The organism is Microbacterium sp. NPDC055665 (assembly GCF_053618035.1).
In genome coordinates this window covers 232,045-339,950 of sequence record NZ_JBSHGY010000003.1, presented here as the reverse complement: position 1 = coordinate 339,950, position 107,906 = coordinate 232,045, and the positions used below count along the sequence as shown (strand labels likewise).

The window sequence follows — 107,906 nt, the reverse complement described above, 5'->3', positions numbered from 1 at the left end:
AATTGTGCCGGCGGCTCTGCTTCATCGCCACCCCCCTCTCTTTCAGCGCCCCCCCCCGGGGGCGCCCCCCCCGCGGTCAGTCCCCCTACTCCCCCCCCCCCCCACGCCCGAGGGGGATCAGCTGGTGAGTCCGGCGAGGAGCCGCTGCAGCCCGTAGTCGAAGGCGCGGTCGACGTCGTCCCCGAGGCGGAAGGCCCCCGAGAGCTCCATCTGCAGGAAACCCGTCGCCCACGCGGTGAAGAGGCGGGCGGCATCGAGTGCATCGTCTTCGCCGACCAGTGCGGACGCGGCGCGGATGACCGGCGCGGCCGAGCGCTCGAGCGCATCCTGCGGCGCGGCGACGGTGAACATGATCCGGAAACCCTCCGGATGCGCGTGTGCGAACGCGCGATATGCCCGCGCGAGGGCGGTGAGGTCGTCGCCTGAGGGATCGAGTCGAGCCGTGAGCGCCTCGATGGATGCGGTCGCCACCGCGGCGAGCAGAGCGTCTCGGTCGCGGATCCGCTTGTACAGCGACGGCGCGCGCACGCCCACCCGCGTCGCGACCGCCTGCATCGTCAGCCCCGCAGGGCCGGCGGTCTCGAGGATCTCCCGCCCGGCGTCGACGATCTCGGCGACGGATGTGCGCTCGGGTGCCGGCATGGCTCCTCCTTCATGGCTATTGACAATAGCCATGATAGCTACGTATCGTAGCCATCGCAATCATCCCGAGAGGATCCGCCATGAAGCTCGCACCCCACCTCCACCGCATCGGCAACGACATCGTCGCCGCGTACCTGGTCGACCTGCCCGAGGGCATCACCCTCGTCGACGCAGGTCTCCCCGGGCACTGGCACGATCTCCAGCGCGAGCTCGACGAGATCGGTCGTCCCCTCTCCGACATCCGCGGCCTCGTCCTCACCCACGGTGACAGCGACCACATCGGTTTCGCTGAGCGGCTGCGGCGGGAGGTGGGTGTCCCGGTGTTCATCCACGCGGCCGACAGCCACCGCGTGCGCACGGGTGAGAAGCCGAAGACGCCGATGGGGCCGGCCAAGCTCGGCCCGACGCTGGGCTTCTTCGCCTACGGCATCCGCAAGAGCGCGCTGCGCACGCACCACGTATCCGTGGTGACGGAGGTGGCAGACGGCGATGTGCTCGACCTGCCGGGTGCTCCCGTCGTGATCGGCATGCCCGGCCACTCGCCCGGCAGCATCGCGGTGCATGTGCCCGCCGTCGACGTGGTCTTCGTCGGTGACGCTCTGACCACCCGGCACGTGCTGACCGGGCACACCGGTGCGCAGCCCGCACCATTCACGGACGAGCCCGAAGAGGCGCGTGGTTCGCTCGACCGCCTGGCCGCCGTCTCGGCGTCGTGGGTGCTGCCGGGGCACGGGGCTCCCTGGCACGGCTCTCCCTCCGACATCGCGGCCTCCGTGCGGGCCGCGGGCTGACGGACCGCCCCCCGGACGATCGCCCGAGCCACTGACGGACCGAGCGCCGGACGGCTCGCCGAGCCCCGGACGATTCGCCGAACGATCAAAGTCAATTCGTCGGCGGATCGTCATCCGCTCGGCGTTTCGTCAGGCGAGGATGGCGGCGGTGTCGCTGATCGTGATCTGCGGCGGATAGAGCCCCATGACCTGCAGGGCGGCCGCGTGGTTCTCGGCGGTCGAACCGGCGCACGCATCCGCCGCGATCGTGACGTGCGCGCCGGCATCGGCCGCAGCCAAGGCCGTCGAGAGGACGCAGCAGTCGGTCGAGACGCCGGCCAGCACGACGTGAGCTCCGCGTCCGACGACCGCTTCCATCTCACGACCCCACTTGCCGAACGTCGGCAGGTCGAGCGTCGGATGCGGCGACAACCCCACCGCGTCAGGGACGAGGTCGAACAGCGGGTCGCTCGGCGGCTGATCGGCGAACGGCCAGGTGGCGAAGTAGTCGCCCCACGAGGTCGACCGGTCGGCGGTCGGCATCCACCGGGTCACCAGCACCCGGTCGCCGAACGCATCAGCCAGCGCGCGGATGCGCGGCATCGCCCCGGCGAAGAACGGCGAGCCCCAGGCGGAGTCGGGGGCAGCAAAGATCGCCTGCGGGTCGATCACCACGAGCCAGGCGTCATCGAGCGCCCGAGCGGTCACACGCCCTCCTGCCGGCGGATCTTCCCGGCCCGCGCGAAGTACGTCACGAGGAACGACAGCACCAGCGCGAAGAACACTCCGAGGTTGGCGTACGCCCAGGCGCCGTCGGGGCCGCCGACGAGGAACAGCAGATAGCCCTGCCAGTTGTTCCAGGGCGCGTCCTCGGCGAAGCCGTTGAGCACCAGACCCCAGCCGATCACGCTCGTGACGACCATGGTGCCGATCGAGGTCCAGTCCCAGGCCCCGTAGCGGCCACGGCTGTCGAACAGCGACTCCTCGTCGTAGTCCTTCTTCCGGCGCAGGATGTCGGCGATCAGGATGCCTGCCCATGACGCGAGCGGCACGCCGAGCGTGATCAGGAAGCTCTGGAACGGGCCGAGGAAGTCCGTCGCGAAGAACACCACGTAGATCGTGCCGATCGTGAGGAGCGCCCCGTCGATCGCGGCGGCAGAGGGGCGCGGGATGCGGATGCCGAGGCTGAGCAGCGTGAGGCCCGAGGAGTAGATGCCCAGCACCGCGCCCGAGACGAGGGCGAGCACAGCCGTGAGCAGGAACGGCACCAGCACCCACAGCGGCAGGATCGAGGCGAGCGCACCGATCGGGTCGGCGCCGATGGCCGCCATGAGGTCGTCGTCCGAGCCGCCGAGCAGCAGACCGAACACGACGAGGATCACCGGTGCCACCGACCCGCCGATCGTGTTCCAGGCGACGATTGCCCCGTCGGATGCCGTGCGCTTCTGGTAGCGCGACCAGTCGGCGGCGATGTTGATCCAGCCGAGTCCGAACCCGGTCATCACCATGACGAGCGCACCGATCACCTGGCCGATGCCGCCGTCGGGGCGGGCCAGCACCGCGGCGAGGTCGATGCTCGGCGCCGCGAGGATGATGTAGAGCACGGTGACCACGCCGGTGACCCAGGTGAGCACCGACTGCAGCTTCATGATCGTGTGATAGCCGAGCACGGATGCGGTGACGATCAGGGCTGCGACGATCACGGTCGCGATGATCTTGAGCGCGATGCTGTCGCCGTCGCCGCCGAGCTGCGTGATCACGGTGGCGGTGGCGAGCACGGCCATGATCGCGAGGAACGTCTCCCACCCGATCGACGTCAGCCACGAGACGATGCCCGGCACCTTCTGACCGTGCACGCCGAAGGCCGCTCGCGAGAGGACCATGGTCGGCGCCGACCCGCGCTTGCCGGCGATGGCGATGAGCCCGCACAGCAGGAACGACACCACGATGCCGATCACCGAGACGATCGTCGCCTGCCAGAACGAGATGCCGAAGCCCAGGACGAAGGAGCCGTACGACATGCCGAACACCGAGACGTTCGCCGCGAACCAGGGCCAGAAGAGGTCGCGCGGCTTCGCGGTGCGCTCGGACTCGGGGATGATCTCGATGCCCGCACGCTCGATCAGGGCCGGCTTGATGTCCGTCATGCTGACATCCTGGCACTGCCGGGACGCCACCGGGCGGACTTCACGGCGCGGATTCCTCGCGGATCGCCCCCGGAGTCAGCCGGCGAAGAACGCCTGCGCGGTGCGGGTCAGGTCATGCAGGTCGGAGACCCCGGCGAGCTCGCGCGCGGAGTGCATCGAGAGGATCGGGATGCCGACGTCGACGGTGCGGATGCCGAGCCGCGTCGCGGTGATCGGGCCGATCGTGGATCCGCACGGCACGCTGTTGTTCGACACGAACTCCTGCGTCGCAACACCCGCGCGCTCGCACCAGGACCGCCAGGATGCGGTGCCGACGGCATCGGTCGCGTACCGCTGGTTGGCGTTGAGCTTCAGGATCGGTCCGGAGCCGAGCACCGGCTGCACCACGGGGTCGTGCTTGGCGGCGTAGTTCGGGTGCACCGAGTGGCCGACGTCGCTCGACAGGCACCACGACGAGGCGTAGGCCTGGCGGCGCGCGGATCCATCGGCGCCGAGCCCCGCGTACACGCGCTCGAGCACGTCTTCGAGGAAGGGGCCTGCTGCACCGGAGCGCGACTCCGAGCCGAGCTCCTCGTGGTCGAAGGCCGCGAGCACGGCGATCGGCCCGCCCGCTGCCGGGTCGTGTGCTTCGAGGGCGACCACGCCGGCGTGCACCGAGGCGAGGTCGTCGAGGCGTCCGGAGGCGAAGAACGCGTCGTCCTTGCCGAACACCGCTCCGCGTGCGGAGTCGGCGACGACCACGTCATACCCGCGGACGTCGGACGCCGAGACGTCGGCGGACGAGGCGAGCTCAGCCAGGATGTCGGCTTCCGTCGGGTCGCCGAGTCCCCACACCGGCTGCGTCTCGGTCTGCTTGTCGAGGGCGAGTCCGTTGTTCACGCCGCGGTCGAGATGGATCGCCAGCTGCGGCAGGCGCAGCAGGGGACCCGTGTCCGCCAGCACGACCCGACCGTCGGCCAGCGCCAGCCGCCCGGCGAGGCGCAGCTCACGGTCGAGCCACGAGTTCAGCAGCGGTCCGCCGTACACCTCGACGGCGGCCTGCAGCCAGCCCCGCGAACCCGTGGTCGGCTGCGGCTTGAGCTTGAAGCCGGGGGAGTCGGTGTGCGCGCCGAAGATCTGCACGGGGGTCGTCGCGGTGGCATCCGCCGGCACGGACCAGGCGATCGCGGCGCCGTCGCGCACGATGACATACCGGCCGCCCGCCTCGGTCGGCCAGGCATCCTCTTCGCGCAGCCGTGTGAATCCGGCGGCTTCCAGTCGTCGAGCGACCTCCGCCGCCGCGTGGTAGCTCGAGGGTGAGGCGGCGATGAAGTCGGCGAGGTCCTCGGCGTGAGCGAGGGCGACCGGGGTGACGGGCATGGCGGACCTTCCTGGAGACGGGCGGTCCTTCGAGCGTAGTCGGGGCGGTGCGCCGTTCCGCTCCCGGCCGGGGAGCCCGTCGTTTGCCGGACGTTCACAATCGCGCGTTAGGCTCGTCCCGATAGCGCCTAGGGTTCCGGGGTTCGCACCCGTCTGGTCCGAGCGGCGCCACGGTCCTCCTCCGCAGGAGGGCCGTCATCTGACAGGACAAAAGCCCGGAGGACCCTGTTCGTCGCGCCGCGCGTCGGACGGAAGGGTCTCGTCGTGTCCCCTCTCGCGTTCGTCCTCGTCTTCGGGGCGGCCATCGCCCACGCTGCGTGGAACGTCATCGCCCACGGCGTCAGCCGAGCGGGGTCGCCGTTCCTCTGGTGGGGAGCCGTGAGCAGCACGCTCGTGTGGATCGGCGTCGTGCCGTTCACCGGCGGTCTCGGCGCCGACGACCTCGGCTCCTTCGCTCTCGGTGTCTCGGTCTCGGCGGTGCTGCACGTCGCCTACATGACGGTGCTGCAGCGCGGCTACCGCGAGGGGAACCTCTCCACCGTCTATGCGACCGCCCGCGGCACCGGCCCGTTCCTGTCGGTGATCGTGGCGGTGTTGCTGCTCGGGGAGCGGCCCTCGGTGGTGGCGCTGATCGGGGTGGCGGCGGTGATCGTCGGCGTCGTGGCGATCGGCCTGGTCGATCGGGGGACCGGCAGCCGTTCCCGGCGCATCGATCCCGGCATCCTGTTCGGCTTGCTCACGGGTGTCGCGATCGCGGTCTACACGATCTGGGACGCGCACGCGGTGCGCACCTGGAACCTCTCACCGGTCGCGTTCATGGTCGGCACGAGCCTGCTGCAGGTGCCGTTCTACTCGATCGCGGTGCGTCGGCGCTGGGACGCCGTCTGGGCGCTCGGCCGCACGCAGTGGCGGCGGATCCTCGTCTTCGGCATCCTGTCGCCGCTGTCGTACATCCTGGTGCTGACCGCGATCCAGATCGCTCCGGTGGCGCTGGTGGCTCCGCTGCGCGAGGTGAGCGTCGTGCTGGTGAGCCTGTTCGGCGTGTTCGTGCTGCGGGAGTCGCGTCCGGGCTGGCGGATCGCAGCCTCTCTCGTCGTGGTCGCGGGGATCGTCCTGCTGGCCCTGTGATCAGCGGAAGCTGACGAGCCCGGCGTGCGCGGCCGTGACGAGGATCTGCACGCGGTCGCGCAGGTGCCACTTCGACATCATGCGTCCGAGGTGCGCCTTCACCGTGCCCTCGGAGACGATCAGCGCCTTCGCGATCTCGGCGTTCGACATGCCCTTCGCGAGGCAGTTCAGCACCTCGGTCTCGCGTTCGGTGAGAGGTTCGAGGGCATCGGCGTCGGCGGCGACGGGCGTGGAGTCGCGCACGTGCTTGATCAGCATCGAGGCGATCCGCGGGGAGAGCGAGCTCGCGCCGCTGTGCACCTCGCGAACGCCGATGACGATCTCCTCGGCGCTGGAGTCCTTGAGGAGGTAACCGGAGGCGCCGGCGCTCAGCATGGGGAGCACCGTGTCGCTGCCGTCGAGGGTCGTGACGGCGAGGACGCGGACGTGCGGCCAGCGTTCCGCGATCACACCGGTGGCCTCGATGCCGTCCATCTCCGGCATCTGGACGTCCATCATCACGACGTCCGGCTGCTCGCGTTCGACCGTGGCGATCGCTTCCACGCCGTCTTCCGCCTGGGCTATCACGGTGATCTCGGGGTCGCGGGAGACGAAGTGCGACAGCGCCGAGCGGACCAGGGGATCGTCATCGACGATCACGACACGGATTTCCTGCATGGGGGAAGCCTAACGGCGCGGGCGACGGGCGATGGCGATGTAGACCTTTGGCTAAAAACCTCTAGACGAGAGACAGATGTGCGCTCCGTGATTCGCCGAGAAGATGAATACAGACATCGACGAACGACTACAAAATGGAGGTGAACGTTATGACTTTCTGGCAGCAGGTTGGCAAGTTCTTTGGTCTCCACAACTAATCTAGTTGGCAAATAGGAGATAGTGAAGCATGGCCTTTGACCACTCGACCCGGGAATCCGCGGACACGCTCCGCCTCACCCGCGGCGAGAAGCTCAGTGCGATAGAACGCATCGTCGTTCTGGTGATCGTCTCGATCACCATCGCCGCAGACGTCATCGGCTTCTTCACCACACCGGGGGTCAACCCGGTCGCTCTCTTGGTGAGCGTCGCGTCCACAGCAGTGTTCGCGCTCTATCTCTGGAAGCCGCTCTTCGCGACGTGCGCTCTCGCCGTCGTGTTCGCGCTCTCCTTCATCCCCGGATCAGAACTCCAGGTCCTCACAGCCGCCGCCGTTTCGGCGGCCCTCGTCATGAGGCTCGGCTGGACCTCGCTGATCCTCTCGTACACCGGCGGATTCCTGGTCGCCGCGGCGCTCGTTCCTTTCGCCGCGGAACCCGGTGTCAACGTCAACGTCGGTCTCTATCTCGTCTTCGCCACGGTGGCCGGAGCCGTCGGGTTCGCCCTTCGGCTCGCGTTCGCCCGTGGCAGCCGTCTCGAACGGGAACTCGAGGCGCGCGCCGAGCAGGAACGGCAGGCTGTCCTCGCCGAGCGACGCTGGATCGCCGGCGAGCTGCACGACAGCATCGCGCACCACCTCACGGTGGTCGCGCTGCACGTGCAGATGCTCGAAGACCCTCAGACGAGTTCCGACTCTCAGGAGGCGATCCGTGTCGCCGCCCGCAAGGCGATGACCGATCTCCGCTTCGTGATCGAACTCGCCGACGACGGACCGCAGTCGTCGAGCGTGCAGACCGGCGACCTCGCCGCCGCGATCGACGAGGCGGCGGAGGAATTCGAAGCCGCCGGGCACTCCGTCGTCCGAGCGGGTGATCCGCAGGACGAGCGAATTCCGCGAGCGGTCGAGATCGTGCTGGCACGCATCACGCGGGAGTCGGCCACGAACATCCTCAAATACGCCGGACCCGGCGAGGTGCAGATCACCCTCGCCGTGGACGATGAGGTGGCGCTCCTCACCCTCCGCAGCCCACTGCCGACCACGCCGCGGCGCGAGCTCTCCTCGAGCCGCACGGGCCTCGGCCGCATGGCCGAGCGCGTCATGGGAGCGAGCGGAGAGTTCAGTGCCGGCGAAGTGGAAGGATCCTGGGTCGTGTCGGCCCGCCTTCCGGTGGTCTGATGCTCTAGAGTGTGGGAGCGCCCTTTCCACGATCCGCGGAATTCTAGACGAAAGTCTAAGAAAGTCTCGACGTTCGACCCTGTGGAACGTGTTGCAGGCGGCCGTATTCTGAAGGCTCCCCAGATAAAGCGTCCCCAGCGCTGCGATCGCGGGCGCGGTCTTTCTGGCTTCTGAAATACTTGCGCGCTCGCGATCGCCTTCTGCGTTAACGGCCGATTCTGCGGCCTCCGAGCAGGCGACCTCGTCTTCGCTATCCGCCGACTGCGCGCATGTAGTGCCCGTCGGTCGAGATGCCGGACGCGGCGACCGTGAAGCGCACGACCTCGCTCAGGTAGCGGTCCTCCGAGGCTTCGAAGATCCGCCCCTCCGCATCGCGGGACGTGCGGGTCAGGCGGAGGATGGGTGTGCCGCGCGGAACGCGCAGCAGGGCGGCATCCTGATCGTCGGCGGCCACTGCATCGATCACATGCTGCAGCGTGACGATCGGGTGCCCGACCGACGCGAGGTGCTCGGTGATCGACACCTGGTCGAGATCCACGTCGAACAGCGGCCGGCCCGCGACCTCGGTGTAGTTGAGGCGCTCGAGCATGGTCGGCCGCCCGTCGAGCAGCCGCAGCCGCACGACGCTGACGATCGTGTCGCTCGGGTCGACATCGAGTGCCGCCGCCATGTCACCGGCGCGGCGCAGGCTCAGCTCCTGGGTCTCGGCCCCGGGGGAGACCCCCAGCTCGCGTGCCCAGCGCGTGAACGGCACCGACACGTCCACTGCCTGATTCGCCTTGCGGGCGACGACCCTGGCCGGTCGGCCCCGGCTGGTCTCGATCAGGCCCTCGCCACGCAGCGCCGCCAGAGCGTTGCGGATCGGGCCACGAGAGGTGTGCCATCTCTCGGCGAGCTCCGCCTCGGTCGGGACGTCGTCGCCGGGACGAAGCCCTCCGGCAGCGATCTGCGCGCGGAGGTCGTCGGCGATCTGGGTGTACACAGCTTCAGCCACATAGGTACATTACTTGGTCAGGGCGGGAGACTGCGACCCCGTTTCTGGAGTGTTCATCCAGACGAATGCTCGGTAAACGAGCTCTGAACAAATCCGAGTTAGGTACATATCTCGGCGTTCCACCTGCGAGAGTCTTCCGTGGATCACCCCTCACACCCTGAAAGGTCCTCATGAAGCTTCGCGCTCTTCCCGCCCTCGCCGGCGTCGCGCTCCTCGCCCTCGGCCTCGCCGCCTGTGCCGGCTCCGCCGAGGCCACCGGCACCCCCGGCGCCGACGACTCGTCGACCACGAGCGGTTTCGCCGTCGACGAGAACACCCTCGTGTTCGGTGTCGTCCCCGACTCGGTCGACACTGAGACGAACTACCAGCCGCTCATGGACTACATCGCCGACCTCACCGGCAAGACCGTCGAGTACCACGAGTCCACCGACTACGCGGCGCTCATCGAGGCCGCCGTCGCCGGCAAGGTCGACGTGGCCTCGTTCTCCGGCTTCACCTACGTCACCGCCACGAACAACGGCGCCAAGCTCACCCCGATCTCCTCGATCGTGACCGCAGAGGGTCAGGAGCCCGGCTACTACTCGCAGGCGATCGTCCCCGCGGACAGCGACATCTCCAGCCTCGAGGACTTCAAGGGCAAGAAGGTCTGCTTCGTCGACCCGTCCTCGACCTCGGGCTACCTGTTCCCGTCGTACAACCTGCTCGAGGCCGGCATCGACCCCAAGACCGACATCACCCCGGTCTTCGCAGGCAAGCACGACGTCAGCGTCACCAAGGTCGGCGAAGGCGTCGAGTGCGAGGTCGGTTTCGCCGAGGACTCCGAGGTCGAGAAGTCGGACAAGGTCAAGGTCATCGACGAGACGATGGTGCCCGGCGCCCCGCTCGTGTACTCCTCGACGCTTCCGGACGAGGTCTCGAAGCAGCTCATCGACGGACTCTCCGAGGTCACGATCGACGACATCATCGCCGCGGGCATCGACAGCGCCGACAGCGACTCCTTCCGCAGCGTCTTCTACGCCACCAAGCCGGTCGATGACGCCTACTACGACCTGATCCGCGACATCTGCAAGGAGACCGAAGCGGAGCAGTGCCAGGGCTGAGCCCGGTCTGACCCTTCGCCTCACCCGGTGCCCTCCGCCTCGTCCGCCCCGCGCGGCGAGACGGAGGGCCCGCCGCTCGACACACCACATCACAGGAGCTACGACATGACCGCCTCGGCATCCGACGCCCTCATCCGTCTCGACGGCGTGACGAAGACCTTCGGCACGACCACTGCACTGAAGGGCGCCTCGCTCGAGGTCTCCCGTGGCGAGATCGTCGTTCTCCTCGGCCTCTCCGGCTCGGGGAAGTCGACCCTGCTGCGCCACCTCGACGGGCTCGAGGTCCCCACCGCGGGCTCGGTGGAGGTGCTCGGCTCGCAGGTTCCCTCACTGAAGGGCCGCGCGCTCCGAGGCCTCCGCAGCCGCGTCGGCTTCATCTTCCAGCAGTTCGAGCTCGTGCCCTCGCTCACCGTGCTCGAGAACGTGCTCACCGGATCGCTCTCGAGCGTGCGGGGGCCGCGCCTCGGGCTCTGGGGCTACTCGCGGGCCGCCAAGCTCACCGCGCTCGAGCACCTCGACCGCGTGGGACTGCTCGACCGTGCCTACCAGCGCAGCGACACCCTCTCCGGCGGACAGCAGCAGCGCGTCGCCATCGCCCGCGCCCTCATGCAGAAGCCAGACATCCTGCTCGCCGATGAGCCGGTCGCCTCGCTCGACCCGGAGTCCAGCGAGCAGGTCATGGCTCTCATCCGCGAGATCGCCGCCGACGAGGGACTCACCGTGGTGTGCAGCCTGCACCAGGTCGACCTCGCCATCAGCTGGGCCGACCGCATCGTCGGGCTCCGCCACGGCGAGGTCGTGCTCGACACCCCCACGACCGACCTCACCAAGGCCGCCGTCATGGAGATCTACGGTCGCGTCGCGACCACCACCGCCGAGATCCGCGCCGTGCAGGAAGAGCTGGTCGTGGCGGCGGCGCAGGTGGCGGCATCATGACGGCGCTGGACGCGTCGACGAGCTCGGCGACCCAGAGCGGGGGAGCGTCCCCCCGGGGCGGCGCCCACACCGTCGCCGAGCGTGCACCGAAGCGGCCGATCTCGGCGGAGCGCATCGCGGCATCCCTCACCCTCGTAGCCCTCGTGGTGCTCGGCATCCTCGCCGTCCGCGACGTCGACATCTCGATCCCGGCGATGGTGCAGAGCTGGGGCAACGCCGAGAACTTCATGGCCCGCGTCGGCGGTCTGTCGTTCCCCGAGCCCGCCGACCTGGCCTGGCTGATCGCCCTGACCGTCGGCCTCGTGCTGGTCGGAACCCTGCTGGCCGCCGTGCTGTCCGTGCCGATCGCCTACCTCGCCGCGTCCAACACGACACCGGGGAGCGGCTGGCGCGCGGCAGCCCGGTTCATCGGCGTGCTCACCCGTGCGCTGCCCGACGTGGTGCTCGCGATGGCGTTCGTGCTGATGTTCTCGCTCGGAACGCTCCCCGGCATCCTCGCCATCGGCATCCACTCGATCGGCATGATCTCGAAGATGTTCGCCGACGCGATCGAGCAGATCGACGAGGGCCCCCGTCTCGCCATCCGCGCCGCCGGCGGCTCGAAGATGCAGGAGTTCAGTGCCGGCATCCTCCCGCAGGTACTGCCCAGCTGGGTCGCGACGGTGCTGCACCGCAACGACATCAACCTGCGCGGCAGTGTCGTGCTCGGCTACGTCGGCGTCGCCGGCCTCGGTCTTGAGATGTCGTACGCGTTCAAGTCGCTCAACTACGGCAAGGGCCTCGGCATCGCCCTCGTCATCTTCATCCTCTGCATCGTGATGGAGATCGTCTCCAGCCTGGTCCGCGGGGCGATGCTCGGCGAGCAGAGGCACACCCGCTCCTGGATGGACCGGATGCTGCACCCCCGGCTGGGCGCGCAGACCACATCGGCAGCCGACGGGCGACCCGCCTGGGCCGTCAGCCCGCAGATGGCCGTGCGGCGCCCCTGGACCGCGCAGCGCGTGCGCCACACGATCGCCGGTGTCGTCGCCGTGCTCGTCGTGATCGGCAGCGTCGTGGTCAGCCAGATCAACTGGATGGACTTCTTCACCTTCTGGGCCAAGCTGCCTGAGGTCGCCGCCCGGTTCTGGCCGCCCTCGTTCGGCAGCTACGAAGCGAGCGCGATGTTCGAAGCCATGCGCGACACCGTCGCGATCGCGCTCGCCGCCACCGTGCTCACGCTGCTCCCGTCGCTGCTGCTCGGCTCGCTCGCTGCGCGCAACGTCGCTCCGAGCTCAGGGGCACGGGGAACGGCTCGGCTGCTGCTCGTCGGCATCCGCGGCATCCCCGAGCTGATCCTGGCGATCGTGCTCGTCGTCATCACCGGCCTCGGCGCGCAGGCGGGCGTCATCGCCCTCGCGATCGGCGGCATCGGACTGCTCGGCAAGCTCATCGCCGACTCCTTCGAAGAGGTCGATCGCGGCCCCGAGCGGGCGCTGCGCGCGGTCGGTGCGACGCGTCTGCAGACCTACGCGTCGGCGACCGTGCCGCAGGGGATGCAGGCGCTCATCGGACACAGCTTCTACATGCTCGACACGAACATCCGTGCGGCGACGATCCTCGGCATCGTCGGCGGCGGCGGCGTCGGGTACTACCTGCTCAACGCGAGCCAGGGGTCGCGCTACGAGACCGTGACCGCGATCGTCCTGATGATCCTCGCCACCGTGCTCGTGGTCGAAGGGCTCGCCATGTGGATGCGGAAGGTGTTCCGATGAACGGCACGCAGAACACGGCAGATGTCGTCGTCGTCGGCTCCGGCATCGTCGGTCTCGGCGCGGCCTATGCGGCGGTCCGTCGCGGGCTGCGCGTGATCGTGGTCGACCGCACCGACGCCCCGGTCGGCGCCACGATCCGCAACTTCGGGCATCTCTGCGTCGGCGCACAGGGTGGGGAGGCGCGACGCTACGCAGATGTCTCCCGCGAGCTGTGGCTGCGCCTCGCCCAGGACGCCGGCTTCTGGCTGCGCGAGTCCGGCACGCTCGTGGCCGCTCGCCACGGCGACGAGCTCGCAGTGCTCGAAGCCGCATCCCGCGACGGCGGCATCCGCATGCTCGAGGCCGACGAGATGCTGCGCCTCGCCCCGCTGCGGGCCGAGGGCCTCGTCGGCGGCGCGCACATCGAGGTCGACCTGCAGACCGATCCGCGCACCGCGGCCACCGCGATCGTGCGTCATCTCGCGAGCCTCGGGGTGGAGTTCCGGTTCCGGACCGCGGTCACCGCGGTGGGAGCGGGGCGGGTCGAGACCACCCGCGGCCCGATCCGCGGCGGGAGCGTCGTCGTCGCGGTGAACCACGACATCGACCAACTGCTCCCCGAGGTCGCCGAGCGGCACGGGATCGAGCGCTGCGCCCTCGACATGATGCGGGCGGCGGTGTCGTTCCGGCATCCGCTGGCCGCACCGCTGCTCACCGGCTGGTCGCTCGTGCGCTACGGCCGGTTCGCGGACGGTCCGGAGGCGACCGCACTGCGGGAGCGCCTGCACACCGAGCGCCCCGACCTGGCCGCACTCGACCTCAACCAGATGTACACGCAGCTGCCGGACGGAACGCTCATCATCGGCGACTCGCATGCGACCGCGGTCGCCCCGGCGCCGTTCCAGCCCGAGGCGGCCTTCACGGCGTTCCTCGACGAGGCTGCGGCGCTGTTCGACGCACCCGCTCCGCGCGTGATCGAGCGGTGGCAGGGCGTCTACGCGAAGGGGCCGCAGGAGTTCCTGGTCGACCGCGGCGACGACGGCGTGCTGGTGATCGCCGCGACCACCGGCATCGGGATGACGACGGGTCTCGGACTCGCCGAAGAGAACCTCACCGCCGCCTTCGGGTGGACGGCCGCAATGGAAGGAACATCATGACCACCTCTCTCGAACTCATCGTCCTCGACATGGCGGGGACCACCGTGCTCGACGACGGCGTCGTGGAGCAGGCGTTCCAGCGCGCTGCCGAGCGCACGGGCGTCGCCGACCGGATGCCGTGGGCCGAAGCCCTCGACTACGTGCGCGTGACGATGGGGCAGTCAAAGATCGACGTGTTCACCCACCTCGCCTCCGGCGACCGGGCTGCGGCGGAACGCGCCACCGCCGCGTTCGAGGCGGCGTACGCCGAGATCGTCGTCGAGCAGGGTGTCTCCGAGATCCCCGGCGCAGCGGACGCCATCCAGGATCTGAAGGATGCCGGACTGAAGGTCGTGCTGACGACCGGGTTCGCGCCGGTGACCCGCGATGCGCTGATCGACGGACTCGGCTGGCGCGACCTCGTCGATGTCGCCCTGTCTCCCGTCGACGCGGGTCGTGGCCGCCCGGCGCCCGACCTCGTGCTCACGGCGCTGCTCCGCACCCAGACCTCCTCGGTGCAGGCGGTCGCCGTCGCCGGAGACACCGTCAGCGACGTCGAGTCCGGGCGTCGGGCCGGTGCCGGCTTCGTCGCCGGTGTGCTCAGCGGTGCCCATGATCGCCCGGCGCTGAGCGCCGCGGGGGCGGATGCCGTGCTGAGCGATGTGACGGCCCTCCGCGGCGTGCTCGCGCAGCGCGAGCTGCTTCCCCTCGTCGCCACCTCCTGAGCGGGATCGACATGGGAACGCTGCTGGTCCGTCCACCCGGTCACCGCCGTGACGTCGCGCTGCGCCCGGCGGCGACGGCGATGGTCTGGATCGGCGAGGGCCACCCGCACGAGACGATCGCCGTGCCGGGGGTCGCGCTGGCCGACGGCGACGTGCTCGTGGCGGTCGAGATGTCGACGATCTGCGGCTCCGACGTGCACACGGTGCAGGGACGACGATCCGCCCCGACCCCTCTCGTGCTCGGTCACGAGAGCGTCGGCAGGGTGATCGCGACCGGTGACACCGGTGCGAACACCGTCGACGGCACCCCGCTGCGCATCGGCGATCGCGTGGTGTGGTCGGTGACGATCTCGTGCGCGAGCTGCGACCGATGCCTGCGGGGGATGCCGCAGAAGTGCCGCAACCTGGGAAAGTACGGGCACGACCGGGTCGGCGCCCACGGCGACCTGACCGGTGCGTTCGCGAGTCACGTGCAGCTGCGTGAGGGAACCGCCATCGTGTGCGTGCCCGAGGCGCTGCCGGCATCCGTCCTCGCCCCCGCAGGGTGTGCGACCGCGACGGCCTGGGCGGCAGTCGCCAGGGCTGCGCGAGACCATGACCTCGAGGGTGCCGCCGTGCGGATCCACGGGGCCGGGCTCGTCGGGCTCTCCGCCGCCGCGATCGCCGCGGAGCAGGGAGCGACGGTCGAGGTTCTCGACCCGAACCCGGAACGCCGCGCGCTCGCCGCCCGATTCGGGGCGACGAGTCTGGACCGGGAGCCCGACGTCGTTATCGAGGCCTCGGGGCATGCCGTGAGCGCGGCCGTCGACGGGGTGGCCGTCGGCGGCACGGTGGTGCTCGTCGGCAGCGTGTTTCCCGCCGACCCCGTGCCGTTCGACGCCGAGAGCATCGTGCGGCGCCTGGTCACCGTCACCGGCATCCACAACTACACGGGAACCGAGCTCGCCGAAGCCGTCGGGTTCCTGGCGGGACGCGGACGCGCCTATCCGTTCGGCGACGCGGTCGGCGCGGTGCGCGGGCTCCACGAGATCGATGCCGCGCTCGCGGAGGCGGCGGCGCCCGGCGCACCCCTGCGGATCGGCCTGCTGCCGGGGCACTGACCCGCCGACGCCAGCCAGCCCCACCGACGACCTACGCGGGCTGCTGTCCGCTCCGGCGAGGACCCGCCTGTCGCAGACCTTCCGCATGGAAGGCGAGCAGCCGGACGGCAGCCTCGACCGTCGCCGCCAGCACCTCTTCGGGGTCGCCGGTGAGCGCCAGCCGACGGTGTCCGACGGCATCGGCAGTCGCCCATCCGAGGTAGACCGTGCCCGGGGCATGGCCTCCCTCGGGATCGGGCCCGCCGACTCCGGTCGTCGACACGCAGAGGTCGGCGTCGAGCAAGTCGCGAGCCCCCGTCGCGAGCTGCTCGGCGCACGCCGCGGAACACGGATCCGTGCCGGGGACGAGCCCGAGCACGCGCTCCTTCACATCGGTCAGATACGCCACGACGCCGCCGGCGAACCACTCGGACGCCTCGGAACCCGCTCCCACCGTGCTCGCCAGCTGGCCGGAGGTGAGAGATTCGGCCACGGCCACACGGAGACCGCGTTCGCGCGCGAGGTCGCTCAGTCGCTCGATGTGTTCGGTCACTGGGAGATGCCCTTCAGCCCGTGTCTTCCCTACGCGTTCTCCGCGGCGTCAGGCTGAGCAGACCCATCCTGCGTGGATCCGTCGCCGTCGCCGTCGTAGTCCGGACGCGGTGGCTGCAGCGGCTGATCGGAGTACTCGCCACCCTTGCGGCCGCCGTACGGGCGCCCGTGGTCGGCGAACTCGTCGCGGGCGAACACCAGAGTCCACGGCCCCGCCGTGAAGTGTGCTCCGGTGCGGAGCGTCTCGGTGTCCTCGCCCGGGTGCGTGGCGTCTGCGCCGGCACTGGCGTTCATCTCACCTGCGCCGTGCAGGGTCAGCACGTACTCGTCGCGGTCATCGTGCGTGATCGTGGCGTGCACCGGGTCGGTGTCGGCCAGGCGCAGCTCATTGCCCTCGGCGGACCCGATCCGCACCTCATCCGCTTCGAGCGCGAATTCGGTGCGCTCGTCGTCGCGGGTGATGCGCAGCCGCGGGTTGCCCGCGCCCCACTCGGCGTGTGTGGTTCCGGGGGTGTAGCCCTCGTCGGGGCGGTCGTCGATGTGTCGTGCGTTCATGGCAGTGCCCTCCTCGAGCTCGGGTATCCGAGATTAAGCGGGCGTGCGTGTTCTGCCGAGGGGGTTGACTTCGCGATGGCGGACACGCACCCGCCTTCGTGCGGAACAGAGGCGGAATACTGTCGCCGCGTGAGCGAGAATGGAGTGAGCCGTCGTCTCGGCCAGGCTGCGACCAAGGAGCACAGAATGGGCAAGTTCGTCTACGAAGGCGGAGTGAAGACCGAGATCGAGGACCGCGCTCTCACCCACCTGCAGCTGGTCATCACCGCCAAGCTGCGGCGCGGGGAGCCGTTCCCGTTCAGCTGGCGTGAAGACGCGAGCGTCGGTGGCGGACGCACGACCGTGTGGATCCAGCCGGGCAGCTCCCTGGTGTTCAAGTACTTCGGCAGCCGCCAGCCGTCCATCAACCGGGCGTGGATCGAGGCGCTGGCCTTCACCGCGAACGCGCCGAGCGGCCTGTACCTCGTACCCGAGCCCGCCGAGGCCGGTACGGAGCCGGGCACGGAAGAGATCCCGGTCACGCCTCAGCTCTGACCCGCTGCGGCGTCCGCGCCGCTGCCGTCGCGCACGACCTCGAGAGCGGCCGGGGATGGACCCTGCACATCGCCGCCTCCCTGCCGGGCTGTCAACCCCCTGCACCGGCGGCCGTCGATCGGGAAGAGTCGGTCGGACACCCCGAGACGAGGAGGATCGGCCATGACCGACAGCACTTCCGACCCGCGGCACGCGCATCGTGAAGAAGGCTTCCCCGCGCAGCAGCAGGATCAGCCAGGGCTCACGGAGCTGACACGACCTGACCCCGATCACGGCGAGGAGAGCTACGTCGGCCACGGCCGCCTGGCAGGGCGCCGCGCGCTCATCACCGGTGGCGACTCTGGCATCGGTCGGGCGGTCGCGATCGCCTTCGCGCGAGAGGGCGCCGATGTCGCGATCGCACACATGCCGGAGGAGCAGGACGACGCGGAGGACACGCTCGCCCTGGTCCGGGAGGCCGGACGCACCGGTGTGAGCTTTGCCGGCGACCTGCGGGACGAGGCCTTCGCGACCGATATCGTCGCCCGGACGCGGAGCGAGCTCGGCGGACTCGACACCCTCGTGCTCAATGCCGCCTACCAGCACGACATCGACGGCTTCGACAGCCTGGAGACCGACCGGATGCGGCGCGTGTTCGACACGAACCTCGTCGGCCTGCTGTTCTCGGCCCGCGCCGCATACCCCGACCTGGAGCCGGGCGCGAGCATCATCGTGACGGCATCCGTCCAGGCCTACAACCCGTCGCCGGGCCTCATCGACTACGCGATGACCAAGGCCGCTCAGGTCGCTTTCGTGAAGGCACTCGCCGAGGAGGCCGGCCCCAAGGGCATCCGGGTGAACGCCGTGGCGCCCGGTCCGATCTGGACGCCGTTGATCCCCGCGACCGGCTGGGATGCCGAGCGGTTGGCGACCTTCGGCCAGGACACGCCTCTCGGACGCGCGGGCCAGCCGGCGGAGCTCGCGGGGGCATACGTGTACCTCGCCTCGGCCGAGTCGTCGTACACATCGGGCTCGGTGATCGCGGTGACGGGCGGCAAGCCGCTCTGAGCTCGGTTCTGCCGCCGAGACCCCGCCTTCGCGTCGAAACCCCCGGGTAGCGGCGCATGCAGCCCGGGGTCTCGGCGCGTACCGGGGGTCTCGGCGACGCGGCGACTCGGCGACGCGGCGACGCGGCGACGCGGGCCGCCCGCCTAAGCTTGTCTGGTGCAGAAGCCCGCGGCGTCCGGACCCCTCGTGGGCGTCGCACTCGTCATCGGCTCGTGCCTCTCGCTGCCCTTCGGGGCAGCCGTGGCTGCACAGCTTTTCCCGGTGCTCGGGCCGTGGGGTGTCACCTCGCTGCGCGTCGCGATCGCCGCGATCCTCCTCGTCGTCATCGTGCGGCCGCGGCCCGGCAAGTGGGCCCGCCCGCAGTGGCTCGCCGCCGTGCTCTTCGGCGTCTCGCTCGCCGCGATGAACGGGTTCTTCTACGCCGCGATCGACCGCATCCCGCTCGGCCCGGCGGTCGCGATCGAGTTCCTCGGCCCGCTCGTGCTCGCCGCGGTGCTGACCCGTCGCCTCGCGGATGCCGCCTGGGTCGGCGTCGCCCTCCTCGGCATGGTCGCGCTGGGCATCGACGGCCTGATCGGGGCCGAGCCGCTCGACCCGCTCGGGCTCGTGTTCATCCTCATCGCCGCCGGGTTCTGGGTGATGTACATCCGCATGAGCGCCCGCGTCGGCGCCCTCATCCCGGGCAACAGCGGCCTCGCGATGGGGCTCGTCGTGGCGGCCGTGCTGCTCATCCCGGTCGGCATCCCGGCAGCGTCGACCGTCGCGATGGATCCGCAGCTGCTGCTGCTCGCCGCCATCACCGCGGTGCTGTCGTCGGTGATCCCGTACAGCTTCGAACTGGCCGCGCTGCGCCGTCTGCCGCAGCGCGTGTTCGGGGTGCTCCTGAGCCTGGAGCCCGCGTTCGCGACGTTGGCCGGCTGGCTGATCCTCGGTCAGGACGCGACTCCGCTGCGGATGCTGGCGGTCGCCCTCGTGATCGCCGCCAGTGTGGGAACGACGCTCGGGGTGCGGAAGGACCGCCGCGACGGCGACCCCTCCGGCCCCTTCACCGCCCCGATACCGCTGCCCGACTGACTGCGGGAGTCGGCAGCGGGAACCGTCGACGCAGGATGACGCGCTGCACGAGCGTCCACACCACGGTGACGGTCAGATACAGCGCGGCGGCGAGCGGCACGAACGCCGCGAACACCGCCGTCAGGTAGTGCAGGGATGACATCACACGCAGCATCGCCGGGGAGTTGAGCGGCGACTCGTCGCCCTCGACCGGCGTCGGGCGGAACACCCGGCGGGTGACCTCGGCGACGGCGATCATCACCGCGAGCAGCACCCCGAAGACGAGGAACGTCGCAGGCGTCGCCGTGCCGCCGAACAGCGCCGAGACCAGGCTCGTGCCCAGCGGAGCGCCGAACAGGTCGTGCGCGAGCAGCTCGTTCGGGTGCCCGGCGATCTCCGGCCGGAGGAACAGCGTGTAGAGGATGCCGACCACCGGGGCCTGTGCCAGCACCGGGAGCATGCCTGCGAACGGCGAGGTGTTCTCGGCCTTGTACAGCGCCATCATCTCTTTCTGGAGCCGCTCGGGGTTCTTCTTGTGGCGGCGCTGCAGTTCGCGCAGCTTCGGGGCGAGGCGCGCCCTGGTCTGCTCGGCCTTGGCCTGCGAGATGCCGACCGGGATGAGCAGTGCCCGCACCAGCAGCGTGACGAGCACGACGGCGAGGGCGGCGGCGGAGGTCCCGGCGATCGGGGTGAGGAGGTCGGAGAGCCCGGTCAGTGCGCCGTAGGCGGCGTCGAGCAGGGCGGCGAGAGGGGGGAAGGCAAAGGGGTCCATGGAAGTGTCCGTTCGTGGCGTCGGGAAGGGTCGGCGAAGGCCGCGCTGTCCCGTCGTACGGACGGACTACGCGGCGGTCGCGACTCCCGGCGCCCGTGGGCGCGGATGCCCTGCAGCATCAGGATCGCTCTGCGTGAGAAGGGTTCCGACGTCGATGGCCCGCAGCGGATGCGGGGCGTCTGAGGTGGCTCCGGGGCGCACGCTCAGCACGACCGCGAGCGTGAGCGCCGTCACGGCGAGCAGCGCGATGGCGAGGCCGAGGGCCGCGGCATCCGGCATCGAGACGAGTCCGAGTGCGGTCGCGACGAAGCTCAGCATCTGCTGGAACCACTCGCTCATGCGCACTCCTCTCTCTCCAGCCGAGGGTAGCACCGGGGCGTGGGAGACCGGCCGTCACGGTCGACCGTCCGCCTGCGCTGCGGGCGTAACGTCGAAGCATGAATGACCTTCGCGCCCTGCTCGGGATCGAGCATCCGATCATCCTCGGCCCGTTCGGCGGGCTCTCCTCGACCTCGCTCACTGCCGCGGTGAGCAACGCCGGCGGACTCGGCTCGTTCGGCCTGTACGGCTACGACGGCGACCGCATCCGCGCGACCGGCGCCGAGCTGCGTGCGGCGACCGACCGGCCGTTCGCGGTGAACATCTGGCTGCCCACGGGCGACGAGGTCGAGCCGAACCCGCAGCACACGATCTTCGCGCAGGCGCTGCAGCCGTTCTACGAGGCGGTCGGTGTCGACGTGCCGGCCCGGCCGGAGCGGTACAACCCGACACTCGAGGAACAGCTCGAGGCGATCTGGGAGATCGCGCCCGCAGTGCTGAGCGTGGTGTTCGGCGTGCCGACAGCGGCGGTCGTCGAAGAGGCGCGTCGCCGCGGCATCCGTGTCGTCGGTACGGCGACCACCGTGGCCGAGGCCGTCGCCCTGGACGAGGCGGGCGTGGATGCCGTCGTCGCGACCGGGGCAGAAGCGGCCGGCCACCGGGTGTCGTTCCTGCGCCCGGCCGAGGAGTCGCTGGTGGGGACGTTCGCCCTGGTGCCGCAGGTCGTGGACGCGGTCGGAGTGCCCGTGATCGCGGCGGGCGGGATCGCCGATCGACGGGGGGTGGTGGCGGCATTCGCGCTGGGGGCTTCGGGCGTGCAGGTCGGGACGGCGTTCCTCGCGACGTCAGAGTCGGCCACGAACCAGGCGCACCGCGACGCCATCCGCTCGACCGCCGCCGACGAGACCGTGCTCACGCGGGCCATGAGCGGTCGACTGGCGCGCGGCACGCGCAACCGCGCCGTGCGGGCGATCGAGGCGAGCGGCACGATCGCGCCGTTCCCGATGCAGAACTGGCTCACGGGCCGCTTCCGCACCGCGGCCGGACAGCAGAACCTGGGTGAGCTGCAATCGCTGTGGATGGGTCAGGCTGCGCCGCTCGTGCAGTACGACTCCGCCGCCGAGGTGTTCGCCGAGCTGCTCGCAGGGGCTCCGGAAGCTCCCTGACGTTCGCTCTGCTGTGTTCCGGTCGCACTTCCTGCCGCGCGGCTGTGTTCCGGTCGCAGTTTCTGCCGCGCTGACGGCCTCGGGGCGGCAGGAACTGCGACCGGAGCGGAGGGTGCCGACCGGGGCGGAGGATGCGGACCGGGGCGGAGGGTGCGGACCGGGGCGGCGGGTGCGGACCGGAGCGCACGGTGCGGACCGGGGCGCACGGTGCGGACCGGGGCGGAGGACGGGGGGCTAGAGGATGACGGTGGACTTGCCGTGCACGATCACGCGGTCCTCGGCGTGCCACTGCACGGCGCGGGCGAGCACCAGGCGCTCGACGTCGGCACCGCGGCTCTGCAGCTGAGCCGCCGACTCGGAGTGGGTCACGCGCGTGACATCCTGCTCGATGATCGGGCCCTCGTCGAGGTCGGCCGTCGCGTAGTGCGCGGTCGCGCCGATGAGCTTGACGCCGCGGTCCTTGGCGCGCGCGTACGGGTTCGCGCCGATGAACGCGGGCAGGAACGAGTGGTGGATGTTGATCACCGGCACCTCGAGGCGCGTGATGAAGTCGTCGGTCAGGATCTGCATGTAGCGGGCGAGCACCACCAGGTCGACGTTTCCGTGCAGCAGTTCCAGCTGACGCTGCTCCATCGCGGCCTTGTCGCCGGAGGGGATGTGCACGAACGGCACCCCGAAGGAGCGGACGGACTCCGCCAGGTCGGGGTGGTTGGAGACGACCATCGTGATGTCGATGTCGAGCTGGCCGCGCTGCGTGCGCCACAGCAGCTCCATCAGGCAGTGGTCGTACTTGGAGACGAAGATCGCGACGCGCTTGCGCCGGGCCACGTCGTGCAGCGACCACTCCATCCCGAAGCGCTCGGCCACGGCGGCGATGTCGGCTTCGAGGGCCGGGCGTGCGGCGGAGAGCCCGTCGAGGTGGATCACGGTGCGCTGGAAGAAGCGTCCGCCCTCGGAATCGGTGGAGTGCTGGTCGAGCGAGATGATGTTCGCGCCGTGCTGGGCGAGCACCCCGGCGACAGCGGCGACGATGCCGGGCTGGTCGTCGCAGGCGATGAGCAGGCGGGCGGTATCGGGCTGAGACATGGGGGCTCCTCGAGGGTGTGCATCGATTCTGCCGTGGATGCACAGCGGGGGCGAATCGCGGGAGGCGACTCGCTACTCTGAGTCTCGTGGAAGCGAGTGACCTCGGCCTGGTGCTGATCCCCCTGTTGGCCGTCGCCGCGCCCCTGCTCGCCCGCGGCGTGCGCCCCGTGGTGCGGGTGCCCATCGTGGTGTTCGAGCTCGTGCTCGGCATCCTCGTCGGACCCGCCGTGCTCGGCTGGGTCGAGCCGGGGCCGCTGCTGGAGAAGCTCAGCGACTTCGGTCTGGCGCTGCTGTTCTTCGTGGCCGGCACCGAGATCGACTTCAAGATGGTGGCGGGCAAGCCGCTCGCCCGGGCTTCAGCCGGCTGGCTGCTCAGCGTGCTGCTGGGCATCGGCCTCGGGTTCTTCTTCGCGCCGGGCGAGGGGATGGTCGTGATCGGGATCGCGCTCAGCTCCACGGCGCTCGGCACGCTGATGCCGATCCTGCGCGATGCGCGGGAACTGGACACACCCTTCGGTCGGGCGATCAGCACGATCGGGGCCGTCGGCGAGTTCCTGCCCCTGATCGCGATCTCGATCTTCCTGAGCACGCGGACCACGCCCATCGCCACGGCCGTGCTGCTGACCTTCGTCGTGCTGGCCGGCCTCGCAGTGCTGCTGGCGCATCGCGTGCCGCACGGTCGTCTGCACCGCATCGTCCTGGCCACCCTGCACACCTCCGACCAGTTCGGGGTGCGCTTCGTGATCCTGCTCATCGCCGCGCTGGTCGGACTCAGCGTGATGCTCGACCTCGACATGCTGCTGGGCGCGTTCGTGGCCGGCGCGGTCTGGCGCATCATCATGGCGCGGGCGCCCAAGGAATCCGCCGAGCAGGTCGAGAGCAAGATCGAGGCCATCGCGTTCGGCTTCCTCGTGCCGATCTTCTTCCTCTACACCGGCGTCACGTTCGACCTGCAGGCGCTGCTCACCTCGCCCGCGGCGCTGGCGCTGGTGCCGATCTTCCTGATCGCGCTGCTCGTGATCCGCGGTGCGGCCGCGCAGCTCTCGGCTCCAGCGGGGATGAGCGTGCGCGACCGTGCGGCGCTCGGCCTGCTCGCCGCGACCGGACTGCCGATCATCGTCGCGGTCACCGCGATCGGCGTGGATCAGGACATGCTCGACACCGGCACGGCCGCGGCCCTCGTCGGAGCAGGCATGCTCTCGGTACTGCTGTATCCGCTGATCGGCATGACCCTCCGTGGGGATCGCGAAGAGGTCGTCGGTCCGGCACGCGCGGGCGAGTCGCTGCAGGGGGAGCTGTGACCTCGGCATCCGCTCTGCTGACGGCCGCCGTGGCCGATCTCGCCGGGGCTCCGAAGGAGGGTCTCGGCGAGCAGCGCGACTCCCGGTGGCGGGGCCGCCGCATCGTGCGCGTGGGTGAGGCCTGGCATCTGGGCGTGCTGCTGCTCACCGAGACCCACGCGCTGGCGACCGCCGAGGTGCTGCGGGCCGCCGACCCCGGCCGCCGTGGCTACACGGCCGAGTCGGCGCGAGAGCGTGCCGAGCGCCGGGCCGAGGCTCTGCGCGGTGGCTTCGGCGAGGGTGAGGTCGTGCACGTGGGGTGGAGCGTGATCGACGTCGATGCGGTGGATGCCGGGGGCTCGTCGGGTCCGCTGTCTCTGGTCGACGGGGTCCCGTCGGTGCGTTGGAGCACGGCCGGGGGGTTCATGCCCCTGGAGGCATACCTGCGCGAGCGCGTCGGTCTGCTGCGTGACGGAGCGGCGAGCTGACGTCGGCGAGCTGATTCGATCCGGGCTGACTCAGTCCGGCCCGGCTCAGGCGAACGTCTCGGCGAATCGCCGGAGGAGTGCCGCGCCCTCGGTGACGGATGCCGCGAGCACCTGCTGCTGCACGGCGTCGAACTCGTCGGGGTCGAAGTAGCCGGTGGTGCGGTAGAACGTCATCCGGTCGGCGAAGTCGCGGGGAGTGGGCTCGGGGTGGAACTGCGCCGCGTACAGGTGCGTGCCCACGCGGTAGGCCTGCACAGGGCAGACGTCGTTGGTCGCGAGCAGCACCGCGCCGGTCGGGGTGCTCTCCGCACTCTCCTTGTGCGCCGTGAAGACCGTCAGCGCAGAGCCGCTGGGGCCGAACACGGGGTCGGCGGCGCCGGCTTCGGTCACGTCGATCACGGTGGCGCTCGCGGGCTCCGGGGTGTCGGTGACGACCTCGCCGCCGAGCATGCGGGTCACGACGCCGATGCTGAAGCAGGTGAAGAACACGGCGACCTCGGCGGCGATCGCCGCATCGGCCAACGTGCGCAGGTCGGCCTCGACACGCAGCTGCTCCGTGGATTTCACCGCGTCGGAGACGTTGTACGGAGACCCGCCGACCACGACCCCGTCGTACCCGCGCACCCGTGCGATGTCGAGCGGCGTCTGCAGCAGGTCGAGCCGGTCGACGACGTCGACGCCGAGTGCCCGCCGGAACGATGCGTGCTCGGCATCCGCCGCCCCGAGCTCGGGGCGCACGCAGACGTAGAGGAGCGAGGCCATCAGGAGATTCTAACGAGCGCGACGAACGTCGCCGGTCACCGGGAGGAGTTCGCGGTGCGACCGCGGACGATGCCGACGAACGTCTCGACGTCGGGCGTGGTGCGCTCACGCGGCCAGACGAGAGCGACGGTCGAGGTCGGTCCGTCGGCGAGGACGCGGTGATCGGCATCCTTGCGGTGATGCATCCGGGCGAGCGACATCGGCACGATCATGATGCCGACTCCGGATGCCGCGACCGCGATCGCCTGGTCGGTCGGCAGCGCGGCGAAGCTCGCCGGCGTCGTCCCCGGCAGGTCGAGGGCTCCGAGCACGTCGTCGGTGAGGCCGATCACGATCTCGCCCTCCAGGTCGGCGGATGTGAGCTCTTCCGCGGCCATCAGGTGCGAGTCGGCCGCGGCGACGACGACCGGGAGCTCGTCGTACAGGGGGATGATGTGCAGCGACTCGTCCGTCAGGGGCAGCCGTACCAGGGCGGCATCGACCTCGTCGAGGGCGGTGCGCTGCGTGGCGGCCTCGATCGGCACGAGTTCGAGCGGCACGCGCGGCATCCGCTGCTTCCACGCGTCGATCCACTTGCCCGGAGTCGCACCGGGCACCGCGCCTAGACGGAAGGTGCGCGGTGCCTCTGGCTCGGTCTGCGGGGCATCGAAGACGACCTTGGCCGTCTTCTTCTTGGGCTTCTGCGGGGGGAACCGCTCGGCGGGAGCGGCCTTGTTCCGGCGTACGGGTGTGCCGCGGCCTGCGCCCTTCGCGGGCCGTCTTCCCTGATTCGCCATGGGGACAAGGCTACTCGGCGAGCGGGCCCGGTACCTCTCGTCGGTCTTCGGTCGCCGCCGCCAGCTTCCGCTGTGCACGACGGATGAGACCCGCGGCCCCGCCGACGAGCAGCAGCACACCGGCGGTGAGCAGGACGATCGCGGTGATCGTCGTGGGCGTCATGGTCATCAGCGTGTCCGCGATCGCTTCACGACGGGTGGCGTCGGCGAGCTGGCTGAGCGCGACGGCGGCGATGGAAGCGAACAGGAGTCCCCAGATGATGGCCGCCCAGCGGGTGCGGGGACGGGTGGTCGTCTCGGTGATCGGGGGAGTGCTCATCACTGGTCTTCCTTCTTCGGCTCGACGACGGTGATGGAGATCTCGCCGCTGTTCTGATCGATGGTGACGGGTTGGATGGTGGTGGTCGACGCGTTCTCCGCAGAGATGTTCTCGACGACGACCGACTCCCCGCCGCGCTGCGTGGCCGACCAGGTGCCGGAATCGATGACGTTGTAGTACTCGGCGTCGACGCGGGTCCAGGTGACGTCCGCCGTGTCGACGGTCGCACGCAGCTGCAGTTGGACGCCCGGATCCACCTGGATGAAGGTCGTGCCGGAGCCCTTCTCGATCACGATCGGCCGGGGCGCGTCGTCGTGCTGATTCAGCGACACGTTGAGCTCGCCGAACGGCTGCCGGATGTGCTCCGCGCGGTAGTTCGTGACCGACGCCCAGCCGAGGGTGAAGCCCTGCAGGGTGGAGAACCCGCCGACGATGAGGCCACCCACCAGGGTGATGACGGTCGCGAAGGCCAGGAAGCCGCTGCGTCGGCGGAAGGCTCCGGCGACGATCATGCCGAGCGCCAGGATGAGGGCGGCGGCGAGCAGTCCGAGGGCGACACCGACCAGTTCGCCACCCGCGACAAGACCGACGGCGGCCCCGGTGATGATCGCGAGACCGAGGATGGTCGCGGCGAACGCGAAGCCGGCGCGCGGGTTCGATGCGCGGCGGATGCGGCGACGCTCGGCGGCCTCGGCGGCGAACACGGCGGCCTCGGCCTGGCGCTCGCGGCGCAGCTGGTCGCGGGCGGCGCGCTCGGCATCCTGTTGCTGCCGTCGCCACGCCTGGTCCTGTTCCTTCCAGGCGGCGTGCTGGGCGCGCCACGCCTCGAGGGCAGCCGGGTCCTGCGAACCAGGGGGAAGGGGAGCGGGAGGTGCGGGCGGGATCGCTGCCGTCGCTGCGGGGTCGAACGCCGCGACGGGTGCGGCGGTCGCGGCGGGGTCGAGGGGCGGGAGCTCGGATGCCGAGCCATCGGATGCGACCACGGTGTTCGCGACCACGGTGTCGGCATCCGGCGCGGCATACGTGCCGTACGGGAGTGTGGCGTCCGTCCCCTCGGCGGTACCCGAACCGCCGAGGGTGACGGACGCGGCCGGGGCCGCCTGATCTGCGGAAGCCATCGGCAGATCCGGCGCGGAAGCACCCGGGGTGCGGCTCGCAGCACGCACGATCAGGATGAGCAGGACGGCGACGAGCACGAGGCCGATGATCCAGCTCATGAGAGACAGGGCCGACCAGCCGTCGTAGCCGAGCCCGAAGAGGCGTCCGGCGAGCGGAGCGGTCGGGAACAGGCCGATGACGGCCATCGCGAGGATGCCCCACTGCACCGGCTGGTAGTCGCGGCGGAGCAGATCGCGGACGTGCACCCGGCCGTCGACATCCGGCAGCAGCGCCCAGGCCGCGGCGTAGAGGAAGATGACCGGCAGGCCGAAGAGGGCCGCGACCACGAGGACGCCGCGGACGATCAGCGGGTCGATGCGCAGGCGTGCGGCGATGCCCGCCGAGACGCCGCCGAGCCAGCCCTCGGAGCGGGCGACGCCGAGCCCGGCGACCCAGAGGAGGAAGCGTTCGGCTCCGCGAGGGATGCCGGTGCCCGGTGTGCCGGTGGCCGGAGCGGCGTGGTCGGCGGGGGGCGGTGGCGCAGTCGGAATCGTCATGCTTCGATCCTGGCGGCAGCGGTCGGTTCCCTGCCATGGGGGGAACCCCTGAGCGGCCCCTGATTCTGCGCCGGGGAGGACCCGGGCAGGGCACGCGGATGATTGGATGGCGTCATGTCCTCTTCGGCGCACGCTTCTGCGCGACCTCCGCGCGTGGCGGCGCCGCCGCGCCCGCCGCTGACCCGCGACCGCGACTGTCTGGTGGCCGGCGTGAGCGCCGGTCTCGCGCGTCACCTCGGCGTGCGCGTGGGGCTGGTGCGGGCGCTGTTCATCGCGCTCAGCCTCTGCGGCGGCGCCGGCATCCTGCTCTACGCCTGGTGCTGGGTCTTCACCCCGTGGGCCGAGGGCGAGAGCGCACCGACGAGGCGGATGCCGGTGGCCTGGCTGCTGCTCGCCCCTGCCGCCGTCGGGGCGCTCGTCGTGCTGGTCTGGCGTGGGGGCAGCGACTGGCTGAACGGGTCGATCCCTTCGGGTCTCGCCGTGGTCGTGGTGGGTGGCGCGGCAGCGTTCGCGACCGGTGCCGGGCTGTGGGCCACCCTCATCGATCGCACCGACACGGCTCGCGGGCCGCGGCACACGATGACCGTGCGGGTCGTCTCGATCCTGCTGCTGGCGCTGCTGTTCACGGTGCTGCTGTCCTGGCCCGTCGCCCGGTCGGGCGTGGCACTGGTGCTTCTCCCGCTCGCCGGGCTCGCCGCCGTGGCCTCGTCGGCGCTGATACCCCGCTGGCGCGAGCTCTCCGGTGAGCGGGTCCGCCGCATCCGCGAGGAGCAGCGCAGCCAGATGGCCGCGCACCTGCACGACTCGGTGCTGCAGACGCTCGCCCTGATCCAGAACAGGGCCGGTGCATCCAGCGAGGCTGCTCGGCTCGCCAGAGCGCAGGAGCGTGAGCTGCGCGCGTGGCTGTACGACGGCGACGCCCCGGCCGACAGCGACCTGCCGACGGATCTGCGCGACTATGCGGGGGCGCTCGAGCTCGACTACCCCGTGCGCATCGACGTGGTCTCGGCCGGCCTGTCTGCCGAGCGCGCGAGTGGTGAGTTGGCGGCTGCGGCCCGAGAGGCGATCCTGAACGCGGCGCGGCACGCGGGCGGTGAGATCTCGGTGTACATCGAGGGCAGTGCGACCGGTGTCGACGTCTTCATCCGCGACCGCGGTGCCGGGTTCTCGCTCGACGATGTGCCGAGCGACCGCCTCGGCGTGCGGGAGTCGATCATCGGCCGGATGCGCCGCGCCGGCGGCTCGGGTGGCGTCCGCAGCGACGAGAACGGCACCGAGGTGCACCTCAGCATCACATCAGGCGCGCACCAGGATCGGCCGGCCGCGCGACCCGCGCCCACCAGGGAGGAGAACCGTGGCTGACACCATCCGCGTCGTGATCGTCGACGACCACTCGATCTTCCGCTCCGGCCTGCGCGCCGACCTCGATGCGAGCGTCGACGTCGTGGGCGAGGCGGCGGATGTGCCGTCCGCCATCGCCGTGATCGGCGAGACGCAGCCCGACGTCGTGCTGCTCGACGTGCATCTGCCGGGCGGCCCCGGCGACGATGCGACCGGGGGAGAGGCCGTGATCCGCGGCTCGGCGCCGACCGCGGCACGGTTCCTCGCGCTGAGCGTGTCGGATGCCGCGGCCGATGTCGTGCGGGTGATCCGCGCGGGGGCGAGGGGATACATCACCAAGGGATCGTCCGGCATCGAGGTCAGCAAGGCCGTTCACGCCGTGGCCGACGGCGATGCGGTGTTCTCGCCGCGGCTCGCCGGCTTCGTGCTCGACGCGTTCGGGGCCGTCGCGGGAGAGACCGCGACCGCGACCGATGAGCTCGACCGGCTCTCGGCGCGCGAGCAGGAGGTCATGCGACTGATCGCCCGCGGCTACGCCTACAAAGAGGTCGCCTCCGAGCTGTTCATCTCGATCAAGACGGTCGAGACCCACGTGTCATCCGTGCTGCGCAAGCTGCAGCTCTCGTCGCGACACGAACTCACCGCCTGGGCGTCGGAGCGGCGACTGCTGTAGTCGCCGGGCGGTGGGTCAGTCGGGCAGCGAGGCGCGGTGAGCGATCGCCCCGAATGGGCGCGGTCAGGCCGCGAGCCAGAGGCCTTTCTGGTCCGTCGCGATGGTGAGGCCTGCGGCGACCGTCTCGTCGTCGCCGATCCTGGCTCCGCGGACGATGCGCGCTCCGGCGCCGATGTCGGTGCGGACACCCACGTATGCGTGATCGCCGACCGCAGCGCCCTGGCCGATGTGCGCGTGCGCGTCGACGAACGCGCCCTCGCCGACCACGGCGTCTTCGTCGATCCAGGCGCCGCGGGCGATGGTCGCCCCGGCGCCGATGCGCGCGCCCGGTTCGATATAGGCACCCGCCTCGATGTGCGCCTTCGGATGCACCTTCGCGCCATGCGCGACGAGACCTCGACCGTTCGCGTGCTTGCGGTACCGCAGCGTCGCGCCCTGGTCGTTCTCGATGTCGACGTAGTTCTTACCCACGATTCCTCCCGTGCTCCGGAGTTCTCCGGATATATCAACAACCACGGCAGGGGCGGATTCATTCCCGCGGATGGATGTAGGGAGCGCGTGAGAGGTTCTCTCCGACCTCCAGGGAGAGATGCACAGTAACAGGTAGCATGTTATATGGCCGGAGTTGATAAATGAAAAAGGGAGTTCCCCGTGAACACTCCTCGCTCGGAGGATTCCTCGGAGGGACAGTCGGTGGGATCATCCGCTGCTGAACAGCGGTCGCCTGAAGTTCCTGCACAGAACGATGGAGTTCCGCCGAGGATGAGCATCAACTCACCACCGGCAATCTTCATCGTCGGCCTTTTGACCGTGCCTGTCGCCTTCATGCTGTGCGTGCACTACGTACCGGCGCCCATCACCTGGCCTGCTGCCATCGCAGGCGTCATCATTCTCGGCCTCTTCACCCGCTGGCTCACAGCGCGTCAGGTGCGAAAAGAGGACGCTCGGTATCGGGCGCAGCATGAGGAGCCGATCCCCCCGGAGTAATCAGCTCGTGCCATGATCATGGCGGTCCGGCGGTTTGGCGGACCCGATCACGATTTCAAACGGGTGCAGTTGCGTGCACGCGCAGAAGTGCCCGTGGTGATGACCACGGGCACTTCTGTTGAGGCAGGGTTCTGTGGTGTGTCTCAGAACCAGTGCAACCACTTTCCGAGAAAGTAGATACCGGTGCCCACGACGAGGGCACCGACCCCGATCGAGGACCACATCATGCCTCGTCGTGTCGTGTCTTCTGGCGACAGCTCTCGGAATGATGCGCCAATCGGATTGCCATTGATTCCGGGCATCTGCGCGAAATCCTGACGGTACGGTTCCGAGCTCTCTTCTTGGTCTGGTTCCATGGTGCCCCCTGTCGGCTCTTCCTCTCCGTTCAAGAGAGGAATCGCGGTGCCTTCGGCTCAAATGTCTGATGTCGCTGGAGGCCGACGAACGGTAACACTTTACATGTGCCTACAAGCTTGTTCGCGTGTACGCGCCCTCGTCGGCCGAGGTCGCCGCGGAGCCGATCACCCGCGCGAGATCCGCAGGCCGGCTCCACATCGGCCAGTGTCCGGTCGGGAGGTCGATGACTTCGAGATCATCGAGGGCGTCGACCTCGGCGAACATAGGATGCCCGGCGCGGGCAAGCTCCAACATCTGCGCGCTCGGGAGGGAGCAGCAGACCAGGGTGGTGGGGACTCGGCGGCGCTCCGCGTTCGTGAGTTCGACGGGCTGCCGGAGCACCGGCCCGGGCTCGGGGACGGCCCGGCCACGGAAGCGCTCGAGCATCTCGGCGCTCAGACCTTCGAGGCTGGCCTGCTCTCCGAGGACATCGAAGGGCGGCAGAGGCAGCTCTTCCGCCGCGTCGGGGAGCTCCGGCGCGAAGACGCTTCCCGGTGCGACGGGGCCGGAGTCGACCCAGACGATCCGGCGGATGAGCTCCGGATGCCGGTCGACCACGATGCTGAGCGGAGCGTTGGCCCCGCTGTGGCCCACGAGCACCACGGGCTGCTCCGCCGAGGCGCCCGCGCGTGTCATGGCCTCTTCGATCGCCGCGGCCTGATCGTCGAGGGTCCGGGAGGATCGCTCGGGATCGTGCGCATCGAGACCGGGGAGCGTGATCGCGATGGCGTCCTGACCGTTCGCTGTCAGACCCTCCCGCACCTCGTCCCAGGCCCAGGCGCCGAGCCAGTGGCCCGCGATGAGGATGATGGTCGGATTCCGTGTTTCTGTCGTCATATCTCGATGCTCGCAGCCGCTCCGGACAGCTGTATGGCACTATTTCTGTCATGAATTCCACGAGGTGCCGGCGGTGAAGCGAACCGAACGGCTCCATGCGCTCACGGAGATGTTGCGCCGCAACGGCACGCGCGGATACACGGCGGAGCGCCTCGCCGCCGAGTTCGAGGTATCGGTGCGGACGGTGAAGCGAGACCTCGCCGCGCTGGCGAGCAGCGGCGCGGCGGTGTGGTCGCGCCCGGGGCCCGGCGGCGGCTACGGGTTGGCGTCGAGTGCATCCCTGCCGCCCGTCACCCTGTCGCCGGCCCAGGCCGTGGCACTCCTGGCGGCTGTGTCGGCGGCGCCCGATGCTCCCTACTCCGATCTGGCATCGGCGGGGGTGCAGAAGATCATGGACGTTCTCGATCCCCGCACACGGGAGAGGGCAGCCGACCTGGGGCGTCGAGTGTGGGTCGATGGATCGCCCCCGTCCTCCCGCGCCGTCCGGTCGGTGCTCGAGGAGGCGATGGCCGAGCAGCGGACGATCCGGATCCGGTACACCTCCCTCACCGGTGCCACGACCGCGCGTGAGATCGAGCCCGTGATGTTCGCCTCCACGAACGGCCAGTGGTACCTGGTCGGCTGGTGCCTTCTGCGCGACGCGATGCGCTGGTTCGTCGTGTCACGCATCGAGCAGGCCCGCATGACGACCCGCGCATGCAGCGGTCACACCGTGCAGGAGGTCGGGACCCCGCCGGCGAACGCCCGGCCGGTGCACGGGCGCCGCAGCGAGTGACCGACTCGGTCGAGCCGTCGGCGGCGCTGCGAGGTCAGCGCTGGCAGACCGGACACCAGAACGTGATGCGCTCGCGGGTCGGATCGGCGCCCTGCTCGCCGCGCCGGATGAGGGTTCCGCAGCGGCGGCACGGGCGCCCGGCGCGGCCGTAGACCCAGGTGCCCTGGCCCGGACGGTCGATGCCCGTGAAGGTGCGGTGGCGGCGGTCGCGGTTGGTGCGGATGGTGCGCACCCCGAGGTCGAGGAGGGCGGCCAGGTCGACCTCGGGCGTCGGACGCGTCGGCACGATTCCGCGCAGGAACAGGAGCTCTGCCGCGTACTCGTTGCCGAATCCCGCGACGTTGCGCTGATCGAGGAGGGCGACGTGGATGCTGCGGGTGTCGGCTCCGAGTCGTCGGAGGGCCTCGGCCACATCCCAGTCGTCCGCGAGCGGATCGGGGCCGAGGTAGCCGACGAGCTGGTCCTCGTCGCGAGTGGGGACGACCTCGATCTCGGCGATGTCGACGCCGACGGCCTCGCGCTCGGAGGTGCCGACGATCGCACGGACCTTGAAGGCCGGATGCCGCCACTTCTCGCCTCGGCGGTAGGTGAACCACGCGCCGTCCATGCGCAGATGCGAATGCAGGGTGCTGTCGCCGATGCGCATGAGCAGGTGCTTGCCGCGCGGGACGACTCCGTGCACGGGCTGACCGGTCAGGTCGAGCGTCGCGAAGCGGGGCACGCGAAGGTCGAAGCGCGTGACCTCGGCGCCGGCGATGGCCTCGTCGAGGCGCCTCGCGGTGCGGAAGACGGTGTCGCCCTCGGGCATCAGGAGGCTCCGGATCCCGCGCCGAGATGCGGGGGCGGCGGAAGCGGCGACGGCGCGGCGTGCGGTGGGGGCGGTGGCGGCGTCGCCGGCGCTCCCGGCGACGATGCTGTGGTGGCGGCGGTGCGGGCGAGCAGATCGCGCGCGAGCATCGTGCTGCCGGCGACCGCGGCCGGCATGATCGCGACGGCCCCGCCGGGGATCAGGAAGCAGAGCTGCGTCGCGACGCCGAAACCGAGCACCCGCGCGCGGCTGCCCGAGAACAGCGCGGAACGATCGGTCGGGCTGAGGTCGCGCGCGTCGAAGGCACGCCCCGTGAGTTCGCGCGCCAGCAGTCGCCCGGTCAGGACGACACCCGAAACCGGGCCGAGGAAGCCGCCGACCGCCGGGATGAAGCCGATCAGGAGCACGCCGATCGCGATCAGGATGCCGAGCACGACGAGCCGGAGCCCTTCGCCGAGAGTGGTCCAGAAGCTGCCGCCGTCGGCGGGCGGGGGCGAGCCGAGGTCGACCTCGACGGCATGCCAGACGCGCTGATAGAAGGGGTCGCCGATGGTCAGGGTCAGGGCGCTGAAGACCACGCTGGCGAGAGCCAGGGCGGCAGCGACGACGACCAGTCCCACAGCGGTGCGCAGCAACCCTCGCCACGGCTCGATCCATCCGTCGGCGAACGGCGTCAGCCAAGTGGAGACCGACGGCATGCCGATCACGAGGGGGACCAGGGCGGCGGCGAGCACGATGACCGCGATGATCGCCGGGATCAGCCCGAGCAGCATGAGACCCGGTCGGGTGCGCCACAGCCCGAATCCGCGCAGCAGGGTGCGGATGCCGGCGGCGAACTCTCGGATCATGGCTTCCAGCGTAGGTGCATCGCTCAGACCACCTTGCGGAGCGTGTAGCCGCGCGGAGTGGCCACGAAGCCCGCCTCCTGGAGGGCGAGCGCGAGCTCGGTGCCGTAGACGCCCTCGCCGTTGATCTTCTCGACGGTCAGGGTGTCCAGTCGTCGGGCGCGTGCGGTGGCGGCCAGGTCGGCTGCTGCGGCGCGCAGCACCTCGCCGTCGTCGCTGAACGACAGCACCGTGCGGCCGCCACGCTCGAGGGAGAGCACGAGGGTGCCGTCGACGAGCACGACCAGGCCGCCCGCCTTGCGGCCGGGGCGGTGCGACACCCCGTCGAGCTTGGGCCACCCGAGGGCCGCGCCGTAGGGGTTCGCAGGATCGGTGGCCGCGAGGGTCACGGCCTTGCGTGGCGGCGGATCGGCGAGCCCGGCGTAGGTGCGGAGTCGGTCGACCGTGCCGGAGGCGGCGAACTGCGCGGCCCCGAGCTTCTCGATCACGTAGCCGCGACGGCAGTGGCCCGCCTCCTCGAAACCGGCGAGTACGCGGTACGCCTGGGCGAAGCCGCCGGGAACGCCCTCGGCCTGCACGGCGCCGCGGGTGACGACCCCGTAGCGGTCGAGCAGGAGGCCTGCGGTGACGGTGGCGCGACGGGCGGCATCCGTCTCGAGCGCCGGCAGCAGCGACCAGCGTCCGCCGATCGACGCCGGCCGCGGCGCCGCGGAACCCGTGAAGGATACGCCGCGATAGGTGCGGGCGCGGGGTGCTCGGCGCTTCACCTTGTGGGCCTGCGAGCCGCCCGCGAGGAGCGAGCGGATCGGGCCGAACGTATCGTTCGTCACGTAGCCCGACCACGTCAGCGACCACAGCGCCTCGAGCACGGACTGCTCGTTCTCGGCCGCGGCCATGTCTTTGAGCTGAGCCGCGAAGTAGGCGCCGCCGACGTCGAGCGCGATGAGGATGCGCGACTCCAAGGAGTCGGATGCGATCTCGGCATCCCGCTCCGGCAAGGTGAAGGGCGCGAGGTCGACCGGATGCAGCGACACCCAGCCGTCGCGACCCGGGAGCGTGCCGTGGCCGGACCAGATGACCTCGCCCGCCGCCGTGAGCTCGTCGAGCATCGCGGGGGAGTAGTCGCGCACCCGCGAGGGCAGGACCAGCGATTCCCACGCACTCGCGGGGATCGGCACCCCCGCGAACTGCTCGATCACGCTCAGGACGCCGTCGACGCCCTCCAGCGGTCGGCCCACGTGCTGCCAGTCGGGGAGGAACCGTGCATAGGCCTCGGGGGAGACCGGCTCGACCGAACCGCGGATGGCCGCGAGCGAGCGCATCCGCAGGCGACGCAGCACCTCGCTGTCGCACCATTCGATCGCGTCGCCGGTCCCTGAGCCCGTCGAAGGGCCGGCAGCCTCCGGCAGGAAATAGCCGCTCGTGAGACGGCCGGCGTTCTCGAGCCGCTGCAAGGTGTGGCGGGCGACCGCGGAGCCGAGTCCGAACCGGGTGGCGACGGCATCCGTCGTGAAGGGGCCGTGCGTGCGGGCGTGGCGGGCGACGAGGTCTCCCAGCGGGTCGGCCAGCGGTTCGAGGAACGCCACCGGGATGCCCGTCGGGAGAGCGACGCCGAGCGCATCGCGCAGTCGTCCTGCGTCTTCGATCGCGGCCACCCGGCTCACACCGCCGATCGTCACCGGGATCGCGCGGCGCGCGGTGATCAGATCGTCCAGGAGCGCGGCGGCGGTCGCGGTGTCGACGGTCTCCGCTTCCGTCTCGAGCACACTCGCCGGGTCGAGGCGTGCCGCCACCTCTTCCGCGTCGAGTGGTCCGAGCATCCGCAGCAGGTCGGCGACACCCTCGAGCCCGCGGGCGCGGCGGTCGGGGTCGAGCCGCTGCGCCTCCCGCTCGAACTGGGCGATCACATCCGGGTCGAGCAGCTCGCGGAGCTCGACCGTCCCCAGAAGTTCGCCGAGAAGGGCGGGGTCGACCGAGAGCGCCGCGGCCCGGCGCTCGGCGAGGGGCGAGTCCCCCTCGTACATGAAGGCGCCGACGTAGCCGAACAGCAGGTCGCGGGCGTAGGGCGACGGCTGACCGGGCTCGGTCTCGACCAGCCGGATGCGGCGGTCGGCGATGGAGGTCGCGAGCTTGCGCAGGGAGGGCAGGTCGTAGACGTCCTGCAGCACCTCGCGCAGCGTCTCGAGGATCACCGGGAAGGTCGGATGCCGCCGGGCCACCTCGAGCAGCTGCGCCGACCGCTGTCGCTGCTGCCACAGCGGCGTGCGCTTGTTCGGGTTCATCCGCGGCATGAGCAGCGCCCGCGCCGCGCACTCCCGGAACCGCGAGGCGAACAGCGCCGAGCCGCCCACCTCCTCCGTCACGAGATGCTCCAGCTCGTCGGGCTCGAACACGAAGAGTTCGGCTCCGGGCGGCTCGGCCTCGGCATCCGGGATGCGCACGATGATGCCGTCGTCGCTCGCCACCGCCGATCCTTCGACGCCGAGGCGCTCGCGCACCCGGGCGTTGATCGCCAGCGCCCACGGCGCGTGCACCTTCATGCCGTAGGGAGAATGGAGGATGACCCGCCAGTCGCCCACCTCGTCACGGCCGCGCTCGACCGTGAGCGTGCGGTCGGTCGGAAGGGTGCCCGTCGCCTCGCGCTGCTCGGTCAGGTGGGCCATGAGGTTCGCGCGCGCCTGCTCGTCGAGACCCGCCTCGATCAGTCGCTGCGCCGCCTTCTCGGGAGTGGCCGCCGACACCTCACGGGAGAACGCGCCCAGGGCTTCGCCGAGCTCGAACGGCCGACCGATGCCGTCGCCGTGCCAGAACGGCACCTTTCCGGGCTGCCCGTAGGCGGGGATGACGTTGACGCGATCGTGGGTGATCTCGGCGATGCGCCAGCTCGTCGTCCCGAGCGTGAACACGTCGCCCACCCGCGACTCGTAGACCATCTCCTCGTCGAGCTCGCCGACGCGGGCGCCAGTCGTCTCGCCGGCCACGAACACACCGAACAGGCCGCGGTCGGGGATGGTGCCGCCGCTTGTCACGGCGATGCGCTGCGCACCGGGTCTTCCGGTGAGGGTGCCGGCATCGCGATCCCACACCAGGCGCGGCCGCAGCTCGGCGAACTCGTCGGACGGGAAGCGTCCGGCCAGCAGGTCGAGCGTCGCTTCGTAGGCCGAGCGGGGCAGCGCCTGGAAGGGTGCGGAGCGGCGGACCGTCTCGAACCACTCCTCGACGCTGATGGCTCCGAGCGCGCTCGCCGCCACGGTCTGCTGCGCGAGGATGTCGAGCGGGTTGCGAGGCACCTGGATCGCCTCGATCTTGCCCGCCAGCATCCGCTCGGTCACGATCGCGGTGTGCAGCACGTCGCCGCGGTGCTTCGGGAAGAGCGCGGCGCGGCTGATCTCGCCCACCTGGTGCCCGGCGCGGCCGACGCGCTGCAGCCCCGAGGCGGCGGACGGCGGGGCCTCGACCTGGATCACGAGGTCGACCGCGCCCATGTCGATGCCGAGCTCGAGGCTGCTCGTCGCGACGACGCAGCGCAGCACGCCCGACTTGAGCTCCTCCTCGACCTGGGCGCGCTGCTCCTTCGACACCGAGCCGTGGTGCGCCTTGGCGAGCACGGGATCGGCGCCCGCGGTCGCCCCGGCCTGGGCCATCATCGCGGCGGGCACGGTCGCGGCCGGAAGCTCGACCCCGATCCGCTCGGAGTAGATCTCGTTCAGGCGGCCGGTGAGACGCTCGGCCAGTCGGCGGGAGTTGGCGAACACGATCGTGGAGTTGTTCTGCAGGATGCGGTCGACGATCGCCTCTTCGACGTGCGGCCACACCGAGCCGGTGACCTCGCTGTACTCGGCATCCGCCGCCTCTCCCGGCACTCCGGGCGGTGGCGGCGGGTTGGTCATGTCGTCCATCGGCACGACCACGCCGAGCTCGAAGGTCTTGGATGCGGGAGGGGCGACGATCTCGACCGGTGCCGAGCCGCCGAGGAACCGCGCCACCTCGTCGATGGGGCGGACCGTGGCCGAGAGGCCGATGCGCTGCGCCGGGGTCTCGATGCCGTTGAGTCGGCGCAGCGCGTCGAGGCGCTCCAGGCTCACGGCGAGGTGCGCGCCGCGTTTGGTGGCGGCGACCGCGTGCACCTCGTCGATGATCACGGTGTGGACGCCGCGCAGCGTCTCGCCCGCGCGACTCGTGAGCATGAGGTACAGCGACTCGGGGGTGGTGATGAGGATGTCGGGTGGGTCGGAGACCAACTTGCGACGGTCGCTCGAGGTCGTGTCGCCCGAGCGCACACCGACCGTGACTGCGGGCGCGGGCACGCCGAGCCGCCGGGCCGACTGCCCGATGCCGATGAGTGGGGACCGCAGGTTGCGCTCGACGTCGACGCCGAGGGCCTTCAACGGCGAGATGTAGAGGATGCGCGTGCGCGGCTCGCCCTTCGCGGGCGGGGCCGTCTCGCGCATGCGCTCCCGGAACACGCTGTCGATCGCCCAGAGGAAAGCCGAGAGCGTCTTTCCCGAGCCGGTCGGAGCCACCACGAGCGCGTGCTTGCCCGCCGAGATCGCGTCCCAGGCGCCCGCCTGTGCGGGAGTTGGCGCGGGAAAGGCACCCCGGAACCAGTCCTGCGTGGCGGGGGTGAAGCGTTCGAGCACGTCGCTCATCCCTCCATCTTCGTCGAGGCCGGGGACATCGGGGCGAAAGGGACGCGCGACGAGCTTGTCAGGGACGTCGTACCTGAGTACCACACCCCTCCGTAGTGGGCACTTCGGTCCGACGCGACGCGGATGCCTCCGCTCATACCGTCTCCTTGTGCCCACCGAACAGACCGCTTCCGCCCCTGCCCGAACCGCCCTCCGCGCTCTCGTCGCGATCGCCGGAAGCGTCCTCGTCGCCGTGGCCCTGACGATCATCTGGATCGCACGGCTGAGCATCGATCGGGTGCTCTACGTGAGCGGACTCGGGGCTGCCGGTGAGCCGACGGCCGGGTGGTTCGAGGTCGCACTGCTCCTGCTCGTCGCCGGAGGTTTCTCGGTCGCCTGGGCCTCGCGCGGTCTGCGTTCGACGGCGCCTTGGCTGAGCATCTGGTCGCCGTCGCTCTCGGTGGCGATCGCGTCGTCGCTGTTCCTGGTCGCCTCGCAGGTGCCGTGCACCACCGGATGCCCACTGCCGGTCGGTCCCACGTTCACCTGGCAGGACCTCGTGCACACGACGGTCGCCGTGCTCGCGTTCGCGCTGGCCGCGTTCGCAATGCTGCAGGTGTCGTTCGTGAAGGACCGCGTCATGCTGCGGATCCTGTCGCTGGGCGCCGGCATCTCGACCGCGGTGATCGCCGCGGCGGGTGGCATCCTCTCGCTCCTGCAGTTCCGTACCGACATCGGCAGCATCCTCGAACTCGTCGCGACCACGATCGGGATGGGGTGGCTCGCGGTCCTCGGCATCGAGACGGCGGTCTCGCAGCGCTCGCGCGCGGTGCGCAGGCAGACGTGGGAGCCGGTATCGCGGGGGAGTGTCGTCGACCGTGCCGCCACGCCGCGCCCCGCGACCGGAGCGCTCGTCGCCGTCGCGGGCTGACGGAACGCCACGGGTGCGGTGCGTAGAGTCGTCCCATGCGAGAGTCAGCACCCGCCGAGGGCGATGTCCGCGCGATGAATCTGCCGCGTCCTCCCGGCGTGGTGCGGCGGTTCTGGAGCCGGCATCCCTGGCTCTTCGACGGGCTGCTCGCCTTCCTCTATCTGCTCCTCAGCACATTCCTGGCGCTGATCACCCCGCTGTCGTCGGGAGTCTGGTCGCCGGACGCCTCGATCATCGTCCCGCTGGTGCTCGGTGCGATCGCCGCCGCCGGACTGCTCCTGCGCCGCCAGCGGCCCTGGCTCACGTTCGCGGTGTTCGCCGTCGTCGCGGTCATCGCCCTCGTGTCGGACACCCCGGCGGAGCCGTTCGGACTCGGCCTCGCGCTCTACGCCCTCTTCGTCTACCGGTCGAACCGCAGCGGATGGATCGCGTTCGGGGTGACGGTGCTGGCCGGTGTCCTCGTCTTCCCCGCCCTGGACTGGTTGCGTCGCGGTGCACCGGAGAGCGCCTTCACCTCCGTCCCGGGGAGTCTGCTGTTCCTCGTCGTGATGCTGATCGCCGCGCTCCTCGGAGTGACCGTGGGTGATCGACGCCGGTATATCGGGGCGATCCTCGACCGCGCCAACCAGCTCGCGCGCGAACGCGACCAGCAGGCACGCATCGCGACACTGGCGGAGCGCGCCAGGATCACCCGCGAGATCCACGACGTGGTCGCGCACAGCGTGTCGGTGATGGTGTCGCTCGCCGACGGCGCGAGCGCGCTCGCCGAGAAGGATCCGCAGCGGTCGCGCAGCGCCATCCAGGAGATCGGCGAGGTCGGTCGGCAGTCGCTCGTCGAGATGCGGCAGCTGCTGGGCGCGCTCGGCGACGAAGCCGGTGATGGCGAGGAGCAGAGCCCGCTGCGGCCGAACCCCGGGTTGAGCGAACTGGCTGCGCTGGTCGAGACCTTCCGCACCGCGGGGCTGCCGGTGACGGTGCGCACGGAGGGAACAGCACCGTCGTCGCCCGCCGTGCAGAACACGATCCACCGCATCGTGCAGGAAGCCCTCACGAACGCCCTCCGGTATGCGAAGGAACCGCGCGAGGTTCTCGTGAGCCTCGACTTCCGGGCCGACCTCCTCGTCATCGAGATAACCGACGACGGGCGGCAGGGGCCACCGGCGGCGTCGGTCGGATCGGGGCGCGGCCTCGTCGGCATCCGTGAACGCGCCCGGCTCGCGGGGGGAACGGTTGAAGCAGGTCCTGTGCCCGGCGGCGGCTGGCGGGTGCGGGTGGAGATCCCCGAACAGGAGGAGGGCTCATGAGCGAAGAGCAGATTCGCGTGCTCATCGTCGACGACCATGAATTGATCCGTCGCGGGATGCGGATGGTGCTCGACGCCGAGGACGACATGCGCGTCATCGGCGAGGCCGCGTCCGGCGCCGAAGCCGTGCACGTGGCGGAAGATCTGCGGCCCGATGTGATCCTGATGGACATCCGGATGCCGGAGATGGACGGCATCGAGGCGACCAGGCGCATCGTTCGAGGGACGCCGTCGAGCCGAGTACTGGTGCTCACGACGTTCGACCTCGACGAGTACGCGTTCGGGAGCCTGCGGGCCGGTGCGAGCGGGTTCCTGTTGAAGAACACGCCGCCCGCGCAGCTGACCGAAGCCATCCGTGCGATCGCCGCCGGTGACGCCCTCGTCTCCCCGCGAGTCACCCGGTCGATGCTCGACCTGTTCGCCACCCGCCTGCCGCGGCAGACCGAGACGGTCGACCCGAGGTTGGACGTGCTGACCGAGCGGGAGCGGGAGGTGCTCCTCGCGATCGCGAAGGGCTACAACAACACCGAGATCGGCCAGACTCTCTTCGTCTCCGAGTCGACCGTGAAGACCCATGTCGGACGCATCCTGCAGAAGCTCGACCTCCGCGACCGGGTGCAGGCGGTGATCCTCGCCTACGAAGCCGGGCTGGTGTGACGATGCCGGGCCGGGAAGAACCCCGGCCCGGCACCGATCGCCCTGGTCACGACCCCAGCGACACCTCCTGCAGCGACCCCTCGCCGTCGATCTCGAGCGTCAGATCGAGGTCGAGTCGGCGCAGAAACGCGTCGTCGTGGCTGACGACGAGTACGGCTCCCCGGTAGGCGCGCAACGCCTCGACCAGCTGGTCGACCGTATCGACGTCGAGGTTGTTCGTCGGCTCGTCGAGCACCACGAGGTGCGGGGCGGGATCGGCGAGCAGCAACTTCGCCAGCGCGACGCGGAAGCGCTCGCCGCCGGAGAGCGCGGACACCGGACGCTCTGCTGTCGCCCCGCGGATCAGGAACCGGGCGAGCCGGTTGCGCAGCTCCTTCTCCGGGACCTGGGGTGCTGCGGCCGCGATGTTCTCGAACACCGACCGCTCCTCGTCGAGGCCGTCGACCCGCTGCGGCAGGTAGCCGATCAGGTCCGTGTGGGACTCGATGTGCAGGGTGGGCCGTTCATGACTCCTCGATTCTTCGGCTGAATCGGCCGAAGAGCCCTGTTCCGGGCCATCGGCCGTCGTAATTGAGGAGTTGTGAACACCGCCCGCGACCAACCGCTCGAGCAGCGTGGTCTTGCCGGCGCCGTTCCGTCCGATCAGTGCCACACGCTCCGGACCCTGGATCACCCACGCCCGCTCCTCGTCGCCGACCGTCGCGATGCGGCGGCTGCGTGACACCTGCGGATCGGGCAGCTCGATCTTCATCGAGGAGTCCGAGCGCACGCGGCGCCCGGCCTCCTCGCGCGCGGCATGGGCGGCCTCCTCCTTCGCCCCGACCTCGGTGCGCAACTTGCCAGCCGACACCTCAGCGGCCATCTTGCGACCGTGCGCGATGATCTTCGGGACCCGCTTCTCGATCTCGGCCTTCTTCGCCGTGCGGGCGCGATGCGCGAGCTTGACCTCGGCCTCGATCCGCTGGCGCTTCTCCTTGCGGAGCACCTGCGCAGCCGCGACCTCGGCCTGCTTCGCGGCATCCTGCTCGGCGTCCAGCCAGGCGCGCCACTCCGAGTACGGTCCGCCGAACACGCTCAGCGTCTGGGCATAGAGCTCGGCGGTGTCGTCCATCAGCTCGAGCAGTGACAGGTCGTGGCTGACGACGATGAGCGTGCCCTTCCAGGCGCGCACCATCGCTGCGAGCTTCGCCCTGGCGTCGCGGTCGAGGTTGTTGGTCGGCTCGTCGAGGAGCGTGATCGGCGCACGGCGCAGGCGGATGCCGGCGATCGCGACGAGCACGGCCTCGCCGCCGGACAGCTCTCCGACCCTGCGGTCGAGGAACTCCGGGGCGAGACCTGCCTCCGCCAACGACGCCTCGGCGCGGGCTTCGATGTCCCAGTCGTCGCCGACCGCATCGAAGTGGGCGGGGTCGACGTCGCCGGCGCTGATCGCCTGCACGGCGTCGAGCGCCACGGAGACGCCGAGCAGTTCGGCGACGCGGCGGTCGACATCGAGGGTCAGCTGCTGGGGGAGGTAGGCGACCTCGCCGGATGCCGTGACGACGCCCGACGTCGGTTCGAGCTCACCGGCCATCAGCCGCAGCAGCGTCGACTTGCCCGCGCCGTTGCGACCGACGAGTCCGGTGCGTCCGGATCCGAAGGCGCCGGAGACGCCGTCGAGCGCGACCGAGCCGTCGGGCCAGGTGAAGGTGAGCCGGTCGAGGATGACCGACGCGTGAAGAGTGGTGGGTTGTGACATGAGTGTCTCCTGTCGAGTGCGAGGGTGCACTGACACCGGACCTCTGCCGGTCCTCGACCGGACGCGGAAGCGTCGCGGGAGGAGGGAGGTCAGCCGTGGAGTCGGCGATCGTCGGGTCAGCGCGCGGAAAGAAGAGCGCGGAGGCGACGGATCAGATCAAAGGACTTCCAGACACGGCGGACAGGACTCCACGACGATACCCGGGGTTGTCAGGATTGCGCAACTCCCGGGCGTGTCGGAGTCGCGATCAGCTCTTCGCGATCCCGTCGAGCCACTTCGTGAGGAACCGGTGCACGTCGGCCAGCTCCTCTTCGGAGATGCTGTGCGTGAGTCCGGTGTAGACCCGGCCCGACAGGTCGGAGTGGCCGGGAAGCCACTGGGCGGTGTGATCGACCAGTTCGGGCGGGATGACGTCGTCGTGCGTGCCGCGCCCCCAGAACACGGGTGGGCGCAGTTCGGCCAGTTCCTCGTCGTTCGGCAGCTCGCCCTGCGCCACGTACCCGCTGAGTGCCACGACCGCGCCGAAGCGCTCGGGAGCGATCCGCAGGGCCTGCAGCGACACCGCCGCCCCTTGCGAGAAGCCGAGCAGTGCGACGGAGGGGGCGTCCGCTGCCGCGGCGTCGAGCCATCGCAGGAACGCCTCGGCGGCGACCGTGACCGCCTCGGGGCTGCGTCCGTCGAGCCCCTCGATCGCGTACCAGGACCGCCCCGGCATCGGCCACGGCGGTGCGAGGGGAGCGGCGACCGAGGCGACGGCGATGCCCTCGGGGAGGTACGGGACGAGCCCGAACAGGTCGTGCTCGTCGGCGCCGTAGCCGTGCAGCAGCACCAGCAGCGGCATCCGTCCGCGGTTGGCGGCCGACCAGCGGGTCGCCGTGTCGTCGATCGTCAGGTTCTCGCTCACACCGTCATCCTGCCAGGGACGACGGACGTGCACGCGGTGTCGGTCGGGGGAGGCGGCTGGTAGAAAGGACACATGGCGGTCCGCACACCTGATCCCGATCCGGAGCCCGAAGACGATGGTCTCGGCGCGTTCGCGGACTCGAACCCGCCGGTCCCCGACGGCAACCCCGGCTGGCTGAGCGAGTTCGAACTCGAAGAGGCGCGGCGCCGACTGCCGATGCTCTACGTCGAGGCGATTCCGGTGCGCACCGACGGCTCCGGTCAGGTGATCGAGATCGGCATCCTCCTGCGCTCCACGCCGATGGGGGAGATGACCCGCACGATCGTCTCGGGGCGCGTCCGCTTCGGCGAGACCATCCGCGACGCCCTCTTCCGTCACGTCGAGAACGACCTCGGGCCGATGGCCTTCCCGCTGCTGCCACCGCAGCCGCTCCCGTTCACCGTGGCGGAGTACTTCCCGATCCCGGGCGTGAGCGCGTTCCACGACGACCGGCAGCACGCCGTGTCGCTGGCCTTCGTGGTGCCGGTGACCGGCACGTGCGAGCCGCGTCAGGATGCCCTCGAGGTCACCTGGTTCTCGCCGGAGGCCGCCGGCTCCGATGCGGTCGCCGCCGAGATGGAGAACGGTCGGGGGACCCTCGTCCGCCAGGCCCTCGCCTACCTCGGTCTCCTCCGCTAGTCGCGTCGCGCTGCGTCGCCTCGCGAGCGCCGAGACCCCGGCTTCGCGCCGAGACCCCGTGCTGGGTGGGGCGGAAGCCAGGGGTTTCGACGCGAACCCGGGGTCTCGAGGATGCCGTCGCGTCAGCCGCGGGTGAGGCGCGACAACTCCGCGACGAACGCGTCGACGTCGGCCTCTTCGGTGTCGAAGCCGCACATCCAGCGCACTTCCTTGCGAGCCGCGTCCCAGTCGTAGAACCGGACCGAATCGCGGAGCTGGTCGGCGACGCCGTCGGGCAGGATCGCGAAGACACCGTTGGACTGGGTCGGCTGCGTGAAGTCGACGCCCTGGATGGATCCGTCGGCGATGCCGGCCTCGATCTCCGCACGCAGGCGCGCCGCCATCGCGTTCGCGTGCTTCGCGTTGCGCAGCCACAGGTCGCCCTCGAGCAGCGCGATCAGCTGCGCCGACACGAACCGCATCTTCGACGACAGCTGCATGTTGAACTTGCGCGAGTACTTCAGGCCGTGGGCGGCGTCGGGGTTCAGCACGACGATGGCCTCGCCGAGCATCGCACCGTTCTTGGTGCCGCCGAAGGTGAGCACGTCGACCCCGGCGTCGCGGGTGAACGCCCGCAGCGGCAGGTCGAGGGCGGCGGCGGCGTTCGAGAGGCGGGCCCCGTCGAGGTGCAGCTTCATGCCGCGCTCGTGCACGTGGTCGGCGATCGTGCGGATCTCGTCGGCCGTGTACAGCGTGCCGAGCTCGGTCGACTGCGTGATCGAGACCACCAGCGGCTGTGCGCGGTGCTCGTCGCCCCAGCCCCAGGCCTCGCGGTCGATGAGCTCGGTGGTGAGCTTGCCGTCGTCGGTGGGGACCGTGAGCAGCTTGAAGCCGCCGATCTTCTCGGGTGCCGCTGCCTCGTCGACGTTGATGTGGGCGGTGGATGCCGCGATCACCGCGCCCCAGCGCGGCAGCATCGACTGCAGGCCGGTGACGTTCGCGCCCGTGCCGTTGAAGACCGGGAACGCCTCGACGCCCTCGCCGAAGTGCGCCTGGAAGACCTCCTGCAGGCGCGCGGTGTACGCATCCTCGCCGTAGGCGCTCTGGTGCCCGCCGTTCGCCGCCGCGATGGCCGCGAGGACCTCGGGGTGGATGCCGGAGTAGTTGTCACTGGCGAAGCCCCGGATCGCGGGGTCATGCTGGATGCTCACCGATCCAGCCTAATCGTCCGATCCGGGTGCACCGGGCGGGAAGGGTCTTCCGGATGTCGGATGCCCGCCCTACCCTCGTACCCATGGAGCGCACCGCAGCGAAGACGGCCTTCGCCAACGTCCTCGTCAACACGCTCATCGCGAACGTGACGACGAGCTTCCTCTGGTTCGCGCTCACGTTCTGGGTCTACATCGAGACGCAGTCGGTGCTGGCCACGGGCATCATCGGCGGGGCGTACATGCTGTTTGTCGCGTTCTTCGCGATGGCGTTCGGCACGATCGTCGATCGCAACCGCAAGCACACGGTCATGGTGATCTCGAGTGTCATCTCCGCCGCGGCCTTCCTGGTGGCGGGGCTCCTCTATCTCTGGCAGCCCGAAGCCGCACTGCTCGACCTGGGCGGTCCGTGGTTCTGGCTGTTCTCGGGCATCATCCTCTTCGGCGGTGTGATCGAGCAACTGCGCAACATCGCGCTGTCCACGACGGTGACCCTGCTGATCCCCGAAGACAAGCGCGCGAACGCCAACGGGCTCGTCGGCACGGTGCAGGGCATCGCGTTCCTCGTCACGAGCGTGTTCTCGGGGTTGTCGATCGGGTTCCTCGGCATGGGATGGACCCTGGCCATCGCGATCGCGGCCATGGCGCTCACGTTCGCCCACCTGCTCTTCATCCGCATCCCTGAGGGGACGCCGGAGCCCGACCCGAACGCCTCCAGTGCACTCGACTTCCGCGGCAGCGTGCGGGCCATCCGACTCGCTCCCGGGCTGTTCGCGCTGATCATCTTCTCCACCTTCAACAACCTCATCGGCGGCGTCTACATGGCGCTCATGGACCCGTACGGGCTCACGCTGTTCGACGCGCAGACCTGGGGCTTCGCGCTGGCCTTCGCCTCGACCGGGTTCCTCGTCGGCGGTGGCCTGGTGGCGAAGTTCGGACTGGGCCCCAAGCCCATGCGCACCATGCTGCTCGTCGTGATCGCCATGGGCCTACTCGGCTCGGTGTTCATGCTGCGCGAGTGGTGGCCGCTGTACGTGATCGGCATGTGGGCGTACATGGCCCTGGTGCCGCCGGTCGAGGCCGCGGAGCAGACCATCATCCAGAAGGTCGTGCCCTACGAACGGCAGGGCCGCGTGTTCGGTGTGGCCGCGGCCATGGAAGCGGCCGCCGCCCCGATCACCGCGTTCCTGATCGCCCCGATCGCCGAGTTCCTGATCATCCCGTACATGGACACCCGCGAGGGGCAGCAGAGGTGGGGTTGGCTGCTCGGCGAGGGCGAGGCTCGCGGCATCGCGCTGATCTGCCTGTTCGCGGGGCTGATCATGGTGGTCGCCGCGACGCTGGCGTTCTTCACCCGGTCGTACCGCAAGCTCACCGAGCTCTACGCGGAGGCGCCGGAGCAGGAGATCGACCACGGCGACGCGGAAGACGGCGACGGCGGCGACGCCGGGGCAGAAGCTGTGGCGGAGGCGTCGTCGATCGAGTCGGACCGTGCCCGGCGCGCGGAGGCTCCGCCCATCGTCCCCGGCATGCCGCCCGAGGCCCGCTGAGGGTCGGACGATTCCCCGAGCCCCGGACGATTCCCCGAGGTTTCAACAGGAGAAGCTCCGCAGATCGTCACTCCGTCGGCGGATCGTCGCGGAGGTGGTGTCAGTCGAGGTCGAACACCCGGTCGTTGAGGTCGGCGGCGTCCGTATCCCACAGGGTGAGGATCCGCGCGGCCAGGACCTCGGGATCGAGCGCCTTGGCACGGAACACGACGGATGCCGCGCGCAACGGTTCTCCGGCATCGCGCGCGGACTTGGCATACCCCTGAGCGACGGCCCGGGCCCATGCCTCGCTCGCCGCCTTCGCCGCGGCATAGTTCGCCCCGCCGGCGAGGGGCCGCGCGACAGCCGTCGACGACACGATCGCGAACCGGCCGGCCCCCGATGCGCGAAGTGCCGCGTCGAATGCCCGGCTCGTCGCGCGAACGGCCTCGAGCGCGGGCAGCAGTGCGGCGAAGTCGTCGTCCGACTGCCCGGCGAGGCCTCCGCCTCCGCGCCAGCCGCCGACCAGCGGGATCACCGCATCGACGTGGCCGACCTGCGCCGCCAGCACCGTCATCTCGTCGAGCGAGGTCGCGTCCGCGAGGAACACCTCAGCGCCGACATCCGCCAACGCCTGCAGCCCTTCGGCAGAACGGCCGGTCGCGATCACGCGAGCCCCCGCGCCGTGCAGAGCGCGTGCCACCGCCCGCCCCGCCGCACTCGTCGCTCCCGCGAGCACCACGGTTCGGCCGGACGGTCTCGATTCGATGGGTTCATCCATGTCGCTCACTCTTCCGGTTCGGAGGGGCTTCTGCGGCCGGAACCCGCGGAGAGATCCACAGAACAGGTTCCGGCCGCAGCGCGGTGCGCCCCAGCGTCACACTCGGAACGCGCGCAGTGCGCGCGTGGTCATCAGTCGTCCGTGCCGCGGATGCCGACGGTCGATTCGATGACGGGCTTCATCTTCTTGTGGAGGGTCTCGAAGAACATCGACAGCGGGAACTCATCGTCCATCACGGCATCCGTGTAGCCCTTCGGCGCCCCGGCGAGGATCTCGTCCGGGAGGCCGCGAGCCCACTGCGAGGCCGGGTGCGGGGTGAGCGTGCCGCGGACGAGCTCGTACGCGGCGAGCCAGTGCGCGACCTTGGGGCGGTCGATCGAGTGCCAGTACAGGTCGTCGATCGCGTCGCCGAGCGCCACGACGGCGTCCGGCACGGCGTCCCAGTCGAAGGTGAGAGCGGTGTCGGTCCAGTGCAGCACGCCGCGCTGGTGCAGCCACGCGAACAGCAGCTGTCCGCCGACCGCGTCGTAGTTGCGGATGCGGGTGCCGGTGATCGAGAAGCGGAAGATCCGGTCGAAGATCACTGCGTACTGCACGAGGTGCGCGTAGTCGTGCATCTCCTGCTCGGTTTCGGTGAGCTCTTCGCCGGCGGCGATGCGGGCTGCGAGCGCACGCTCGATCTTCACCGACTCGCGGAACGCCGTCATGTCGCAGCGCATCTCCTCCAGCGAGTAGAGGAAGAACGGCATCCGCTGCTTGATCATGAACGGGTCGAAGGGCAGATCGCCGCGCATGTGGGTGCGGTCGTGGATGATGTCCCACATCACGAAGGTCTTCTCGGCCACCTGCTGGTCGTCGAGCATCGCGGCCGCGCGCTCGGGCAGATCGAGGTTGGTGATCTCCGCCGCGGCGCGGGTGACGCGGCGGTAGCGAGCGGCCTCGCGGTCCTGGAAGATCGCGCCCCAGGTGAAGGTCGGGATCTCGCGCATCGCGACGGTCTCGGGGAACAGCACGGCTGAGTTGGTGTCGTATCCGGGCGTGAAGTCGACGAGGCGCAGCGAGACGAACAGCTTGTTGCCGTAGTCGCCCGCTTCGAGCGCGGCGATGAACTCCGGCCAGATCGTCTCGACGATCAGCGCCTCGACCAGGCGGTCGCTCGAGCCGTTCTGCGTGTACATCGGGAAGACGACGAGGTGACGGATGCCGTCGATGCGGGTCTGCTGCGGCTGGAAGGCCATCAGCGAGTCGAGGAAGTCCGGCACGCCGAAGTCCTCGGACGCCCAGCGCTCGAAGTCGACCACGGACGCGGCGAGGTACTCGGCGTCGTGCGGGAAGGCGGGGGCGAGTGCACGGATCGCGGCGGTGATCGCGCCGACGAGCTCGCGGGCCTTCTGGTGGGTCGCTGAGCTTGTCGAAGCGTCCGGGATCGAGCCGTCCTTGATCTGCATCTCGCGGATGGCGATCGCGGCGTCCTTGAGCTGCGCCCAGGCGGCGGACTGCTCCACATTCTGCGCCTGCACTGAGCCTGTCGAAGTGTCCTCGACGACCTCGGGCTCGCCGACGATGGCCTGAACAGCGGAACTGTTGGCGGAAAGAAGGGACATCGGGACCTCCGATCGGAGTTTTCAACGGAAAGATTCCGGCATATACGGAATCCTGACGATAATCTTACAGCCATGGATGATTCTGTCGACCGCGCGATCCTGACCGCGATCTCCCGTGACGGGCGCGCCACGCTCTCCCAGCTGTCGGAAGCCGTCGGCCTGTCGGTCTCGGCCGTGCAGTCGCGTCTGCGCCGGCTGGAGACGAGGGGAGTCATCTCCGGATATCAGGCGATCCTCGACCCCGAGCAGGTGGGCACCCCGCTCTCGGCGTTCATCGAGATCACCCCGCTCGACCCGGCGCAGCCCGACAATGCCCCCGAGCTGCTCGAGCACCTCGACGCGATCGAGGCCTGCCACTCCATCGCCGGCGATGCGAGCTACATGCTGTTCGTGCGGGTCCCGTCGCCGCGTGCGCTGGAGGAGCTTGTCCGCGACGTGCGGCTCGCGGCGAACGTCAGCACCCGCACCACCGTCGTGCTGCAGACCTACTACGAGCATCGGCCGATCATCCCGGTGGGCTCGGCCGAGTAGTCCCGCCGCGTGGCCGGGAGCGCGTCAGAGCACCGCGCCCACCATCGCCTCACCCAGCGGCGTCCGCAGGTGCAGCATTCGCGCGCCGTCGCGCTCGCTGGCGATCAGCCCCGCGCCACGCAGCACGGCGAGGTGATGCGACGCGGTCGATATCGCGATGCCGGCCTCCTGTGCGACCTGCGACGTCGTGCGGGCGGCGCCGGCTCTGAGCAGGATGCCCGCTCGCGCCGGACCCAGCAGCGCACCGAGCGCCTCTGTGGTCTCGGCGATGTCCCGGGCCCAGCCGGCCGTGACACCCCGGGCCGGGTAGAACAGCGTCGGCTGTGCCGGCGCCTCGGTCAGCACCATGCAGCCCCATGACGACATGACCGACGGCACGAGCACCAGGCCGCTTCCTCGGCAGTCGACCTGCTCGCTGTGGCGGCGCAGCGAGACGCGGACGGCACCCTCTCCCCAGGTCACCTGAGGGTGCAGGTCTCCGGCCATTCCCGCGATTCCCGCGCTCGCGATCGTGCGGCCGCGGACCGCGATGTCGGCGCGCAACAGGCGTTCGAGCTGTGGCCAGACGGGAGCCAGCGCGGCGTCCCACACCGCGCCCCAGGCGTCGGCGATCATGTCGCGGGCGCGCGCGGGTCGATCCTGCATCTCGCCCAACGCCTTTCGGCGGGCTCCGGCCGAACGCCGCACCATCTTCCCGAAGTCGACGCGCATCGGGTCGAGAGGTGCCGCGCGCAGTTCGTCGAGCTCGGCCTCCGGCGTCAGGTCCCACCGCGGCGCGGTCGTCAGGAAGTCGGGCAGATACCCGTCATCACCGACCACGGTGGCGAGCAGTGCGAACTCGTCGCGGGGCAGGCGGTCGCGCACGGCTCGCAGCCACCCCCACTGCAGCGGGTGCGCGGCGGGGCGCAGCAGCACTCGGACCGCGTGGGCCAGCTCGTGACCGGGGGAGATCCCGAATCGCACCGCCTCGACGTCGCCGGGGCTCAGGTGGAACTCCACGCGGTGGTCGGAGTGCTCGATGCCTTCGACCGGCGCGTTGTTTCGATCCACATCGAAACTCTAGGGCCGGCGCCGACGGATGTCGAGACTGATGTCATGAACAGCACAACCCCTTCCATCCCGGTCGTCGCCGGCGCGGACATCCGCATCGGCACAGGCCGCAGCCGCAAGTTCGTCGGCGCCGAGCACGGCGCGGAGGTGTCCTACTTCTTCGTCGAGAATCAGCCCGGCGAAGGCCCCGGGCTCCACTGGCATCCGTATGCCGAGACGTGGGTCGTGATCGAGGGACTTGCCCGCATCACCGTGGGCGACGAGACTTTCGTCGCCGGTGCGGGCGACACCGCGACCGGGCCCGCGTACATCCCGCACTGCTTCACCAACGTGGGGGATGGGGTCCTCAAGATCATCGGCATCCACGCCTCCGCCACCATCATCCAGACGTTCCTCGACGAGGACTGAGCACCAGGAGCACCATGTCCTTCCAGGCATACCTCGACAACATCGAGACCAAGACGGGTCTGACCCCGCGACAGTTCATCGAGCTCGCGACGGAGAAGGGGTTCGACGCCACGACCAAGGCCACCCCCATCGTCGCGTGGCTCAAGGAGGACTACGGGCTGGGGCAGGGTCACGCGATGGCCCTCGTGCACGTGATCACCAAGGGGCCGCAGATCAGCGCCAAGCACGTCGGCACGGGCGGTGCGCACTCCGACGCCTCCGACACGCTCTGGCTCGACGGCAAGGACAGCAATCCGAACCCCTGATCCGTCGTCCCGCTGAGGTCCGGCATCGGCCCGGCCAGTAGGATTCCCTGCGTGGCAGCATCCTCCCAGCGCAAGAAGAAGAGTCGGACCGCGAAGCACGCCCCGGCCCGCACCAGCGGCAACCCGGCGCGGCGTCCGGTCGTCGAGGCGGGGCCGGTCACGGCATCCGATTGGATCGGAGCCGCACGGTTGCGCACCCTCCCGCTCGCGATCGCCCCGGTGATCATCGGGACCGGTGCGGCGCGCAGCACCGGCCCCGAATTCCACTGGGTGATCGCGCTCGCGTGCCTCGCCGTCGCGGTGCTGCTGCAGATCGGCGTGAACTTCACGAACGACTACAGCGACGGCGTCCGGGGCACCGATGCCCACCGGGTCGGTCCCGCGCGACTGACGGCATCCGGCCGGGTGAAGCCGCGGACCGTCCTGGTCATCGGACTGATCTTCTTCGCGCTCGCCGCCCTCGTCGGCCTCGCGATCGTCGTGCGCACCGGGCAGTGGTGGATGCTGGCGGTCGGCGCCGCGTGCATCGTCGCGGCCTGGTTCTACACGGGAGGCAAGCGCCCCTACGGGTATTACGGCCTCGGCGAGGTCTTCGTATTCGTGTTCTTCGGCCTCGTCGCCACGCTCGGCACGACCTGGGTGCAGGTGTTCGAGCTGCCGCTGCAGGCGTGGCTCGGAGCCATCGCGGCCGGCCTGTTCGCGTGTGCCGTACTGCTCGCCAACAACCTGCGTGACATCGACCAGGACCGCGAGGTCGGCAAGCGCACCCTCACGGTCTTGATCGGACGCCGCGCAACGCAGGTACTGTTCACTCTCTTCGTCCTGGCGCCGTTCGGGATCGCCGTGGCCATCGCACTGCTCTACCCGATCGCCTGGATCTCGCTCCTCGCGCTGCTGGCGGGGCTCCCTGCAATCGTGATCGTCTGGGCCTACCGGCAGCCGAGGGAGCTGGTGACCGCGCTCGCCCTGACGTCGCTGACATCACTCCTGTACGCCGGCGCCCTGTTCTGGGCGTTCGTCGGCTGACCTGCCCGGTTTGCCGTCCGGCTGAGCCGCCCCGGTTCGCCGTCCGGCTGAGCCGTCGCGGTTCGCCGTCCGGCTGAGCCGCCGCGGTTCGCCGTCCGGCTGAGCCGTCCCGGTTTGCCGTCCGGCCCACTCCCCGCCGCAGCCTCATCCGCTCCTCGCACAACTTCGGAGATGTGACGCGACACGCCGAACGGAGTGCGGATGCCGCGGCGCGCCGTCGTCGATCTCCGAAGTTGTGTCGGGACGGGACGTGGCGGGAGCGCGGGGCAGGGGAGGGCGGTCAGGCCTTCGGGTCGTCCCCGAGCTCGGTCGCGTCGATCGCCTGGTCCTCGGCGTCGGCATCGGCCTGGCCGCCCGACGACCGGTTCTCGCGACGCTCCGCGAGTCGGGCCGAGGCGTCGGTGAGCGGCGTGCGCAGGAACAGCATCGAGATGCTCATGCCGATGAGCGCGGCGAAGATCGCGGCGAGCCACCAGTACTCGCGGAAGATCGGGAAGAAGAACCAGAGGATGGCGAGCGGGACGAGGAACGCCAGCAGCCGCAGCACGGTGTAGACGAGGAAAGGCGCGGGCTTCTTCACCCCTCCAGTCTACGTTCGCCGCGCGGGCCGCTCGGCGCCCGGGACCTCGATCCCCAGCCGAGCGAACGGGATGCCGCGCACGACCCGATGCCACGGGTGCTCCCCGAGCGACCAGAGCAGCCCCGCGTCGATGTCGAGCGCCAGGTCTTCGCAGCCGACCGGGAGGGGCACGTCGTCCTGTTCCAGCGCCGTCCGCGGCCCGCTCCACAGCGCCCCGGGTCGCAGGCCGTCGGACTGCGACACGAAGTGGCGGTCTCCCCAGCGCACGGCGCCCTGCATGCGGGGGATGCCGGGCGTGAACATGTGCTCCTCAGCGAATCGGCCGTCGGCGTCCTCGGGGATGGAGAACTCGCCGATCCGCCCGCTGTCGTCGGTGCGGTGCTCACCGATGAGCACACGCCGGAGCGGAGTGCCGCGCTCGTCGAACACCCGGCCCAAGTACGAGCAACGCAGCGCGACGGGATGCACGCGCGTGCGAACGGCGACGAGTGCCGTGGTGCGACCGCGCCGAGGTCGCCTGCCGGCGATGCGCTGAGCGGTGGCGCCGCGGACCTCCCGCACGTCGGCGAGGTCGAACTCCCAGATGCCCCGACCGGTCGCCGCGACGAAGAGACGGTCGTCGAACCAGGCGAGTCCGCCGGCGTGGATCGGCGCCGGGTGCAGCTCGCCGTCGTCGCCGGGAATGGCGAGCAGCACGTCCAGATGGCGCGAGCGCTCGAGGTCGACGAAGGTCACGCGGGAGGCGAGGTGCACGCCGTCGAGCTGCTGCCGGAACCAGCTCACCGCCAGGGTGCGTCGCCCCCGCCACTCTCCGAGGTCGATGCCCTGCGGGTACCAGCGTCGAGTCCAGGTGCGGGCGGTCAGCCAACGCAGATCCACCGTCTCACGCTGCTTCCGTCGCACCGGGCGCCATATCGATCCGAACGGCCAGAGCATGCTCCCATCGTCCCCGATAGGACGTGTCGTCGCGAACACCGTCGCGACTCGTGTCCTGTATCTCGGCCTACGTACAGCTTCACGAAATGCGACATGTATCATGTTACGTGTCGTCGCGGGTATCTCTGGGGGGAGAGAACGCGACGATGTCACACGTCCCGAGTCCGGCTGATGGGGGTCAGCAGGGCTCGTGGCGGGTGGGGTCGCCATCGGCGGCCCTGCTCCCCGAACGCTCCGCGTTCGGCAGTGCGCAGCACTGGGAGGTGTGGCTCCGTTCGGGTACGGGGCCACACTTCACTGCCACCACGAGGCTGCGTCGTGTGCGGACACCGATCGTTCACCTTCGCGTCGCCGTCCGGCAACGGCGACCTGGCACGATTCCGGAACACCGCCAGTCCCTGGAGTTCCGTGCGCACACCCCTCGTCACCGTCATCCTGCCCGCGAAAGACGCCGGCGAGTACATCGGGACGACGCTCGAGACGCTCACCCGTCAGTTCGAGGATGCGTCGGCACTCAAGCTCGTCGCGATCGACGACGGCTCGCGCGACGACACGGGAGCGCTCATGCGCGCGTATGCGGAGCGGCTCCCGCACGTCGAGGTCATCCGGAACCCCATCGCCCGGGGCCTCGCGACCGCCCGCAACCAGGGCCTGGAACGCGTCGAGGGTGATGCCTTCTGCTTCCTCGACGGTGACGACTGGATGCAGCCGCGGCGGCTCGAGGTACTCGTGTCACGGTTGCGCGAGCTGGACTGCGACTTCCTCCGCACCGACCACGTCACGGTCACCGGTACGCACCGGTCGCTCATTCGCGCCCCGCACCCGTGGCGCGAACGCGTGGTCGTGCCGCGCGAGGCGATCCTGCCCGAGAACGAATCCACGATGGTCGACTACCCCTACGCATGGGCGGGTGTCTTCCACCGACGGGTCCTCGACGACGGACTGGCGCAGTTCCCGGAGGGGCTGTTCACGGCGGAGGACCGTCCCTGGATCTGGCGGCTCCACCTTCGCGCACGGTCGTTCGCGGTCGTGGACGCGCCCGCGCTGCTGTACCGGCGCGGCGTCGCGACCTCGCTCACGCAGGCGAGGGATCGGCGGCAGCTCGACTTCGCCCGGGCGATGGACGAGGTCATCGCCGTCGTCGAGCAAGACCCCGAGGCGGAGCGCTTCCTGCCGAAGGTCGTGTGGACCGCGCTCGCGCTCAGCTCCCACCACCTGGTGCGCGCTCGCCGCATGCACCCGCGGCTGCGTGTCGAGATGCGCGACGGCATCCGGGACATGCTCCGTCGCCTGCCGGATGCCGAACTCGACGAGACCCTGACCCGCTTCGACGGGCCGCGCCGACGGGTGCTGGCGCGGGTTCTCCGGCAGGCGGGGCGGTCGGTATGACTCAGCTCTTCGCGCTGCACAGCGCCTACGGGCTCGCGACAGCCGCCGCAGCGATCGACGCCGGACTCCTCGGCCACGACGGTGGGGCGGAGCGCATCCTCGCGCCGTTCACCTCGAGCCGGGTGCCGGAGACGGCTGTCGGCATCGCGGACGACCCCGTGCTCGGACCGCTGCGCCAGCGGTTCGACCGCGTCGAGCCGCTGGAGGAGATGCTCGGTCCGCTGCATCCGAGCGGGTGGGAACCTGCCGAGGCCGACCTCCCGATGCTGGAGCGGCTGTTCGAGCGGGCGTGGCAACTCGATCCGCGAGACCTGGAGCTCTTCGTGCAGAGCCCCCAGGTCGCGCCCGCCCGCACGCTGATGGCGCTGTTCCCGCACGCGCGGATCACGATCGTGGGGGATGGGCTCATGACGTACTCGCCGATGCGCGTGCGGCTGCCGTATGCGGTCGCGGCGCGCATCGAACGAGTCGTCCATGCCGACGTGGTGCCGGGCGTGCGACCGCTCGTGGGTGCTCCGCAGGCCGAGGTCGTCCCGGTTCCTCCGGCCGCGTTCGCGGCGGCACTGCGGGAGACGGATGCCGGTGACCCGGGCGCCGATGACGACGTGCCCAGCGTGCTGGTCCTCGGCCAGTACCTGTCGGCGCTCGGGCTCATGACACCCGCCGCGGAGATCGACCTGCAGAAGCAGCTGATCGACCGCGCCGCGCGGTGGGCTCCGCAGCGCATCGTCTTCAAGCCGCACCCCGCTGCGCCGCCGTTGGTGACCGCGGCGGTCCGCGATCGGGCGCACGTCCACGGGATCGACTTCGTGGAGTATCGCGGCCCGCTCGCGGCGGAGCTGTTGGCCGAACGGCTCGACGCACTGGCCGTCGTCGCCGGATTCTCGACCGCCTTGCCGACTGTGCGCACGCTCTTCGGCCGGGAGATCGGGTCGGCGGGCAACGACCGGATGCTGGCGGCGCTGACGCCGTTCGAGAACAGCAACCGCATCCCCGTGACCCTGGTCGACGCCCTCACCCGTGACGATTCGCCCTACGACGACCCCGACCGGCTGCAGCTGTTGGTCGACGCGGTGGGCTATGCGATGCAGCCCGAGAACGCCGCCCACCTGCGCGGTCGTGCCGAAGAACTGCTGCGGGGCCTCGACCCGGTCGAGCGGGATCGGTACTTCGCGCCGCGACGGCTCACGGAGCTGCGGCTGCCGGGGGCACCGCGGGAGAGCGCCGCGCGTCGGGCGTTGCGCCCCGCCGGGGGAGTGGGCAGGGTCGAGGAGTGGCGGCTCAACGCCCTCGGTGCACGGCGACGCGTCGGCCGTGCCTGGAAGGCGCTGCGCGGGCGATGACGACGACGACGACGATGACGCGATGACGCGAGGATGAACGACATGGACGAGCAGCAGCCCCTCACGGTGGCGATCATCCCGGCGCGCGGCGGATCGAAGCAGGTGCCGCGCAAGAACCTCCAGCGGGTGGGCGGGGTGCCGCTGATCGAGCGCGCGGTCCGGGCCGCGGCCGCGGCATCCGGCATCGACCTGGTCGTGGTGTCCACCGACGACGACGAGATCGCGGCGGTCGCGACCGCGGCAGGCGCCCGCGTCATCCGCCGACCCGCCGAGCTCGCCGGTGACACCGCGACTTCGGAGAGCGCGATCCTGCATGCCCTCGACGACCTCGAGGCACAGGGTGAACGCGTGGAGATCGTGGCGTTCCTGCAGGCGACCTCTCCGTTCATCCCGAGCGACCCGCTCGCCGCGGCCGTCGAGGAGATCCGCGCCGACCGGGCCGACAGCGTGTTCGCGGCCCACGAGACCTACGGGTTCCTGTGGCGGGAGGATGCCGACGGCGCCGCGGTCGCGATCAACCATGAAGCAGCTCACCGCCCGCGACGCCAGGACCGCGAACCGCACCACCTCGAGACCGGTGCCTTCTACGTGTTCCGCGCCGACGGGTTCCTTGAGAGCCGGCATCGGTTCTTCGGCAGGATCCGCATCGCGGCGGTGCCGGAGTGGACGGCGATCGAGGTCGACGATGCGGATCAGCTCCGGGTGGCCCGCGCTCTCGCGACCCTGCACGAGGTTCCCGGGCGCATCCCGGTGCGGGCGGTCGTGACCGACTTCGACGGCGTGCACACCGACGACACCGCGATCATCGATGCCGACGGCGGGGAACGGGTGCGGGTCAGCCGCGAGGACGGGATGGGCGTGGCCCTGCTGCGCCGCGCCGGGATTCCCCTGCTGATCCTGTCGACGGAGGTGAACCCGGTCGTCCGCGCTCGTGCCGACAAACTCCGCGTGCCGGTGCTGCACGGCATCGATGACAAGGAGACGGCGCTGCGGAAGTGGGCCCGGGAGAACGACGTGCCCCTCGCCGACATCGCCTACCTCGGCAACGACGTGAACGACCTCCCGGCGCTGCGGATCGTGGGGTGGCCGGTCGCGGTCGCGAACGCGCATCCGCTCGTCATCGAAGAGGCCAGGGTCGTGCTGCGTCGCCGGGGTGGCGAGGGCGCGGTGCGGGAGCTGATCGAACGGGTGTTGTCGAGCTGACCGATGCCGGTAACCCGGCCGTCGCCCGGTGTTCACTCTCGCCCCGTAGTCAGGAGGGAGGGGTTGCACCAGCGCTCGACGACCGGAGGAATCATGACTGTCAGCATCGGCTCACGAGTGATCGGCGGCGGGCGTCCTGCCTACGTCATCGCCGAGATCGGACTCAACCACAACGGCGATGTCGACATCGCGAAGAAGCTCATCGATGTCGCGGCCCGCGCCGGTGCCGACGCCGTGAAGTTCCAGAAGCGCACGCCCGAGATCTCGACTCCCGAGCACATGCGCGATGTTCCGCGCGAGACGCCGTGGGGCGTAATGAGCTACCTCGACTACCGTCGTCGCGTCGAGTTCGGCCGCGCGGAGTACGTCGAGATCGGCGACCACGCCACCATGCTCGGCCTCGACTGGTTCGCGTCGCCGTGGGATGTGCCGAGCGTCGACTTCCTCGAAGACCTCAACGTGGTGGCGCACAAGGTCGCCTCGGCGAGCCTCACCGACACCGAGCTGCTCATCCGTCTGCGCGAGACCGGCAAGCCCGTCATCCTCTCGACCGGCATGTCGACCATCGAGCAGATCGACCGGGCGCTGGACACGCTCGGCACCGACCGCGTGGTCCTCATGCATGCGACCTCGACCTACCCGCTCGAGCCTGAAGAGGCGAACCTGCGCGTGATCGCCACCCTGCGCGACCGCTACCCCGGTGTGCCCGTCGGCTACTCGGGACACGAGCGCGGCCTCCAGATCTCGCTCGCCGCCGTGGCGATCGGTGCGGTCGCCGTCGAGCGTCACATCACGCTCGATCGCACGATGTGGGGCTCCGACCACGCCGCCTCCCTCGAGCCGACCGGCCTCGAGCACCTCGTGCGCGACATCCGGGTGATCGAGCGGGCGACCGGCGACGGCGTCAAGCGCGTGTTCGACAGCGAGCGCGCGCCGATGGCGAAGCTGCGTCGCGTCTCCGCATGACCGACGCCCCCGGCATCCGCGTCGTCGCCATCGCGGACGCCGACTCCTTCGTGAAGTGGGCGGCATCCCTGCTGGGCTCGGTCCCGGGCCTGCAGCCGCATCTGCTGGTCGTGCGTACGCCGCTCACGGCCAGCGCCGAGCAGCAGCGCACCGCGCTCGCCGGCACGACGCTCGGACCCGACGACGTCACCCGCATCGGCTTCGCGGAGGCGGCGGACTGGCTGGCCGGGCAGCGACCGGACGTGGTCCTGCTCGCGGGGCGCGGACCGTTCGTGCGCCTGATGGGGCGGGTGATCGACACGCTGGAGCACCGACCGGTCACCGTCTCGGGCCTGCCGGGGATGGCGATCCCCGCGCAGCGCGGAGCGCTCGACTATCGCCGTCACACCGACCTGCTGGTGGTGCACTCGCATCGTGAGGTGCGGGCGTTCGAAGAGCTGGGGCGGCGCATCGGCGTACAGACGCCGGTTGCTCTCGCGACCCTGCCGTTCGCCCGGCGTCGGCAGCGGATGCTGCGCCCGGAGCGGATGCGGATCGACGCTGCTGCGGGCAGTCGCGGTGGCATCGCGGTCGCCGAACGCGCGTCTCCGACGGTGGCGGAGCGACCTCCCGCGACCGACATCGTGTTCGCCGCGCAGGCGCTCGTGCCCGTCGGGAAGGACGAGCGTGCCGAGATCGCGGCCATGCTGGTTCGGGCGGCGGAGGCCGAGCCCGCTCGACGCGTGGTGGTGAAGCTGCGGTCGCGGCCGGGGGAATCGGAGACGCACCTCGAACGCGAGCCCTACGCGGGGTTGCTGCCGTCGCGCCTTCCGCAGAACCTCGTGTTCTCCTACGACTCGATGTCCGCCGCATTGCAGACCGCGGCCGGCCTGGTCACGGTGAGCTCGACCGCCGCGATCGAGGCCACGGCCCTCGGGGTGCCCGTGATTGCGCTCGACTCGTTCGGGGTGAGCAAGAGTCTGCTGAACACGGTGTTCGTGGGAAGCGGACTGCTCGGCGGTCGGAGCGAGGTCGTCGCCGGGCGGTTCCGGCATCCGCATCCGGATTGGCTCCGCGACAACTACTTCCATCCCGAGGCGGAGTCGACGTGGTGGGAGCGGGTCGAACAGCTCGTCGCCCTGCGGCGCTCGGGGGCGTTGCCGGCGCGGCGTGTCCCGGCGGCTCGAGGAGGTGCCCTGCACGAGGCCTGGCATCGGGCGAGCGTGCTCGGGGCCGAGGATCGCACGGCGCAGGGGAGAGTGGCGCTCGCGATCGGCGTTCCCGCCACCCGCGCGATGGCCGCGGCCCGCACGCGCCGGGCTCCGGCAGGCGGCGGCACCTGGTCCGACGCGTCGACCGACTACACGCTCGAGCCGAACCCGTTCGACGACTCGATCCGGCGCTGAGTCGCCCGGCGCGACCAAAAACCAGACGAGGCCTGTTCCCGTCCGTGTGTCGAGGTCGGACACGCCGACGGCGGGCCGCTGCGTCTGGGTTTTGGCATCCCCACGCCGCGGCGCACCGTCGGGTCGAATCAGTTGCTGCGGCGGATGGCGCGCACTCCGACGATCAGTCCGACCACCGCGACCGCCAGTGCCGACACCCAGCCCCAGAGCACGGTCACATCTCCCAGGTCGCCGGCGAACAGCGCCCGCTCGGCCTGCACGACCCAGTTGACCGGATTGACCGAGGCCACGGCGCGCATCCACTCCGGAGCATCGTCGAGCGGCAACAGCATCCCCGAGAGGATCAGCAGCGGGAAGATCAGCGACTGCTGCACGCCCCAGAACAGCCATTCCCGGTCTTTCGTCGCCAGAGCCAGCGAGTACGACAGTGAGCCCAGGCCCACACCGAACACGGCCAGCAGTGCGAGTCCGATGAGAAGGCCGGGGATGTCGGCCGCGAAACCGAACGGCCAGGCGATCAACACAATCACGAGCGCCTGCACCACGATCGGCGCGATCTCCTTGAGAGCACGTCCGATCAGCAGCGAGGAGCGCGCGAGCGGGGCGACCAGGGTGCGCTCGTGCGAGCCGGTCATCATCTCGTACTGCAGGTTCGAGCCGGTGGCCCCGGTGCCGAACAGCACGATCATCACGAGCACGCCCGGCACGAACCAGGCCAGGGTCTCGCCGGCCGGCTGCCCCGAGTCGCCGATCAGCAGAGGAGCGAACAGTCCGAGGAAGACGAGCGGCTGCAGCAGGCTGAAGATCAGCGTGAACGGATCGCGGAGCACGGGCTTGAGCTCACGCGTCAGCACGTTCCGGGTGTCGCGCGCGAGGTTGGGGCGCACGAGGGTGTCGGTGGTGGTCATGAGAGGGCTCCTGTCGTGCTGTTCGCTGAGGGGGTGGGGGTGTCGGCGGATTCGGGTGCCGCGCCCACGGCATCCGCTCCTTCGCCGGCGTCGCGCAGTGTGCGGCCGGTGAGGGCGAGGAACACGTCGTCCAGCGTGGGTGGCACTCCGGTCGCGCGGCGGACGAGGATGCCGGCGGCGTCGAGCTCGCGCACGATCACCGGCAGCAGTCGGTCGCCGTCCGGCACGGCGAGCGAGATCGCCTCGCCGTCAACGGTCACTTCGGCGCTGCTGAGACGGGCCACCACGGCACGTGCGCTCGCCGCCTCGGCGGCATCCGAGAATCCGAAGGTCAGCACGTCGCCGGCCAGTGTCGCCTTGAGGGAGGCGGCGTCGTCGTCGGCGATGATGCGGCCCTTGTCCATGACCATCACGCGCTCGGCGTAACGGTCGGCCTCTTCCAGGTAGTGCGTGGTGAGGAAGACCGTGGTGCCGTGCTGCGTGCGCAGGTCGAGGATGTGCTCCCACAGGTTCGCCCTGCTCTGCGGGTCGAGTCCGGTGGAGGGCTCGTCGAGGAAGATCAGCGGCGGCGCGTGCATGAGCCCGAGGGCGATGTCGAGCCGGCGCTTCTGTCCGCCGCTGAGCTGCTGCACGCTGCGAGTTGCGAAGGAGGAGAGGTCGAGCGACTCGATCAGCTCGTCGGCCCGCTTCGCGCTGTCGCGTCGCGACATCCCGTAGAAGGCGCCCTGGCTGAGCAGCTCGTCGCGCACGCGCTGCGAGAAGCTGCCGCTCGTGAGCTGGCCGACGTAGCCGATGCGGGCGCGAACCCCGGCCGCGTCGGTGCGGATGTCGTGCCCGACCACTCGCGCGCTCCCCGAGGTGGGCGGGATCAGAGTGGTCAGCATCCGCAGGGTCGTCGACTTTCCGGCACCGTTCGGTCCGAGGAAGGCGACGAGTTCGCCGCGCACGGCGGTGAAGGAGACGTCGGTCACGGCATGCACCGGCGTCTTCTTGACGGTGAAGACCTTGGTCAGGCCTTCGGTCTCGATGAGGGATTCGTTCATGGGAGTGAGCGTAGAAAGCCATGCGGACAGATCCTGTCCGCATCATCTGGCAATCTGAGACGCATGACCGACACCACCTCGCGTGCACTCGCTCTGCTCAACCTCCTGCAGACCCACCGGCACTGGCCGGGCACCGAACTCGCCACCCGGCTGGGCGTCACCGAGCGCACCGTGCGACGCGACGTCGACCGGCTGCGCGAACTCGGATACCGGGTGGAGTCGACCCCGGGCGTCGCCGGCGGCTACCGCCTCGAGGCCGGAAGTGCGGTGCCACCGCTCCTGCTGAACGACGACGAGGCGGTCACGATGGCAATCGGCCTGCGCGTCGCCGCCACCCAGCAGCTCGTCGGCGGTCCCGAGGTCACGCTCACGGCCCTGGCCAAGCTCGAGCAGGTGCTGCCCTCGGCGCTGCGCCAGCGGGTGAACGCGCTCGCCGCGTCGGTGCAGGCGCCGCGCATCGGCGACGGTCCGGTCGTCTCGCCGGAAGTGCTGGGAGAGATCGCCCTCGCGACCCGAGACACCGAGCGACTGCGCCTGCGATACGTCGACGGCGAGGGGCGGGAGAGCGTGCGCCGGGTCGAGCCGCATGCGCTGGCGCCGGCGGGTCGCAAGTGGTTCCTGCTCTGCTGGGACCTCGACCGTGCGGACTGGCGCACGTTCCGTGTCGACCGCATCGCCGCGGTGGAGCACACGCGCGTGCTGTTCACCCGGCGTGACATCACCGAGGAGGAGATCGAGGAGCTCGTGCTGATCGCGTCGTCCTGGACCCCGCAGAAGGTCGAGGGCGCCGCCGTGATGGACCTGCCTCTCGCCGAGATGCAGGACCGTTTCGGGCCCTGGTCACAGGGCGCGACCGCCGTCGGCGAAGACCGCACGCGGTGGCCGATCGGCGGCTCGGACTGGCGCGAGACGATGTACGCGCTGCTGTGGATCCCCGAAGGCGTCGAGTATTCTGTCGCGCTCGCGGAGCCCCACCGGGCAGAGCTCCGTGAGGCGGTCGCTCGGCTGCTGCGCGCCCTCGACGCCCCGGATCCGGATGACGCCGGGTGACCGGCATGCGTCATCCTCAGACTCATAGGGTTATCCCAGGCAACGGTCCTGGCGGGTCAGATCACGGCCGGGTAACGTCATCCCCATCGCGGCGATCCGGGCGGTCCCGGGCCTCAGCTCATATCTGATGGCGTTGCGGGTTCGACTCCCGCCGTCGCGTCCACTCCGGTCGCCGACCCTCCTCCGGCACGGGTGACCGGCCATTGCCGTATGTGGTCCGGCGCCCCTAGCTTTCGGCTATGACGAACGCATCCGGCGCAGGGCGAAGGACCCGAACATGTCGCGATTGACGCAGACACTGATCCCGCGGTCGCAACGGCTGTCAGCCGAGGCGCTGGACGACGCAGTCAATCTGAGCGCGGGAGACACCCTCAGCAAACGTTCCGGATTCCTCATCATGCTCACGCTGTCGGGGGTCATCGCGATCGCGGGGGTGCTGACGGACTCGACGGCGACGGTGATCGGGGCGATGATCATCGCGCCGCTGGGTACTCCGATCCTCGGCATCGCCTGGGGGATCGTCACGGGGCATCTGCGCCTGGTGGTGTCCTCGATCCTGTGGGTCCTCAGCGGGGTCGGCATCGTCGTCGCGCTCGGGCTGGCGCTCGCCGTCTTCGTCGCGACACCGGAGAGCCTGTCGACCAACTCGCAGGTGATCGGGCGCACGTCGCCGAGCCTGATGGATCTGATGGCCGCGCTCGCGACCGGGCTCGCCGGCGGCTTCGCGATGTGCCGGAAAGACCTCAGCGCGGTGCTGCCGGGTGTCGCGATCGCGATCTCCCTCGTGCCGCCGCTCGGGGTGGTCGGAGTCTGCGCAGGTCAGGGGCAGTGGCCAGAGGCCCTCGGCGCGCTCGTGCTGTTCCTCTCGAACGTCTTCGCCCTGGTGATCGCCGGAAGCATCGTGTTCACGATGGCCGGTTACGCCCGCGACCCCGGATCCTCACCCACCGCCAATCGACGCCGGGCCTACGCGATCGTCGCGACTCTGAGCCTCATCATCGCCATCCCGCTCGCCGCGAACTCGATCGCCTCCGTCGCCGTCGCCCGGTGGTCGGTCGAGATCCAGAACACGACGACCGACTGGCTCGCCGGGGATCCGGATGCGCACATCCACGGTGCCGTGCAGTGGAGCGGACTGACCGCCACGATCTCCCTCACGACCCCCGACGGGTCGACCCCGTCGCTGGACGAGCTGCGGGACGACATGGCGAAGGTGATTCCCTCGTACGTCGGGGTGATCGTCGATGTGGGGCAGGGGACCGAGTTGACCGTGCAATGAACAGCGCTCGCTGCGGCGGTGGCCCCCGTTAGCCCCGATGATGGAGGTATGCCCTCCGTCCATCGTCCCGGTCTGCGGGTCTCGTCGGGTCTCACGATCCCCGAGGCCGAGCTGTCGTGGCGCTTCTCGCGGTCATCGGGCCCGGGCGGACAGGGCGTGAACACCGCCGACTCGCGCGCGGAACTCGTCTGGGACGCGGCGAACTCCGCGGCACTCACCCCGTATCAGCGCGAGCGGCTCCTCGAGCGGCTGAGCGGGCGCCTGGTGGACGGGGTCCTGACGATCGCCGCGTCCGAGCATCGCGCGCAGCTGCGCAACCGGGACGCCGCCCGGGATCGGCTCGTCGCGCTGGTGGCCGAGGCGCTGCGGCCACCGTCACCTCCGCGGCGGCCGACCAAGCCCAGTCGGGGCTCGAAGGAACGCCGACTGAAGGCCAAGCAGCGCCGCACCGACGTCAAAAGTCTGCGCCGCCGGCCCCGCGAGGACTGAGGCGCCGCCGCTCGCCGGATTGCCGAGCCGTCAGACCGTGCGCCAGTCGTCGCTCGTGATGCTCGCCCCCGCCTGCGGGCCCATCTGCAGCATGCCGCCGTCGACGACGAGCGATGTTCCGGTGATGTAGGCCGCCTCCGGTGACGCGAGGAACGCGATGAGGGCGGCGACCTCTCGGGCATCGCCGGGCCGCCCGAGGGGGATGCCCGGTCGACGCTCCGTGTGCGGGTCGGCGTCGGTCTGGCCGGTCATCGGCGTCGCGATCTCGCCCGGCGCTACGCTCACCGCGCTGATGCCGTGGGCGCCGAGTTCGAGCGCGAGGTTCTTCATGAGTCCGTCCAGGCCGTGCTTCGCCGCGTCATAGGCGCTCGAGCCGACCATCGGCTGGTGCGCGTGCACGCTCGTCACCGAGATCAGCCGGCCGCCGCGCTCGCCGGCCACCATCGCCCGAGCCGCTCGCTGGAGACAGAAGAACGCGCCCGTGAGGTCGGTGAGCAGCACCCGGTTCCAGTCGTCGAGGGTGAGGTCGAGGAAGGGCGTGCTCACGCCCGCTCCGGCGTTGTTCACGAACACGTCGATGCCGCCCAGCTCCGCGATCAGCCCGTCGATCACCTCGCCTGAGCGCGGGATGTCGGTGACATCGAGCTGTGCGACGACGGCGCGGGCGCCATGCGTGCGCACCTCTTCCGCGGTCTCCTCCGCGCCGAGGCGGTCGGAGTGCCAGGTGACGCCGACGTCGATTCCCGCGGCGCCGAGCGCCACGGCGGTGGCGCGACCGATCCCGGAGTCCGCCGCCGTCACGATCGCATGCCGGGGCTTCCTGTCGTGGTGAGCTTCGAACATCTCCGCCTCCTCGTCGTTGTCCGCTCGACGGTAGGCGCAGTGTTCGTGCCGAGGGATCGGGTTGACGGAACGGACCGGCGACGCTACGGGATTGCTCTCGTCGACGTCGTCGCACCTGAAGCCGATCAATCCGTGGAATCGGCGATCTTCGCTTCGATCGGCGCCCACCCGCTGTCGAGCAGCCGGAACCCTGCGTCGACGGTGCCGAGGGGGTCGTCGCTGTCGTTCACCAGCAGCTGCATCTGCAGCACGAACCGGGCGTAGACGCGGATCTCGGCCATCGGCTCGGCGAGACCGAGTTCGTCGGCGATGGCCTCGGCGAGGGCATCCTCGTGCCGGAGCCACATCTTCGCCGCGTAGTCGCGCAGTGCCGGGGTCTCGTTGAGGAAGCGCATGAAGATGCGCGTGACGTCGTTGCCGTGCTCATCGACGTTCGCGCGGAGCTCGGCGGCGTAGAAGTCGTGGATCGCCCGGTTGATCGTGGTGCCGGCCGGCCGGTCGCGCACGGCGGCCACCAGCCGGTCGCGCTGCTCGTCGTCCTCGTCGAAGACGAGGGCTTCCTTCTGTGGGAAGTGGGCGAAGACGGTGGTGGGGGAGACATCGGCGGCGTCGGCGACCTCGCGGATGCTCACGTTGTCGAAGCCGCGCTCGAGGAACATCATCGTCGCGACGTCGGAGATCGCCTTGCGGGTCGCGGCCTTCTTCCGTTCGCGGCGCCCGAGGGGCTCTGGGGTCGTCATGCTCCTCACTCTATCGTGAACCGACCACAAAACTGGCTTGACACCAAAACTGGTATCGCTACACTTTCGGTATGACTTCACCAAACATCCTCACGCGTCGGGAACAGAACCGCGCCTGGATCATGCTCATCGTGCTGACGATGCTGACCGTCATCGGGATGACGGTCGTCCTCCCCGTCCTGCCCTTCGTCGTGCTGCAGTACGTCTCCCACGAGAGCGATCTCGCCATCTGGGTGGGCGTGCTCGAGGCGATCAACGGACTCTGCGCCTTCCTGGCTGCTCCGTTCCTCGGGCGCCTCTCCGACCGCTTCGGCCGTCGACCCGTCATCATCGTGGCGGCGTTCGGAGCGGCCTTCTCGATGGCCTTGTTCGGCATCGGCGGTGCGATCTGGGTCCTCGTGCTCGCCCGGGTCATCCAGGGTCTGACGGCGGGCGACCTCCCGGCACTGTTCGCCTATCTCGCCGACATCACCCCACCCGAGCAGCGTGCCAAGCGCTTCGGCATCCTCGGCGCGCTCTCCGGCATCGGCACCATGATCGGTCCGGCGATCGGCGGACTCCTGGCCACCGTGAGCCTCCAGCTGCCCGTCTTCCTCACCGCCGCCGTCGCCCTCACGATCGCGATCCTCAGCATCTTCCTGCTCCCCGAGAGCCTCAAGCCCGGCAACAGGATCACCACGATCAGGCTGCGCGACGTGCAGCCGTTCGCCGTCTTCAAGGAGGCGTTCGGCCGCAAGGAGCTGCGCGGGCTGATGATCGGCTTCGGGCTGCTCGCCCTGCCGTTCGGGTTCTTCGTGAACAACTTCAGCGTGCTGGCCCTCGACTCGATCCAGTGGGGCCCGACCCAGATCGGCCTGCTGACCGCGGCCGTCGGCATCATCGACATCCTCATCCAGGGCGTGCTGCTGGGCATCCTGCTCCCGCGCATCGGTGAGCGCGGCGTGATCGTCAGCGGCATCATCGCGCAGATGATCGGTCTGGCCGCCCTCGCAGTCGTGGCATCGATCTTCGCCCAGCCGTGGGTGTTCATCGTGGGCGCCCTCATGCTCGCCGCGGGTCAGGGCGCGTCGCAGGCCGCGATGGACGGTGCGATGTCGAACGCCGTCGGCGACGACGAGCAGGGATGGCTCGGCGGTGCCACCCAGTCGCTGAACGCGGCCATGGGCACGGTCGCTCCGCTCATCGCGGGCGGTCTCTACGCGCTGGTCAGCCCCGCCGCCCCGTACTGGCTCGGCGTCGCGCTCATGATCGTCGCCGTGATCGTCGTCAGCCGCGCCCACATCGCGAACACCGCCAAGCGGCCGGCGCACGACACCACCGGCGGTGAGGTCGAGTTCGCGGATGCGGTGGGCTGACGGAGCAACTCGTCAGCGGAGTCGGACTGACCCGCGACGCGCGTCAGTCCGACTCCGGTGCGTTGGCCCCCGGGCGCGGGAGTTCCCGCAGTCGCGCGATCGCGGCGAGCAGTTCCGCCGGCGAGGTGCCGAGGTTCCCGAGCGCCGCGGCGGCCGCTGCGCTGAACCCGCCGGTGTCGATCGGGAGGCGGGCGACGTTCGTCACGAGTCCCTTCTCGTTCGTGACCCAGTTGCCGGCGGCGGCGTGCCAGGCGTGGGCGGTGAGCATCGTCGTCGTGGTTCCGCACAGCGACACGTAGGCGACGTCACCGGACTTCGCGCCCTTCAGGGCAGCGTTCAGCAGGAAGTCGACCTGCCAGAGGTTCGCGAGGAGCGCGCGCCGCAGAGCCTCCGGGTAAGGGGTCACGCGGCGGGCCAGATCGACCAGGAGCCCTTCCGGATCGCGCAGCGGCACGCTCGTGGCGACCTCACCGGCGTAGGCGACGTCGAGGAACCCGAGCGGATGCCCGGGCTGAGTGTGGAAGGCGAACTCACCCCTCGCCGCGCGGGCGCACTGCTCCGCCACGCGGTCCACGTCGCGGAGGATCAGGTCGACCGGCACGCCGTCGATGATCAGCCAGGCGCCGCCGTCGACCCATGGCCCCCATCCGCCGCGTTCGGCGACCTCCACGGGCGCACCCGTCCAGCCGCTCGCCACGCGCGCGACGCCGGCACGGTCGACGTCCGCGTCGACGTAGAGGCCCAGGTCGATGTCGGAGTCCGGGCGGTGTGTACCCCGAGCCCGGCTGCCTCCCAGCGCGACTGCCCGCACCCCGTGCACGGTGGTGAGTTCGTCGGCCATGGAGCGGAGGCGGTCTTCATCGAGCATGTCAGTCTTTCCCGCCGCCGCGCACGAGTTCGAGCCCGGCGCCGGCGAACTGCCGCAGCGTGGCATCCGGGAGGAACGCCCGCGTGAGCGCGCCGCCGATCCTCGTGAGGTCGCTCTCGTCGCGGAAAAGGAGGTACATGGTCTCGTAGCGCGGGTGGAACTTCTGCTTGAACCGGTGCAGCGAGCCGAAGCCGTAGACCGGCTCCAGGGCATCCGCGAGGCGGTCGCTCAGCGCGGCGATCACGCCGGCGTCCGGCGGATAGTCGTGGGCGAGGGGAGCGCCGGAGAGCGACATGATCTCGGCCCCCTCCTCGGAGAACTGCTTGGCGGAGGAGCCGATGAGGTACTCCATCACCGGGCCGAACCCACCGTCGCGGCGGCGCATCAGATCGAGGGTCCACCCGCGCACCGCGCCGTCGCCGCCGTACACGGGGAGCCACGAGAGGAAGCCGTCGACGTCGCCATTGGGGGCTATCGCCAGCGCGAGCCGCACCTCCGGGTCCTCCGCCTCATCGAGGGTGCCGAGGGTGAAGCGCATCTCCGGCAGATCCTTGTCGCCGACCCAAGCCTCGGAGATCGCCCGCAACTGCTGCTGCACGCCCCACGACTCGGATCTCAGATGCGTCATCCGGAAGGTCATGTCCTCGCGGCCGGCCTTGTTGAGCGAGGTCCGCACCGAGTTCCACCGCTTGCCCGTGAACTCGAGCCCCGGCAGGTCGACGATCGTGTCGTCGGCCACGACGATGCTGCGCCAGGTCGAGGGCACCGCAGCGCGCGTGGCCTCGTCGGCGCTGAAGAAACACGGCACGAGGCCGGCCTGCTCGGCGGTGCGGACGAACTCCGTCACCGCCTCGGCGCGAGCATCCGCCGGTCCGATCGGATCCGCCAGCGCCAGCGCGACGCCGTTGCGGCGCTGGTACGCGACGATGCCCCCGGCCACGCGCGCGTAGCTGTTGCCGTCCCAGGTCGTCATCCACGACAGCGTCCCTCCGCCATGCGTGCGCAGCTGTTTCTTCATGTCCTCCGTCGTGGGGGAGGGCTGGATGCCGAGCTTCGTCTGGCGTCGGGCCCCGAACGCCCGGCGCACCCGGATGAGGTAGACGAGCATGATCAACCAGAGGAATCCGTTCGCCAAGGCGAGCTCGGTCTCGCCGTCCCAGCGGAAGTCGACTTGCGCCTGGCTGAAGACCGTGATGAGGGCGAGCACGAGGGCCGCGACCAGGATGTTGAAGAGTCCGAGCAGCAGCGCGATCACCCACGTCCAGCGGCGGCCGCGGCGCAGGCCGTTGACGAGCACGAGGATCACGACGAGGTCGATCGCGAGGTCGATGAATCCTCCGGACGCGGGCTCGGTGGGACCGAACGGACCATCGGTGGGCAGGAGGGTCGTGATGATCTCGACCGCGCCGAGGACGAGGATCGCGACGACGGCGATCAGTCTCTGCTCGCGGACGGTCGTGCGCTGCACCCGCAGTGAGCGGTCGACAGCGAGGATCAGCAGCACCGCCAGCAGGTGCTCGAGGTCGGCCAGCTGGCCCCAGAAAAGCATCGCGATGAACACGAAGCCGAGCAGGATCAGCCAGCCGCGCACCCGCCAGGGTGGACGGAACAGTCCGACGGCGGCGGCGATGCAGGCCATGGTCCCACCGGATGCTCCGACGTCGAGCGCCTGCGCCTGGGTCGTGGCCCACTCCCAGGGGAACTGCGAAAGCACAAGGAGCAGCAGCGCGGTGGCGAAGATCGCGAACAGCTGACCGATCCAGTAGTAGGCGAGTGCCACGCGCGATCCGCGTCGGAACTCCAGGTATGCCATGCCCCAGAAGCCGGCGATCGTGAACAGGTAGACCCACGGCTGGTTCACGAAGAAGGTGCCGGTCAGCGGAGTCCACCACTTGCCGTCGGCGAGGTTCGGCAGGCCGTAGGCCACGGTCGGGAACAGCTTCGTGTCTTCGAACGGCGCCCAGAGCCCGTTCCAGGCCACGCCGACGACGAGGATCAGCAGCACCATGATCAGCGTCGCCGGGATGCGGCGGACGACGGCGACGGCCGGGTGGGGCGTGGGGGAGCGCTCCGCAGTCATGCGCTCAGCGTAGCGATGGGGTTCACGCGGCGGGAGTCGTGCGCCGCGGGACGTAGTGACTCCAGGCCGAACGGAAGCCGAAGCCGCCGAAGGTCATGAACCCCGCGGCGTACAGCAGCCCCAGGGTGACGCCGACGCCGACCGCCCACCCCAGGGCCCCGCCCGCGGCGACGACGGCACAGCCGACGAGCAGTCCGGCGACGCACGCGTTCACGACGATCAGCAGCATGACAGAGCTACCGAGGAGGATGCTCACGCTGCGGCGCCGGAGAAACGAGTAGGTCTGCTTCATCCCGGCCGGGTCGTCATACGTCGACGCCAGGAAGATCTCCTCGACCTGCGGATCGAGATCGACATAGGCGCCGCGGAGCCGGTTCATCGCGACGACGTACATCATGTCCTCCTCGGACACGTTCATCACGCGCACCTGCGTCATGAACCCGATGAGGGTGAGGAACGCGAGGATGGCGAGGGAAGCGCCGCCGAACCAGCCCGCGAAGCGTGACGCCTGGCCGAGGAGTCCGATCGTCACGAGCCCCGCCGACACCAGGGTGAGGAAGATCGTGATGCGCGTGAGCACCTCGCTCTGCGCCGTACTGCGTGCGGCGAGCAGCCCCCAGTGCTCGGTGGCGAGGATCTGCGCGCGCCGACCGAGCGCCGCATCCGATTCCGCGGGTACGGCGCGTGTGCCCTCGACCTCGTGGTCCGATACAGGTGCCGGTTCCGGCTCCGGCTCGTCCGGCGGTGAGCCAGCGCTCATACCGTCATTGTGCTCCGCGGGAGCGCTCGGCGACAGGGGGACAGCGTGCCGCTGCGCGCCGGGTGCTACTCGCCGCGCAGCACCCGGCGGAGGTCCGCGATCTCGTCGTTCGTCATGCCGCCGCTGCGCAGATAGCCGGCGACGTCGCCGTGGTTCGCGTCGATCCAGTCCAGGGCCGCCTCGATCGCCGAAGCAGGAGACTCGGTCGCGAGCGTCTTGAGCGCGGGAGTGAGGGGGACGCCGAGCGAGGTGATGAGCCCGGTGAGCGCTTCCGCGAAACCGAGAGCGAGGTTCTGCTCCGTCTGCGTGTAGTCCGCGACGATCGCGTCGCGTGGCACGTCGGCCACCGACAGCAGGATCGCTGCGGCGAGACCGGTGCGATCCTTGCCCGCGGTGCAGTGGAACAGCACTCCGGGGTGGTCGGTGCGAGAGGCGTCGAGCACGGTGCGCGCCACCGTCGCGAACTGCACGGCGCTGGCCTCGAGGATCGCCACGTACAGCCCCTCCAGCGTCGGCACCTGCTTGAGCACGTCGGCGACCTGGGTCACCGACAGGCTGGCGCCGGCCGTTGCGGGAAGCAGCTGCTTGACCATCTCGTCCATGGCCCCGCCCTGCATCGGCAGCGGCAGCAGGGTGACGCTGCCGTCTTCGGGAAGCCGGTCCGCCGCGCGGGAGCGCTCGCCATCGGTGCGCAGGTCGATCACGGTTCCGATCCGCAGGTCGACGAGTTCCTGCAGCCCCTCGTCGGTGAGCCCTGCGAGGGCGTCGGAGCGGAAGAGGAGGCCGGAGGCGAGCGTTCCTCCACCGGTGAGCGGGAGCCCGGAGAGCTCTCGAGCGTTGTGCGTCCCCTGCAGAATCGACGTCAGTTCCATGGTCGTCCGGGCCCTCTCCCTGATTTTGGTCTCAGCGTATCGGGAGCGCAGCCGAGACCCCGGCTTCTCGCCGAGACCCCCTCGTGTTGCGGTGCGCACCGCGGGGTGTCGGCGAGAGGCCGGGGTTTCGACAGTGTCAGAGGCGCGCGGACTCAGCCGTTGACGGCCTGATCGATCGCCTGCTCGAGGTCATCCCACTCCTGCAGCTCGACCTTCCGGCCGTCGACGAAGAACGACGGGGTGCTGCTCACCTCGAGCTTCTCGCCGTCGCTCTTGTCGGCCTGCACGCGCTCCGCGGTGGCGGGGTCGGCGATCGCGGCGTCGTACGCGTCCATGTCGAGGCCCAGGTCCTCGGCGAAGCCGCGGAACACCTCGGGGGTCTCCTCGGTCTGACCGCCCCACTGCGCCTGGGTCTCGAACAGCCGGTGGTACATGTCCTCGAATCGGTCCTGCTGTGCCGCGGCTTCGGCGGCGAGGGCGGCCTGCGTGGAGTTGATGTGTCCGGGCAGCGGGAAGTAGCGGACGACGTAGGTGATCTCGCCCTCGAACTTCCCGCGCAGCTCCTCGACGATCGGGTAGAACGCCCCGCACGCCTCGCACTCGAAGTCGAGGAACTCGACCACGGTGACGGCGCCCTCGCCGCCGTCGTCGAGCACATGCGAATCTGTGCGGACGGTCGGCCGCTCCTCGCCTTCGGGTGGCGCGGTGTTCGCCCTCTGGTTGAGGGCGAACACGATGCCGACGATCAGCAGCACGATGACGACGGCGATGGCGACCAGGGTCGCTTTGACAGAGTTCTTCATGGGGTCTCCAGACACAGGGGTACGACGGGGGTGGATGCCGCGTGAGGCGGCTCGGTGCACGCGTCGGAGATCAGGTGCGGGAGATCGAGAGCTGTGTGAGGGAGAGGGCGGGGACGACGGTGCGCGGGCCGGCGCGGCTCGGCGACGTCAGGCGGGGAATGCGGGTGCCGAGGGGCCGGGAGTCGCGGCCGCGGAGCCGGAGGAACAGCAGCACCAGCGCGACGCCGCACAGCACGGCGAGCACGCAGACGCCGAAGTCGGAGGAGAGCACGTCGATGGTCGTCGCACTGTCGGCGCCGTCGTCGGCGGCTGCGGTGCCGGCCGAGGGGGAGACGCCGGACGCGAGGCAGAGGGAGGCGTGCACATCGGCCGGTCCGTGGGAGCTGGACCAGGCGCCGATCACGAGCAGGAGCGCGAGGCCGACGGCGGTGATCGCGCGGGCGATCAGCATCCGGTCAGCCCGCGCTCGCGGCATCCGATCCAGCGATGAGGGCAGCATTTCCCGCGCAGTCTAGCAACGGCGCCTCTGTCTCTCCGGGGCCGGGCCGGCGCTGACACGCCTACACTGGAAGGGTGGCGAGACTACTGATCGTCGGCGGCTTCCTCGCCGCCGTGTTCTGGGTGTACAGCATCGTCGATTGCGCAGTGCAGCCGGCGACGCGGCACCGGGGTGTGTCCAAGGCCGCCTGGATCGCGATCGTGGTGCTCCTCCCCGTGATCGGTGGGATCCTCTGGTTCGTGATCGGCCGGCGCCGTGCGAACGACAGCGGTGTGCGCCCCGTCATCGCCCCGGATGACGACCCGGCGTTCCTCCGCAGCATCAGCAAGACCGAGCAGGATGCGCGCATCCGCCGCCTCGAAGAGGAGCTCGCCCGTCTGGACGAGGAGACCGACGAGCCTCCCGCCTCGGACCCGCGCCCGTGACGTCGTCGCCGGCGATGGATGCCGCGGCGTCCCTGCTCGCCGACCTCGTCGCGCACGGTGTGCGCGACATCGTGCTGTCCCCGGGGTCGCGATCGCAGGCGCTCGCGCTCGCCGCCGCGCGCTTCGCCGACGACGGGCACGTGCGGTTGCACGTGCGCATCGATGAACGGGTCGCCGGTTTCACCGCGCTCGGGATCGCCCGGGAGACGGGTGTGCCCGCCGCGGTGATCTGCACTTCGGGCACGGCCGTCGCCAACCTGCTTCCGGCGGTACTGGAGGCGTTCCACTCCGGTGTGCCGCTGCTGCTGCTGACCGCCGATCGCCCACCCGAGCTGCGCGGGGTCGGCGCGAATCAGGCGACGCTCCAGGACGGCCTCTTCCATCCCTGGGTGCGTGACCAAGTGGATGCACCCGTGCCGGGGGAGGGCGAATGGGCAGGACTCGCCGAGCGCGCCGTGACGGCCGCGATGGGTGTGCGCCAGGTCGACGGTGCACTGCCCGGCGTCGCAGGACCCGTGCACCTGAACCTCCCCGCCAGAGAGCCGCTCTCGGGCACGCTCTCCGCGGTCACCGTCACCCCCGGCGAGGCGCCGGCTCAACCCGCCGCCGAGCCGTTCGAACTCGATCGTGGTCCGCGCACGGTCGTGATCGCCGGCGCCGATGCGGGCGCCGACGCCGAGGAGATCGCCTACACGGGCGGCTGGCCTTTGATCGCGGAGATCGTCAGCGGTGCGCGGTTCGGGCGACAGCTCGTGCACGGCTACCGCCGGCTGCTGTCGCGCGAAGAACTCGGCGGTCGCGTCGAACGCGTCATCGTGCTCGGGCATCCGACGTTGAGCCGTGAGGCGGCAGCCCTCCTCTCGCGCGCGGATGTCGACGTGATCGCGGTGCGCCGCGGAGGGGAGGAGCTGAACCTCAACCACCGCACCCGTGCCGTCGGCGCCGTGTCCGTCGCCCCCGGGCCCGCTGACCGTGCCTGGCTCGGCGAATGGCTTCAGGCCTCGGCCGCCGAGGTCGTCGACCTGAGCGAGAACGCGCCCGACCCCGACGGGCTGGCCTCCACGGACTTCGCCGCCCGCAGAGAAGCCGTCAGAGCCGAGCTCGATGCCGTCCGTCGTCCGCTCGACCGCGCGCTCCTGGTCGATGCCGTGTGGCGGGCGACCTGGCCCCACGACCGGCTCGTGTTCGGTTCGTCGCGGCTCGTGCGCGTGGCCGACCAGGTGCTCGGCGGCAAGAAGGTGCCCGTGCACGCCAACCGCGGGCTCGCCGGGATCGACGGCACGATCGCGACGGCGACCGGCATCGCGCTCGCCAGCCAGGCGGCCGGAGCCCCCGGGGTGACGAGGGTGCTGCTGGGCGACCTCGCCTTCCTGCACGACGTCGGTGCGCTGCTGCTGCCTCCGGATGAGACCGAGCCCCGGCTCCAGGTCATCGTCGGCAACGACGGCGGCGGCACCATCTTCGATTCCTTGGAGGTCGCAGGGTCCGCGCGTCCTGCCGACCTCGATCGAGCGTTCTACACCCCGCACACCGTGCGCCTGGAGCAGCTCGCCCTGGCCTACGGGTGGGAGTACCAGCGGGTCACCACCCGCACCGCGCTCGACCAGGCGCTGACCTCCCCGCGCGGTGGCCGCCAGATCATCGAGGTCCCGCTGCCGCGTTGACTGGCAGTATGTGCGTATGGACGCGCACACCTGGACGCAGACGCTGCGAGTGGGCGAGGGATTCCGCCTCGCCGACCTCGACCCCGACACCAAGCCCGGATACGTCGGCGGCAAGTCGCACGGCGCCCGCGACCTCGCGGCAGGGCTCGAGAAGCTGAACGACCTGCAGGAGCGGTTGTTCGCCGAGAGCCGGGTCGGAGAGGCGAACGACGCCGTCCTGCTGGTGCTGCAGGCGATGGACTCGGCGGGCAAGGGCGGCATCGTGCGGCACGTCGTCGGCGGCGTCGACCCGCAGGGCGTCGCGCTCGCTGCGTTCAAGGCGCCCACGCCCGAGGAGCGCAGCCACGACTTCCTCTGGCGCGTCGAGAAGCGTCTGCCCGAGCCGGGCTTCATCGGCGTCTTCGACCGCTCCCACTATGAAGACGTCCTGATCGGGAAGGTCCGCGAGCTGGCGGACGGCCCGGAGATCGAGCGCCGCTACGACGCCATCAACGAGTTCGAGGCCCGTGTCGCGGCATCCGGCACCCGCATCATCAAGGTCATGCTGCACATCTCGCCGGAGGAGCAGAAGGAGCGGCTCATGGAGCGGCTCGACCGCCCCGACAAGCACTGGAAGTACAACCCCGGCGATGTCGACGAGCGGATGCTGTGGCCGCAGTACATGCAGGCGTACCAGACCGTTTTCGACCGGACCTCCACCGAGGTCGCTCCGTGGCACGTCATCCCGGCGAACGCCAAGTGGTACGCCCGCCTCGCGGTGCAGGAGCTGCTGCTCGCGGCGCTCGAGGACATCGATCCGCAGTGGCCGGTCGCCGACTTCGACGTCGAGGCCGAGAAGAAGCGTCTCGCCGCGAGCTGAGCAGGCTCAGGCCAGCGCGTCGACCAGTGGCCGGAATTTGACCCGCGTCTCGAGCAGCTCGCTCTCGGGGTCGGAGCCCGCGACGATCCCGGCGCCGGCGTAGGCGGTCACCCCGATCTCGCCCGAGCCCGCCGTGAACTGGGCGCAGCGCAGGGCGATCGCCCACTCGCCGTTGCCCGCGGCGTCCACCCAGCCGACCGGGCCGGCGTAGCGTCCGCGGTCGAAGGGCTCGAGGTCCCGGATGGCGGCGATGGCCGCAGGGGTCGGAGTGCCGGCGACAGCGGCGGTCGGATGCAGCACCTGCACCAGGTCGAGCGCCGACTCGCCGTCTGCGAGCTCGCCCTCGACATCGGTCGCGAGGTGGAAGAGGTTCGGCAGCTTCAGCAGGAACGGCTGCTCGCTGGCGGCCAACGCCCGGGTGTGGGAGCGCAGGGAGGCGAGCACGCTCTGCACCGCGTACTGGTGCTCGTCGAGATCTTTCGTGCTCGAGGCGAGGTGGGAGGATGCCGCGGTGTCGGCATCCGCGTCCGCCCCGCGGCCGATGGTGCCGGCGAGCACACGAGCGGTCACCGTGCCGTCGTGCACCGTGACGAGGGTCTCCGGGCTCGCGCCGATCAGCCCGTCCACCGCGAAGGCCCAGGTGTCGGGGTAGCCGGTCGACAGAGCGCGCACGAGTCGGCGCAGGTCCGACCCCGAAGGGATGCTGCCGGTGAGGTCGCGCGCCAGCACGACCTTGCTCAGCTCCCCGTCGGCGATGCGGGTGAGGGCTCGGCGCACCGAGTCCTGGTATCCCTGCGGGCTCTGGGCTCCCGGTCCCACGGTGCCGGCCCAGTGCGGGCCGTACGGCTGCGTGGCGAACGCCTCGTCGGCGGCGGGCGATCCGGCGAGACGGATGCGGGTCTCCCAGAAGCGATCGCCGTGACGCCCGAGCACCTGACTCGGCACGACGAGCACACTGTCTGCTGCCGATTCCTCGTCGAAGGCGAACGCGCCGAACGCCACCAGCCCGCTGCCGGGCAGGCCCACGGGGTCGGAGATCTCGGCCTGGGCGGTCATCTCGCGCCAGAGGGCCGCGAGCACGGCGGTGCGTGACTCTCCGGCGCCCGCAGGAGGGCGGACCTCGGCCACCGGTTCCCCCACCGCGACGATGCCGTCTCCGCGCCGCAGCCAGGCGAGCGGGCGGGCGGGATCCGCGTAGGCGAGGAGGTCTTCGACCGGGTCGATCTCTCGGGTCTCCACGACCAGGTGGGTGGTGTGCACGCATCCAGCCTATGCCGCACAGGAGCCACGGATTCGCGCCGTCGTAGGGTGAACGGATGAGCGACGCACGCCCCGCACCCGGCACCGAGATGGTCTTCCAGTGGCGCAAGTGGGATGGGTCGCCGCACTGGCGGCACGAGTGCGTGTATCTCGGCGCCGACGAGTGGGGCGACTGGATCGGGCAGCCGGTGGGCTGGCACAGCTTCCGGCCGGGCGCCGAGTTCCATGCCGGAGGGCCCAACGTCACGCTCGTCCCGGCGAGCGGCGATCACGCCGTGACGGTGAACCGTCGCCACCGCCGCGGCATGCGCATCTACATCGACCTCGGTTGGGACATCCACTGGTCCGACGACCCGCTCCTCGCGACCGGCATCGACATGGACCTCGATGTCGTGCGCGTGGCCGGCGCCCGCGGCACCTGGGTCGACGACCGTGACGAGTGGGCGGAGCACAGCGCCCGCTATGGCTATCCGGCCGACGTCATGGAGCACCTCGAGACGCTCGCGCTCGACCTCGAGGCACGGGTCCGCGCGCAGGTCGCCCCGTTCGACGATGCCACCGCCGATCCGTGGCTCGACCGCCTCGAAGCCCTGGGCCTCGCGCCTAGACTGAACGCGTGACTTCGAACGAGAAGAACCGCGCCGATCTCGGCAAGGACCCCGCCCGCGTCAGCGGCATGTTCGACCAGGTCGCGGCCGGGTATGACCGCACGAACACGGCCATGACGTTCGGCAACGACGTGCTGTGGCGCGCGGCGACCACCCGTGCGGTCGCACCGAAGCCGGGGGAGCGGATCCTCGATCTCGGCGCCGGCACCGCGTCGTCGTCGGCGTCTCTCGCGCGGAGCGGTGCCGAGGTGGTCGCGGCCGACTTCTCGCCCGGGATGCTGGCCGAGGGGGAGCGCCGGCACGGAGCGATGCGCAACCTGTCCTTCGTGCAGGCGGATGCCACGGCGCTGCCGTTCGCGGACGGCGAGTTCGATGCGGTCACGATGTCGTATGCGCTGCGCAACGTCAACGACCCGAAGAAGGCGCTGAGTGAGTTGTACCGGGTGACCAAGCCCGGCGGCCGGCTCGTGATCAACGAGTTCTCCACGCCCCCCGGCAAGCTGTTCCGCGGTGCGTACCGTTTCTACAACGCGCAGGTGCTGCCCCGGGTCGCCCGGGTGGCGGGCACCAACGGCGACGCGTACGACTACCTGAACGAGTCGATCCGCGAGTGGCCCGACCAGAAGAAGCTGTCGGCTTGGATCCGCGAAGCGGGCTGGAGCGATGTGGCCTACCGCAACCTCACGTTCGGCATCGTGGCGCTGCACCGAGCGCGCAAGCCCGCGTGAGCGCCTCGCACGCAACTGCGGCATCCCGGCGCAGGTAGGCTGGGACCGTGACTTCGAGCCCCATCGCCCCGGGTTCGCGGCTGGCGAGCCGTCTGGGGTTCAGCGACCGCGTCTTCATCGGCCCTGCCGCACGCAAGGTCGCCCGCGCGATCGAAGACGGCCTCGAGCTCGTCGAGACCGGCCTCGCGCAAGACGTCCGCGTCGCCGACCCGTTGGCGGATGCCGCCAGCCGCTATCTCTACGAGGCGGGTGGCAAGCGCATCCGCCCGGTGCTCACGCTCCTCGCCGCTCAACTCGGTGACGGCAACACCTCCGAGGTGATCGATGTCGCCAAGGCGCTGGAGATCACCCACCTGGGCTCGCTCTATCACGATGACGTCATGGACGGCGCCGACCGCCGGCGTGGCGTGCCGGCGGCGCATGCGGTGTGGGGCAACAACATCGCCATCCTCACGGGCGACATCCTCTTCTCCCGCGCCAGCCAGCTGATGTCCCGGCTCGGTGAACGCGCGATCCGGCTCCAGGCCGACACGTTCGAGCGCCTGGTCCTCGGTCAGATGCACGAGACCCTCGGTCCGCAGCAGGATGACGACCCGATCGCGTTCTACATCCAGGTGCTCGCCGACAAGACCGGCTCGCTCATCGCCGCCGCCACGCAGGGCGGTGTGATCTTCTCCAACGCGCCGAGCGAGTACGAGGAGCCGCTGCGCGTGTACGGCGAGAAGATCGGCGTCGCGTTCCAGCTGCTCGACGATGTGATCGACCTGTCGGCCAAGCCCGAAGAGACCGGAAAGGTGCCCGGCACCGATCTCCGCGCCGGCGTCCCGACCATGCCGTACCTGCTGTTGAAGGCCGAGCACGATGACGCCGCCGTCGACCTCGCCGCGCGCATCGACGACGGGGTGGCCCTCATCGCCGATGGCGCAGACCCGTCGATCCTCGACGGCCCCCTCGACGAGCTGCGCGATCACCTGGTGACGCAGAAGACCCTCGAGCTCGCGCACGCGTGGACGCGGGATGCCGTCGATGCGCTCGCACCGCTGCCGCGTGGCACCGTGCGCGAGGCACTGACCCGATTCGCAGAGACCCTCGCCGAACGCTCCAGCTGACTGCTCGCGGCCTTCGGGTCGCGCGCCGGCTGTGTCGGCAGATGAAAGGACCTCCCATGACCAAGCTCAGACTGGCCATCGTCGGTGCGGGCCCCGCCGGCATCTATGCTGCGGACATCCTGCTGAAGGCCGAGCGCAAGTTCGACGTCTCGATCGACCTCTTCGAGCAGCTCCCTGCTCCGTACGGACTCGTCCGCTACGGAGTCGCCCCCGATCACCCCCGCATCAAGGGCATCGTCAACGCGCTGCGAGACGTGCTCGACCGTGGGGACATCCGCCTGTTCGGCAACGTGCGCTTCGGTGAGGACATCACCCTCGACGACCTGAAGAAGCACTACAACGCCGTCATCTTCGCGACCGGAGCCATCCGCGACACGTCGCTGGACATCCCCGGGATCGATGCCGTCGCCTCCTACGGCGCCGCGGACTACGTCAGCTGGTTCGACGGACACCCCGACGTGCCGCGCGAGTGGCCGCTGGATGCCGCATCCGTCGGAGTGCTCGGCAACGGCAACGTGGCGCTCGACGTCGCGCGCATGCTCGCCAAACACGCCGAGGACCTGCTCGTCACCGAGGTGCCGGCCAACGTCTACGAGGGCCTCAAGGCCAGCGAGATCACCGACGTGCACGTCTTCGGCCGCCGCGGTCCCGCGCAGGTCAAGTTCACGCCGCTCGAGCTCCGCGAGCTCGGTGAGCTGCGCGATGTCGACATGGTCGTCTACGACGAGGACTTCGACTACGACGAGGCGGCGAAGGATGCCGTCGCCAGCAACAAGCAGGTCATGGTCATCGACCGCATCCTGCAGTCCTGGCGCAAGCGCGACTCGGTCAACAACGCCGGGGGAACGGCCTCGCGCCGTCTGCACCTGCACTTCTGGGCGCGGCCGGTCGAGGTGCGCAAGGACGAGAACGGTCGCGTCGCGGCACTGGTCTATGAGCGCACGCAGCCGGACGGTCAGGGCGGTGCGGTGGGAACCGGCGAGCTGCGCGAAGTGCCGATCCAGGCGCTGTACCGCGCGATCGGGTACTTCGGCTCGCCGTTGCCCGGCGTGCCCTTCGACAAGAAGCACGGTGTGATCCCGAACCGCGAGGGTCAGGTGCTCGCGAAGGACTCGAACGAGCGCGTCCCCGGCATCTATGCCACCGGATGGATCAAGCGCGGCCCGGTGGGTCTGATCGGTCACACCAAGTCCGACGCGATGGAGACCGTGCGGCACATCATCAACGACCAGGGCTCCTGGTGGCACCCGGAGGATCCCTCCGAGGAGTCCATCGTCGAACTGCTGCAGGAACGCGGCGTCCGCTGGACCGACCTGGACGGATGGCACCGTCTCGACGAGCATGAGATCTCCCTCGGGGCGCCCGAGGAGCGCGCCCGCGTCAAGGTGGTCCCGCGCGACGAGATGGTGCGCGTCTCCCGCGGCGAGTAGGCGGTTCGCCTCCGCTGCCCGGGGAATCGTCGGCTAGCCTGGCGACGACGGGGGAGGCAGGCATGACCGAATGGGTCCCGGATGTGCTCGGGGATGAGTTCCAGCAGCTGACCCTCGAACTCGGCACAGACGAGCAGGGTCCGGTGGTGGCGACCCTCGTCCGCGCGTTTCCTGCCGAGCCGGACCTCTGGAAACGCATCCGCGGTCGATGGCCGCTGCTCGACGGCGTCGACGTGCTCTACGTGCACGGCTGGTCCGACTACTTCTTCCAGAAGCGGCTCGCGCGTTTCTGGACCTCGCGCGGGGCCCGCTTCTTCGCTCTCGATCTCCGAAAGTACGGCCGCAGCCTTCGCGACGGGCAGACGCCGGGGTACGTCGCCGACCTCGCCACGTACGACGAAGACATCGGTGCGGCACTGGACGCCATGGGGCGAGGCGAGGGCGGCGCCGAGTCTTCGCGGCGCCTGGTGCTGCTCGGGCATTCGACCGGCGGGCTCATCCTCAGTCTCTGGGCTTCACGCCACGCCGGTGCGGCGGATGCCGTGATCCTGAACAGCCCCTGGCTGGAGTTCCAGTTCGCGCCGGCGCGCGCGGCGATCGCCCCCATGGTGGAGCTGCAGGCGCGGATCCGACCGATGGAGGCGGCGCCGCAGGTCGATCTCGGTTTCTACACCCGTGCACAGCAGGAGGTCGCCGACCCGGATGATCCGATGGAGGTGAATCCACTCTGGCGCCCGGCACAGACCATGGCCGTGTACGCGGGCTGGCTGCACGCGATCCTCTCCGGACACAAGACCGTGGCGGCAGGGTTGGCGATCACCTCTCCGGTGTGCGTGCTGCTCTCTTCCCGGTTCGTGCCCCCGACGCGGTGGTCGGAAGAGCTCACCGCCGCTGATTCCGTGCTCGTCGTCGACGACATCGCGCGCGCGGCGCTGCGTCTCGGGACGAGCGTCACGGTGGAGCGCATCGACGGTGCGCTGCACGACGTCTTCCTCTCGCGCCATGACGCGCGCGAAGATGCTTATCGACGCCTCGAGCGCTGGGTCACGGGCTGGCGAGCGGCGACCTGAGCTCGCGTCACAGGTAGTACATCGTCCGGACGAGGCGCTCCGCTTCGTCGCCGTCCCCACTGCGGACAGCTGCGGCGAAGGCGACGTACACATCGCGCATGCGGGCGTGGTCAGCCCGGGGAACGACCCAGTCGCGGAGGTTGCGGAACAGGACCATGCTCGCGTCTTCCATCAGCGTGCGATGCTGCGCGTTGCCGCTCCGATCCCCGAGATACGAGAACACGGCCCATCGGGCGTCCGAAGTCGTCTCCGCCTTCTCGAGGGATGCGTGCATCCCGGCGACGAGACGGACCACGTGATCGCGTTGCGCGTCGCTGATCCGCGGCACGGCCAGCCGCGCGGCGATCCCCGCCTGGTACCCGGCGAACTCGAGGGACTGCGCGATCGTCTCCGAGGTCACCTCGGTCACCTCGGTGTACCGGCTCGGATACATCGTCACCATCCCCAGCCGCTCCAGACGCTGAAGCGCTTCGCGGACGGGTGTTCGCGACACGTGCAGCTCCTCGGCCACGTCGACGTCGCGGATGCGTTCGCCGGCCTCGAGCGTGCCCTCGATGATCTGTCTGCCCAGGTGGTGGAACACCTCTTCGGCCAGAAGCTGCTTGCTCTCGCCGACACTCGTCGATCCGATAATGCTCATGGACCTGCCCCCAGTTGCCCTTCATTTCCCGAGCATCCCCATGATTCGCCCCGGGTGGGCCACCACATCATGAGTCGCGTCGGTTCCCAACACGATCTACGCCTGTCGTCGCGTGTGGGGGCACACGGCTGTCGGCGACCTTTCCAGTCTTGGCCACTCAGGCCCATATTCCGGTATGCGATCCTACTGCTCCGCCCTGGAAGACCGAAGTCGCGCCCGTGAGCAGACGAAAGGCCCCACTCGGTCGTGCGCCGAGTGGGGCCTTTCGTCGTGCAGGTGGGAGGCCCGCCTAGCGGTAGTTGATGAACTGCAGATCGAGATCGAGGTCGGCGCCCTTCAGAAGGGCGATGACCGACTGCAGGTCGTCGCGGCTCTTGGACTGCACGCGCAGTTCGTCGCCCTGGATCTGGCTCTTGACGCCCTTGGGGCCCTCGTCGCGGATGATCTTGTTGATCTTCTTCGCGTTCTCCGAGGAGATGCCGTCCTTGAGCGTCGAGACGATGCGGAACTCCTTGCCGCTGGCGAACGGGTCGCCCGACTCGAGGCTCTTCAGCGAGATGCCGCGCTTGATGAGCTTGGACTGGAACACGTCGAGCACGGCCTTCGCCCGCTCCTCGGTGTTCGCGATGATGAGGATGCTCTCGCCGCTCCAGGCGATCGACGCGCCGGTGCCCTTGAAGTCGTAGCGCTGCTCGATCTCCTTGCGGGCCTGGTTCAGGGCGTTCTCGGCCTCCTGATGATCGACTTTCGAGACGATGTCAAATGAGCTGTCAGCCATGGTTTCATCCTACTCAGGGGCTGAGCGCGTACACATTGTCGGAGATCCTGGTCGCTCCGTGGAAGCGTTTCCAGGCCGTACACCTCCAGGCCTCCCGGTCACGGCTTGATATCGACGCCTCCCTTCATTGCGAAAATCCCCGGATCCGATGCATACTGTAAGCGCTTGCAGTCTGTGCAGGCCACCAGCACCGAGAGAGGCACACACCAATGAAGGTGAACAAGAGGGGCATCGCCGCCGCAGGCGCGATCGCCATCGTTTCGACTCTGACGCTTGCCGGCTGCTCCACCGGGACCAGCGGCGACGACACCTCCGACTCCAAGGACGGCGGCAAGCTGGTCGTCTGGGTCGACGCCGAGCGCGTGGATGCGCTGCAGGACGCAGCCGACTCCTACGAGGACAAGACCGGCGTCAAGGTCGAGCTCGTCGGCAAGTCGGTCGACGACATGAAGGACGACTTCATCCAGCAGGTCCCGACCGGCAAGGGCCCCGACGTCGTCATGGGCGCACACGACTGGCTGGGCGAGCTCTCCACGAACGGCGTCGTCGCGCCGATCGAGCTCGGTGACAGCTCCGAGGACTACCTTCCGGTCGCGCTGCAGGCCGCAACCTACGAGGGCACCGTGTACATGCTGCCGTACGCGGTCGAGAACATCGCGGTGCTGCGCAACGCCGACCTCGTCCCGGCCGCGGCCACCAGCTTCGACGACATGGTCTCGAAGGGCACGTTCGTCGTCGAGCAGGGCACCGAGGGCAACCCGTACCACCTGTATCCGTTCCAGACGGCCTTCGGTGCGCCGGTCTTCGGCACCGATGACTCCGGCAGCTATGACCCTGCCGACCTGCAGCTCGGCAGCGAGGGTGGCTTCGCGTTCGCCGATTGGCTGGGTGTGCAGGGCGCTGCCGGCGTGCTGAACACCGACGTCGACGGCGAGATCGCCAAGCAGCAGTTCCTCGACGGCACCGCCGCCTTCTGGCTGACCGGTCCGTGGAACGTCGGTGCCGCGACCGAGGCCGGCATCAACGTCGCGATCGACCCGATCCCGAGCCCGACCGGCGAGACCGCTTCGCCGTTCGCCGGCGTCAAGGGCTTCTTCGTCAGCTCCGAGTCGAAGAACAAGGTCGCCGCGAACGACTTCCTCGTCAACTACATCGGCACCGAAGACGTGCAGCTCGAGCTCTTCAAGGCCGGCAACATCCTGCCCGCGCTCACCGCCGCTGCGGACACCGCCGCGTCCGACCCGATCATCGCCGGCTTCCAGGCTGTCGGTGAAGACGCCGTCCCGATGCCCGCCATCCCGGCCATGGGCGCGGTGTGGGAATTCTGGGGCGTCGCCGAGGCCGCGATCATCAACGGTGCGGACCCGACGGCGACGTGGCAGAAGCTCGTCGACGACGTGACCGCCGCCATCAAGTAACAGCACCCACTGGCCCTGCCGGGGCGGACCTCTCCGTCCGCCCCGGCAGGATCATGACGAGGACGAGATGACAGACATCGACGAGCGCACTGCCCCTCCGACCAGACGCCAGCGCCAGGCCGCGAAGATCGCCGAGGCGGCATCCGGCCCGATCGGCTGGATGCTGCTGAAGATCCTCCTGCTGGCGGTCGTCGACGCGATCGCGCTGTACGCGGCGTTCGTGCTCTTCGCCAACAAGGAGTGGCTGATCCTCGGCATCGTCGTCGCGGTGGCCGTCCTCGTCAACTACATCTACTTCTCCCGCAAGCGCATCGCCGCGAAATACCTCACGCCGGGAATCATCTTCCTGATCCTGTTCCAGGTGTTCACGCTGCTCTACACCGGCTACATCGGATTCACGAACTACGGCACCGGGCACAACGGCACCAAGGATCAGGCGATCTCCTCGCTTCTCGCCTCCGCGCAGGAGCGGGTCGAAGACTCTCCCACCTATCCGGTCACGGTCGTCGAACAGTTCGGCACCTACGGTCTCCTCGTGACCGACCCGGAGTCCGGCGACGCGCTCCTCGGCACGGCGGAGCAGCCGCTCGAAGAGGTGGATGCCGAGTTCGAGGGCGGGCAGGCCGTCGCGGTCGAGGGCTGGACGACGCTCCCGCTGGCCACGGTGTTCACCCTCTCCGAAGAGCTCGAGAAGCTGTCGGTCCCCTTCAGCGATGACCCCAACGACGGCAGCCTGCGCGCGCCCGACGGGCAGAAGGGGTACCTGTACGTCTCGACGCTCGCCTACGACGAAGCCGCAGACACCATCACCGACACGACCACGGGCACGGTGTACTCCGACACCGGCGAAGGAGCCTTCACCGCCGACGACGGCGAGCAGCTGCTCCCCGGTTGGCAGACGACGGTCGGCTTCGACAACTTCGTGCGCGCGGTCACCGACTCGTCGATCCGCGGACCGCTCATCTCCGTGACGCTGTGGACCTTCGCGTTCGCGTTGATCTCGGTCGCCACGACGTTCTTCCTCGGGCTCCTGCTCGCGCTGGTCTTCAACAACACCCGGATGCGGTTCCGCAACGGGTACCGGATCATCCTGATCCTTCCGTACGCGTTCCCCGCCTTCCTGTCGGCTCTCGTCTGGGCCGGCATGATGAACGAGAGCTTCGGCTTCATCAACCAGGTCATCTTCGGGGGAGCGGAGATCCCCTGGCTCACGGATCCGACGCTGGCCAAGGTGTCGGTGCTGCTGGTGAACCTGTGGCTCGGCTTCCCCTACATGTTCCTCGTCTGCATGGGCGCCCTTCAGGGCATCCCGGAAGACGTGAACGAGGCGGCCGTCATGGACGGCGCGAATCCGTGGCAGGTCTTCCGCCGCATCAAGCTGCCGCTGCTGCTCGTCACCGTCGCGCCGTTGCTGATCTCGTCGTTCGCGTTCAACTTCAACAACTTCAACCTGATCTACATGCTCACCAAGGGCGGACCCCGCTTCAGCGACGTGTCCATCCCCGTCGGGCACACCGACATCCTGATCTCGATGGTCTACAAGGTGGCTTTCACCGGGCAGACCCGTGACTACGGGCTCGCCTCGGCATTCACGATCCTGATCTTCATCGTCGTCGCGACGATCTCGATCATCAGCTTCCGCAAGACCAAGGCCCTCGAGGAGCTGAACTGACATGAGCACCGCCGGCCCCGCCACCACTCGCGCCACCACCGAGGCGCAGAGCCTCGCCCCTCGTCGACGCAGTTTCGGCGCCTGGTTCGCCGACACCGGATGGCGTCACCTCGTCGCGATCGTCGTGAGCGCCTTCGCCCTGTTCCCGCTGCTGTACGTCGTCTCGGCGTCACTGAATCCGAAGGGGACGCTGACCGGCTCGAACCAGCTGTTCTCCGCGATCGGGATCGACAGCTACGTCCGCATCCTGAGCGACCCGCAGAATCCGTACGCCACGTGGTTCCTCAACACGCTCCTGATCGCCGTGGTCACCGGCGCGGTCACCGTCTTCATCGGCGCCTGCGCGGCATATGCGTTCTCGCGCATGCGGTTCGCCGGACGCCGGGTCGGCCTCGTCACGATCGTGGTCGTGCAGATGTTCCCGCAGCTGCTGGCCGTCGTCGCGATCTTCCTGCTCATGTCGACGCTGGGGGACTGGTTCCCCGCCATCGGGCTGAACACCCACACCGGCCTGATCCTGGTCTACCTCGGTGGAGCGCTGGGTGTGAACACCTACCTGATGTACGGCTTCTTCAACACGATCCCGAAGGAGATCGACGAGGCCGCCCGCATCGACGGCGCCGGTCACGCGCGCATCTTCTTCACAATCATCCTGCGTCTGGTCGCGCCGATCCTCGCGGTCGTCGGGCTCCTCTCCTTCATCGGCACGGTCAACGAGTACGTGATCGCGAGCGTCATGCTGGTCGACGTGGAGCAGCAGACGCTCGTCGTCGGACTCACCAAGCTCGTCGCGAACCCGCGCTACGCGGACTGGTCCGCCTTCTCTGCCGGCGCCGTGATGGCCGCCATCCCGGTGATGATCCTGTTCCTCTTCCTGCAGAAGTACATCGTCGGCGGTCTCACCGCTGGTGCGACGAAGGGCTGATCGTCCGGGATGCCCGTCCGCTGAGAGTGAGCGGCAGCGGTAACGTGCATCGCATGGTAGCTTGTCATGCATGACAGCTGACGTGGGATCGCAGATGCGCAAAGGGGTGGTCGAGTATTGCGTGCTCGGGCTCCTCGCGCGCGAGCCCATGTACGGCTGGCAGCTGGCCGATGCGCTCACGGGCGCCGGGCTGATCGCCAGCATCGGCACGCTCTACCCGCTGCTGGGACGGCTGCGGGACAACGGCTGGGTCAGCACGTTCGACCTGCCGTCGGAGAGCGGTCCGGTACGCAAGTACTACCGGCTCACCGAGTCGGGTACGGAGCAGCTCGAGCGTTTCCGAGTGCAGTGGACACCGTTCGCCCGTGTCGTCACGGGCCTCGTCGGAGAGGGACGACCATGACAGAGACCACCGCAGACACCCTGCGCGAGGAGTACCTCGCCCGACTCGACGAGGCGATGCGCGGGCTCCCGCACGGTGTCGCGACCGACATCCGCGGCGGAATCGTCGAGGAGCTCCAGGGCCTCGACGCCGCAGAGACGGCCGCGCGGATCGCTCGACTCGGCGATCCGGTGGCCATCGCGAGGGAGGCGCAGGACGAGGTGCCGGCGAGCCCGACCATCGCGGTCGCACCTCCGGTCGTCGCGCCGCCGGCTCCTCGGCTGCCGACGACATCGACGCGCGGGTTCGCGATCACGGCAGCGCTGACGCTGAGCTTCGGCGGCTTCGTGCTCCCCGTCCTCGGCTGGTTCGTGGGGGCCGTGCTCGTCAGCATCAGCACACTCTGGAAGACGTGGGAGAAGGTCGTGGCCATCGTCGTGCCGTTCGCGTTCGGTGCGCTGTCGCTGATCCTCGTGCAGTTCATGAGCTTCGTGGATTACAGCTCGACCGGCAGCTCCTCCGGCACCGGCACCCCCCCCGACGAAGTCGTGAACAACCCGCTGCTGCCGAGTTTCGGCATGTGGCACGTCCTCCTCCTCCTCGGGTTCCTGCTCATCCCGGCATCCGGTCTGTGGCTGCTCTGGCGATTGCGGGGTCGGGTCGCACGCTGAGTCGCGCCACATGCTCGGCGTTGCTCCCGGCCAGTATCCTGGTCGACCCGTACCGTGGAGGCATGGCACGGGTGGCGGGGCGCAATCTGGCGATGAGCTGGTTCGCAGGCATCGTGTGCGCCGGGGTCATCGGCGCGCTCGTCTGGCTGTCCCTCCCGATCCTCCCCGCGCTCGCCGAGTTCGCGGGGACGGCCCTTCGCAACGCCCTTCCCTGACGGTTCGCGTCGGAGTGCGCACGCGTGTATCCCGACACGTCGGCACGCCTGCGTCAGCGGCCGTCGGCCCGGCGGTACCCTCACAATGCACATATCCGATGAGAGGCGCACACCATGAGTGACCCCGACGCTCCCCAGCCCGAGAAGCCGACTGACGTCGACGACGTCGTCGGCAGCGCGAACGCCGGTCTCGACGCCGCCGCCGCAGCGGGCGCGGATGTCCCCGGTTCCACCGATGCGCCGGAGCACACGCAGGCCGCCCCGGTCGACGAGAGGGTCGCCGACCCCGACCTCGCCGCGTTCGAAGCCGCCGAGCGTGATCACCCGGGAACGTTCGCGTCCCCGCCTCCTGCCGTCGTTCCCGCTCCGGCCGTCGAGTCGCGTGAGAGCGCGCGCGACGTCAGGGCAGAAGCCGATGCCGAGAGCGAGTCGTTCTACCCCGAGCCGATCGTGGGCGAGCCCATCCCGTTCGGCCACGAGCAGTCCGGCATGGCCGGCGCAGCCTACGCCCAGTACGGCGACGAGGCCGAGACACGGATCGTGCCGTCGGAGCCGCTGATCGCCGCGTCCGGTGCGGCCGCCGCGGCGCAGCCCCAGCCGATCTTCGTGCAGGCTCCCGAGCCGCCCCGTGACCGCGGCAACCGCGGCACCGCCGGTCTGATCGGCCTGCTCGCGACCCTCGTCTTCGCCGTGCTCTACCTCGGCACAGCGCTGGGCCTCGCCGCGATCGCCGGCGACGTCAACGGCGAGAACATCGGTGAGGCCGCGCTCGCCCCGCTGATGACCTGGGGTTACTGGACGCCAGTCGTCGTCTTCTTCCTCGGCTTCTGGCTGCTCGGCGCGATCATCAACCGCGGTCGCTGGGGGCTCTGGGTCGTCTTCGGCATCATCGTCGGCGTCATCGCCTACGCCGGACACATCCTCGGGCAGCTGTTCGAGGCTCCGTTCTGGAAGCTCACGTCGTCGCAGGGGCTCGAGCTCGTCGGTGAGCAGCTGCTCGCCCCGCTCGCCATCGCCGCATTCGTGTTCGCCCGGGAACTGACCATCTGGTTCGGCGCATGGGTCTCCCGCAGCGGTGCGCGCAAGACCGAGCTGAACGCCGAGGCGCAGCGCGAGTACGAGCGCACCCTCGAAGCCGGTCCGACGCTGTCGAGGTAGTCACGCACTCCACCACGCCGAACCCCCGCGGGCCCGAGTCCGCGGGGGTTTCGGCTGTCCTGGCGGTGGTCCTCGCGACGATCGGCTTCTTCGCGCTCGCGGTGTTCGGGCTGGGGGCGCTGAGCGTGGCCACCGACACCGACATCATCGCGGTTCCGGGTCTGGGGCAGGCGCCCGGTGCGGCAGGGATGGTCGTTGCGGTCATCGCGTTCGCGCTCGCGCTGTGGTCGACGCTCCGACGAGGTGCTCCGTCCTACGTGGCGACGGTCGCCATCGCCCTGTTGACCGCCCTCGCTCATCTCGTGGCGGTGTGGATCACGGTGGTCATCAACTCGTCCGACTTCGTGATCGCCACAGCCGTCGCGGGTGATCTGGTCCGCGGCGGTGCGAGTGCGGTGCTCGTGGCCGCAGGGCTGATCGCGGCGTGGGGCGGCATCGCCCTTCGTCGCACCCGTGCCGAGCATCCGCGCTGGCCCTGGGAGCGCGACGAGGAGGAGTGACCGGGCTCCTCGGGCCGACGATTCGCCGACCCGGCGACGATTCGCCGACCCGGCGACGATTCGCCGACCATCCTGCGGCGAAGGGACGGTCGAACGTCCTCTCCTCGGCGGATCGTCCGGTCGGCTGCATGCGCCCCGCCGTGACGAGTGAAATCGCGGCGACGACGTGCGGCGCGCCGTACGCTGGTGGGGTGGAGCGCTCATTGGAGACGCAGGTGGACCAGGCCGTCGAGGCCTGGTTGCGCTGGGTGCCGCGCTGGGAGCCGGCAACCCACCGCGGTCGCGTCGCGCCGTGCCGCCGTTGTCTCGGCTCACCGATCCTCTCGGCGGCGGGAATCGGCGCGAACACCCCGCACGGCGTGCAGCACGGACTATCAACGCGCATCAAGACCATCGTCGACCACGCCGTCGCTGACTACACGGCACGGAATCTCCCGATGCTGCAGCGCGAACTCGACCAGCAGGCCGCCCGCAACCGGGCTCGCAGCTACCGCCCCACCGAAGACCTCGATCCGGAGTTCGACGGTCTCCCGCTCGACCCCGAGCCGGTTCCCGGAGCGCCGTTCCTGTTCACCATCGCCGGACTCGCAGACGACTCCGCCGCGGAGCTTCCGGCGCTGCCACCTCTGACCGAGGAGGCCAAGATCGCCCTCCGGCAGGAGGTCACCCTCGCCGACGAGTACGCCAACATGGTCGGGCGGGAGATCTGCGGCATCCTGTTGCGCCACCGGATCTATATCCAGGCGGCCATCTCCCAGCACGTCGAGCCGCAGATCGAGGCCCTGCTCGCCGAGCTGACGGAATCACTGGACTCCCCGTTCGACCCCGACCTGCCGTGACCCTCCGTGGGCCGCGCCGCCATCCGGACGGGCTCGCGCTCATTTGACCGCCACGTTACGCGGCATTACACTTGACCAGGTGTGTGCACGTCTCGACGTGCGCACTGGGCGTCGGCACCATGCCGGTCCGCCCCCACGGCATACCCACCACACCAAAAGCTCGTCGATTCCGGCGTGCCGGTGGGTCATGATGTGAAACCCATCACGCTGTCACCGTGCAGCACTATGAGGAGAGAACGTGCCAACCATTCAGCAGTTGGTTCGCAAGGGTCGCTCGCCCAAGGTCACCAAGACCAAGGCGCCGGCGCTCAAGTCGAACCCGCAGCAGGCCGGGGTCTGCACCCGCGTCTACACCACCACGCCCAAGAAGCCGAACTCGGCGATGCGCAAGGTCGCTCGTGTGAAGCTCCGCAACGGCACCGAGGTCACCGCGTACATCCCCGGTGAGGGTCACAACCTCCAGGAGCACTCGCTGGTGCTCGTCCGTGGCGGTCGTGTCAAGGACCTCCCCGGTGTGCGTTACAAGATCGTCCGTGGCGCCCTGGACACCCAGGCAGTCAAGAACCGTAAGCAGGCTCGTTCCCGCTACGGCGCGAAGAAGGGTTGAGTTAGATGCCTCGTAAGGGACCAGCCCCCAAGCGCCCCGTCGTCAACGACCCGGTATACGGCGCTCCGATCGTCACCTCGCTGGTGAACAAGATCCTCGTCGACGGCAAGAAGTCGCTGGCCGAGTCGATCGTCTACGGCGCCCTCCGCGGTGTCGAGGCGAAGAATGGTCAGGACGCCGTCGCCACGCTGAAGAAGGCGCTCGACAACGTGCGCCCGACTCTCGAGGTCCGCAGCCGCCGCGTCGGTGGCTCGACCTACCAGGTGCCGGTCGAGGTCAAGCCTCACCGCGCCAACACGCTCGCTCTGCGCTGGCTCGTCAGCTACGCGAAGGGCCGTCGTGAGAAGACGATGACCGAGCGTCTGCAGAACGAGATCCTCGACGCGTCGAACGGCCTGGGTGCCGCGGTCAAGCGCCGCGAGGACACGCACAAGATGGCCGAGTCGAACCGCGCGTTCGCTCACTACCGCTGGTAACCAGCTTCGCCCGACCCTCGGCCACTCGCCGAGGGGCGGGCACCCCCTCTTCGCAGTACACCTGCTCCAAAAGATAAGGACACTCCTGTGGCACAAGACGTGCTCACGGACCTGAGCAAGGTCCGCAACATCGGCATCATGGCGCACATCGATGCCGGCAAGACCACGACGACCGAGCGCATCCTGTTCTACACGGGCGTCAACCACAAGCTCGGCGAGACGCACGATGGCGCCTCGACCACCGACTGGATGGAGCAGGAGAAGGAGCGCGGCATCACGATCACGTCTGCCGCCGTGACCTGCTACTGGAACAAGAACCAGATCAACATCATCGACACCCCCGGCCACGTGGACTTCACGGTCGAGGTGGAGCGTTCGCTCCGCGTGCTCGATGGTGCTGTCGCCGTGTTCGACGGCAAGGAGGGCGTCGAGCCCCAGTCCGAGACCGTGTGGCGTCAGGCCGACAAGTACAACGTCCCCCGTATCTGCTTCGTCAACAAGATGGACAAGCTCGGCGCGGACTTCTACTTCACCGTCGACACCATCATCAACCGCCTGGGCGCCAAGCCCCTCGTGATCCAGCTGCCGATCGGCGCCGAGAACGACTTCATCGGCGTCGTCGACCTGGTCGAGATGCGTGCACTGGTCTGGGCCGGAGACTCCAAGGGTGACGTCACCATGGGCGCCTCCTACGAGATCCAGGAGATCCCGGAAGACCTCAAGGAGAAGGCGGCCGAGTACCGTCAGCAGCTCCTCGAGACCGTCGCCGAGACCGACGACGCGCTGCTCGAGAAGTTCTTCGGTGGCGAGGAGCTCACGGTCGCCGAGATCAAGGGCGCGATCCGCAAGCTGACCGTCGCCAGCGAGATCTACCCGGTGCTCTGCGGCTCCGCGTTCAAGAACCGCGGCGTCCAGCCGATGCTCGACGCGGTCGTCGACTACCTCCCGAACCCGCTCGACGTGGGCTCGATCGAGGCGCACGACCCGAAGGACTACGACACGATCATCGAGCGTCACCCGGACTCGAAGGACCCGTTCGCGGCCCTCGCGTTCAAGGTCGCCGTGCACCCGTTCTTCGGTCGTCTGACCTACGTTCGCGTGTACTCGGGTCACCTCGACTCCGGTTCTGCGGTCGTCAACTCGACCAAGAACAAGAAGGAGCGCATCGGGAAGATCTTCCAGATGCACGCCAACAAGGAGATCCCGGTCCCCTCGGTCACCGCCGGCAACATCTACGCGGTCATCGGCCTGAAGGACACCACCACCGGTGACACCCTGACCGACCCGGCAGCGCCCGTCGTCCTCGAGTCGATGACGTTCCCCGAGCCCGTCATCGAGGTCGCCATCGAGCCGAAGACCAAGGCCGACCAGGAGAAGCTGGGTGTCGCCATCCAGAAGCTCGCTGAAGAGGACCCGACCTTCCGCACGGAGCTCAACCCCGAGACCGGTCAGACGACCATCAAGGGCATGGGCGAGCTGCACCTCGACATCCTCGTGGACCGCATGAAGCGCGAGTTCAACGTCGAGGCCAACGTCGGCAAGCCGCAGGTGGCGTACCGCGAGACGATCAAGAAGGCCGTCGAGAAGCACGACTACACGCACAAGAAGCAGACCGGTGGTTCCGGCCAGTTCGCGAAGATCCAGTTCACCATCGAGCCGATGGACCTGGACTCCGAGAAGACCTACGAGTTCGTGAACGCCGTCACCGGTGGTCGCATCCCTCGTGAGTACATCGGCTCGATCGACGCCGGTTTCCAGGACGCGATGAACGTCGGTGTGCTCGCGGGCTACCCGATGGTCGGCGTCAAGGCGACCATCGTCGATGGTGCGGCGCACGACGTCGACTCCTCGGAGATGGCGTTCAAGATCGCGGGCTCCATGGGCTTCAAGGAGGCCGCTCGTCGCGCCAACCCCGTGCTGCTCGAGCCGCTGATGGCCGTCGAGGTCCGTACTCCCGAGGAGTACATGGGCGACGTCATCGGCGACCTGAACTCGCGTCGTGGCCAGATCCAGTCGATGGAAGACGCCGCAGGCGTCAAGGTCGTCCGCGCTCAGGTCCCGCTGTCCGAGATGTTCGGCTACATCGGCGACCTGCGCTCGAAGACCTCGGGCCGCGCCGTCTACTCGATGGAGTTCCACAGCTACGCTGAGGTTCCCCGCGCAGTGGCCGACGAGATCGTCCAGAAGACCAAGGGCGAGTAATCGCTCTTCTGGGTTCCCCGCGGCGCCGAGCACCGCGAAGCGCCGCGGGGTTCCCAGGTCACCTACAACTTCACATTCCCTCTCTACTAAACTGAGAACCTAACCCGTAGAGAACCGGTCGCAAACCAGTGCCCGGTCACCTTTACAACGACGTCCTGAGGAGGACCCAGTGGCTAAGGCCAAGTTCGAGCGGACCAAGCCGCACGTCAACATCGGAACGATCGGTCACGTCGACCACGGCAAGACCACGCTCTCCGCAGCGATCTCGAAGGTGCTTGCTGACAAGTTCCCGTCCGACACCAACGTGCAGCGTGACTTCGCTTCCATCGACTCGGCGCCGGAAGAGCGCCAGCGTGGAATCACCATCAACATCTCGCACATCGAGTACGAGACCCCCAAGCGCCACTACGCTCACGTCGACGCTCCCGGCCACGCCGACTACGTCAAGAACATGATCACCGGTGCTGCTCAGATGGACGGCGCGATCCTCGTGGTCGCCGCCACCGACGGCCCGATGGCTCAGACGCGTGAGCACGTGCTGCTCGCCAAGCAGGTCGGCGTTCCGTACCTGCTGGTCGCGCTGAACAAGTCGGACATGGTCGACGACGAGGAGATCCTGGAGCTCGTCGAGCTCGAGGTCCGCGAGCTGCTCGCAGCCCAGGGCTTCGACGAGGACGCTCCTGTCGTCCGCGTCTCGGCTCTCAAGGCTCTCGAGGGCGACGAGAAGTGGACCCAGGCGATCCTGGACCTGATGCAGGCTGTCGACGACAGCGTTCCGGACCCGGAGCGTGACCGTGACAAGCCGTTCCTGATGCCCGTCGAGGACGTCTTCACGATCACCGGTCGTGGAACCGTCGTCACGGGTCGCGCCGAGCGTGGCACGCTGGCCATCAACTCCGAGGTCGAGATCGTCGGACTCCGTCCGACCGTCAAGACCACGGTCACGGGTATCGAGATGTTCCACAAGCAGCTCGACGAGGCATGGGCCGGCGAGAACTGTGGTCTCCTGCTCCGTGGCACGAAGCGTGAGGACGTCGAGCGCGGCCAGGTCATCGTGAAGCCGGGTTCGGTCACGCCGCACACCGACTTCGAGGGCACCGCGTACATCCTGTCCAAGGACGAGGGTGGGCGTCACAACCCCTTCTACACGAACTACCGCCCGCAGTTCTACTTCCGCACCACCGACGTCACCGGCGTCATCTCGCTGCCCGAGGGCACCGAGATGGTCATGCCCGGCGACACCACCGACATGACGGTCGAGCTGATCCAGCCGATCGCCATGGAGGAGGGCCTCGGCTTCGCCATCCGTGAGGGTGGACGCACCGTCGGCGCCGGTACGGTCACGAAGATCGTCAAGTAAGCAGCTGCTTCCTCGCAAAGGGGCCGGACCTTCGGGTCCGGCCCCTTTGTGGTTCCCTCGCGAAAAGGGAAACGCCGCGACTCAGCCCCGAGTCGCGGCGTTTCCCTGCTTCCGTCGAGGGGTCTGCACAGGAGGGCGGGGGAGGGCGTTGTACCCGGATGCCGGGGGAGGAAGCGGCGGCGGAGGATTCGAAGCGCGGTTGCAGCGCAGCCTGGGCGGATGCGACGACCGAAGCCCCTCCCGCCGGACCTCGGCGACTCGTTCCACATCGCTCACGCCGACGCCACGGGCGTGCGGCGCTGGAGACGCGATCACCGTGCCCTCGTGCGCCCCTTCCCCGGCATCCGCTCCACGTCCGTCCCCGAGACTTTCCGGGCCCGGGTCGACTGCTACGCGCCGCGGCTCCGAGCGGAGCAGTGCTTCACCGGCAGAACGGCGGCACGACTGTGGGGGCTGCCTCTCCCGTGGCGCTGGCATCCGGATGAGCCTGTCGAGGTCGTCGTTCCCTCGGACGGTGCGCCGCCCGCGGTGGCGGGGGTTTGCGGACGCAGACTCGGTGTGCGGCGTCGGACTGCTTCTCTCATCGAGGGACTGCCGGTGCTGGACCCGGTGCCGACGCTGTTCACCCTGGCAGCGAGCCTGACGATCACCGAGGCGGTGGTGCTCATCGACGCCATCATCACGACGTCCGTCAACTACCCGTCGTTGGATGTTCGTCGTCCGCCGGCGGACATCGAGGGGATCCGGGCGACTCTCCTCCGCTGGGGACGGTTCCCCGGTGTGGCGACGATACGCGCGGCCCTCGGGTTCGCTCGAGAAGGAGTGGAGTCGCCCAAGGAGACCGAGACGCGCCTGATGATCGTGATGGCCGGGATGCCGGAGCCCGTTGTGCAGCACGTCATCCGAAGCCGAGGGCGCCGTCTCGCCAGGGTCGACCTCGCGTACGTCGCGGAACGGATCGCGATCGAGTATGAAGGCGACCACCACCGCACCGATCGTGCGCAGTGGCGCGAGGACATCCGTCGGCAGCGGGAGCTGGAGGAAGCGGGCTGGCTGGTGATCCGTCTGACGCAGCATGACCTGCGTGCCGGGCGTGCCGTGTTCATCGCCCGGCTGCGTCGCGCCCTCGCCACCCGCAGTTGAAAGAAGGAAAACGCCGCGCTGAGAGGGGTACGTCCCGGCGTGTTCCTTCTTCCAGGGGGGAGGGGCGGAGAGGGGGCGCGGGGGGTTCCATGCGGGGAGGAGGGACGGCACAATGAGGAGCGTTCCTGCCGGCCGGCAGGGCGCACCGGAGAAGGGGATTCACATGGGTATCGACGACGCGGTCAACAAGGGCAAGGACCTCTACGAGCAGAACAAGGACAAGATCGCCGAGGCCGTCAAGAGCGATCAGGCGGAGGACATCAGCGACAAGGTCCTGGACGGCGTCGCGGACTTCGCGAAGAAGATCGCACCGGGTGCAGCGGACAAGATCGACGAGATCCGGGAGAGCGCGGACAAGGCTGTCGGCAACGAGTAACAGCCCACGCATTCTTGGAGCGGCGATCCACCAACCGGAGGGTCGCCGCTTTCGCGTACCGAGACCGTCGGCGACCGAGCTACTGGTCGTCAGATGTGGCGGATTCGCAGATGTATCGAGTAGGATCGTCTCGACTGCCTGGGGATCTTGCGGTCGGGGAAGCCGAAGGGGTTCGGTTTCCCGAAGCACGCGGTCTTTCCGCGTTGAAACTGGGGACAAGCGATTTTGGGGATCATCGTGCGACGCGCGCACTCTGTGCGCCTGAGCGTCACCCTGCCTGCGCGGCGGCTCTTCCGCCGCGCCCTCGATCGAGGAGTTCGGCGTCCCTTCACGCCGGGCTACTCGCGTTCGGTGTGCCCCCTCGCACTGAACGCCCTCCCCAAGCGGGGCGAGGCATGGGGATGCCTCGCCCCGCTATCTCCAGCCTTCTGACCGGATTTCGCCGTCCGTCGTCGCCGCTTCGAGAGGCGCGACACGCCCGGGTTTGCAGAAGTGAAATCGGGCATGGCAGAATAGACAGGTTCGATATTCCGTCGCCGCTGTGCGTGCGACGGATCACTGCCAGGGCAGTGCATAGACGGCGGCTCCTCCGGGAAGCTGCAGGGTTCTAGGCCGCGGGTAGCAGAACACACCCCGACACCCTTCCCACCGAGGGGTTCGCCGTGCGCGGCGGAGGTCGGGCATCCGTTCCCCTCATGGTGTGCGGCTGACAGAAGAACAGTGGTGCAGCAGATCGACTCGTGAGAGCCGTTCTCGTGCCGAGGCGCGAACAGCGCCGACGTGCGTCCAATGCCCCAGGGCCACCCGGTCCCGGACGGTATGACGCCTAAAGAGAGAGAGCAGACAATGGCGGGACAGAAGATCCGCATTCGCCTGAAGTCGTATGACCACGAGGTCATCGACACGTCCGCACGCAAGATCGTCGACACCGTGACCCGCGCGGGCGCGACCGTCGTCGGACCCGTGCCCCTTCCGACCGAGAAGAACGTCGTGTGCGTTATCCGGTCGCCGCACAAGTACAAGGACAGCCGCGAGCACTTCGAGATGCGCACCCACAAGCGTCTGATCGACATCGTCGACCCGACGCCGAAGGCCGTCGACTCGCTGATGCGTCTCGACCTGCCTGCCGATGTCAACATCGAGATCAAGCTCTGAGGTCGGACATGGTTGACATCAACTCCAAGATTTCCAAGGGCATGCTCGGCACGAAGCTCGGCATGACCCAGGTCTGGAACGAGAGCGGCAAGCTCGTTCCCGTCACCGTCATCGAGCTCGCCTCGAACGTGGTCACGCAGATCCGTACGCCCGAGAAGGACGGCTACAACGCCGTGCAGATCGCCTACGGCCAGATCGACCCCCGCAAGGTGAACAAGCCCCTCACGGCCCACTTCGAGGCAGCCGGCGTCACGCCGCGCCGTCACGTCACCGAGATCCGCACCGCGGACGCCGGCGACTACAGCCTGGGCCAGGAGCTCACGGTCGACGGCACCTTCGAGGCCGGCCAGCTCGTCGACGTCGTCGGCACGAGCAAGGGCAAGGGCTTCGCCGGTGTCATGAAGCGTCACAACTTCAAGGGCGTCTCGGCTTCGCACGGTTCGCACCGCAACCACCGCAAGCCCGGCTCGATCGGCGCATCGTCGACCCCGAGCCGCGTCTTCAAGGGCATGCGCATGGCCGGCCGTATGGGTGGCGAGCGTGTGACCGTCCTCAACCTCACGGTGCACGCCATCGACATCGAGAAGGGTCTGCTGCTCGTCAAGGGCGCCGTCCCCGGTGCTCGTGGCCGCATCGTCTATGTCCGCAACGCAGTGAAGGGTGCCTGAACATGGCTGACTCCACTCTCGCGCTCGACGTCCTTAAGGCAGACGGCAAGAAGGCAGGCTCCATCGAGCTTCCCGCCGCGCTGTTCGACGCCAAGACGAACATCCCGCTCATCCACCAGGTCGTCGTCGCGCAGCTCGCGGCGGCTCGCCAGGGCACGCACTCGACCAAGCGTCGTGGCGAGGTCTCCGGTGCCGGCCGCAAGCCCTTCAAGCAGAAGGGCACGGGTAACGCCCGTCAGGGTTCCATCCGCGCGCCGCACATGACCGGTGGTGGCATCGTCCACGGCCCGAAGCCGCGTGACTACTCGCAGCGCACCCCCAAGAAGATGATCGCCGCCGCCCTGCTGGGCGCGCTCAGCGACCGCTTCCGCGGTGACCGCATCCACGCCATCGAGTCCTTCGGGATCGACGGCACGCCTTCGACCAAGACCGCGGTGAACTTCCTCACCAACGTTGTCTCGTCGAAGAACGTGCTCGTCGTGATCGAGCGCAACGACGACGTGACGCTGAAGAGCATCCGCAACCTGTCGAACCTGCACGTGCTGACGTTCGACCAGCTCAACGCATACGACGTGCTCGTCTCCGACGACATCGTCTTCACCCAGGCCGCGCTCGAGGGCTTCATCGCCTCCAAGTCCGGCGCCAACCAGGAGGTCTCCGCATGAGCGAGCAGGCATCTGTTCTCCAGACGGCCCTGAACAAGGACCCGCGCGACATCATCCTGAAGCCGGTCGTGTCCGAGAAGAGCTACGGGCTCATCGATGAAGGTAAGTACACCTTCCTCGTCGACCCGCGCGCTTCGAAGACCGAGATCAAGCTCGCCATCGAGAAGATCTTCGGCGTCAAGGTCGCAGGGGTCAACACCCTCAACCGCGTCGGCAAGGCTCGTCGCACCCGCTTCGGCACCGGCAAGCGCAAGGACACCAAGCGCGCCATCGTCACCCTGAAGTCGGGCACCATCGACATCTTCACGGCAATCGGCTGATCCGGGGGATAAGGACAATAATGGCTATTCGCAAGTACAAGCCCACGACCCCGGGCCGTCGCGGCTCGTCGGTGGCTGACTTCGCCGAGATCACTCGATCGACGCCGGAGAAGTCGCTGCTGCGCCCGCTCTCGAAGACCGGTGGTCGCAACAACCAGGGCCGCATCACGACCCGTCACATCGGTGGTGGTCACAAGCGCCAGTACCGCGTCATCGACTTCCGTCGTAACGACAAGGACGGCGTCAACGCCAAGGTCGCTCACATCGAGTACGACCCCAACCGCACCGCGCGCATCGCGCTGCTGCACTACTTCGACGGTGAGAAGCGCTACATCCTCGCTCCGGCGAAGCTGAAGCAGGGCGACATCGTCGAGTCGGGTGCAGGGGCTGACATCAAGCCGGGCAACAACCTCCCGCTGAAGAACATCCCCACGGGTACGGTCATCCACGCGATCGAGCTCCGCCCCGGTGGCGGCGCGAAGATGGCACGTTCGGCCGGTGCATCCGTCCGTCTCGTCGCCAAGGACGGCCCCTACGCCCAGCTGCGTCTCCCTTCGGGCGAGATCCGCAACGTCGATGCGCGCTGCCGCGCGACCATCGGCGAGGTCGGCAACGCCGAGCAGTCGAACATCAACTGGGGTAAGGCCGGCCGCATGCGCTGGAAGGGCGTCCGCCCGACCGTGCGTGGTGTCGCTATGAACCCGGTCGACCACCCGCACGGTGGTGGTGAGGGTAAGACCTCTGGTGGTCGTCACCCCGTTTCCCCGTGGGGCCAGGCTGAGGGTCGTACCCGTCACGCCAACAAGGAAAGCGACAAGTACATCGTGCGTCGTCGTAACGCCGGCAAGAAGCGTAAGTAGGAGTAAGAGAAGATGCCTCGCAGTCTTAAGAAGGGCCCCTTCGTCGACGATCACCTGCTTCGCAAGGTGGTCGTGCAGAACGAAGCCGGCACCAAGAACGTCATCAAGACCTGGTCCCGTCGGTCCATGATCATCCCGGCCATGCTGGGTCACACGATCGCGGTCCACGACGGACGCAAGCACATCCCCGTGTTCGTGTCCGAGACCATGGTCGGTCACAAGCTGGGCGAGTTCGCGCCCACCCGCACCTTCCGCGGCCACGAGAAGGACGACAAGAAGGGGCGGCGCCGCTAATGGTCGAATCGATCGCACGCGTGCGACACATCCGCGTGACCCCTCAGAAGGCTCGTCGTGTCGTCGCGCTCATCAAGGGCAAGCAGGCCCAGGAGGCTCTGGCGATCCTGAAGTTCGCACAGCAGAGCGCCAGCGAGCCGATCTACAAGCTTGTCGCGTCGGCCATGGCCAACGCGCAGGTCAAGGCAGATCGCGACGGCGAGTTCCTCGACGAGAAGGACCTGTACGTGGCCAACGCGTACGTCGACGAGGGCACCACGCTCAAGCGTTTCCAGCCCCGTGCACAGGGTCGCGCTTTCCAGATCAAGAAGCGCACGAGCCACATCACGGTCGTGCTCTCGACGCCTGAGGCAGCTCCGGCCGCCGCGGGCGACAGCAACAAGAAGGCGAGCAAGTAATGGGACAGAAGGTAAACCCGTACGGCTTCCGTCTCGGCATCACGACGGACCACGTCTCGCGTTGGTTCTCTGACTCGACGAAGCCGGGTCAGCGTTACGCCGACTACGTCGCCGAGGACATCAAGATCCGCAACCTGCTCAAGACGCAGCTCGACCGCGCCGGTGTCTCGAACATCGAGATCGAGCGCACCCGTGACCGCGTCCGCGTCGACATCCACACCGCCCGTCCGGGCATCGTGATCGGTCGTCGTGGCGCCGAGGCCGAGCGCATCCGCGGCGACCTCGAGAAGCTCTCGGGCAAGCAGATCCAGCTGAACATCCTCGAGGTCAAGAACCCCGAGGCCGACGCTCAGCTCGTCGCACAGGGCATCGCCGAGCAGCTCTCTGCTCGCGTGGCGTTCCGTCGTGCGATGCGCAAGGGTCTGCAGGGCGCTCAGCGCGCCGGCGCCAAGGGCATCCGCATCCAGGTCTCCGGCCGCCTCGGCGGCGCCGAGATGAGCCGTTCGGAGTTCTACCGCGAGGGTCGTGTGCCGCTGCACACGCTGCGCGCGAACATCGACTACGGCTTCTACGAGGCGAAGACCACCTTCGGCCGCATCGGCGTGAAGGTCTGGATCTACAAGGGCGACCTGACCGCCAAGGAGCTCGCTCGCGAGCAGGCCAACGCACCCAAGGCTCGTCGTGACGACCGTGGTGGCGACCGCCGCCGTGCCCCGCGCAACGAGGCACCTGTCGCAGAAGGAGCGTCGGCATAATGCTCATCCCCCGTAAGGTCAAGTTCCGCAAGCAGCACCACCCGGGTCGCTCGGGCCAGGCCACCGGCGGCACGAAGGTCTCCTTCGGCGAGTACGGTATCCAGGCACTGACCCCCGCTTACGTGACGAACCGTCAGATCGAGTCCGCTCGTATCGCGATGACCCGTCACATCAAGCGTGGTGGAAAGGTGTGGATCAACATCTACCCCGACCGTCCGCTCACGAAGAAGCCTGCCGAGACCCGCATGGGTTCCGGTAAGGGTTCCCCCGAGTGGTGGGTCGCGAACGTCAAGCCGGGCCGTGTCCTCTTCGAGGTCGCGGGTGTCGACGAGGAGCTCGCACGTGAAGCTCTGACCCGTGCAATTCACAAGCTGCCGCTCAAGGCACGCATCATCAAGCGCGAGGAGGGCGACGCGTAATGGCGATCGGCACCAAGGAGCTCGCCCCGGCAGAGCTCGACACATTCGAAGACCAGCGCCTCGTCGAGGAGCTGCGCAAGGCCAAGGAGGAGCTGTTCAACCTCCGTTTCCAGTCGGCCACCGGCCAGCTGGAGAGCCACGGCCGCATCCGCGCCGTCAAGCGCGACATCGCGCGCCTCTACACCGTGATCCGCGAACGCGAGCTGGGCATCCGTGCGACGCCTGCTCCGGTCGAGGCTCCGGCTAAGAAGGCGACCAAGTCGAAGGCGAAGAAGGCGGACTCCGCCGACGACGCCGTGAAGGAAGAGGCTGAGTGATGGCCACCAAGAAGGAAGCGACTGTGGAGACGCAGGCCGCAGGACACGAGTCGTCCGAGCACGACGTCCGCGACTCCGCTGCCCGCGGTTACCGCAAGGCACGTCGCGGCTACGTCGTCAGCGACAAGATGGACAAGACCATCGTGGTCGAGGTCGAGGACCGCGTGAAGCACCCGCTTTACGGCAAGGTCATCCGCCGCACCTCGAAGGTCAAGGCGCACGATGAGGCGAACTCCGCCGGCATCGGCGACCTGGTCCTGATCAACGAGACCCGCCCGCTGAGCGCCACGAAGCGCTGGCGCCTGGTGGAGATTCTGGAGAAGGCCAAGTGATTCAGCAGGAATCCCGACTCAAGGTCGCCGACAACACCGGCGCCAAGGAGCTCCTCACGATTCGTGTCCTCGGTGGCTCGAAGCGTCGTTACGCCGGTCTCGGCGACACCATCGTCGCGACCGTCAAGGACGCGATCCCCGGTGGCAACGTGAAGAAGGGCGACGTCGTCAAGGCGGTCATCGTCCGCACCAAGAAGGAGGTCCGTCGTCCGGACGGCTCCTACATCAAGTTCGACGAGAACGCCGCAGTGATCCTGAAGAACGACGGGGAGCCCCGCGGCACCCGTATCTTCGGGCCGGTCGGTCGTGAGCTTCGCGACAAGAAGTTCATGAAGATCGTCTCGCTGGCGCCGGAGGTCATCTAATCATGGCGAAGATCAAGAAGGGTGACCTGGTTCAGGTCATCACCGGTGCCACGCAGGAGCGTGGCGGCGACCGTGGCAAGCAGGGCAAGGTCCTCGACGTCCTCGCCGACAAGAACCGCGTGATCGTCGAAGGCGTGAACTACGTCACCAAGCACACCCGCGTCGGACAGACGCAGCGTGGCACCAAGACCGGAGGCCTCGAGACCGTCGAAGCCTCCATCCACATCTCGAACGTCGCACTCGTCGACCCTTCGACCAAGAAGCCGACCAAGGTCGGCCACCGGGTCGAGGAGCAGACCAAGGACGGCGTCAAGCGCACCGTCCGCGTGCGGTACGCGAAGAAGAGCGGTAAGGACCTCTGATGAGCACCGACACTGCCGCGCCGGCTGGCAAGATCCAGCCGCGCCTGAAGCAGAAGTACAACAGCGAGATCAAGAAGGCTCTGCAGGACGAGTTCGGTTACGCGAACGTCATGCAGATCCCCGGACTGGTCAAGGTCGTCGTGAACACCGGTGTCGGCGAGGCAGCTCGCGACAGCAAGGTGATCGATGGTGCGGTCGACGACCTCACCAAGATCACCGGCCAGAAGCCGATCGTCACGAAGGCCCGCAAGTCCATCGCGCAGTTCAAGCTGCGCGAGGGCCAGGCCATCGGCGCGCACGTCACCCTCCGCGGTGACCGCGCGTGGGAGTTCGTGGACCGTCTCGTCTCGCTGGCACTGCCCCGTATCCGCGACTTCCGCGGTCTCTCGGGCAAGCAGTTCGACGGCAACGGCAACTACACCTTCGGTCTCCAGGAGCAGAGCGTGTTCCACGAGATCGATCAGGACAAGATCGACCGGGTTCGCGGTTTCGACATCACCGTCGTCACCACCGCGAAGACGGATGACGAGGGTCGGGCGCTGCTCCGTCACCTCGGCTTCCCGTTCCGCTCGGAAGACGCACAGGCGTAATGCCTCTGACGGGCTCAGTGGTCTCGTGTCACTGAGCCCGTCGATGTGCACGTACAATTGAAGATTGCGTGTCATCGCAGGCCGTCTGTCGTGTAACGGCAGCCGGAACCTCATGAACAAAGGAAAACAACAATGACAATGACAGACCCGGTCGCAGATCTGCTGACCCGTCTGCGTAACGCGAACTCGGCGCACCACGATTCCGTGACCCTGCCGTCGAGCAAGCTCAAGACGAACATCGCTCAGATCCTCCAGCAGGAGGGCTACATCGCCGGCTGGGAGACCTCTGACGCACGCGTCGGACAGAACCTCACGCTGACGCTGAAGTACGGCCCCAACCGTGAGCGCTCGATCGCTGGTATCAAGCGCGTCTCGAAGCCCGGTCTCCGCGTCTACGCGAAGTCCACCGAGCTCCCCACGGTCCTCGGCGGTCTCGG

At 69.3% G+C, this 107,906-nt stretch carries 116 protein-coding genes and 1 tRNA gene (1 of these 117 running past the window's edge); 76 read left to right on the top strand and 41 right to left on the bottom strand.

What is annotated here, in order from left to right; all coding sequences use genetic code 11:
• Positions 1–117: 117 nt before the first annotated feature.
• Positions 118–642: a TetR/AcrR family transcriptional regulator gene (locus ACWGO6_RS10975; RefSeq protein ID WP_452326710.1), complete on the bottom strand. Its 525-nt coding sequence runs from the start codon at positions 640–642 to the stop codon at positions 118–120.
• A gap of 80 nt (positions 643–722) precedes the next feature.
• On the opposite strand from ACWGO6_RS10975, the gene ACWGO6_RS10970 reads away from it, so the two are divergent.
• The gene (locus ACWGO6_RS10970) at positions 723–1,433 is read left to right on the top strand and encodes an MBL fold metallo-hydrolase (RefSeq protein ID WP_452326709.1); all 711 of its coding nucleotides are present in this window, start codon (positions 723–725) and stop codon (positions 1,431–1,433) included.
• Positions 1,434–1,562: 129 nt separating this feature from the next.
• On the opposite strand, the gene ACWGO6_RS10965 is transcribed toward ACWGO6_RS10970, so the two are convergent.
• The 3 genes from ACWGO6_RS10965 to ACWGO6_RS10955 all read right to left on the bottom strand — a co-directional run bounded on the left by ACWGO6_RS10965 (position 1,563) and on the right by ACWGO6_RS10955 (position 4,918).
• A complete protein-coding gene (locus ACWGO6_RS10965; protein ID WP_452326708.1) occupies positions 1,563–2,120 on the bottom strand; it encodes a cysteine hydrolase family protein in 558 nt (185 codons plus the stop codon).
• The gene (locus ACWGO6_RS10960; RefSeq protein ID WP_452326707.1) at positions 2,117–3,559 is read right to left on the bottom strand and encodes a purine-cytosine permease family protein; all 1,443 of its coding nucleotides are present in this window, start codon (positions 3,557–3,559) and stop codon (positions 2,117–2,119) included. Before ACWGO6_RS10960 ends, ACWGO6_RS10965 begins: the two co-directional genes overlap by 4 nt.
• A gap of 75 nt (positions 3,560–3,634) precedes the next feature.
• Positions 3,635–4,918, bottom strand: coding sequence for a M18 family aminopeptidase (locus tag ACWGO6_RS10955; RefSeq protein WP_452326706.1), 1,284 nt, complete (start codon positions 4,916–4,918; stop codon positions 3,635–3,637).
• 264 nt (positions 4,919–5,182) lie between these two features.
• Here ACWGO6_RS10955 and ACWGO6_RS10950 point away from each other — a divergent pair, with 264 nt between their 5' ends.
• On the top strand, positions 5,183–6,046 hold the full coding sequence (locus ACWGO6_RS10950; RefSeq protein ID WP_136043165.1) for an EamA family transporter: 864 nt from the start codon (positions 5,183–5,185) through the stop codon (positions 6,044–6,046).
• On the opposite strand, the gene ACWGO6_RS10945 is transcribed toward ACWGO6_RS10950, so the two are convergent.
• On the bottom strand, positions 6,047–6,703 hold the full coding sequence (locus ACWGO6_RS10945) for a response regulator (RefSeq protein ID WP_240745144.1): 657 nt from the start codon (positions 6,701–6,703) through the stop codon (positions 6,047–6,049). It abuts the gene before it with no gap.
• A gap of 226 nt (positions 6,704–6,929) precedes the next feature.
• Between ACWGO6_RS10945 and ACWGO6_RS10940 the strand changes: the two genes are divergently transcribed.
• On the top strand, positions 6,930–8,075 hold the full coding sequence (locus ACWGO6_RS10940; protein ID WP_452326705.1) for a sensor histidine kinase: 1,146 nt from the start codon (positions 6,930–6,932) through the stop codon (positions 8,073–8,075).
• Positions 8,076–8,325: 250 nt separating this feature from the next.
• Here ACWGO6_RS10940 and ACWGO6_RS10935 read toward each other — a convergent pair whose 3' ends face one another.
• Positions 8,326–9,069 carry a GntR family transcriptional regulator gene (locus ACWGO6_RS10935; RefSeq protein ID WP_240745145.1) on the bottom strand — a complete coding sequence of 248 codons (744 nt, stop codon included), beginning with the start codon at positions 9,067–9,069 and terminating at the stop codon, positions 8,326–8,328.
• 170 nt (positions 9,070–9,239) lie between these two features.
• On the opposite strand from ACWGO6_RS10935, the gene ACWGO6_RS10930 reads away from it, so the two are divergent.
• The 6 genes from ACWGO6_RS10930 to ACWGO6_RS10905 all read left to right on the top strand — a co-directional run bounded on the left by ACWGO6_RS10930 (position 9,240) and on the right by ACWGO6_RS10905 (position 15,799).
• Positions 9,240–10,169, top strand: coding sequence for a phosphate/phosphite/phosphonate ABC transporter substrate-binding protein (locus tag ACWGO6_RS10930; protein ID WP_136043167.1), 930 nt, complete (start codon positions 9,240–9,242; stop codon positions 10,167–10,169).
• A 105-nt stretch (positions 10,170–10,274) separates the two neighbouring features.
• Positions 10,275–11,105 (top strand): phosphonate ABC transporter ATP-binding protein, encoded by an 831-nt coding sequence (phnC, locus tag ACWGO6_RS10925; RefSeq protein WP_136043168.1) that lies wholly within the window; start codon positions 10,275–10,277, stop codon positions 11,103–11,105.
• Positions 11,102–12,859: a phosphonate ABC transporter, permease protein PhnE gene (phnE, locus tag ACWGO6_RS10920; RefSeq protein WP_168429574.1), complete on the top strand. Its 1,758-nt coding sequence runs from the start codon at positions 11,102–11,104 to the stop codon at positions 12,857–12,859. The genes phnC and phnE overlap by 4 nt, the downstream gene beginning before the upstream one ends.
• Complete coding sequence (locus ACWGO6_RS10915) at positions 12,856–13,995, top strand: TIGR03364 family FAD-dependent oxidoreductase (RefSeq protein ID WP_136043169.1); 1,140 nt, start codon at positions 12,856–12,858, stop codon at positions 13,993–13,995. The genes phnE and ACWGO6_RS10915 overlap by 4 nt, the downstream gene beginning before the upstream one ends.
• Positions 13,992–14,699: a phosphonatase-like hydrolase gene (locus tag ACWGO6_RS10910; RefSeq protein ID WP_136043170.1), complete on the top strand. Its 708-nt coding sequence runs from the start codon at positions 13,992–13,994 to the stop codon at positions 14,697–14,699. Before ACWGO6_RS10915 ends, ACWGO6_RS10910 begins: the two co-directional genes overlap by 4 nt.
• Before the next feature lie 11 nt (positions 14,700–14,710).
• Positions 14,711–15,799, top strand: a complete 1,089-nt coding sequence (locus ACWGO6_RS10905) for an alcohol dehydrogenase catalytic domain-containing protein (protein ID WP_452326704.1) — start codon at positions 14,711–14,713, stop codon at positions 15,797–15,799.
• A gap of 31 nt (positions 15,800–15,830) precedes the next feature.
• Here ACWGO6_RS10905 and ACWGO6_RS10900 read toward each other — a convergent pair whose 3' ends face one another.
• The gene (locus ACWGO6_RS10900; RefSeq protein WP_452326703.1) at positions 15,831–16,331 is read right to left on the bottom strand and encodes a CinA family protein; all 501 of its coding nucleotides are present in this window, start codon (positions 16,329–16,331) and stop codon (positions 15,831–15,833) included.
• 29 nt (positions 16,332–16,360) lie between these two features.
• Positions 16,361–16,885 carry an FHA domain-containing protein gene (locus tag ACWGO6_RS10895; RefSeq protein WP_240745146.1) on the bottom strand — a complete coding sequence of 175 codons (525 nt, stop codon included), beginning with the start codon at positions 16,883–16,885 and terminating at the stop codon, positions 16,361–16,363.
• Positions 16,886–17,071: 186 nt separating this feature from the next.
• Here ACWGO6_RS10895 and ACWGO6_RS10890 point away from each other — a divergent pair, with 186 nt between their 5' ends.
• The 3 genes from ACWGO6_RS10890 to ACWGO6_RS10880 all read left to right on the top strand — a co-directional run bounded on the left by ACWGO6_RS10890 (position 17,072) and on the right by ACWGO6_RS10880 (position 19,540).
• Positions 17,072–17,419 (top strand): DUF7882 family protein, encoded by a 348-nt coding sequence (locus tag ACWGO6_RS10890; protein ID WP_136043207.1) that lies wholly within the window; start codon positions 17,072–17,074, stop codon positions 17,417–17,419.
• Between the two features lie 162 nt (positions 17,420–17,581).
• Positions 17,582–18,466 carry an SDR family oxidoreductase gene (locus ACWGO6_RS10885; RefSeq protein ID WP_136043173.1) on the top strand — a complete coding sequence of 295 codons (885 nt, stop codon included), beginning with the start codon at positions 17,582–17,584 and terminating at the stop codon, positions 18,464–18,466.
• A 156-nt stretch (positions 18,467–18,622) separates the two neighbouring features.
• Positions 18,623–19,540 carry an EamA family transporter gene (locus ACWGO6_RS10880; protein ID WP_452326702.1) on the top strand — a complete coding sequence of 306 codons (918 nt, stop codon included), beginning with the start codon at positions 18,623–18,625 and terminating at the stop codon, positions 19,538–19,540.
• Here ACWGO6_RS10880 and ACWGO6_RS10875 read toward each other — a convergent pair.
• On the bottom strand, positions 19,512–20,291 hold the full coding sequence (locus ACWGO6_RS10875; RefSeq protein ID WP_452326701.1) for a YidC/Oxa1 family membrane protein insertase: 780 nt from the start codon (positions 20,289–20,291) through the stop codon (positions 19,512–19,514). The two genes, ACWGO6_RS10880 and ACWGO6_RS10875, sit on opposite strands and share 29 nt — an antisense overlap.
• Positions 20,292–20,357: 66 nt before the next feature.
• Entirely contained in the window at positions 20,358–20,630 is a 273-nt protein-coding gene (locus ACWGO6_RS10870) for a DUF6412 domain-containing protein (RefSeq protein WP_452326700.1), read from the bottom strand.
• A 98-nt stretch (positions 20,631–20,728) separates the two neighbouring features.
• On the opposite strand from ACWGO6_RS10870, the gene ACWGO6_RS10865 reads away from it, so the two are divergent.
• Complete coding sequence (locus tag ACWGO6_RS10865) at positions 20,729–21,775, top strand: NAD(P)H-dependent flavin oxidoreductase (RefSeq protein ID WP_452326699.1); 1,047 nt, start codon at positions 20,729–20,731, stop codon at positions 21,773–21,775.
• A 234-nt stretch (positions 21,776–22,009) separates the two neighbouring features.
• Here ACWGO6_RS10865 and purU read toward each other — a convergent pair whose 3' ends face one another.
• Entirely contained in the window at positions 22,010–22,861 is an 852-nt protein-coding gene (gene purU / locus ACWGO6_RS10860) for a formyltetrahydrofolate deformylase (protein ID WP_136043178.1), read from the bottom strand.
• A gap of 86 nt (positions 22,862–22,947) precedes the next feature.
• Here purU and ACWGO6_RS10855 point away from each other — a divergent pair, with 86 nt between their 5' ends.
• Both ACWGO6_RS10855 and ACWGO6_RS10850 read left to right on the top strand, forming a co-directional pair.
• Entirely contained in the window at positions 22,948–24,162 is a 1,215-nt protein-coding gene (locus ACWGO6_RS10855; protein ID WP_136043179.1) for a cation:proton antiporter, read from the top strand.
• On the top strand, positions 24,159–24,629 hold the full coding sequence (locus ACWGO6_RS10850; RefSeq protein WP_136043180.1) for a glutaminase: 471 nt from the start codon (positions 24,159–24,161) through the stop codon (positions 24,627–24,629). Before ACWGO6_RS10855 ends, ACWGO6_RS10850 begins: the two co-directional genes overlap by 4 nt.
• Positions 24,630–24,674: 45 nt before the next feature.
• On the opposite strand, the gene ACWGO6_RS10845 is transcribed toward ACWGO6_RS10850, so the two are convergent.
• From ACWGO6_RS10845 to ACWGO6_RS10830, 4 genes are read right to left on the bottom strand one after another with little or no spacing between them, the layout of a single operon-like run.
• Positions 24,675–25,391, bottom strand: a complete 717-nt coding sequence (locus tag ACWGO6_RS10845; protein ID WP_136043181.1) for a glutamine amidotransferase-related protein — start codon at positions 25,389–25,391, stop codon at positions 24,675–24,677.
• 35 nt (positions 25,392–25,426) lie between these two features.
• On the bottom strand, positions 25,427–26,167 hold the full coding sequence (locus ACWGO6_RS10840; protein ID WP_136043182.1) for a LysR family transcriptional regulator substrate-binding protein: 741 nt from the start codon (positions 26,165–26,167) through the stop codon (positions 25,427–25,429).
• Between the two features lie 10 nt (positions 26,168–26,177).
• On the bottom strand, positions 26,178–26,486 hold the full coding sequence (locus tag ACWGO6_RS10835; protein ID WP_136043183.1) for a hypothetical protein: 309 nt from the start codon (positions 26,484–26,486) through the stop codon (positions 26,178–26,180).
• Complete coding sequence (locus ACWGO6_RS10830; RefSeq protein WP_452326698.1) at positions 26,486–28,141, bottom strand: PspC domain-containing protein; 1,656 nt, start codon at positions 28,139–28,141, stop codon at positions 26,486–26,488. The genes ACWGO6_RS10835 and ACWGO6_RS10830 overlap by 1 nt, the downstream gene beginning before the upstream one ends.
• A 114-nt stretch (positions 28,142–28,255) precedes the next feature.
• Between ACWGO6_RS10830 and ACWGO6_RS10825 the strand changes: the two genes are divergently transcribed.
• Together ACWGO6_RS10825 and ACWGO6_RS10820 are read left to right on the top strand one after the other, a co-directional pair.
• The gene (locus ACWGO6_RS10825; RefSeq protein WP_452326697.1) at positions 28,256–29,503 is read left to right on the top strand and encodes an ATP-binding protein; all 1,248 of its coding nucleotides are present in this window, start codon (positions 28,256–28,258) and stop codon (positions 29,501–29,503) included.
• On the top strand, positions 29,496–30,155 hold the full coding sequence (locus tag ACWGO6_RS10820; protein ID WP_452326696.1) for a LuxR C-terminal-related transcriptional regulator: 660 nt from the start codon (positions 29,496–29,498) through the stop codon (positions 30,153–30,155). The genes ACWGO6_RS10825 and ACWGO6_RS10820 overlap by 8 nt, the downstream gene beginning before the upstream one ends.
• A 63-nt stretch (positions 30,156–30,218) precedes the next feature.
• Here the strand turns inward: ACWGO6_RS10820 and ACWGO6_RS10815 are convergent, their stop codons facing one another.
• Entirely contained in the window at positions 30,219–30,626 is a 408-nt protein-coding gene (locus ACWGO6_RS10815) for a DapH/DapD/GlmU-related protein (protein ID WP_136043187.1), read from the bottom strand.
• Positions 30,627–30,917: 291 nt separating this feature from the next.
• Here ACWGO6_RS10815 and ACWGO6_RS10810 point away from each other — a divergent pair, with 291 nt between their 5' ends.
• Positions 30,918–31,142: a hypothetical protein gene (locus tag ACWGO6_RS10810; protein WP_452326695.1), complete on the top strand. Its 225-nt coding sequence runs from the start codon at positions 30,918–30,920 to the stop codon at positions 31,140–31,142.
• Positions 31,143–31,607: 465 nt separating this feature from the next.
• Here the strand turns inward: ACWGO6_RS10810 and ACWGO6_RS10805 are convergent, their stop codons facing one another.
• Positions 31,608–32,375 carry an alpha/beta fold hydrolase gene (locus ACWGO6_RS10805; RefSeq protein ID WP_452326694.1) on the bottom strand — a complete coding sequence of 256 codons (768 nt, stop codon included), beginning with the start codon at positions 32,373–32,375 and terminating at the stop codon, positions 31,608–31,610.
• 73 nt (positions 32,376–32,448) lie between these two features.
• On the opposite strand from ACWGO6_RS10805, the gene ACWGO6_RS10800 reads away from it, so the two are divergent.
• Positions 32,449–33,150, top strand: coding sequence for a helix-turn-helix transcriptional regulator (locus tag ACWGO6_RS10800; protein WP_452326693.1), 702 nt, complete (start codon positions 32,449–32,451; stop codon positions 33,148–33,150).
• A 34-nt stretch (positions 33,151–33,184) separates the two neighbouring features.
• Here ACWGO6_RS10800 and ACWGO6_RS10795 read toward each other — a convergent pair whose 3' ends face one another.
• From ACWGO6_RS10795 to ACWGO6_RS10785, 3 genes are read right to left on the bottom strand one after another with little or no spacing between them, the layout of a single operon-like run.
• A complete protein-coding gene (locus tag ACWGO6_RS10795; RefSeq protein ID WP_136043191.1) occupies positions 33,185–33,958 on the bottom strand; it encodes a DNA-formamidopyrimidine glycosylase family protein in 774 nt (257 codons plus the stop codon).
• Positions 33,958–34,806 (bottom strand): EI24 domain-containing protein, encoded by an 849-nt coding sequence (locus ACWGO6_RS10790; protein ID WP_452326692.1) that lies wholly within the window; start codon positions 34,804–34,806, stop codon positions 33,958–33,960. Before ACWGO6_RS10790 ends, ACWGO6_RS10795 begins: the two co-directional genes overlap by 1 nt.
• 23 nt (positions 34,807–34,829) lie before the next feature.
• A complete protein-coding gene (locus tag ACWGO6_RS10785; RefSeq protein ID WP_452326691.1) occupies positions 34,830–39,452 on the bottom strand; it encodes an ATP-dependent helicase in 4,623 nt (1,540 codons plus the stop codon).
• A gap of 148 nt (positions 39,453–39,600) precedes the next feature.
• On the opposite strand from ACWGO6_RS10785, the gene ACWGO6_RS10780 reads away from it, so the two are divergent.
• From ACWGO6_RS10780 to ACWGO6_RS10770, 3 genes are read left to right on the top strand one after another with little or no spacing between them, the layout of a single operon-like run.
• Positions 39,601–40,362: a DUF998 domain-containing protein gene (locus ACWGO6_RS10780; protein ID WP_452326690.1), complete on the top strand. Its 762-nt coding sequence runs from the start codon at positions 39,601–39,603 to the stop codon at positions 40,360–40,362.
• Between the two features lie 35 nt (positions 40,363–40,397).
• Positions 40,398–41,666, top strand: coding sequence for a sensor histidine kinase (locus ACWGO6_RS10775; RefSeq protein WP_452326689.1), 1,269 nt, complete (start codon positions 40,398–40,400; stop codon positions 41,664–41,666).
• On the top strand, positions 41,663–42,322 hold the full coding sequence (locus ACWGO6_RS10770) for a response regulator (RefSeq protein ID WP_452326688.1): 660 nt from the start codon (positions 41,663–41,665) through the stop codon (positions 42,320–42,322). Before ACWGO6_RS10775 ends, ACWGO6_RS10770 begins: the two co-directional genes overlap by 4 nt.
• Positions 42,323–42,368: 46 nt before the next feature.
• Here the strand turns inward: ACWGO6_RS10770 and ACWGO6_RS10765 are convergent, their stop codons facing one another.
• Positions 42,369–44,060, bottom strand: coding sequence for an ABC-F family ATP-binding cassette domain-containing protein (locus tag ACWGO6_RS10765; protein ID WP_452326687.1), 1,692 nt, complete (start codon positions 44,058–44,060; stop codon positions 42,369–42,371).
• A 247-nt stretch (positions 44,061–44,307) separates the two neighbouring features.
• Entirely contained in the window at positions 44,308–44,964 is a 657-nt protein-coding gene (locus tag ACWGO6_RS10760) for an alpha/beta hydrolase (protein WP_452326686.1), read from the bottom strand.
• A gap of 72 nt (positions 44,965–45,036) precedes the next feature.
• On the opposite strand from ACWGO6_RS10760, the gene ACWGO6_RS10755 reads away from it, so the two are divergent.
• Positions 45,037–45,642, top strand: coding sequence for an NUDIX hydrolase family protein (locus ACWGO6_RS10755; RefSeq protein ID WP_136041359.1), 606 nt, complete (start codon positions 45,037–45,039; stop codon positions 45,640–45,642).
• A 122-nt stretch (positions 45,643–45,764) separates the two neighbouring features.
• Here the strand turns inward: ACWGO6_RS10755 and ACWGO6_RS10750 are convergent, their stop codons facing one another.
• On the bottom strand, positions 45,765–46,832 hold the full coding sequence (locus ACWGO6_RS10750) for a threonine aldolase family protein (protein WP_452326685.1): 1,068 nt from the start codon (positions 46,830–46,832) through the stop codon (positions 45,765–45,767).
• An 83-nt stretch (positions 46,833–46,915) separates the two neighbouring features.
• On the opposite strand from ACWGO6_RS10750, the gene ACWGO6_RS10745 reads away from it, so the two are divergent.
• A complete protein-coding gene (locus tag ACWGO6_RS10745; protein ID WP_452326684.1) occupies positions 46,916–48,379 on the top strand; it encodes an MFS transporter in 1,464 nt (487 codons plus the stop codon).
• A gap of 100 nt (positions 48,380–48,479) precedes the next feature.
• Here ACWGO6_RS10745 and ACWGO6_RS10740 read toward each other — a convergent pair whose 3' ends face one another.
• Positions 48,480–49,139 (bottom strand): SDR family NAD(P)-dependent oxidoreductase, encoded by a 660-nt coding sequence (locus ACWGO6_RS10740; RefSeq protein ID WP_452326683.1) that lies wholly within the window; start codon positions 49,137–49,139, stop codon positions 48,480–48,482.
• Between the two features lie 131 nt (positions 49,140–49,270).
• A complete protein-coding gene (locus ACWGO6_RS10735) occupies positions 49,271–50,743 on the bottom strand; it encodes a DUF6421 family protein (protein WP_452326682.1) in 1,473 nt (490 codons plus the stop codon).
• Positions 50,744–50,815: 72 nt separating this feature from the next.
• On the opposite strand from ACWGO6_RS10735, the gene ACWGO6_RS10730 reads away from it, so the two are divergent.
• Complete coding sequence (locus ACWGO6_RS10730; RefSeq protein ID WP_029260858.1) at positions 50,816–51,274, top strand: Lrp/AsnC family transcriptional regulator; 459 nt, start codon at positions 50,816–50,818, stop codon at positions 51,272–51,274.
• A 24-nt stretch (positions 51,275–51,298) separates the two neighbouring features.
• Here ACWGO6_RS10730 and ACWGO6_RS10725 read toward each other — a convergent pair whose 3' ends face one another.
• A complete protein-coding gene (locus ACWGO6_RS10725; protein ID WP_452326681.1) occupies positions 51,299–52,324 on the bottom strand; it encodes a DUF5937 family protein in 1,026 nt (341 codons plus the stop codon).
• Positions 52,325–52,369: 45 nt separating this feature from the next.
• On the opposite strand from ACWGO6_RS10725, the gene ACWGO6_RS10720 reads away from it, so the two are divergent.
• The 3 genes from ACWGO6_RS10720 to ACWGO6_RS10710 are packed head-to-tail and all read left to right on the top strand — an operon-like array spanning position 52,370 to position 54,063.
• Positions 52,370–52,732 (top strand): cupin domain-containing protein, encoded by a 363-nt coding sequence (locus ACWGO6_RS10720; protein WP_452326680.1) that lies wholly within the window; start codon positions 52,370–52,372, stop codon positions 52,730–52,732.
• A 14-nt stretch (positions 52,733–52,746) separates the two neighbouring features.
• Positions 52,747–53,037: a DUF4287 domain-containing protein gene (locus tag ACWGO6_RS10715; RefSeq protein ID WP_136041352.1), complete on the top strand. Its 291-nt coding sequence runs from the start codon at positions 52,747–52,749 to the stop codon at positions 53,035–53,037.
• A gap of 51 nt (positions 53,038–53,088) precedes the next feature.
• Positions 53,089–54,063, top strand: a complete 975-nt coding sequence (locus ACWGO6_RS10710) for a 1,4-dihydroxy-2-naphthoate polyprenyltransferase (protein ID WP_136041351.1) — start codon at positions 53,089–53,091, stop codon at positions 54,061–54,063.
• A 280-nt stretch (positions 54,064–54,343) separates the two neighbouring features.
• Here ACWGO6_RS10710 and ACWGO6_RS10705 read toward each other — a convergent pair whose 3' ends face one another.
• The gene (locus tag ACWGO6_RS10705) at positions 54,344–54,643 is read right to left on the bottom strand and encodes a DUF4229 domain-containing protein (protein ID WP_136041350.1); all 300 of its coding nucleotides are present in this window, start codon (positions 54,641–54,643) and stop codon (positions 54,344–54,346) included.
• Positions 54,644–54,652: 9 nt separating this feature from the next.
• Entirely contained in the window at positions 54,653–55,522 is an 870-nt protein-coding gene (locus tag ACWGO6_RS10700; protein ID WP_452326679.1) for a hypothetical protein, read from the bottom strand.
• Positions 55,523–55,987: 465 nt separating this feature from the next.
• Here ACWGO6_RS10700 and ACWGO6_RS10695 point away from each other — a divergent pair, with 465 nt between their 5' ends.
• The 5 genes from ACWGO6_RS10695 (at position 55,988) to ACWGO6_RS10675 (ending at position 61,865) form a co-directional block, all read left to right on the top strand.
• A complete protein-coding gene (locus tag ACWGO6_RS10695; protein ID WP_452326678.1) occupies positions 55,988–56,968 on the top strand; it encodes a glycosyltransferase family 2 protein in 981 nt (326 codons plus the stop codon).
• The gene (locus ACWGO6_RS10690) at positions 56,965–58,311 is read left to right on the top strand and encodes a polysialyltransferase family glycosyltransferase (protein WP_452326677.1); all 1,347 of its coding nucleotides are present in this window, start codon (positions 56,965–56,967) and stop codon (positions 58,309–58,311) included. Before ACWGO6_RS10695 ends, ACWGO6_RS10690 begins: the two co-directional genes overlap by 4 nt.
• Positions 58,312–58,353: 42 nt before the next feature.
• Positions 58,354–59,514: a cytidylyltransferase domain-containing protein gene (locus ACWGO6_RS10685; RefSeq protein ID WP_452326676.1), complete on the top strand. Its 1,161-nt coding sequence runs from the start codon at positions 58,354–58,356 to the stop codon at positions 59,512–59,514.
• Positions 59,515–59,607: 93 nt separating this feature from the next.
• Complete coding sequence (locus tag ACWGO6_RS10680; RefSeq protein WP_452326675.1) at positions 59,608–60,480, top strand: N-acetylneuraminate synthase family protein; 873 nt, start codon at positions 59,608–59,610, stop codon at positions 60,478–60,480.
• Entirely contained in the window at positions 60,477–61,865 is a 1,389-nt protein-coding gene (locus tag ACWGO6_RS10675; protein ID WP_136041346.1) for a DUF6716 putative glycosyltransferase, read from the top strand. Before ACWGO6_RS10680 ends, ACWGO6_RS10675 begins: the two co-directional genes overlap by 4 nt.
• Before the next feature lie 128 nt (positions 61,866–61,993).
• On the opposite strand, the gene ACWGO6_RS10670 is transcribed toward ACWGO6_RS10675, so the two are convergent.
• Entirely contained in the window at positions 61,994–62,773 is a 780-nt protein-coding gene (locus ACWGO6_RS10670) for an ABC transporter permease (RefSeq protein ID WP_136041345.1), read from the bottom strand.
• Complete coding sequence (locus ACWGO6_RS10665; protein WP_136041344.1) at positions 62,770–63,816, bottom strand: ATP-binding cassette domain-containing protein; 1,047 nt, start codon at positions 63,814–63,816, stop codon at positions 62,770–62,772. The genes ACWGO6_RS10670 and ACWGO6_RS10665 overlap by 4 nt, the downstream gene beginning before the upstream one ends.
• A 63-nt stretch (positions 63,817–63,879) precedes the next feature.
• On the opposite strand from ACWGO6_RS10665, the gene ACWGO6_RS10660 reads away from it, so the two are divergent.
• The 4 genes from ACWGO6_RS10660 (at position 63,880) to arfB (ending at position 66,634) form a co-directional block, all read left to right on the top strand.
• Positions 63,880–64,866, top strand: coding sequence for a helix-turn-helix transcriptional regulator (locus ACWGO6_RS10660; RefSeq protein WP_452326674.1), 987 nt, complete (start codon positions 63,880–63,882; stop codon positions 64,864–64,866).
• A gap of 87 nt (positions 64,867–64,953) precedes the next feature.
• Positions 64,954–65,029 (top strand) — tRNA-Met (locus ACWGO6_RS10655).
• Between the two features lie 114 nt (positions 65,030–65,143).
• Positions 65,144–66,145 (top strand): TIGR00341 family protein, encoded by a 1,002-nt coding sequence (locus ACWGO6_RS10650; RefSeq protein ID WP_452326673.1) that lies wholly within the window; start codon positions 65,144–65,146, stop codon positions 66,143–66,145.
• A gap of 48 nt (positions 66,146–66,193) precedes the next feature.
• Entirely contained in the window at positions 66,194–66,634 is a 441-nt protein-coding gene (arfB, locus tag ACWGO6_RS10645) for an alternative ribosome rescue aminoacyl-tRNA hydrolase ArfB (protein WP_452326672.1), read from the top strand.
• A 30-nt stretch (positions 66,635–66,664) separates the two neighbouring features.
• Here arfB and ACWGO6_RS10640 read toward each other — a convergent pair whose 3' ends face one another.
• Positions 66,665–67,477, bottom strand: coding sequence for an SDR family oxidoreductase (locus tag ACWGO6_RS10640; RefSeq protein WP_452326671.1), 813 nt, complete (start codon positions 67,475–67,477; stop codon positions 66,665–66,667).
• A gap of 125 nt (positions 67,478–67,602) precedes the next feature.
• Positions 67,603–68,217, bottom strand: a complete 615-nt coding sequence (locus ACWGO6_RS10635) for a TetR/AcrR family transcriptional regulator (RefSeq protein ID WP_452326670.1) — start codon at positions 68,215–68,217, stop codon at positions 67,603–67,605.
• Positions 68,218–68,288: 71 nt separating this feature from the next.
• Between ACWGO6_RS10635 and tet(42) the strand changes: the two genes are divergently transcribed.
• Positions 68,289–69,572: a tetracycline efflux MFS transporter Tet(42) gene (gene tet(42), locus ACWGO6_RS10630; protein WP_452326669.1), complete on the top strand. Its 1,284-nt coding sequence runs from the start codon at positions 68,289–68,291 to the stop codon at positions 69,570–69,572.
• Positions 69,573–69,615: 43 nt separating this feature from the next.
• Here the strand turns inward: tet(42) and ACWGO6_RS10625 are convergent, their stop codons facing one another.
• From ACWGO6_RS10625 to ACWGO6_RS10600, 6 genes are all read right to left on the bottom strand, one after another.
• Positions 69,616–70,440 carry a nucleotidyltransferase domain-containing protein gene (locus ACWGO6_RS10625; RefSeq protein ID WP_452326668.1) on the bottom strand — a complete coding sequence of 275 codons (825 nt, stop codon included), beginning with the start codon at positions 70,438–70,440 and terminating at the stop codon, positions 69,616–69,618.
• Between the two features lies 1 nt (position 70,441).
• Positions 70,442–72,520: a bifunctional lysylphosphatidylglycerol flippase/synthetase MprF gene (locus tag ACWGO6_RS10620; RefSeq protein WP_452326667.1), complete on the bottom strand. Its 2,079-nt coding sequence runs from the start codon at positions 72,518–72,520 to the stop codon at positions 70,442–70,444.
• A gap of 22 nt (positions 72,521–72,542) precedes the next feature.
• Positions 72,543–73,280, bottom strand: a complete 738-nt coding sequence (locus ACWGO6_RS10615) for a hypothetical protein (protein WP_136041336.1) — start codon at positions 73,278–73,280, stop codon at positions 72,543–72,545.
• A 65-nt stretch (positions 73,281–73,345) separates the two neighbouring features.
• Entirely contained in the window at positions 73,346–74,152 is an 807-nt protein-coding gene (locus ACWGO6_RS10610; protein WP_452326666.1) for a tyrosine-protein phosphatase, read from the bottom strand.
• Between the two features lie 152 nt (positions 74,153–74,304).
• Entirely contained in the window at positions 74,305–74,955 is a 651-nt protein-coding gene (locus ACWGO6_RS10605) for a DsbA family protein (RefSeq protein WP_452326665.1), read from the bottom strand.
• A gap of 70 nt (positions 74,956–75,025) precedes the next feature.
• Positions 75,026–75,454: a hypothetical protein gene (locus tag ACWGO6_RS10600; protein ID WP_240745016.1), complete on the bottom strand. Its 429-nt coding sequence runs from the start codon at positions 75,452–75,454 to the stop codon at positions 75,026–75,028.
• Positions 75,455–75,528: 74 nt separating this feature from the next.
• Here ACWGO6_RS10600 and ACWGO6_RS10595 point away from each other — a divergent pair, with 74 nt between their 5' ends.
• Genes ACWGO6_RS10595 through ACWGO6_RS10585 form a run of 3 tightly spaced genes read left to right on the top strand, consistent with a single transcriptional unit; the run spans position 75,529 to position 78,402 of the window.
• The gene (locus ACWGO6_RS10595) at positions 75,529–75,879 is read left to right on the top strand and encodes a PLD nuclease N-terminal domain-containing protein (RefSeq protein ID WP_136041333.1); all 351 of its coding nucleotides are present in this window, start codon (positions 75,529–75,531) and stop codon (positions 75,877–75,879) included.
• A 14-nt stretch (positions 75,880–75,893) separates the two neighbouring features.
• Positions 75,894–77,543: a 2-succinyl-5-enolpyruvyl-6-hydroxy-3-cyclohexene-1-carboxylic-acid synthase gene (gene menD / locus ACWGO6_RS10590; protein WP_452326794.1), complete on the top strand. Its 1,650-nt coding sequence runs from the start codon at positions 75,894–75,896 to the stop codon at positions 77,541–77,543.
• A 16-nt stretch (positions 77,544–77,559) separates the two neighbouring features.
• Positions 77,560–78,402 carry a PPK2 family polyphosphate kinase gene (locus tag ACWGO6_RS10585; protein WP_136041332.1) on the top strand — a complete coding sequence of 281 codons (843 nt, stop codon included), beginning with the start codon at positions 77,560–77,562 and terminating at the stop codon, positions 78,400–78,402.
• Between the two features lie 6 nt (positions 78,403–78,408).
• Here the strand turns inward: ACWGO6_RS10585 and ACWGO6_RS10580 are convergent, their stop codons facing one another.
• Positions 78,409–79,662 (bottom strand): isochorismate synthase, encoded by a 1,254-nt coding sequence (locus tag ACWGO6_RS10580; RefSeq protein WP_452326664.1) that lies wholly within the window; start codon positions 79,660–79,662, stop codon positions 78,409–78,411.
• Positions 79,663–79,718: 56 nt separating this feature from the next.
• On the opposite strand from ACWGO6_RS10580, the gene ACWGO6_RS10575 reads away from it, so the two are divergent.
• The 5 genes from ACWGO6_RS10575 (at position 79,719) to ACWGO6_RS10555 (ending at position 84,607) form a co-directional block, all read left to right on the top strand.
• Positions 79,719–80,282 carry a hypothetical protein gene (locus tag ACWGO6_RS10575; protein WP_452326663.1) on the top strand — a complete coding sequence of 188 codons (564 nt, stop codon included), beginning with the start codon at positions 79,719–79,721 and terminating at the stop codon, positions 80,280–80,282.
• Positions 80,279–80,998, top strand: coding sequence for a class I SAM-dependent methyltransferase (locus ACWGO6_RS10570; RefSeq protein ID WP_136041329.1), 720 nt, complete (start codon positions 80,279–80,281; stop codon positions 80,996–80,998). Before ACWGO6_RS10575 ends, ACWGO6_RS10570 begins: the two co-directional genes overlap by 4 nt.
• A gap of 47 nt (positions 80,999–81,045) precedes the next feature.
• Positions 81,046–82,107: a polyprenyl synthetase family protein gene (locus ACWGO6_RS10565; RefSeq protein ID WP_136041328.1), complete on the top strand. Its 1,062-nt coding sequence runs from the start codon at positions 81,046–81,048 to the stop codon at positions 82,105–82,107.
• 56 nt (positions 82,108–82,163) lie between these two features.
• Positions 82,164–83,537 carry an FAD-dependent oxidoreductase gene (locus ACWGO6_RS10560; RefSeq protein WP_452326662.1) on the top strand — a complete coding sequence of 458 codons (1,374 nt, stop codon included), beginning with the start codon at positions 82,164–82,166 and terminating at the stop codon, positions 83,535–83,537.
• Positions 83,538–83,599: 62 nt separating this feature from the next.
• Positions 83,600–84,607: an alpha/beta hydrolase gene (locus tag ACWGO6_RS10555; protein WP_452326661.1), complete on the top strand. Its 1,008-nt coding sequence runs from the start codon at positions 83,600–83,602 to the stop codon at positions 84,605–84,607.
• Positions 84,608–84,614: 7 nt separating this feature from the next.
• On the opposite strand, the gene ACWGO6_RS10550 is transcribed toward ACWGO6_RS10555, so the two are convergent.
• Together ACWGO6_RS10550 and ACWGO6_RS10545 are read right to left on the bottom strand one after the other, a co-directional pair.
• A complete protein-coding gene (locus ACWGO6_RS10550) occupies positions 84,615–85,247 on the bottom strand; it encodes a GntR family transcriptional regulator (protein WP_452326660.1) in 633 nt (210 codons plus the stop codon).
• Positions 85,248–85,536: 289 nt separating this feature from the next.
• Positions 85,537–86,025, bottom strand: coding sequence for a YajQ family cyclic di-GMP-binding protein (locus ACWGO6_RS10545; RefSeq protein WP_017829222.1), 489 nt, complete (start codon positions 86,023–86,025; stop codon positions 85,537–85,539).
• A 209-nt stretch (positions 86,026–86,234) separates the two neighbouring features.
• Between ACWGO6_RS10545 and ACWGO6_RS10540 the strand changes: the two genes are divergently transcribed.
• From ACWGO6_RS10540 to rpsH, 30 genes are all read left to right on the top strand, one after another.
• Positions 86,235–87,443, top strand: a complete 1,209-nt coding sequence (locus ACWGO6_RS10540; RefSeq protein WP_452326659.1) for a sugar ABC transporter substrate-binding protein — start codon at positions 86,235–86,237, stop codon at positions 87,441–87,443.
• A 67-nt stretch (positions 87,444–87,510) separates the two neighbouring features.
• Complete coding sequence (locus ACWGO6_RS10535) at positions 87,511–89,115, top strand: ABC transporter permease subunit (RefSeq protein ID WP_136041322.1); 1,605 nt, start codon at positions 87,511–87,513, stop codon at positions 89,113–89,115.
• Between the two features lies 1 nt (position 89,116).
• A complete protein-coding gene (locus ACWGO6_RS10530) occupies positions 89,117–90,040 on the top strand; it encodes a sugar ABC transporter permease (RefSeq protein WP_136041321.1) in 924 nt (307 codons plus the stop codon).
• Positions 90,041–90,110: 70 nt separating this feature from the next.
• On the top strand, positions 90,111–90,443 hold the full coding sequence (locus ACWGO6_RS10525; protein ID WP_168429575.1) for a PadR family transcriptional regulator: 333 nt from the start codon (positions 90,111–90,113) through the stop codon (positions 90,441–90,443).
• Positions 90,440–91,093, top strand: a complete 654-nt coding sequence (locus ACWGO6_RS10520; protein WP_452326658.1) for an HAAS signaling domain-containing protein — start codon at positions 90,440–90,442, stop codon at positions 91,091–91,093. The genes ACWGO6_RS10525 and ACWGO6_RS10520 overlap by 4 nt, the downstream gene beginning before the upstream one ends.
• Before the next feature lie 62 nt (positions 91,094–91,155).
• Complete coding sequence (locus ACWGO6_RS10515) at positions 91,156–91,308, top strand: hypothetical protein (RefSeq protein ID WP_168429576.1); 153 nt, start codon at positions 91,156–91,158, stop codon at positions 91,306–91,308.
• Positions 91,309–91,422: 114 nt separating this feature from the next.
• Complete coding sequence (locus ACWGO6_RS10510; RefSeq protein ID WP_452326657.1) at positions 91,423–92,466, top strand: ABC transporter; 1,044 nt, start codon at positions 91,423–91,425, stop codon at positions 92,464–92,466.
• A gap of 65 nt (positions 92,467–92,531) precedes the next feature.
• On the top strand, positions 92,532–92,966 hold the full coding sequence (locus tag ACWGO6_RS10505; protein WP_452326656.1) for a hypothetical protein: 435 nt from the start codon (positions 92,532–92,534) through the stop codon (positions 92,964–92,966).
• A gap of 191 nt (positions 92,967–93,157) precedes the next feature.
• Positions 93,158–93,805, top strand: coding sequence for a spermidine/putrescine ABC transporter substrate-binding protein (locus tag ACWGO6_RS10500; protein WP_452326655.1), 648 nt, complete (start codon positions 93,158–93,160; stop codon positions 93,803–93,805).
• A 238-nt stretch (positions 93,806–94,043) separates the two neighbouring features.
• On the top strand, positions 94,044–94,412 hold the full coding sequence (rpsL, locus tag ACWGO6_RS10495) for a 30S ribosomal protein S12 (protein ID WP_017201609.1): 369 nt from the start codon (positions 94,044–94,046) through the stop codon (positions 94,410–94,412).
• Positions 94,413–94,417: 5 nt separating this feature from the next.
• Complete coding sequence (rpsG, locus tag ACWGO6_RS10490; protein ID WP_017201608.1) at positions 94,418–94,888, top strand: 30S ribosomal protein S7; 471 nt, start codon at positions 94,418–94,420, stop codon at positions 94,886–94,888.
• 87 nt (positions 94,889–94,975) lie between these two features.
• Positions 94,976–97,090 carry an elongation factor G gene (gene fusA / locus ACWGO6_RS10485; RefSeq protein WP_136041317.1) on the top strand — a complete coding sequence of 705 codons (2,115 nt, stop codon included), beginning with the start codon at positions 94,976–94,978 and terminating at the stop codon, positions 97,088–97,090.
• Between the two features lie 169 nt (positions 97,091–97,259).
• A complete protein-coding gene (tuf, locus tag ACWGO6_RS10480) occupies positions 97,260–98,450 on the top strand; it encodes an elongation factor Tu (RefSeq protein WP_028502475.1) in 1,191 nt (396 codons plus the stop codon).
• 219 nt (positions 98,451–98,669) lie between these two features.
• Positions 98,670–99,593, top strand: coding sequence for an endonuclease domain-containing protein (locus ACWGO6_RS10475; protein ID WP_452326654.1), 924 nt, complete (start codon positions 98,670–98,672; stop codon positions 99,591–99,593).
• A 163-nt stretch (positions 99,594–99,756) separates the two neighbouring features.
• Positions 99,757–99,969: a hypothetical protein gene (locus ACWGO6_RS10470; RefSeq protein WP_136041315.1), complete on the top strand. Its 213-nt coding sequence runs from the start codon at positions 99,757–99,759 to the stop codon at positions 99,967–99,969.
• An 846-nt stretch (positions 99,970–100,815) separates the two neighbouring features.
• On the top strand, positions 100,816–101,124 hold the full coding sequence (gene rpsJ, locus ACWGO6_RS10465) for a 30S ribosomal protein S10 (protein ID WP_017201594.1): 309 nt from the start codon (positions 100,816–100,818) through the stop codon (positions 101,122–101,124).
• Positions 101,125–101,132: 8 nt separating this feature from the next.
• Entirely contained in the window at positions 101,133–101,792 is a 660-nt protein-coding gene (rplC, locus tag ACWGO6_RS10460) for a 50S ribosomal protein L3 (protein WP_029260921.1), read from the top strand.
• A gap of 2 nt (positions 101,793–101,794) precedes the next feature.
• Positions 101,795–102,457, top strand: a complete 663-nt coding sequence (gene rplD / locus ACWGO6_RS10455; RefSeq protein WP_021201122.1) for a 50S ribosomal protein L4 — start codon at positions 101,795–101,797, stop codon at positions 102,455–102,457.
• On the top strand, positions 102,454–102,777 hold the full coding sequence (gene rplW, locus ACWGO6_RS10450; RefSeq protein WP_017829206.1) for a 50S ribosomal protein L23: 324 nt from the start codon (positions 102,454–102,456) through the stop codon (positions 102,775–102,777). Before rplD ends, rplW begins: the two co-directional genes overlap by 4 nt.
• 20 nt (positions 102,778–102,797) lie before the next feature.
• Positions 102,798–103,637: a 50S ribosomal protein L2 gene (rplB, locus tag ACWGO6_RS10445; protein WP_017201590.1), complete on the top strand. Its 840-nt coding sequence runs from the start codon at positions 102,798–102,800 to the stop codon at positions 103,635–103,637.
• Positions 103,638–103,649: 12 nt separating this feature from the next.
• Positions 103,650–103,931: a 30S ribosomal protein S19 gene (gene rpsS / locus ACWGO6_RS10440; RefSeq protein WP_017829205.1), complete on the top strand. Its 282-nt coding sequence runs from the start codon at positions 103,650–103,652 to the stop codon at positions 103,929–103,931.
• A complete protein-coding gene (gene rplV, locus ACWGO6_RS10435) occupies positions 103,931–104,329 on the top strand; it encodes a 50S ribosomal protein L22 (protein WP_017829204.1) in 399 nt (132 codons plus the stop codon). Before rpsS ends, rplV begins: the two co-directional genes overlap by 1 nt.
• Entirely contained in the window at positions 104,329–105,084 is a 756-nt protein-coding gene (gene rpsC / locus ACWGO6_RS10430; protein ID WP_017201587.1) for a 30S ribosomal protein S3, read from the top strand. The genes rplV and rpsC overlap by 1 nt, the downstream gene beginning before the upstream one ends.
• The gene (rplP, locus tag ACWGO6_RS10425; protein ID WP_017829203.1) at positions 105,084–105,503 is read left to right on the top strand and encodes a 50S ribosomal protein L16; all 420 of its coding nucleotides are present in this window, start codon (positions 105,084–105,086) and stop codon (positions 105,501–105,503) included. Before rpsC ends, rplP begins: the two co-directional genes overlap by 1 nt.
• Positions 105,503–105,820 (top strand): 50S ribosomal protein L29, encoded by a 318-nt coding sequence (rpmC, locus tag ACWGO6_RS10420; RefSeq protein WP_017829202.1) that lies wholly within the window; start codon positions 105,503–105,505, stop codon positions 105,818–105,820. Before rplP ends, rpmC begins: the two co-directional genes overlap by 1 nt.
• Positions 105,820–106,152 carry a 30S ribosomal protein S17 gene (rpsQ, locus tag ACWGO6_RS10415; RefSeq protein ID WP_021201120.1) on the top strand — a complete coding sequence of 111 codons (333 nt, stop codon included), beginning with the start codon at positions 105,820–105,822 and terminating at the stop codon, positions 106,150–106,152. The genes rpmC and rpsQ overlap by 1 nt, the downstream gene beginning before the upstream one ends.
• A complete protein-coding gene (rplN, locus tag ACWGO6_RS10410) occupies positions 106,149–106,517 on the top strand; it encodes a 50S ribosomal protein L14 (protein WP_017201583.1) in 369 nt (122 codons plus the stop codon). The genes rpsQ and rplN overlap by 4 nt, the downstream gene beginning before the upstream one ends.
• Positions 106,518–106,519: 2 nt before the next feature.
• The gene (gene rplX / locus ACWGO6_RS10405; protein ID WP_017201582.1) at positions 106,520–106,879 is read left to right on the top strand and encodes a 50S ribosomal protein L24; all 360 of its coding nucleotides are present in this window, start codon (positions 106,520–106,522) and stop codon (positions 106,877–106,879) included.
• Positions 106,879–107,469, top strand: a complete 591-nt coding sequence (gene rplE / locus ACWGO6_RS10400) for a 50S ribosomal protein L5 (protein ID WP_029260923.1) — start codon at positions 106,879–106,881, stop codon at positions 107,467–107,469. The genes rplX and rplE overlap by 1 nt, the downstream gene beginning before the upstream one ends.
• 132 nt (positions 107,470–107,601) lie before the next feature.
• Positions 107,602–107,906, top strand: partial view of a 30S ribosomal protein S8 gene (rpsH, locus tag ACWGO6_RS10395; protein WP_029260924.1) — the 5' portion only. 94 nt of this gene lie beyond the right edge of the window; only the first 305 of its 399 coding nucleotides appear in the window; its start codon is at positions 107,602–107,604; its stop codon lies beyond the right edge, outside the window.

Excerpts from the sequence above, each read along its gene's own strand:
- ACWGO6_RS10975 (WP_452326710.1), bottom strand. The coding sequence starts at position 642 with ATGCCGGCACCCGAGCGCACATCCGTCGCCGAGATCGTCGACGCCGGG.
- ACWGO6_RS10970 (WP_452326709.1), top strand. The coding sequence starts at position 723 with ATGAAGCTCGCACCCCACCTCCACCGCATCGGCAACGACATCGTCGCC.
- ACWGO6_RS10960 (WP_452326707.1), bottom strand. The coding sequence starts at position 3,559 with ATGACGGACATCAAGCCGGCCCTGATCGAGCGTGCGGGCATCGAGATC.
- ACWGO6_RS10955 (WP_452326706.1), bottom strand. The coding sequence starts at position 4,918 with ATGCCCGTCACCCCGGTCGCCCTCGCTCACGCCGAGGACCTCGCCGAC.
- ACWGO6_RS10945 (WP_240745144.1), bottom strand. The coding sequence starts at position 6,703 with ATGCAGGAAATCCGTGTCGTGATCGTCGATGACGATCCCCTGGTCCGC.
- ACWGO6_RS10940 (WP_452326705.1), top strand. The coding sequence starts at position 6,930 with ATGGCCTTTGACCACTCGACCCGGGAATCCGCGGACACGCTCCGCCTC.
- ACWGO6_RS10930 (WP_136043167.1), top strand. The coding sequence starts at position 9,240 with ATGAAGCTTCGCGCTCTTCCCGCCCTCGCCGGCGTCGCGCTCCTCGCC.
- phnC (WP_136043168.1), top strand. The coding sequence starts at position 10,275 with ATGACCGCCTCGGCATCCGACGCCCTCATCCGTCTCGACGGCGTGACG.
- phnE (WP_168429574.1), top strand. The coding sequence starts at position 11,102 with ATGACGGCGCTGGACGCGTCGACGAGCTCGGCGACCCAGAGCGGGGGA.
- ACWGO6_RS10915 (WP_136043169.1), top strand. The coding sequence starts at position 12,856 with ATGAACGGCACGCAGAACACGGCAGATGTCGTCGTCGTCGGCTCCGGC.
- ACWGO6_RS10910 (WP_136043170.1), top strand. The coding sequence starts at position 13,992 with ATGACCACCTCTCTCGAACTCATCGTCCTCGACATGGCGGGGACCACC.
- ACWGO6_RS10905 (WP_452326704.1), top strand. The coding sequence starts at position 14,711 with ATGGGAACGCTGCTGGTCCGTCCACCCGGTCACCGCCGTGACGTCGCG.
- ACWGO6_RS10895 (WP_240745146.1), bottom strand. The coding sequence starts at position 16,885 with ATGAACGCACGACACATCGACGACCGCCCCGACGAGGGCTACACCCCC.
- ACWGO6_RS10890 (WP_136043207.1), top strand. The coding sequence starts at position 17,072 with ATGGGCAAGTTCGTCTACGAAGGCGGAGTGAAGACCGAGATCGAGGAC.
- ACWGO6_RS10885 (WP_136043173.1), top strand. The coding sequence starts at position 17,582 with ATGACCGACAGCACTTCCGACCCGCGGCACGCGCATCGTGAAGAAGGC.
- ACWGO6_RS10875 (WP_452326701.1), bottom strand. The coding sequence starts at position 20,291 with ATGGACCCCTTTGCCTTCCCCCCTCTCGCCGCCCTGCTCGACGCCGCC.
- ACWGO6_RS10870 (WP_452326700.1), bottom strand. The coding sequence starts at position 20,630 with ATGAGCGAGTGGTTCCAGCAGATGCTGAGCTTCGTCGCGACCGCACTC.
- ACWGO6_RS10865 (WP_452326699.1), top strand. The coding sequence starts at position 20,729 with ATGAATGACCTTCGCGCCCTGCTCGGGATCGAGCATCCGATCATCCTC.
- purU (WP_136043178.1), bottom strand. The coding sequence starts at position 22,861 with ATGTCTCAGCCCGATACCGCCCGCCTGCTCATCGCCTGCGACGACCAG.
- ACWGO6_RS10845 (WP_136043181.1), bottom strand. The coding sequence starts at position 25,391 with ATGGCCTCGCTCCTCTACGTCTGCGTGCGCCCCGAGCTCGGGGCGGCG.
- ACWGO6_RS10840 (WP_136043182.1), bottom strand. The coding sequence starts at position 26,167 with ATGGCGAATCAGGGAAGACGGCCCGCGAAGGGCGCAGGCCGCGGCACA.
- ACWGO6_RS10835 (WP_136043183.1), bottom strand. The coding sequence starts at position 26,486 with ATGAGCACTCCCCCGATCACCGAGACGACCACCCGTCCCCGCACCCGC.
- ACWGO6_RS10830 (WP_452326698.1), bottom strand. The coding sequence starts at position 28,141 with ATGACGATTCCGACTGCGCCACCGCCCCCCGCCGACCACGCCGCTCCG.
- ACWGO6_RS10825 (WP_452326697.1), top strand. The coding sequence starts at position 28,256 with ATGTCCTCTTCGGCGCACGCTTCTGCGCGACCTCCGCGCGTGGCGGCG.
- ACWGO6_RS10810 (WP_452326695.1), top strand. The coding sequence starts at position 30,918 with ATGAGCATCAACTCACCACCGGCAATCTTCATCGTCGGCCTTTTGACC.
- ACWGO6_RS10805 (WP_452326694.1), bottom strand. The coding sequence starts at position 32,375 with ATGACGACAGAAACACGGAATCCGACCATCATCCTCATCGCGGGCCAC.
- ACWGO6_RS10795 (WP_136043191.1), bottom strand. The coding sequence starts at position 33,958 with ATGCCCGAGGGCGACACCGTCTTCCGCACCGCGAGGCGCCTCGACGAG.
- ACWGO6_RS10790 (WP_452326692.1), bottom strand. The coding sequence starts at position 34,806 with ATGATCCGAGAGTTCGCCGCCGGCATCCGCACCCTGCTGCGCGGATTC.
- ACWGO6_RS10785 (WP_452326691.1), bottom strand. The coding sequence starts at position 39,452 with ATGAGCGACGTGCTCGAACGCTTCACCCCCGCCACGCAGGACTGGTTC.
- ACWGO6_RS10775 (WP_452326689.1), top strand. The coding sequence starts at position 40,398 with ATGCGAGAGTCAGCACCCGCCGAGGGCGATGTCCGCGCGATGAATCTG.
- ACWGO6_RS10770 (WP_452326688.1), top strand. The coding sequence starts at position 41,663 with ATGAGCGAAGAGCAGATTCGCGTGCTCATCGTCGACGACCATGAATTG.
- ACWGO6_RS10765 (WP_452326687.1), bottom strand. The coding sequence starts at position 44,060 with ATGTCACAACCCACCACTCTTCACGCGTCGGTCATCCTCGACCGGCTC.
- ACWGO6_RS10755 (WP_136041359.1), top strand. The coding sequence starts at position 45,037 with ATGGCGGTCCGCACACCTGATCCCGATCCGGAGCCCGAAGACGATGGT.
- ACWGO6_RS10745 (WP_452326684.1), top strand. The coding sequence starts at position 46,916 with ATGGAGCGCACCGCAGCGAAGACGGCCTTCGCCAACGTCCTCGTCAAC.
- ACWGO6_RS10740 (WP_452326683.1), bottom strand. The coding sequence starts at position 49,139 with ATGGATGAACCCATCGAATCGAGACCGTCCGGCCGAACCGTGGTGCTC.
- ACWGO6_RS10735 (WP_452326682.1), bottom strand. The coding sequence starts at position 50,743 with ATGTCCCTTCTTTCCGCCAACAGTTCCGCTGTTCAGGCCATCGTCGGC.
- ACWGO6_RS10730 (WP_029260858.1), top strand. The coding sequence starts at position 50,816 with ATGGATGATTCTGTCGACCGCGCGATCCTGACCGCGATCTCCCGTGAC.
- ACWGO6_RS10720 (WP_452326680.1), top strand. The coding sequence starts at position 52,370 with ATGAACAGCACAACCCCTTCCATCCCGGTCGTCGCCGGCGCGGACATC.
- ACWGO6_RS10715 (WP_136041352.1), top strand. The coding sequence starts at position 52,747 with ATGTCCTTCCAGGCATACCTCGACAACATCGAGACCAAGACGGGTCTG.
- ACWGO6_RS10690 (WP_452326677.1), top strand. The coding sequence starts at position 56,965 with ATGACTCAGCTCTTCGCGCTGCACAGCGCCTACGGGCTCGCGACAGCC.
- ACWGO6_RS10685 (WP_452326676.1), top strand. The coding sequence starts at position 58,354 with ATGGACGAGCAGCAGCCCCTCACGGTGGCGATCATCCCGGCGCGCGGC.
- ACWGO6_RS10680 (WP_452326675.1), top strand. The coding sequence starts at position 59,608 with ATGACTGTCAGCATCGGCTCACGAGTGATCGGCGGCGGGCGTCCTGCC.
- ACWGO6_RS10675 (WP_136041346.1), top strand. The coding sequence starts at position 60,477 with ATGACCGACGCCCCCGGCATCCGCGTCGTCGCCATCGCGGACGCCGAC.
- ACWGO6_RS10670 (WP_136041345.1), bottom strand. The coding sequence starts at position 62,773 with ATGACCACCACCGACACCCTCGTGCGCCCCAACCTCGCGCGCGACACC.
- ACWGO6_RS10665 (WP_136041344.1), bottom strand. The coding sequence starts at position 63,816 with ATGAACGAATCCCTCATCGAGACCGAAGGCCTGACCAAGGTCTTCACC.
- ACWGO6_RS10660 (WP_452326674.1), top strand. The coding sequence starts at position 63,880 with ATGACCGACACCACCTCGCGTGCACTCGCTCTGCTCAACCTCCTGCAG.
- ACWGO6_RS10650 (WP_452326673.1), top strand. The coding sequence starts at position 65,144 with ATGTCGCGATTGACGCAGACACTGATCCCGCGGTCGCAACGGCTGTCA.
- arfB (WP_452326672.1), top strand. The coding sequence starts at position 66,194 with ATGCCCTCCGTCCATCGTCCCGGTCTGCGGGTCTCGTCGGGTCTCACG.
- ACWGO6_RS10640 (WP_452326671.1), bottom strand. The coding sequence starts at position 67,477 with ATGTTCGAAGCTCACCACGACAGGAAGCCCCGGCATGCGATCGTGACG.
- ACWGO6_RS10635 (WP_452326670.1), bottom strand. The coding sequence starts at position 68,217 with ATGACGACCCCAGAGCCCCTCGGGCGCCGCGAACGGAAGAAGGCCGCG.
- ACWGO6_RS10625 (WP_452326668.1), bottom strand. The coding sequence starts at position 70,440 with ATGCTCGATGAAGACCGCCTCCGCTCCATGGCCGACGAACTCACCACC.
- ACWGO6_RS10620 (WP_452326667.1), bottom strand. The coding sequence starts at position 72,520 with ATGACTGCGGAGCGCTCCCCCACGCCCCACCCGGCCGTCGCCGTCGTC.
- ACWGO6_RS10615 (WP_136041336.1), bottom strand. The coding sequence starts at position 73,280 with ATGAGCGCTGGCTCACCGCCGGACGAGCCGGAGCCGGAACCGGCACCT.
- ACWGO6_RS10610 (WP_452326666.1), bottom strand. The coding sequence starts at position 74,152 with ATGGAACTGACGTCGATTCTGCAGGGGACGCACAACGCTCGAGAGCTC.
- ACWGO6_RS10605 (WP_452326665.1), bottom strand. The coding sequence starts at position 74,955 with ATGAAGAACTCTGTCAAAGCGACCCTGGTCGCCATCGCCGTCGTCATC.
- ACWGO6_RS10600 (WP_240745016.1), bottom strand. The coding sequence starts at position 75,454 with ATGCTGCCCTCATCGCTGGATCGGATGCCGCGAGCGCGGGCTGACCGG.
- menD (WP_452326794.1), top strand. The coding sequence starts at position 75,894 with ATGGATGCCGCGGCGTCCCTGCTCGCCGACCTCGTCGCGCACGGTGTG.
- ACWGO6_RS10585 (WP_136041332.1), top strand. The coding sequence starts at position 77,560 with ATGGACGCGCACACCTGGACGCAGACGCTGCGAGTGGGCGAGGGATTC.
- ACWGO6_RS10575 (WP_452326663.1), top strand. The coding sequence starts at position 79,719 with ATGAGCGACGCACGCCCCGCACCCGGCACCGAGATGGTCTTCCAGTGG.
- ACWGO6_RS10560 (WP_452326662.1), top strand. The coding sequence starts at position 82,164 with ATGACCAAGCTCAGACTGGCCATCGTCGGTGCGGGCCCCGCCGGCATC.
- ACWGO6_RS10555 (WP_452326661.1), top strand. The coding sequence starts at position 83,600 with ATGACCGAATGGGTCCCGGATGTGCTCGGGGATGAGTTCCAGCAGCTG.
- ACWGO6_RS10550 (WP_452326660.1), bottom strand. The coding sequence starts at position 85,247 with ATGAGCATTATCGGATCGACGAGTGTCGGCGAGAGCAAGCAGCTTCTG.
- ACWGO6_RS10545 (WP_017829222.1), bottom strand. The coding sequence starts at position 86,025 with ATGGCTGACAGCTCATTTGACATCGTCTCGAAAGTCGATCATCAGGAG.
- ACWGO6_RS10540 (WP_452326659.1), top strand. The coding sequence starts at position 86,235 with ATGAAGGTGAACAAGAGGGGCATCGCCGCCGCAGGCGCGATCGCCATC.
- ACWGO6_RS10535 (WP_136041322.1), top strand. The coding sequence starts at position 87,511 with ATGACAGACATCGACGAGCGCACTGCCCCTCCGACCAGACGCCAGCGC.
- ACWGO6_RS10530 (WP_136041321.1), top strand. The coding sequence starts at position 89,117 with ATGAGCACCGCCGGCCCCGCCACCACTCGCGCCACCACCGAGGCGCAG.
- ACWGO6_RS10525 (WP_168429575.1), top strand. The coding sequence starts at position 90,111 with ATGACAGCTGACGTGGGATCGCAGATGCGCAAAGGGGTGGTCGAGTAT.
- ACWGO6_RS10520 (WP_452326658.1), top strand. The coding sequence starts at position 90,440 with ATGACAGAGACCACCGCAGACACCCTGCGCGAGGAGTACCTCGCCCGA.
- ACWGO6_RS10515 (WP_168429576.1), top strand. The coding sequence starts at position 91,156 with ATGGCACGGGTGGCGGGGCGCAATCTGGCGATGAGCTGGTTCGCAGGC.
- ACWGO6_RS10510 (WP_452326657.1), top strand. The coding sequence starts at position 91,423 with ATGAGTGACCCCGACGCTCCCCAGCCCGAGAAGCCGACTGACGTCGAC.
- rpsG (WP_017201608.1), top strand. The coding sequence starts at position 94,418 with ATGCCTCGTAAGGGACCAGCCCCCAAGCGCCCCGTCGTCAACGACCCG.
- ACWGO6_RS10475 (WP_452326654.1), top strand. The coding sequence starts at position 98,670 with ATGCGACGACCGAAGCCCCTCCCGCCGGACCTCGGCGACTCGTTCCAC.
- ACWGO6_RS10470 (WP_136041315.1), top strand. The coding sequence starts at position 99,757 with ATGGGTATCGACGACGCGGTCAACAAGGGCAAGGACCTCTACGAGCAG.
- rpsJ (WP_017201594.1), top strand. The coding sequence starts at position 100,816 with ATGGCGGGACAGAAGATCCGCATTCGCCTGAAGTCGTATGACCACGAG.
- rplC (WP_029260921.1), top strand. The coding sequence starts at position 101,133 with ATGGTTGACATCAACTCCAAGATTTCCAAGGGCATGCTCGGCACGAAG.
- rplD (WP_021201122.1), top strand. The coding sequence starts at position 101,795 with ATGGCTGACTCCACTCTCGCGCTCGACGTCCTTAAGGCAGACGGCAAG.
- rplW (WP_017829206.1), top strand. The coding sequence starts at position 102,454 with ATGAGCGAGCAGGCATCTGTTCTCCAGACGGCCCTGAACAAGGACCCG.
- rplB (WP_017201590.1), top strand. The coding sequence starts at position 102,798 with ATGGCTATTCGCAAGTACAAGCCCACGACCCCGGGCCGTCGCGGCTCG.
- rpsS (WP_017829205.1), top strand. The coding sequence starts at position 103,650 with ATGCCTCGCAGTCTTAAGAAGGGCCCCTTCGTCGACGATCACCTGCTT.
- rplV (WP_017829204.1), top strand. The coding sequence starts at position 103,931 with ATGGTCGAATCGATCGCACGCGTGCGACACATCCGCGTGACCCCTCAG.
- rpsC (WP_017201587.1), top strand. The coding sequence starts at position 104,329 with ATGGGACAGAAGGTAAACCCGTACGGCTTCCGTCTCGGCATCACGACG.
- rplP (WP_017829203.1), top strand. The coding sequence starts at position 105,084 with ATGCTCATCCCCCGTAAGGTCAAGTTCCGCAAGCAGCACCACCCGGGT.
- rpmC (WP_017829202.1), top strand. The coding sequence starts at position 105,503 with ATGGCGATCGGCACCAAGGAGCTCGCCCCGGCAGAGCTCGACACATTC.
- rpsQ (WP_021201120.1), top strand. The coding sequence starts at position 105,820 with ATGGCCACCAAGAAGGAAGCGACTGTGGAGACGCAGGCCGCAGGACAC.
- rplX (WP_017201582.1), top strand. The coding sequence starts at position 106,520 with ATGGCGAAGATCAAGAAGGGTGACCTGGTTCAGGTCATCACCGGTGCC.
- rplE (WP_029260923.1), top strand. The coding sequence starts at position 106,879 with ATGAGCACCGACACTGCCGCGCCGGCTGGCAAGATCCAGCCGCGCCTG.